Genomic DNA, 111,268 nt, shown 5'->3' on the forward strand with positions numbered 1-111,268 from the left:
GCCCCGCCACGTAAGCGACCTTGTCCTTCAGCGAAAATCCGCGCGCTTCCAGCGCGCGGATCGCCGCCAGCGACACTGCCATCAGCGCCGGCTGGGCGTTGGCGGTCAGCGTCAGCGTCTCTTCCGGCCCTTCCCAGATCAGCTTCGACAGTTTCTCGCCGAGAGCGTCGTCCACTTCCTCGAACACTCTGCGCGCCTCGGGAAAGGCGTCCGCCAGGTCCTTGCCCATGCCGACGGCCTGGCTGCCCTGTCCCGGAAAGGTGAATGCGACGGCCATATCGAGGCTCTCCAATGGCTGATTTTACCTGCCTGTGGCGCAAGGCGGACGGGCAAGTCAAGCCCGCGCCACCCTGTCCGGGCGCGAAATCACCACCCGAGTGCCTGTTCCAAAAGGCTTTTTGGCGATCACTGATGATGAAAACCGCTCACGATTCGTTTGCTGGCTCTTCTTATTTTCGCCACAGGCGCTAGCTTTGCGTGACAGTTCAATGACAATTCAATGACGCCGATCGGATTGGCGCGCAGCGTGGGCCGGGGAATATCGAAGTGGCACGGATCAGGAAAGGCGCCGGCAAGGTGGCGCCGCAGTTCTTGGAAGACGATCCATCCACCGGCTATCTGCCGGGGCGGAGATGGCCGATCGTCCGCTACGGCCTCGTTACCCTGCTCGCCTCCGCCATACTGGTGTTCGCCATCGAATGGATCGTGCGCGGCGATTTTTCCGGCACCGTCGACTTCTTCCTGCAGCCCTTCAAGCCGGGCTGGACCACCATCATCGTCTTCGCGCTGGTGCTGATCGGGCTGGACGCCGTGCTCGGCCGCAGCCACCAGAGCCTGATGATCGTGGCGCCGCTGACCCTTGCGCTGGCCTTTGTCGGCCACCAGAAGTCGCACTATCTCGGCGATCCGCTCTACCCGACCGATTTCCTCTACTCCCGCCAGATCATGGCGCTGATGCCGCTTCTGGTGCGCGAGCGGCCGCTGACCGCCGTCGCCATCGCCATCGCCATCGTGGCCGGCCTGTCGCTGCTCGTCTATGGCTGGCGCCTGTGGCGCCGGAAGGTGCCGATCCTCAGCCGCAAGGGTCGGCTGGCGCGGCTGACGCTGACGGTGCCGCTGCTTGCCTTCTTCGTGTCGATCATGGACTACGCCACCTTCTCGTGGACCCGCGACCGGCTGCAGATCATCCCGATCATGTGGGACCAGAAGGAGAACTACGCCTCCAACGGCTTTGCGCTTGCTTTCGCGCTCAACGTGCCGATGGCCCATGTCTCGGCGCCGGCCGGCTATTCCGACAAGGCGATCGCGGCGATCGCGAGACCTGACGTGACGGCCTCGGTGCCGGACGAGAAGCCCGACATCATCGTCGTCATGAGCGAATCCTTCTGGGATCCGACCAAGCTGCCCGGCGTCACCATCACGCCGGACCCGATCCCCAATGTGCGGGCGCTGCGCTCCGGCTATATGTTCTCGCCGGAATTCGGCGGCATGACCGCCAATATCGAATTCGAGGCGCTGACCGGCTTCTCCAACGCCTTCCTGCCGGCCGGCTCCATCCCCTACCAGCAGTATGTGCGCACGCCGACGCCGTCGCTGGCGACCTTCCTGAAGAGCGAGGGCTACAGGGCGCGCGCCATCCATCCCGGCACCAACTGGTTCTGGAACCGCGGCGCCGTCTATGCCGATTTCGGCTTCAACGACTTCCGCTCGGAGGAGACGCTGCCGCCGATGCAGAAGCGCGGGCCACTGGCCTCCGACGCGGCGATGACCGACGAGATCATCCGCGAGGCGGACGCAAGCGAGGACCCGGTCTTCCTGTTCGCCGTCAGCCTGCAGAACCACGGGCCCTACGAGCCGTACCGCTACTACAATCCGTCCCACAAGGTCGCGGCGCCGATCAGTTCCTGGGCGCGTGAATCGCTGCTGAGCTATGCAGAAGGCTCAGCCGACGCAGACCGCGGCCTGGAACGGCTGGTCGAATGGGCCAAGAAGCGCCAGCGGCCGACGGTGATCGCCTTCTTCGGCGATCATCTGCCGCCGCTCGGGCCGGTCTATGTCGAGACCGGCTTCCTCAAGGACAATGTCGCGCCGCGCAAGGAGCCCTCGCCCGAAGCGGCACTCGAGCACCACCAGACGCCTCTGATCATCTGGTCCAACCGCACCGGCCCGGCCGAGGAGATGGGCGCCGTCAGCCCCGCCTTCCTGCCCTACCATATCCTGACCACGGCCGGGATCACGCACCCCTACTATACCGGCTTCCTCGGCGCCCTGCGCGAGCGCTACCGCGTCGTCGACCGCAACCTTCTGTTGTCGCCGGCCGGCGAGGCGACGCCCGACTGGGCGCGGCAGAAGAAGATCGACCCGGCGATCAACGATTTCCGGCTGATCCAGTACGACATGATGTTCGGCAAGCGAAGCGCCGCACCGGACTTCTTCCCCGAAACGGTCGACAAGGTCGTCGCCCACACAAGCTGAGCCGGCGGGCGAACCCGCCGTTCAGTTCGTCAGCTGCAGCTTCGAGAATTTGCTGGCGATGGTCTGGAAGACGTTCGGCAGCTTGCTTGGATCATTGACGGCGTAATAGTCGCTCGGATCGGAGGCGCAGGCGCTGTAGAGCGCGCGGTTGGCCGCCGTATCGGCCTGCAGCACCATGGTGTAGACCTGCACGCCCTGGCTCTTCAGCTGCGTGCAGACATCCTTGGTCCAGCCATCGACATTGCGCGCAGCCGCCGTCTGGTTGTCGGAGCCGAAACGGCCGCCTCCAAGATAGCCGTAGGAGGTATAGTCCGACTTGGTCGGCTGGCCGCTGGCGCCGTAGACGACGTTCTCGCCGTCGGTCAGCAGCATCACGACCTTGCTGACGCCCGAGGTCTTCCAAGGCGTGGCGTCGGTATAGGGCGGCTGCGGCGACAGCACCCGCATGCCCCAGGCCAGCCCTTCCGAGACATTGGTGCCCGAACCGTTCCATTCGCTCATCTGGGCAGCGGCGGCGCGCAAGCTGTCGAAATCGTTGGTCAGCGGGACGATCGGTGTCGGGCAGGCGCGATTCGGACCGACGGTGATGGTGCTGCCGGTCTCGGTCACGATCTTGTTGGTCGAGGCAACATAACGCGCGACCTTGCTGACATTGGCGTCGAGCACGCCACTAAGGTCGATGCCGAGGACGTTGGCGCCCGGCAGCGCCAGCTTGGTCTTGTCGATTGTGTCGTCAAGATAGGAGTTGTTGTAGCCGGTCGACGAATTGCCGTAGGAAGCGGACGGCTTGCGGGCGACGTCGGGATCGTCCGGCGCGAGGTAGGGGACGAACAGCGTGTCCGGGTTGGACGGATCGGGTGGCGTGTCGGAGATGTTGTAGGCGCCCGGCCGCGCCTCGACGCAGCCTTTCCAGCCGGTCCCCTTCCAGCCGGTGTGCTTCAAGGCCGGAACGTCCTGCTGAAGCTGCTTGAACAGCGACATATGATCTGGACGTTTGCCTTTTACTGCCGGGAAATTGATGCCGTTGGTTGACGACTTGCCGTTCAGGTCGATCCAGGACGGGTCGAAATCGGGGCCATTGACGTTGACGGCGGTGACAAACGGCACCAGCGAGGCCCGCACCTGGCGAGTCGGCGACTTGGCCGCCTCGAGATAGTCGATCAGCGACTTGGTCGCCTGCCTGAGCGCGCTGATGCGCGCGCCGGCCATGGAGCCGGTGTTGTCGAGCACCAGCACGACTTCGAGCTGGTTGTTCGACTCCATCGCCGAGGCATCGACGGTGATGTGCCTGTCGTCGCCGAACAGGAAAGCGAAGTTCAGATTGACGTCGGCCGAAGCGACAGCCTTGGTCTTGATGTAGGTGACGCCCTTGTCGACGCTGAGCGTGGCCTGGGCATTGGACAATTCGCGGTGGGTCGTGACATTGGCCTGGAAATAGCGGTTGAAGGCATCGCTGCGCGAGATGTCGATGTCGCCGAGATGCGAAGAGGCCAGGTTGGCCGCGTCCAGCGCGTTCTGAAGATTGCTCCTGGCCTTCATCAGTGTCGAGACATCGGTGGCGAAGGCCACGGCGGTGAGGATCGCCGGCACGCCGAGCGCCAGCACCAGCGCGAAGTTGCCGCGCTTCGAGCGCCAGAAATTCTTGAGAAGCATCCTACCCCCCGGATCGCCAAGCAGACCGCCCCCGCGCGGTCACCCGATTTCGTGCGCTTCTCGTCGTGAATTTGAGGTTACAACTCAAAACAACCGCTTATGGTGGTTAAAGCCCGATTACCGGAAAATCGATAAAATAGCTTGCTCCCGAATGTTGGCGTTTTTTCCTGACTGCGACGGCAAGGACCGACGTCCTCCCTTGCCTTCCTCGGGAATTGCTGTATAGACGCCCGCAATCTGCCGGTCCTTGCTGGGGGCTGAACGGAGGGCCGCAGGCTTATCGAAAGGCTGCGTGTGAAGCCAGAAGCGCTTCCGCCTCCCGTGTCTCCGCTCTCGACCGTCTCGTCATGCTCCTTTCTTCCCCGCTTCGCGGGTCAGAGAAGTTGCAGAGGCTTTAGCCGCGAGGAACCGGGAGAGAAACGAAGAAAGGCACCGATACACTATGGCTCTATACGAACATGTGTTCCTTGCCCGGCAGGACCTCTCGCAGCAGCAGGTCGATGCGCTTGTCGAACAGTACAAGGGCGTCATCACCGCGAATGGCGGGTCCGTCGGCCGGGTCGAGAACTGGGGATTGAAGTCCCTCACCTACCGGGTCAACAAGAACCGGAAGGCTTACTACACGCTGATGGACCTGACCTGCCCGCCGGCCGCGCTCAACGAGATGGAGCGCCAGATGGGCCTGTCCGAGGACGTGCTGCGCTTCCTGACCATCAAGGTCGAGGCGCATGAGGAAGGTGCGTCGGCGATGATGCAGAAGCGCGAAGAGCGCTCCGAGCGCGGCGGCTTCGGCGACCGCGACCGTGGCGACCGCGGCCCGCGTTCGTTCGGCGACCGCGATCGTGGCGACCGTGGCGATCGTCCGCCGCGCAGCTTCGACGGCGAGCGCGGTCCGCGCCGCCCGCGTGAAGGCGCTGAAGGGGGTGCAGAATAATGGTCGACATCAACCAGATCCCGACCCGGCGCCCGTTCCACCGTCGCCGCAAGACCTGCCCGTTCTCCGGCGCCAACGCGCCAAAGATCGACTACAAGGACGTGCGTCTGCTGCAGCGCTACATTTCCGAGCGCGGCAAGATCGTGCCGTCGCGCATCACCGCCGTCAGCCAGAAGAAGCAGCGCGAGCTCGCCAAGGCGATCAAGCGCGCCCGCTTCCTCGGCCTGCTGCCCTACGTGGTTCGCTAAGACTTCCGAAGCGGGCGGCCAGCCGCCCGCTTCTTTCCCCACGGCGACGGGCGCCGCAGGGTTGGACATCAAATCCCGGGTTGAGGCCGAAAGCCTCTAACTGCCGCGACAGGCAGGACAGCGACACGGCGGCAACGCCCCCTTTGCTTCCTGACCTGTTCCAGATCAATCCTGCGCCGATCCCCGCGATCGACGCCAAGACGAAGGAACAAAACCATGGAAGTCATTCTTCTCGAACGCGTTTCCCGCCTCGGCCAGATGGGCGACACCGTCAAGGTCAAGGATGGGTTCGCCCGCAATTTCCTGCTGCCGCAGGGCAAGGCGCTGCGCGCCAACGAAGCCAACAAGAAGAAGTTCGAAGGCCAGCGGGCCCAGCTCGAAGCGCGTAACCTCGAGCGCAAGTCGGAAGCCTCGCAGGTTGCCGAAAAGCTCGACGGCAAGAGCTTCGTGGCCGTGCGTTCGGCCGGCGAGACCGGCCAGCTCTACGGTTCGGTGTCGACCCGCGACATCGCCGACCTGCTGACGGCGGAAGGCTTCTCGGTCAACCGCAACCAGATTCAGCTCAACCACCCGATCAAGACCATCGGCCTGACCAATGTGGCCATCGCGCTGCATCCGGAAGTCGAAGTCACGATCACGCTCAACATCGCCCGCACCGCCGACGAGGCCGAGCGCCAGGCCAAGGGCGAGACGCTGACGACGGCCGAAGCCATCTACGGCGACGACATCAACGACAATGCGCGGCCGGAAAACTTCTTCGACCCGAACGCCGAGTTCGAAGGCGGCGAAGACAACGCCTGACCAGGCACGATCGAGCGCCACAGCGGCGCTCGAAACGCCTTGACTGCCACCGGTTTCGACTGGACCAACGCCCGGGCCTCGCGCCCGGGCTTTTTTGTGCCAAATGGAACTTTTCGAACCCCTATATCTTGATGCAGACTACAGCGTCGCGCGTCCTTTGGACGCACAAAGGACGTCGTAGTCCTTTGACTTGGCGCATGATCCCGCCGCGAAATCGATAGCGATTTCGGGACCCTGCGTCAGGCCATCCTGTCTGACGTTGGGGACATTTGGTCATGAATATTCTCTTGAAGCGCCTTCTCGACCGCCTGGTGCGCACCGGCAATCTCAAAGTGACCGGGCCGAAGGGCTCGACGGTCACCTTCGGCGACGGCAGCGGCGAGCCGGTGCACATGCACATCAAGACAAAGCACGCCGAACGCGCCATCAGCTTCGATCCGATGCTGGCGGTACCCGAAGCCTATATGGACGGCGAACTCGATATCCTCGAAGGCGGCGTGCTTGGGGTGATGCGCATCGCCTTCCAGAACATGGGCAGCGGCGGCATCGATGCGACCTGGTCGAAGGCGATCGAAGGCCTGCGCCACGCCTTCCGCCGGCTGCAGCAGATCAACACCGCCGCGCGCGCGCGGCGCAACGTGCAGCGCCACTATGATCTCTCAGGCGACCTCTACCGGCTCTTCCTCGACGAGGACATGCAGTATTCCTGCGCCTATTTCGAGCAGCCCGACATGACGCTGGACGAGGCGCAGGCGGCCAAGAAGCGGCACATCGCCGCCAAGCTGCGGCTGAAAGCCGGGCAGACGGTGCTCGATATCGGCTCCGGCTGGGGCGGGCTCGGCCTCTATCTCGCCAAGGCCTTCGACGTCGACGTGCAAGGTGTGACGCTGTCGATCGAGCAGCACGGCGTCGCCACAGACCGGGCCCATGTGCAAGGGCTGCAGGACAGGGTGCATTTCGACCTCAAGGATTATCGCTCGCTCAACGAACGCTTCGATCGCATCGTCTCTGTCGGCATGTTCGAACATGTCGGCGTCAACCACTACCGCACCTTTTTCGAGAAGTCGGCGACATTGCTCAAGCCCGACGGGGTCATGCTGCTGCACACGATCGGCCGCTCCGGCGTGCCGTGGGCGACCAGCGCCTTCGTCCGCAAATATATCTTCCCGGGCGGCTACATCCCGGCGCTTTCCGAGGTGATGCCGGCGATCGAGAAGTCGGGCCTCGTCGTCACCGACATCGAAATGCTCAGGCTGCACTATGCAGACACGCTGAAGCATTGGGGCATGCGCTTCGCCGCCAACCGCGACAAGGCCAAGGCGATCTACGACGAGCGCTTCTGCCGCATGTGGGAATTCTACCTCGCCGCCTCGGAAGCCGCCTTCCGCTGGCAGGACCTGGTGATCTTCCAGATCCAGCTCGCCAAGAGGAACGACACGCTGCCGGTCACCCGCGACTACATGGCCAAATGCGAGAAGGCGTTGGAAATGCGCGACATCGGCCACCGGCCCGAGCCGACCGTCGCCAAGCCCGCCCGCCGCCGGAAGGTGGCGGACGGGGAGTAGGAAGCCGGCGGCATCGCGGCCAATCGGCCCATTATCCTTGCCATAGCCGGCCCAAGCATGAAAAAGGTCTCGTTATCGCGAGACCTTTTTTCATGACCTATCTCATCTACATCGCCGCCGCGCTTGCCGAGATCGCCGGCTGCTTCTCGTTCTGGGCCTGGTGGCGGCTGGAGAAGTCGCCGCTGTGGCTGGCGCCGGGGCTCGTCTCGCTCGCTTTGTTCGGTTTCCTGCTGGCGCTGGTCGACACATCGGCCGCCGGCCGCGCCTACGCCGCCTATGGCGGTATCTACATCGCGGCATCGCTCGGCTGGCTGCGGCTGGTCGAAGGCGTGCGCCCCGACCGCTGGGACCTTGCCGGTGCGGCGATCTGCATCGCCGGCGCTTCGGTCATCCTTCTCGCACCCCGGGGAGCGTGACGCGTGGAACTCCCCGCCCCGCTCCGGCAAGGCGTCGAGCGCCTGCTCGAAAATGTGCCCTTGCCGGCGCTCAAGCAGGCGGCGCGGACGCTGTCCGACCGCTACCGCGCGGAGCTGCGCGACGGCCGCCTGCACATGGCCGAGGACATGGCGGTCAAAGCCTATCTGGCGACGCGGCTGCCGGCGACCTATGCCGCCGTCCGCGCCAGCCTCGACGCGCTGGCCGAGGCAAGGCCCGAGTTCCAGCCGAGGACCTTGCTCGATATCGGCGCCGGGCCTGGCACCATGCTTTGGGCCACGATCGACCTGTGGTCCGACCTCGAGGCGGCGGTGATGCTCGAGGCGAGCGCGGCGGTGCGCAAGATCGGCCAGACGCTGGCCGCCGAGACGGTCGCCGCCAGGACGGAATGGCTCGCCGGCGACGCCACGATCGATCTCACGGATCTTCAACCCGCCGATCTGGTCACCGCCGCCTATGTGCTGGACGAGATCGTGCCGGCCTCGCTGCCCAAACTGGTTGGCCGACTCTGGCAGTTGACCGCCGACACGCTGCTGATCGTCGAGCCGGGAACGCCGGCCGGCTGGCAGCGCATCCTTGCCGTCCGCCGGCAATTGATCGAGGCCGGCGCGCATGTGCTGGCACCCTGCCCGCACGAGGCGCCCTGCCCGCTCGTCCCGCCCGACTGGTGCCATTTCTCGCGCCGCGTCGCGCGCTCGCGCCTGCATCGCCTCGCCAAGGACGCCGACGTCCCCTGGGAGGACGAGAAATTCATCTACATCGCCGCCTCGCGGCAGCCGGCGCCGGCGCGCCCGGCGCGCGTGATCGCGCCGCCGAAAGCCGGCTCCGGCAAGGTGCTGCTCAAGCTTTGCGTGCCCGACGGCAGTGCCGGCGAGACACTGTTCAGCAAGCGCGACGGCGACGCGTTCAGGATCTCGCGACGGCTGGACTGGGGCGACACGCTGGATATTTGAATGACAATTTGTTCTTTATTTGTTCTACAGCTTCGCGTAGAATCGCGGCCTTGCCGAGTCAACCGGAATCGGGGCACGGGAATTCTGTCCTGTGGACGGTTTGCCGTTCCTGTGAACAGCGGGCATCAAGGCTGATTGGCCTTCGGGTGATGCAGAAAGGTCAGCACCGACTCATCTCGTTCTTGCTATCGAGAGGTCGGGATCGAAATCGGGGATATCATGGCTGAGGCAGCGCGCAAATTCGGCGTGGCGGAGCAACCGCTCTATCGCGAGGCACCGAACAATATCGAGGCCGAGCAGGCGCTGCTCGGCGCCATCCTCGTCAACAACGACGCCTTCTACCGGGTCTCCGACTTCCTCAAGCCGGCGCATTTCCACGAGCCGCTGCATCGCCGGATATTCGAGGTGGCGGCCGAGCTCATCCGCATGGGCAAGATCGCGACCCCGATCACGCTGAAGACCTTCCTGCCGGCGGACGAAAAGGTCGGCGACATGACGGTGGCGCAATATGTCGTGCGGCTCGCCGTCGAGGCCGTCACCGTCGTCAACGCCACCGACTATGGCCGCGCCATCTACGACCTCGCCACGCGCCGCGCGCTGATCACCGTCGGCGAGGACATGGTCAACATCGCCTATGACGCCCCGGTCGACATGTCGCCGTCCGACCAGATCGAGGACGCCGAGCGGCGCCTGTTCGAGCTGGCCGAGACCGGCCGCTACGACGGCGGCTTCGAGAGCTTCACCGACGCGGTCAAAACCGCCGTCGACATGGCCAACGCCGCCTATATGCGCGACGGCGGCCTGTCCGGCATCGCCACCGGCCTGCGCGACCTCGACCGCCGCATGGGCGGCCTGCAGCCTTCCGACCTGATCGTGCTTGCCGGCCGCCCAGGCATGGGCAAGACGTCGCTCGCCACCAACATCGCCTTCAACATCGCCGAGGCCTATGTGCCTGCGCAGCAGGCCGACGGCTCGTTCAAGGCCGCCAATGGCGGCGTCGTCGGCTTCTTCTCGCTCGAAATGTCGTCGGAGCAGCTCGCCACCCGCATCATCTCCGAGCAGACCGAGATCTCGTCGTCGAAGATCCGCCGCGGCGAGATCTCGGAGATGGATTTCGAAAAGCTGGTCGCCTGCTCGCAGACCATGCAGAAGATCCCGCTGTTCATCGACCAGACCGGCGGCATCTCGATCGCCCAGCTTTCCGCCCGCGCGCGCCGCCTGAAGCGCCAGCGCGGCCTCGACCTCATCGTCATCGACTATATCCAGCTGATGCAGGGCTCCAGCGCCAAGGCCTCGCAGAACCGTGTGCAGGAAATCACCGAGATCACCACCGGCCTCAAGGCGCTGGCCAAGGAGCTCGGCGTGCCGATCATCGCGCTGTCGCAGCTGTCGCGTCAGGTCGAAAGCCGCGACGACAAGCGTCCGCAGCTCTCGGACCTGCGCGAATCCGGCTCCATCGAGCAGGACGCCGACGTGGTGCTGTTCGTCTATCGCGAGGAGTACTACCTCAAGAACCGCGAGCCGAAGCTCGGCACCGACGAGTACATCAAGTGGGAAGCCGAGATGAACGAGATGCGCGGCAAGGCCGAGGTGATCGTGGCCAAGCAGCGCCACGGCCCGACCGGCTCGGTCAGCCTCGCCTTCCACGGCGAATTCACCCGCTTCTCCGACCTCGCGGAAGAGCATCATTTGCCGGACAGGTTTGAGTAGTTTTTTGACCCGCAGTCGCGCTCCGTCACACCCCCCTCTGGCCTGCCGGCCATCTCCCCCGCAAGGGGGGAGATCGACAGCTTTGGCGGCGGTCCCTGTCCTGCAACGTCGGCGATTGGCGAAAACGGTGGCGACATCCAATCTCCCCCCTTGCGGGGGAGATGTCCGGCAGGACAGAGGGGGGTGGGCGGGAACGCCAGCCTTCCGCCATCTGCGAACGGCGCAACTGCATGGCTAAATCGCGCGTCCAGTTCATCTGCCAGAATTGCGGATCGGTGCACCAGCGCTGGGCAGGCAAGTGCGATGCCTGCGGCGAGTGGAACACGCTGGTCGAGGAAGGCACCTCCGGCGGCATCGGCTCGGGACCGGCCAACACCCGCAACGCCCGCAAGGGGCGCGCCGTGGTGCTGACCAGCCTGTCGGGCGACATCGAGGACGCGCCGCGCATCGTCTCCGGCATCGGCGAGCTCGACCGCGCCACCGGCGGCGGCTTCGTGCGCGGCTCGGCGCTGCTGGTGGGCGGCGATCCCGGCATCGGCAAGTCGACGCTGCTGACGCAAGCCGCCGCCGCGCTTGCCTCGAGGGGACACCGCATCGTCTATGTCTCCGGCGAGGAAGCCGTTGCCCAGATCCGGCTGCGCGCCCAGCGCCTCGGCGTCGCCTCGACGCCGGTCGAGCTCGCCGCCGAGACCAATGTTGAGGACATCCTGGCAACCATCGCCGACGGCAAGCGGCCCGACCTCGTCATCCTCGATTCCATCCAGACGCTGTGGACCGACCTCGCCGATTCGGCGCCCGGCACCGTCACCCAGGTGCGCGCGGCAGCGCAGGCGATGATCCGCTACGCCAAATCCACCGGTGCTGCGATCGTGCTGGTCGGCCATGTCACCAAGGAAGGCCAGATCGCCGGCCCGCGCGTCGTCGAGCACATGGTCGACGGCGTGCTTTATTTCGAGGGCGAAGGCGGCCACCACTACCGCATCCTGCGCACGGTGAAGAACCGCTTCGGCCCGACCGACGAGATCGGCGTGTTCGAGATGTCGGACAAGGGCCTGCGCGAGGTCGCCAACCCGTCAGAACTCTTTCTCGGCGAGCGTCATGCGAAGTCGCCGGGTGCCGCCGTTTTCGCCGGCATGGAGGGCACGCGCCCGGTGCTGGTCGAAATCCAGGCGCTGGTGGCGCCGTCTTCGCTGGGCACGCCGCGCCGCGCCGTGGTCGGCTGGGACGGCGCGCGGCTGTCGATGGTGCTCGCCGTGCTCGAAGCCCATTGCGGCGTGCGCTTCGGCCAGCATGATGTCTATCTCAACGTCGCCGGCGGCTACCGGATCAGCGAGCCGGCTGCCGATCTGGCGGTCGCCGCCGCCCTGGTTTCCTCGCTCACCGGTCTTGCCCTTCCCGCCGATTGCGTCTATTTCGGCGAGATCAGCCTGTCGGGTGCGGTGAGGCCGGTTGCGCATGCGCAGCAGCGCCTCAAAGAGGCCGAAAAGCTGGGTTTCGGTAGTGCGGTCCTGCCCTTGGGCAGCGAGGAACTTGTCGGTGGCAATGGCGCTGGGGGGATCGGGGCCGGCGCTTTCCAGCCCACCGAGCTTGCCGACCTCGTGGCGCGTATAGCCGGCTCACGGCGCAACCGCGCCGAGGAGCAAGAATGACGCGGCTCGTCGAGCGGTAAAGACATCGAGCGCTGAAGACATGGAGTGGGGCGAAGGACATGCCGATTACGCTGCTTGACGGAATTCTCGTCGGCTTCACCCTGGTCTCGGCGATGCTTGCCATGGTGCGCGGCTTCTCGCGCGAGGTGCTGTCCATCGTCTCCTGGGTGGCGGCGGCCGCGGCGGCCTTCTTCTTCTACAAGCCGGTGCTGCCCTACGTTCAGCCCTATGTCGACAATGACAAGATCGCCATGGCGGCGGCCGCCGGCGTCGTCTTCGTCATCGCGCTGATCGTCGTTTCGGTCATCACCATGAAGCTCGCCGACTGGATCATCGATTCCCGTATCGGCGCCCTCGATCGCACACTCGGCTTCCTCTACGGCGCGGCGCGCGGCGTCCTGGTGGTCGCGGTGGCGCTCTTGTTCTTCAACTGGCTGGCCGGCGCCAAGGCGCCCGGCTGGGTCGCCAACGCCAAGTCGCGGCCGCTGCTGGAGACGATCGGCGCCAAGCTCGAAAGCCTGCTTCCCGAGAACACGGAAGACCTCGTCAACAAATACACGCACAAGGGTGCGCCCGCGACCGAGACGCCGGTGGCACCCGGCGCGACGACCGATCAGCCGGCGGCCGAACCGCCGGCAAACGGCGACGATGCCGATGCGCCGGCCGACGACAGCGAAGGCGAAGCGCCGGCCGACAACGCGCCGGCTCCGGCTCCCGCCAGCCCGGCGCCGGCAAACTGATCCCGGTCAAACGGGCGCCCGCGGCAAGGCGGGCGCTTCCCCGGGATTGACGTTGGTGTGAACGCCGCAAGGCATGCGTTGCTTTCGACGAGCGATCGCCTTATATGGCGATTTTAGCGGAGCTTGAGCCCCCATGGCAGTTTCGAAGGCAGACGCAGGCGACGTGCTTTCCGCCGAGGCCGACGACCATTTCCACGACGAGTGCGGCGTGTTCGGCATTTTCGGCCGGCAGGATGCGGCGGCGATCGTCACACTCGGCTTGCACGCGCTGCAGCATCGCGGCCAGGAAGCCGCCGGCATCGTCTCTTATGACGGCAGTCAGTTCCATGTCGAGCGCCATGTCGGCCTGATCGGCGACACCTTCACCAAGCAGCGCGTCATCGACAGCCTGCAGGGCAATCGCGCCATCGGCCACACCCGCTACGCCACCACCGGCGGCGCCGGCCTGCGCAACATCCAGCCCTTCTTCGCCGAGCTCGCCGAGGGCGGCCTCGCCGTCGCCCACAACGGCAACCTCACCAATGCGCTGACCGTGCAGCGCGCGCTGCAGAAGCAGGGCTCGATCTTTTCCTCGACCTCCGACACCGAGACGCTGCTGCACCTGGTCGCCACCAGCAAGGAGCGTGACCTGAATTCGCGCTTCATCGACGCGGTGCGCCAGGTCGAAGGCGCCTTCTCGCTTGTCGCCATGACGGCCAAGAAAATGATCGGCTGCCGCGACCCGCTGGGCATCCGCCCGCTCGTGCTGGGCGACCTCGATGGCGCCTGGATCCTCGCCTCCGAGACCTGCGCGCTCGACATCATCGGCGCCCGCTTCGTGCGCGACCTGAAGCCCGGCGAGATGGTCGTCATCACCTCCAAGGGCATTGAGAGCCTGTTCCCGTTCGAACCGCAGAAGACCCGCTTCTGCATCTTCGAATATGTCTACTTCGCGCGGCCGGATTCCTCGGTCGAAGGCCGCAACGTCTATGAGGTGCGCAAGCGCATCGGCGCCGAACTGGCGCAGGAAAACCCGGTCGAGGCCGACATCGTGGTGCCCGTGCCGGATTCCGGCACGCCGGCCGCGATCGGTTTCTCCCAGGCCGCCGGCATCCCCTTCGAGCTTGGCATCATCCGCAACCACTATGTCGGCCGCACCTTCATCCAGCCCGGCGATTCGATCCGCCATATGGGCGTCAAGCTCAAGCACAACGCCAACCGCCGCATGATCGAGGGCAAGCGCGTGGTTCTGGTCGACGATTCGATAGTGCGCGGCACCACCAGCCAGAAGATCGTGCAGATGGTGCGCGACGCCGGCGCCAAGGAAGTGCATATGCGCATCGCCTCGCCGCCGACCAGCGCGTCGTGCTTCTATGGCGTCGACACGCCGGAGAAGTCGAAGCTGCTCGCCTCGCGCATGTCGGTCGAGGAGATGGCCGAATTCATCCGTGTCGATTCCCTCGGCTTCCTGTCGATCGACGGGCTCTACCGCGCCGTCGGCGAGGCCGGGCGCGACAACGACCAGCCGCAGTTCTGCGACGCCTGCTTCACCGGCCAGTACCCGACGCGCCTGCTCGACTTCGAAGGCCACGACAATGTGCGCACGCTGTCGCTGCTGGCGACAAGCGGAGCGTAGGCCGGACCACCTCACGGAAGCTCTCGCATGACCCTCGACCTCTCCGGCCGCCTGGCGGTCGTCACCGGCGCTTCGCGCGGCATCGGCTATTTCATGGCCAAGGAACTGGCTGCCGCCGGCGCGCATGTGATCGCGGTCGCACGCACAGTCGGCGGGCTCGAGGAGCTCGACGATGCGATCAAGGCCGAGCACGCCAGGACCGGCAAGGGCGAGGCCACGCTGGTGCCGCTCGACCTTGCCGACATGGCCGGCATCGACCGGCTGGGCGGCGCCATCCACGAGCGCTGGGGCAAGCTCGACATCCTCGTGGCGAACGCCGCCGTGCTCGGCGTCATCACGCCGATCGGCCATGTCGAAGCCAAGACCTTCGAGAAGGTGATGACCATCAACGTCACCTCGACCTGGCGGTTGATCCGTTCGGTCGATCCGCTGCTGCGTCTTTCCGACGCCGGCCGCGCCATCATCATGTCCTCCAACGCGGCACACTCGGCGCGCGCCTTCTGGGCGCCTTACGCTGCTTCAAAGGCGGCGGTCGAGACGATGATGCGCTCCTGGGCGCATGAGACGCAGGGCCTGCCGCTCAGGGTCAACGCGGCCGATCCCGGCGCCACCCGCACCGCCATGCGCGCGCAGGTCGCGCCGGGCGAGGATCCGGAGACCTTGCCGCATCCGTCCGAGATCGCCAGGCGCATCGTGCCGCTGGCCAGCCCGGAACTGAAGGAAACCGGCCTGATCTTCCAGGCCAAGCACAACCGCTTCGTCACCTACCGGCAACCGGAATAAACCGAGCTCGAGACGGATTAAATACGCCTGCGGCAACGTTCTTCGAATGTAGAACATTCGAAACCGGAGGACCGCCATGCGTAGACTTATTCTCGTTGCCGCCGCCGCACTTACCGCCGCTACCGCCGGCACGGCGCTGTCGCAAGACGCAAAGATGAGTTTCTTCGTCACCAGTGTCGGCTCCGGCAAGGGCGCCGATCTCGGTGGGCTGAAGGGCGCCGACGCGCACTGCGCGTCGCTGGCGGAGGCAGCCGGCGTCAAGGGCAAGACCTGGCATGCCTACCTGTCGACCGGCGCCGAGGATGCGCGCGACCGCATCGGCAAGGGTCCGTGGGTCAACGCCAAGGGCGTCAAGATCGCCGACGATGTCGCCTCGCTGCATGGCGATGCAAACGCCATCAGCAAGGAGACGGCGCTCAACGAGAAGGGCGAGGTGGTCAACGGCCGCGGCGACAAGCCGAACCGCCATGACGTGCTGACCGGCTCGAAACCCGACGGCACGAAGATCGCCGACCAGACCTGCGGCGACTGGACGATGAGCGGCGCGGAGGGGGTGGCCATGATGGGCCATCACGACCGCACCGGGCTCGACGATTCGGCAGCCGCCAAGTCATGGAATTCCTCGCATGCCTCGCGTGGCGGCTGCAGCCAGGAGGCGCTGAAGGGCACCGGCGGCGACGGCCTGTTCTATTGCTTCGCCGTCGAATGACCGCTGGAGAGCGGGGCTGACATCACGCGGCTGTGATGTCGCGCGCATGCACCGCAGGCCGGGCGAGCTTTCACCGCTCGCCCGGAGTTGCTAGGATCGGCCGACTCTCCCACACCAACATAGTGAGGAATTCCCATGGCTGCTCCCAGCGTAGCATTGGTCTGGTATCTGGTGATCGCCGGCCCACAGGGCGGCATGGTGGTGCTGCCCAGCACCTTCGACACCCGCGAACAGTGCACCAACGCCGTCACCGAATACCAGAAGCAGCCGACCCCTCAGGGATGGGCGGTGCAGTGCGTGCCGAGCGCCTCGCCGTTCACCGACGAAGGGGATGCCGAAGAGCCTTCGGCACAGTAGCTTCAGCGCCGTGCGCTGACCGTCAGTTGCGGCTTGTTGCTGATGGTCTGGAACACCACACAATAGCGTTCGGTGAGTTTGAGCAGCGAATCGATACGCTCCTGCGGCTCGTCGGTGTCGAGATCGAAACTGAGCCGGATTTCGCGGAAGCCGACCGGTGCGTCCCTGGCGACGCCCAGCGTGCCGCGAAAGTCGAGATCCCCCTCCGCCTGCACGGTGGCATTGCCAAGCTTGAACTCCAGCGCCGTCGCCACCGCCTTCAGGGTAACGCCGGCGCAAGCGACCAGCGCCTCCAGCAGCATGTCGCCGGAGCAGAGCTCGAGCCCGGAGCCGCCGGTCGCCGGATGAAGGCCGGCGATGGCCAGCGCCCTGCCCGTCTCGACCTTGCAGGCGATCGACTGGTCGTCGACTGAGCCCCTTGCCCTAAGCGTGATCAGCGCGCGCGAGGCATCCTCTCGATAGGCGTCCTTCAGCGGCGCCTGCATGGCCTTGAGTGCGGTCGCGTCCATTTGCGCTCCTTTCGATATTCTTTGGTGGTTGATAGCACATTATTCCAGCTTGGGTTCCTTTCCCCCGCCCTAGGCGAGGCGAGGAACCCAAGTGTCGAGACGCCCCCTTTGACTTCGACAGGCTCAGCCATACCTATGCGGAAGTCGTTCCCGCGGAGGCGTCATGCGGTTCAAGCTGAAACTCGTTCCCCTCGCCCTGCTGTTGCTTGCCGCGTTCGCGCCGGCTGGTCTCGCCGAAACGCCGGAACGGCCGGCGCCCGCGGGCGGCGTGCTGTCGCTCCTGCCACAGCCGCAGACGACGAACCACTCGATCACCATCGCCGGGCGCAAGCTGGACTATCAGGCTAAGGCCGCCACCCTGTCGCTGCTCTCCGGCAAGGGCGATGTCACAGCCGAGATCTTCTACGTCGCCTACACGCTGCGGCCATCGGAGGGCGAGGCGAAGGCTGCCCCTCGCCCCATCACCTTCGTGTTCAACGGCGGGCCGGGCGCGGCCTCCGCCTATCTGCATCTCGGCGCGCTCGGGCCGCGCGTCGTCATGACCGGTGCAGCTGGAGAATTCCTGCCCTCACCGCAAAAGCTCATCGACAATCCCGACAGCTGGCTCGACATGACCGACCTCGTCTTCGTCGATCCGGTCGGGACCGGCTACAGCCGCGAGGCGCCCGGCCAGGACACGCACGATTTCTGGGGCGTCAGCCAGGACGCCAGCTCGATCGGCGCCTTCATCCGGCTCTATCTCGCCCAGAACGGCCGCACCGGGTCGCCGCTTTTCCTTGCCGGGGAAAGCTATGGCGGGTTCCGTGCGGCGCTGCTTGCCCGCACGCTGCAGGAGGATGTCGGCATCAGCCCGAACGGCATCGTGCTGATCTCTCCGGCGCTGGAGTTCATGCTGGTGCAGCCGGACGAATTCGAGCCGCTGCACTGGGCGCTCGAACTGCCCTCGCTGGCGGCGGTGCGCCTCAGCAGCGAAGGCGTCAGCGGGGATGCGTTGCGGGAAAGGCTCGCCGAGGTCGAGCATTATGCCATGGGCGACTACCTCACCGCTTTGACCAGCGGGCTGGAACAAGGCGGAAAGCTGGCGAGCCAGCGCGTGGCTGATATCACCGGACTGCCGCTCGAGCTCGTCCAGCACAATTTCGCCCGCGTCCCGACCGGCCTGTTCGCGCGAGAATTCGCCCGCGCCAAAGGCAAGGTGCTGAGCCCGTATGACGGCATGATCGGCACGGCCGACATCGCGCCAGAGAGCGGACGCATCGCAGGACCCGATCCCGTGCTCGACCGCAGTGTGCCGGCGCTGACCTCGGCCTTCGTCGGCTATGTCCGCGACGAGCTCAATTTCCACACCGACATCAGCTACCGGCTGCTCAATGGCGAGGTCACCCACAATTGGGACTACGGCACCTCGCGGCAAGGCTATGCCGGCGTGATGGATGATCTGCAGCGGGCGCGTTCACTCAACCCCGCGCTCGGCGTCGTCATCGTCAACGGCTACACCGACCTCGTCACGCCCTATCTCGCCTCGCGTTATCTGGTGAATCAGGTTCCGCCGCTTTCCGACGCAAAGCCTATCCGCCTCGATGTCGTCGAGGGCGGCCACATGATGTATTTCAGGGCGGACGGAAGGCGAGCGCTGAAGGAGGCGGCCGCGGAGCTTTATCAGGCAACGCAGTGAGGCCTGCGGCTCACGAACAGGTTTCGCTGCCGGCCGTTGACGGACGGCGCCCGGAAAGGGCTTCGACCGCGTCTTCGATGCCGACAGGCTGCCTCTCGACGTCCTCCAGATACAGTCGCCCGCTTACGATCCGATCGTCGACGATCTCGAACAGGGTGACCCCGCGCACCTCGAAGGGTTTTCCGTCGCGGCGAGTGCCGGACCAATGCCATTCGGTCCAGGTCGTGTCGCCGTCCCGGACCGAGCGCATGACCGTCGCATGGAAGTCAGGTATCCCTGCGAACATGGCCTCCCAGTTGGCGCGCATCTGGTCGCGGCCAACGAAGGCTCTGCCCGGGTGCGTCGGCTGTTCGCTTCGATAGTTCTCGTGGATGAGAGCGGCGACAGCGTCGAGCTGATGCGCGTTCATCGCCCTCACCAGTCGATCGATCACGTCAGTCATCGAAGCTTCCGGACCTATGCAGCGCACGCATTGGCGCGCCTCTCCATAGTCCACTGCCGGGGTCAGCCGCGCCGATCAATCCGCGAGTTGCAAAATTACCTGAACGGGCGATGACCGTCCAGCATTGCAAGACGTCGAACATCCGTGTGCCGCAAGCGTCAGGTGAATGCAGGCCGCCAGGCCTGTGCCCCAACGCAAGGCCGGAGCTGGCGTAGCGCCGTGCGGGCCATCGCCCGTATAGGCTGATCCTGTTGGGCCAAGGGGTTTGGCTCAATGCAAGCAACGTCCGCAAAGCGGTGCCGCATGGCCGATGTCGCCATTCTCGATAGCCGCGAAAGGGTGCTGGCCGGCATCCTCCTGACCGGCGGCGCCTATTTCCTGTTTTCGGCGCAGGACGCAGCGATCAAGCTGCTGGTCGTCGGCATCAGCGTCTGGCAGATCATGTTCTTCCGCTCGGTCACCATCCTTGCCGCCTGCGCGGCGATCGGCGGGCGGCGCCTGTTCACCGATACTGCGCGCTCGCCCATCGTGCGGCCGATGCTGGTGCGCAGCGCCTTCACGCTGGCGGCCTGGCTTTGCTACTACAATGCCGCCCGCACCCTGCAGCTCGCCGAGCTCACCACCATCTACTATGCCGCTCCGATCATCGTCACCGTGCTGTCGGTGTTCATGCTTGGCGAGAAGGTGCCGCTGCTGCGCTGGCTGGCGGTGCTGATCGGCTTTGCCGGCGTATTCGTCGCCTGCGATCCGACCCATCTCGGCATCTCGCTGCCGATGGTCCTGGTGCTGGCCGCGGCCCTGCTTTGGGGCATCGCCGTCGTGCTTTTGCGCAAGATAGCGATGCAGAGCGCACGACGATCCAGCTCGTGCTCAACAATTTCTACTTCCTGCTCTTCTCCGTGGCGCCGGCGCTGATCTGGTGGCGGACGCCCGACGGCGGCCAGTTGCTGCTTCTGGCCAGCGTCGGTGCGCTCGGCGGCATGGCGCAGTATCTTCTGTTCGAAGGCATGAAAAGGGCGCCGGTGTCGATCGTGGCGCCGTTCGAGTACACGTCGCTGGTCTGGGCCTTCGCGCTCGGCTTCGCCATCTGGGGCGACGTGCCGCGCCGCGAGGTGTTCCTTGGGGCGGCGCTGATCGTCGCCGCCGGCCTGCTCGTCATCGGCAACGAGCATTTCCGCAAACGGCTCTAGCATGACAACTGACGGAACCATGCCGGTAGGGCGACGTAGACTGAGGACATGACCGATTCCCTCGAGATGACTGATACATTGGCCGATGGCGCGACGAGCGCCGCCGAGCGAACCTTGGGCATCGTCCTGGTGTCGGCTTCCGCCGTCGTGTTCGGCCTCACCGGCGTGCTGACAAAATCGATCCACGCCGATCCGCTGACGATCACCTGCTGGCGCGGTTTCGTCGGCTCGATCCTGATCACGCTTTATGTGCTGTGGCGGCGGCGCCGCTCCGGCGGGCGCGAAAGCCTGCGGCTCGGCTGGCGCGGCTGGCTGCTGGCGCTGGAAGGCGCAGCCGCCAGCATCGCCTTCATCGCGGCGTTCAAATTCACCTATGTCGCCAATGTCGCCGTCATCTACGCGACCTCGCCTTTCATCGCCGCATTGCTCGCCTTCCTGCTGGTGCGGGAAAAATTCCGGCTGCAGACGATGCTTGCCGCCGCCGTGTCGCTGTGCGGCGTCGGCATCATGGTGTGGTCGGGCTTCGGCACCGGCCATCTCTTCGGCGATGGGCTGGCGCTGCTGATGACAACCGGCAGCGCGCTCTACATGATCATGGTGCGCGCCTTCCGCGACACGCCTGTTGTGTGGGCTGGCGCGGTGTCGGCCTTCCTTCTGTTCGTCCTCGGCTGGTTCGTCACAGATCCGCTGGCGGTCTCGGCACGGGATGCGCTGCTGCTGGCCACGTTCGGCGGCTCCTTCGCGCTGGCGTCGATCCTGTGGACGGAAGGTTCGCGGCTGATCCCGGCGTCCGAATCAGGCCTGCTCGGCTCGGCCGAAGTGCCGTTCGCGATCGCGTTCGCTTTCCTGTTCCTCGGCGAGATCCCGCCGGCCGCCAGCATAATCGGTGGCGCGATCGTGCTTTGCGCGGTGTTTGCCCATGCCGGGCGCGACTGGCTGGCGGCAGGGCGCGCGGCCAACTGAAAAATATTTTTCGGGTCATGGAACCATCATCGGGCCCGCGCATTGTTGCTGTGGCGGATCACCCCCAAGTCCCCCCAAACCCCTCGATCCGCCCTCCTTAGAAGCCGACCGCAAGGTCGGCTTTTTCTTTGCGCGGCGATCAGGCTGCGGACGATGCCAGACCGGCGCTCAAAAGCGTCGCCAGATCGCGCGCCGGCCGCCCGGCGTTCTGACCCAGCCGGATGGCGAACTCGGCGGTCGGAACCGGCGGCAGCGCAAACTCGCGCGGGGCTTCGACGATGCCGGAATGGGCAAAGCGCGCCGTGCGCAAGGTCAGCGCGATGCCGGCATTGACCGCCGTGCGCACTCCGGCAAGGCTGGCGCTGCCGGCGGCGATGCGGTAGCGGCGGCCCGCCGCGTCGAGGGCGGCGAGCGCCGCTTCGCGAAAGCCGCACTGCGGGTCGAGCAGCGCCAGCGGCAAGACGTCTTCGCGCGCGGCGAGCCCCTTCTGCGAGCAGAGCCAGAGCATCGGCTCGCCGATCACGGCAACCTCGTCGGGGCCCGGTGACTGGCGCATGGTGATCGCCAGATCGAGATCGCCGGCCTGCAGCGCCTGTCCGAGCTCGATGGAGCGGCCGACGCGCAATTCGATCCGGACGCGCGGATGGCTGACGGCGAAGGCGCGCAGCAGTTCCGGCAGGCCGCGATCAGCGAAATCCTGCGTCGTGCCGACGGCGAGGCGGCCGTCGGCACGCGCGCCCTTCAGCGCCAGCAAGGCCTCGGTGTGGACGGCGAGGATGCGCCTGGCATGGCCGACCAGATCCTCGCCGGCCGGCGTCAAGCCGCGCCCCCTGCCCTGGGGAGCAAGCAGCGGTTCGCCGACGATCTCCTCCAACCGCTGCATCTGCGCCGTCACCGCCGAAGGCGAGCGGCCGACGGTGGAAGCCGCCTTCGCCAGCGAACCGCCATCGACGAAAGCAAGGAAGGTTTTGAGAAGGTCTGGGTCGAGCGTCTGCATAGTTCGATGATATCGAATCTTTTCTTCAAAACAATTCGATTTTTTTGATTCGAGGCTCGTGACATGGTTTCTTCCAAGGGCGAGGAAGCGCCGCTCACAACGAGGAGAAAGAAAATGCCGATCATCAATGTCAGCGTCACCGGCAAGCCCGACGCCGCACTCTCTGCCGCCATCGCCAGGGAGGTGACCGAGCTCACCGCGACGCATCTGCGCAAGGATCCGACCATCACCGCGGTCGCGATCAGCTATTTCGATCCCCAGCACTGGTTCGCCGGCGGCAAGTCGCTCGCAGAGCACGGCACCAACACCTTCTGGCTCGACATCAAAGTGGTGGACGGCACCAACACCAAGCTGGAGCTCGAGGCCTATCTCAAGGCGATCTTCGCCGCCTTCGGCCGCCTGCTGGGTGGCGTCCACGAAGAAAGCTATGCCTTCGTGCATGAAGTGCCGGCAGCCGCCTATGGCTATGGCGGCAAGACGCAGGAGTTCCGCTTCATCAGCGGGAGGTTGAACGCGGCGTAAAGTGCGCTCCCCCTTCTCCCCCTTGTGGGGAGCAGGTGGACCGGCGCGTAGCGCCGAGACGGATGTGGGTGTTGGAAGAAACTCGACCTCGAAAACTCCAATGCTTTTAGGCACCTACATCTTCAAAACAGTGATCCGTCCAACACCCCTCATCCGACCGAGCTTCGCTCGGCCACCTTCTCCCACAAGGAGAGAAGGCTAGAGGGCACTCAGTCCACATTGACGTCGCCCCCACTTCCGCTACCCTCTGGCGCCGAAGCGGCCACTCAAGAGCCGCGACGTGGAGGACGTTGGGAGAGCGCGGCAATGATCCTGACCCTGGCGCTGCTTGCAGGCCTCGTCGCGGCCTGGCTTTTGATCGGCGTGCTGGAATCGGTGCGCCTCGGCCTGCGTTTCACGCAGGCGTTGCTCTATGTGCCGTTCAAGCTCGCCTACCGCATCGCCGACGAGCGCATCCGCATCGCCCGCAATGCCAAGGCACCGGTCATCTACGTGATTTCGCACCAGTCGCGCATCGAGCCGGCGCTGATGCTGTCGCTGCTGCCGGACGACACGCTGCACATCCTCGACGACGCCTCGGCGCGCTCGCCCTGGCTGGAGCCATGGCGCGAGCTTGGCCGCACCATCGCCTTCAACGCCGAGCATGTCTTCGTCAGCCGGCGGCTGGTACGGGTCTTGAAAGGCAAGGGCAAGCTTGCCGTCTACCTGCCCGATGCGGTCGAGCCTGATATCAAATCGTTCCGCCTGTTCCGCGCCATTACCCGCATCGCCATGCAGGCCGACGCCAGCATCGTGCCGATCTTCGTCGCCCGCGCCCGCGACCTGCCGGCATCGCTGACCCCGGCCGACAGGGCGCCGCGCCACTGGTTTCCGCGCCTTTCGGTGAGCGTGCTGGAGCCGATGACGATTGCCGAGCTGGCGGCGCGCAATCCCGACCAGGCCTCCAACACCAACGCGCTGTTCGACCGCTTCGCGGAAGCCAGGCTGTTCGGCACCAATCTCGACCGCGGCCTGTTCCTCGCCATTCGCGACGCGGCAACCAGGGTCGGCGCCTCGCATCCGATCATCGAGGACGTCATCTCGGGCGCGCTGAGCTACCGCAAGATGTTCATCGGCGCGCGCGTCCTGGGGCGCCGCTTCGAAGCGGTGACGGCGCCGGGCGAGGCGGTCGGCCTGCTGCTGCCCAACGCCAATGGCGTGGTGCTGTCCTTCGTCGGCCTGATCTCGGCCGGCCGGGTTGCGGCGATGATCAACTACACGGCGGGACCGGCGAGCGTCACCGCCGCCGTGCGTACCGCCGTCATCAGAACGGTCGTGTCGTCCCGCGCCTTCATCGAGAAGGCTGGGCTCGCCGACATCGTCGAGGCGGTCGAGGCAGGTGGCGCCAGGCTGCTGTGGCTGGAGGATGTGCGCCAGAGCGTGACGATGCTGGACAAGCTCGCCGCCGCCCTCTTGTGGCGCTTTCCGCTGCGGCCACAGGATGCGGCGAAGCCGGCGGTGATCCTGTTCACCTCAGGCTCGGAGGGCACGCCCAAGGCCGTCGTGCTGTCGCACAAGAGCCTCTACGCCAACGCCATGCAGGCCGAGGCCCGCATCACCATCTCGCCCGCCGACATCCTGCTCAACGTGCTGCCGGTGTTCCACTCGTTCGGACTGACCGGCGGCACCATCCTGCCGCTGGTCACCGGCGTGAAGCTGTTCCTCTACCCGTCCCCTCTCCACTACAAGATCATCCCCGAGATCGCGCGCAAGGTCAGGCCGACCATCATGTTCGGCACCGACACCTTCCTCGCCAACTATGCGCGCACCGCCAAGGATGGCGATTTCTCCAGCCTGCGCTTCGTCGTCGCCGGCGCCGAGGCGGTGAAGCCGGAGACGCGCCGTGTCTACCGCGAGCGCTTCGACGCATCGATCATCGAGGGCTTCGGCCTCACCGAGGCCGCTCCGGTCGTCGCCGTGAACACCGCCATCCATGGCCGCGACGGCACGGTCGGGCGGGCTCTGCCGGCCATCCGCATGAAGCTCGAGCCGGTCGAAGGCATCGACGACGCCGGCCGGCTTTGGCTCGACGGGCCGAACATGATGATGGGCTACATGACCGCCGACCGGCCGGGCGAGTTGCAGCCGCTCGATGGCTGGCACGATACCGGCGACATCGTCTCGATCGACCGCGACGGCTTCATCACCATTCGCGGGCGCGCCAAGCGCTTCGCCAAGATCGCCGGCGAAATGGTGTCGCTGGGCGCCGTCGAGATGCTGGTGCAGTCGCTGTGGCCGGAGGAACGGCATGCCGCCGTGGCGGTGCCGGACAAGAGGCGCGGCGAGCGTATCGTGCTGGTGACCACGGCCGATGACGCCAGCGCGGAGGAACTGCGTGCCTTCGGCAAGAAGGCGGGCGCGGCCGAGCTGATGGTGCCAAACGACATCGTCAAGGTGGAGGAGATCCCGGTGCTGGGCTCGGGCAAGACAGACTATGTCTCGACCCGCAGGCTGGCGATCGACCGGCTGGGGCTGAGCGCGGCGGCGTAGCGTGCTAGAGCGGTTCAGCGTTTCATGGAACCGCCGACCCGCTCTAACTATTTGTTTCTACGCGATTCCGGACGGAAAACCGTTACACACTTTTCCTGGAATTGCTCTAGCCGATATCCGACGGCGGCACCTTCTCGCCTTCGCGCATGGCGCGCTTGGAATAGGCGCGCACGGAAAACGGCAGGAAGACGAGATAGCCGGCGACCGAGGCGGTCAGCGTGTACCAGGGATAGGTCATCAAAAGCAGGACGTAGAGCACGACGGCAAGGATCACCGGAAGCACCTTGTCGCCCGGCACCTTGATGCTCTTGCCAGAATGGACCGGCAGCCGGCTGACCAGCAGGAAGGCGACGAGTACGGTGAAGCCGGTGGCGACAAAGGCGGCGAGACGGGTCGGCTCGAGTCCCAGCCGCAGGAAATAGAGGTAGAGCGGCAGCATCACCAGCACCGCGCCCGCCGGCGCCGGCACGCCGACGAAATATTCGCTCTGCCACAGCGGCCGGTCGGCCTTCTCATCATCCAGCACATTGAAGCGGGCGAGCCGCAGGCCGCAGGCGATGGTGAACAGAAGTGCCGCGATCCAGCCGAACGAGCCGGCCTGGTCGAGCAGGAAGGCATAGAGCACCAGCGCCGGCGCCACGCCGAAATTGACGATGTCGGCCAGCGAATCCATCTGCGCGCCGAATTTCGAGGTCGCCTTCAGCATTCGCGCCAGGCGGCCGTCGATGCCGTCGAGGAAGGCGGCGAGCAGCACCATCACCACCGCCGGCTCGAAGCGGTCCTGGAAGCCGAAGCGAATGCCGGAGAGGCCGGCGCAGATGGCAAGCACGGTGACCAGGTTGGGCAGCACCATGCGCATCGGGATTTCACGGATGCGCGGACCGCCGCTGGCATGCGCCTCGAATTTCTTGAAGGGCGCGCCCACGGCTCAGGAAATCCTGACCAGCGGCGTCACCGCCGCGCCGCCGAATTCGGCCAGCACCGTCTCGCCGCCGACGGCCGTCTGGCCGACGGCGACGCGCGGCACGGCGTTCAGCGGCAGGAAGACGTCGACGCGCGAGCCGAAGCGGATCAGACCGAAGCGCTCGCCGATGGCGATCGATCCGCCGGCCTCGGCCCAGCAGACGATGCGCCGCGCCACCAGGCCGGCGATCTGCACGGCGGCGACGGTGCCGTTGGGGCTATCGATGACCAGCCCGTTGCGCTCGTTCTCCGAGCTTGCCTTGTCGAGCTCGGCGTTGAGGAATTTTCCGGGCCGGTGCTCGATCCTGGCGATCCGGCCACGCACCGGGGCGCGGTTCACATGGCAGGAAAAGACGTTCATGAACACCGAGATGCGGGTCATCTCGCCGGAGCCGAGACCAAGCTCGCGCGGCGGCACGGCGGGGCCGACCGCCGAGATGACGCCGTCGGCCGGACTCACCACCAGCCGGTCGTCGACCGGGGTGACGCGCTCGGGATCGCGGTAGAAATAGATGCACCAGGCGGTGAGGATCAGCCCGATCCAGAACAGGATCGAGGAGAAGTAACCCAGAAAAAGCGTGCCCGCGGCAAAAGCGGCAATGAAGGGATAGCCCTCGCGATGGATCGGAACGAGCGTATTCTTGATCGTATCGACGATGCTCATGGGATGGGGGCAGTCCCTGTTTCAGGTCCGGCCTCAATAGCCGAAAGCCCCCCTGCCCGCAACGCAACAATGGGCGAGGCTGGGCTGGTCACCGGAGACATGCATTTTTTTGTCTATGCTGTCGGAACTCGACCATGCCACTCGTCCTTGGCTAGACAACTCGCCCAGGGAGCCCGCCAAATGCCATCGCCGAAATCGTCTGCAATTGATGCCAATCTCATCATCGAGGGTCTCGCCTTTGGCGAGTCGCCGCGCTGGCATGACGGACGGCTGTGGGTCTGCAACTGGGGCACGGGCGAGATCGTCGCGGTGGATGCGGACGGCAACAGCGAAATCATGCTCACAATACCGGCCACCCTGCCCTATTCGATCGACTGGCTGGCGGATGGGCGATTGCTCGTCGTTTCCGGCCGGGTAGGGCTTCTGCTGCGGCAGGAGGCTGATGGAACGCTCGCCACCCATGCCGATCTCAGGCCGCTGTCGAAAAGCCCGTGGAACGAGATCGTCGTCGACGGGCGCGGCAACATCTACGTCAATGGCGGCGGGCCGGCACCGGCGCCGGGCGAACATTTCGGACCGGGCACGATCGTGCTGATCCGGCCGGACGGCACGATCCGCCAGGTGGCCGAAAACATCGCCTTCGCCAACGGCATGGCGGTGACGCCGGACAACAGGACGCTGATCGTTGCGGAGTCGCACGCCAACCGGCTGACCGCCTTCGACATCGCCGAAGACGGCAGCCTTGCCCGCCGCCGCGTCTGGGCGGACCTCGGCGGCGACTATCCCGACGGCATATGCATCGATGCCGAGGGCTGCGTCTGGTACGCCGACGTGCCCAACCAACACTGCGTCAGGGTGCGCGAAGGCGGCATGAAGCTCGACAGGGTCGAGGCCGATCGCGGCTGCTTTGCCTGCATGCTGGGCGGGCCTGACGGCAGGACGCTCTATATCGCCGCCGCCGAATGGCGCGGCTTCGAGCACATGATCAGCGATGCCCGTACCGGCCAGGTGCTGAGCGTCGAAGCGCCGGCACCTGGCGCGGGTTGGCCTGCCTACAGTTCCGGCAAACGCTGATAGTTGGCGATATCGGCCCTGACGCCGAGCCGGGCGATCGTCTCCTGCGGGCTGAAGGCGATGCGCTCGTGCGCGGCCTTGACGATCGGCACCACCTTGTCGACCGCTGCCTGGCTTTCCCATTCGACGATGGTGACGAGGTTGAACTCGCCCGGCCCGGAGAACTGCTCGAGCAGGAAGTCCTGCACGAAGCCGCTCTGCTGGCGCAGCAGTTCGTGGGTCATCCGGACCTTGCCGATGATCTCCTCGCGAGCCGCCGCCGGAACGACAAACTTGTCGACCCGGAACACGCTGCCATTGCCTTGATTTGTCTTGCTCATTTCGATCTGTCTCCGTTCTGGAAAGGCTCGTTTCGCAGGGGCTCGGAGACGGTTTGCAAGGTAAGTTGAGGTCAAGGGGATTTTTTGCGCCGACATCCCCTTCTCCCCCCTGTGGGAGAAGGGGATGGGCGCGCAGCGCCGAAACGGATGAGGGGTGCTGGAAGAAACGCGGCTGCAGCGATTTCAACATATCGCCAAGCTGGAACACTCCTCATCCGTCGCCTTCGGCGACACCTTCTCCCGCAAGGGGAGAAGGAAGAGGCGCTAACTAACCTCCGACGTCCTTCTCCGCACGATGACGCCCAGCTCGTCGCTCTCGCGGGCAACGCGCAGCCTCTCCTCGGCCTCGGTCGCCTCGCGCTGGCGGTCCCACATCGAGGCGTAGAGGCCATCCTTGCGCAGCAGCGCGGCATGGGTGCCGCGTTCGGCGATCTGGCCGTCCTTGAGCACGATGATCTCGTCGGCCGAGATCACCGTCGACAGGCGGTGGGCAATGACGATGGTGGTGCGGCCCTTGCTGACGAGGTCGAGGGCTGCCTGGATCTCCTGCTCGGTCTGGGTGTCCAGCGCCGAGGTCGCCTCGTCGAGCATCAGGATCGGCGGGGCCTTCAAAATCGTGCGGGCGATCGCCACGCGCTGCTTCTCGCCGCCGGAGAGCTTCAGTCCGCGCTCGCCGACCATCGAGCGGTAGCCCTCGGGCAGTTTCTGGATGAAGGGGCCGATCTGGGCGAGCTCGGCCGCCTTGCGCACTTCCTCCTCGCTGGCGCCGACGCGGCCATAGCGGATGTTGTAGGCGATGGTGTCGTTGAAGAGCACGGTATCCTGCGGCACCATGCCGAGCACCGCGCGCAGGCTCTCCTGGGTGACGTCCCTGATGTCCTGGCCGTCGATCAGCACCTGCCCGCCCTGCACGTCGTAGAAGCGGAACAGCAGCCTGGAGATGGTCGACTTGCCGGCGCCGGATGGGCCGACGATGGCGACCGTCTTGCCCGCCGGCACCTCGAAGGAGACGCCCTTCAGGATCTTGCGGTTCGGATCGTAGGAGAAATGCACGTCGCGGAACTCGACCTTGCCCGCGCCGACCAGCAAAGGCCTGGCGTCCGGCTTGTCGACGATTTCCTGCGGCACGTCGAGCAGGTCGAACATGTGCTCGATGTCGGTCAGCCCCTGGCGGATCTCGCGATAGATGAAGCCGATGAAGTTGAGCGGGACGGAAAGCTGCATCAGCATGGCGTTGATGAACACGAAGTCGCCGACACTCTGCGTGCCGGCCTGCACTTCCCGCGCCGACATGCACATGACGATGACGGTGCCGAGGCCGAAGATGACGCCCTGGCCGAAATTCAGCCAGCCGAGCGAGGTCCAGGTGCGGGTGGCGGCGATCTCGTAGCGCGCCATCGAGCGGTCGAAACGCTCGGCTTCCATGGCCTCATTGGTGAAATACTTGACCGTCTCGAAATTGAGCAGCGAGTCGATCGCCTTGGTGTTGGCGTCGGTGTCGCTGTCGTTCATATCGCGGCGGATCGAGATGCGCCAGTCACTGGCCTTGACCGTGAACCAGACATAGACCCAGACGGTGACAGCGACCACGGCCACATATTTCCAGCCATAGGTGAAGGCGAAGATGCCGGCGGTCAGCGCGAATTCGAGGATGGTCGGCGCCGTATTCAGCATGATGAAGCGCACAATCGTCTCGATGCCCTTGGTGCCGCGCTCGATGATGCGCGACAGGCCGCCGGTGCGGCGCTCGAGATGGAAGCGCAGCGACAGCTGGTGCATGTGGACGAAGGTACGGAAGGCGAGCTGGCGCACCGCATACTGGCCGACACGGGCAAACAGCGCGTCGCGCAGCTGGTTGAAGCCGAGCTGCACCAGCCTCAGCACATTGTAGGCGACGACGAGCATGACCGGCGCAAGCAGGAAGGACGGCAGCGGCGGCGGCGTCTTCGCGGCGCCGGCCAGCGCGTCGGTCGCCCATTTGAAAAAATACGGGCCGGCGACCAGTGTCACCTTGGCGACGACCAGCAGCAGCGTTGCCCAGGTGACGCGCGCCCTCAGGTCGGCGCGGTCCGCCGGCCACATATAGGGCCACAGATTGCGTAACGTCGCGAGGGTCAAGGAATCGGAGACGGTTTTTCCGGCCATTCTTTTTGCCTTCTTGTTCTAGCCGACGGTGCAGCAGGATTTGACCAGCGCCGAGAGCGATGCCGAGACATCGGCGAGCGCCGCGTGGTCGACTTCGTAGCGCGAGCGCTGGCGGTCGGGCTCGAAACGGACCAGTCCGGCCTCGACCAGGATCTTCAGATGTTGCGAGACGGTGGACTGGGCGAGGTCGAGATGGTCGACCACCTCGCGACAGCAGCAGGAACGGCTGGCGGCGAGGTGCCTGAGGATCTCGATGCGCGCCGGATGCGAAAGCGCCGCGAACCGCGCTGCGACGGCGCGGCTGTCGGGGGCGCAGGCGGGATGAGCGCTGTTCGCAGGAGCGGATTCAACCAGGGATTCTGTCATCGTTCATCGGCGATAGACGATGAACGATGACAGGGCAAGCCAGGCTGGTGGGTAGTAGGGTCATCGCCCCAGCAAGGGGGAGATTGGCCAATCGCCGAACTCCTACTCCGTCTTCGTCGGCGCCGTCGTCATCTGGTCGCCCATCGCCTTCATGTCGGCGGCCTCGCCTTCCTTCGACTTGCCGGGAACCTTGAACACCTGGCCGGGCCAGATGCGGTCGGGATCCCTGATCTGGTCCTGGTTGGCGAGATAGATGGTGGAGTAGCGCACGCCGTGGCCATAGACGCGCCGCGAAATGCGCCACAGCGTGTCTTTGCGGCGGATGATGACGGCGCCGTCGGCGTGTTCGAGCTTGGGTGCCACCGTCTCCGGCACGTCCGGAGTCGCCGCCGCGACCTTGGCCGGCGCCTCGGCCGCAGGAGCATCGGGCGCCTCGGCGGTCGTTGCGGGCGCGGCGGGTTCGGCCGCCGGGGCAGCAGGCGCCTCGGCCGCTGTCGCCGGCGCGGCGGGCTTCGTCTCGGCGGGCTTTGCCTCAGCAGGCTTGGTTGCGGCGGGCGCCACGGCGGCGACCGACTCGCCAGGCTCGCGCTCGAACGGCACGGCGGCGCGGGCCACCACCTTCACGCCGTCGTCGCCCAGGCCATCGACATGGATGGTGTAGCTGCCGACCGGAATGTCGCGGGTGGCCTCGATCAGGAAATGACCGTCGGGCGAGGTCTGGGCGTCGCCGAGCAGGATATCGTTGGCATAGGCGCGCACCTTGAGGCCGGGATCGGCCGTGCCGGCGACGAAGATTTTGTTGCCGTCGATCTCGACCGCTTCGACGACGATCTTGGGTTCGGCCGCCGGCGCTGCGGGCGCCGTTGCCGGAGCAGCGGGTGCAGGTGCCGCTTCCACGGCCGCCGGCGCGGCCGGAGCCGGTGTTGCCGGCGCTGGCGTGGTGGCTGCGGGCGCTTCCGCCGCAGGGGCGGCCGCCTGGTCGCCGGTGGCGGGCGCCGCGGGCTTGGTCTCCGGCGCCGGGACGGTGAGCAGTTCGGACGGCTTGCCCGGCTCCTCGACCATCGCCAGCACCTGGCCGGCCGGATTCTGCGGGATCGAAACGACAGCGGTCTGCACCGAAGCGGTGACGACGTCGCCGGTCGTCGAGCGCAGCGTGATGGTGTAATCGCCGGGCTTCAGCGGATCGTCGAGAACGATGGCGAAGGCGCCGTCGGGACCGGCGACGGTCGAGCCAATCACGGTCGCGCCGTTTAGGATTTCGACCTTGGAATTGGGCGCCGCATTGCCGGCGACGACGATCGAACCATTGCTTTCGACGCGCACGACATCGAAGGTCGGCGCGACCGAACCGGCCGTGGCGGGCGGCGTGGCAGGCGCCGCGGGAGCCTCAGCCGCAGGCGCAGCAGGAGCGGATGGCGCGGCCGGAGCCATAGCGACGGTGGCCGGTGCCGGCGCGGCCGGAAGGCGGCCCTCGGTGCCCGGATCTGACGGCTTGGTTTCTGCCGGCTTGGTCTCGCCCGGCGCCAGCGCCGCGATCTCAGCCGGCGGCGTGCGATTGAGATACGGATCGAGCGCGCCCGACACATAGGCGGTTCCCGCCGCGGCGACGGCGCCGCCCGCAGTAAACAACAACGCCTTCAATGGATTAATTGCCATTTTTGACTGCCCCTTAGCCACCTAACGCCGGTCTAGCGTGTTTTAGCGAGTCCCACAAGAAAAACGGCCGGCCAAGAAAAAGCCTGTCCCGGGCTTGACCATGCCTGCCGTCCCTATCACCAATCATCGGCATGAACACGATTCGATCCGTCTGCGTCTATTGCGGTTCGTCTCCGGGCCGCGATGCAACCTACGTCAAGGCCGGCCACCTGCTCGGCCGCTCGCTCGCCAAATCCGGCCTCAGGCTGGTCTATGGTGGCGGCACCAAGGGCATCATGGGCGCCGTCGCCGAGGGCGCGCTCAAGGCCGGCGGCAAGGTGACGGGCATCATTCCCCGCTTCCTCATCAACAGGGAAGCAACGGAGACCGCGCTTGACCGGCTCGACGAGCTCGTGATCACCGACAACATGCACGAGCGCAAGCACAGGATGTTCGAAAAATCCGACGCCTTTGTGGCGCTGCCGGGCGGCATCGGCACGGTCGAGGAGATCGTCGAGATCATGACCTGGGGCCAGCTCGGCCATCATCGCAAGCCGATCGTCTTTGCCAACATCAAGGGGTTCTGGGACCCGATGCTGGCGCTGCTCGACCATATGAGCAGCGAAGGCTTCATCCACACCGCGCACCGGGTGAAGCCGCTGGTGGTCGAGGATCCCGAAGCGATCGTCGCCGCCATCATGGTGGCAGGCTCGTCCGTCGACGCGCCGACGGAGGGCGTGCAGTCGGTGATAGACAAGATGTAAGGCAGTAGGGGAAAACAGTGCCTACTGCCTAGTTCCTACTATCCATTGCCTACTGCCTTCCTCAAATCCCCGATCACCGCCCGCCGATCCTGCCGACGCCAGACGAGGTAGATCGACACGCTGCGCTCGAACCAGGGCAGATCGCGGAAGACGATCCCCGCGGCGCCGCGCTGCGCAGGCTCTCCTGCACCGTCGCCAGGCCGAGGCCGGCGCCGACGAGGCCGAGCGAGGTCAGCGGATCGGCCGTTTCATAGGCGATGTCGGGCACGAAGCCGGGCCTCGATGCAGGCGGCGAGGAACTGGCCGCGGTTGGTGTCGGCCGGCTGGCGTACCACGGTGATCCAGGTGCGGCCGTCGAGATGATGCGGGCGAATGTCGAGAACGGCGGTGAGCGCGTCGCCCTCGGGAATCGCCAGCACCAGCGGCTCGCGCCGGACGAGCGTCGAGGCGATTTCGGGATAGTCGGCCGGCGGCGGCGAATAGACCAGGCCGAGATCGAGCGTGCGCTGGCGCAGCCCCTCCAGTTGCGCGGCCGAGCGCAGGCTCATCAGGCTGAGGTTCAGTTGCGGCCGGTCGCGGCGGAACTGTCTCAGCATGCCGGCGACGATCCCCGCATGCACCGCGCCCTCGACATAGCCGATGGCAAGGCGGCCGGCAGTTCCCGCCGCAAGATCCCGGCCGAACGTCTCCAGCCGCTTTGCACCCGCCAGCAGCGCCCTCGCCTCGACAAGGAAAGCCTGGCCCTCGGCATTGAGATGCACCCGCTGCTTTGCACGCTCGAACAGGGCGACGCCGAGCTGCTCCTCGAGCTGGATGATCTGCCGACTGAGCGGCGATTGCGAGATGTGCAGCAATTCGGCGGCGCGGCCGACATTGCCCGTCTCGGCAACCGTCACGAAATAACGGAGCTGGCGCAGATCGAACATTTTCGCTCCTTGCGGCTAGTCCCTCAGGGTCTCAACTTTAGCCTAATCAGTCTTGGACTGTCTGACCAGCGGAGGCGACAATCCCGCCATCCCAACCAGGACCTTTAGGAGACAGCCATGCAGTTCTTTGCCCTTCTCACCCGCAACACCCAGAAGTTCAGCGACGCCGATTTCGCGCCGCTGCTGCCCGGTGAGGCCGAGCAGCGGCGAACGCTCTATGCAGATGGCGCGGTGCGCCAGGTGTGGAACCGCGGCGACATTCCCGGCAGCGGCATTATGTTCGAGGCGGCCGACGACGCCGAGGTGCGCGGCCATCTCGCCACGCTACCGCTGGTCAAGGCCGGCATGATGGATATCGCCGCGATCGTACCGCTCAACCCTTATCCGGGCTTCGGCCCGAAGCGCTGAGGCGGCCGAGAGCTGGAGATGAGTGCCGCCGTGAAATCGGCGGCGCTCATGAACCTCCACGACCAAACATGCGACGGAAAATGCTTGCTCGAGGTGCGGTGTAGCGCTCGGGCAAGGGGTTGGTGAGCAGAAACTGCTCGTGCCCCTCGACCGTCTCGGTGCCGCGATAGCTGCATTGCAGCGACCGGGCCAGGGGAACAATCTCCTTCAGCACCGACCCGAATCCCTCACCATCGATCGGCACATCCTTGACCATGTGCAATTCGCGCGCGAAGGCCTCGACACCAAGGAAGCGATAGCCGCGCTTTTCGAGTTCGGCGCGGAGCTTTGCCGGGGAAGTCTCCGCCCCCCAGAACTCGAAGCGCGTCGGCCGGATGCGGGCGCTCGCGGCGATTTCCAGATTGAGGTCGCCAATCGCCTCGGCAGGAAGAATAAGCGCCGCCACCGCGCCAAGCGAATGCCGTTCGACGGCGAGTGGAAAGGCCGACGCCTCGACGGTGGCGCGGGCGATCCGCTGGAAGCCGACGACATCCTCGGTCGCAAAGTAGAAGTCCCGGCGCCCATCGCCATGCTGCTCCGCGATGTAGCATGCGGGGCAGCTCGCGGTGACCAGGTCCTCACACAGTCTTTCGAAAAACGCGTAGTTCCGGCTCGACCCCTTGGGTGTCAGCAGGGCGTCACGCGGCGTCAATTCGTTTGCCCGCGGGGTGAGCTTCAGGAGCAGGATAGGCAGCGAAGCGGCAACCCGCAGAAGCGCCATGTTCACCCTCACTCGGACGAACAACGCACTGCCGCCGGGGCGGTAGCGTATCAGGTCGCGATGCGGCTCCGCCTTGCGGATGACCTCTTCCGTTTCATCGTCCGAGACTTGTTCGCCGGTGACATCGAACTGAAGCAAAGTCATCGCCTGGCCCTCGCCTCCCGGATCGCGTCCGGTAGGAATGGTCGATCTTGCCAGTTCACATCACCCCAGCCCAGACCTCACGGCCAGGCATTCTTCATTGCGTTTACGGAAAGCCAGGCAATCGAAGGCAGCGCGATGAGCAGCGCCAGCCGCAGCCCGGCCGATCGCGCCGCGTCCGGGTTCTGCTGCTGCAGCAGTCGCCATATCTGGAAGGCCGCGGCAAGGACGAGCAGCCCGTAGAGACCGCCCAGCGCCCACAGAACCGCCGTGCCGCTCACCGGCATGCCGGCCTTTTCCAGTGCCTGGCCGATCAGCATCGTCGGCCCGGCAATGAAGAAGGCAACCGCGACCCCGAAGAAAAAGCCGATCATCGCGCCCGGAAACGGCGTTGCCGAGAGCGCCACAAACAGCGCCAGCAGGATGAGCAAAGTGATGAATGCGCGCTGGCCCATGGCTGCCCCCATTTGTCATGGCCGGTCGGACACAGCCTGGAGTAGCAGGCTGGAATTAATGGCCCGTAACGAGAGAGAGACTGGTCCGCGGCGTTGTGATCGCCCCAACGCGCCCTTGCCGCGACCGGCGACAGGGACAAGGCAGGCTCTGTCATCAGCCCGCCCGCAGCGACAGCACGAACCCCACGATCAGACCAAGGACGAAGCCGAGCGGGCCGGTGACGAAGATGCCGAGCAACGGACCTTGATTGGCTTCGGGCGTGAAGATGACCGGGCCAACGAAGCCGCCAAGAAAGCCGATCACGCCCAGGATTGCGCCCCATTTGAGCATCGGTTCCCCCCGCCTGCCGAGCCACTGCACCAGATTTACGTCTCGGAACCAAGCCGCAGCGTTAGCGTTGGCTCAGACAACAGCAATTCAGGAGATCGTCATGCTGCGAGGCGCATTGCTCTGGCTCATCGGAATACCATTGCCCATCATCCTCATTCTGTGGCTGCTTGGCTATCTGCACTGACTACCGCAGGCGGCATATGCAACGCATGCCAGGCGGGGATGGCTGGCCAACCATCACAGGGATCGCGGTTCCGTGCACAGCTTCCAGCGTCACGGAACCGTCACACGCAACGGCGGCGGCCATGCTAGAAACCTGGCTTGGCCGCCCCAGCGACCTGGACCGTTACAAGATCCGGCAAAGCCGCCATGAACATCGCCCTCGCCTCGGAAGACAAGAGCCTGTCGCCCTATCTGCCCGACGAGCACGGGCTGTTCTTCCTCTATCATTTCACCGCCGAGGGCATGCGCACCAAGGATGCCGCCGACGCGCACTGGACCTGGCGCAGCTATCAGATCTCCGACATACGCGCGCGCCAGGAGATCGCCGGCGAGCAGGCGCTGCCGCCTCCCGTGCGCGAAGCCTTCCTTAGCGCCAGCCACGGCTGCCACATCGACCTCGAGGACGATTGGCTCTATGGCGATCTGCCGGACCTGCGCCACGACTATTCGGCCGAGGCGCGCGGGCTTGGCCATTTCCGCTTCGCGCTCAACGACAGGATGCTGATCGGCGCCCGCAAGCAGCCGCTGCAGTCGGTCGACACCATCCGCAAGGCGGTGGAGAACGGCACGCGAAAATTCCGCTCGCCGGCCGAGCTGATCGAGGCGGTGATGGGCCAGTCTCTGGACGGCATGGCGGCCGAACTCGGCGGCCTTTCCGAGACGCTCGACGGCATCGAGGACCGCATCGTTTGCGACGCATGGCACAGCGAGCGGCAGGCGCTGGTCGACGCGCGCCGGCAGCTCGTGGTGATCCACCGGCAGATGGCGACGCTGACCAGCCTGTTTCGGCATCTCGACCATTCGCACCGCAACGATCTGCCCGATGCGGTCAACGACATGGCCGCAAGACTCTCGCACCGGGCGCACACGCTCTATCACGACGGCGAGCAGCTGCAGGCACGTACAAGGCTGCTGCAGGACGAGCTTATGGCCAAGCTGACGATGCAGTCCAACCAGTTGCTCTACATCTTGTCGGTGATGACGGCGGTGCTTTTGCCGATGACCATTATTTCAGGTCTGTTCGGCATGAATGTCGGCGGCCTGCCGCTGCTGGATTCGCCGATGGGCTTTTGGGTGGTGACGGCGCTGTCGCTGCTGGTCGCCGGCGCCGTCTATCTGTTCGTCAGGCGGCTCGGGCGGGTATAGGCGCGACCTACGCCGTCGCCCGCAGATCCTCGACGATGGCGCCGGCGGCGCGGACTTCCGCTTCGTGCTCGGGCTCGCGCCATGTCTCGGCAAGGCCCGCCGCGTACCATTCGCGCATCGCAGGCAGGTCGAGCAGCCGCTTCGGATAGGCGGCCGCAGCGCCCTCGAATTCGAGCCCATAGGACTGCGCCCGGAACGCCACCGGCGCAAAGAAGGCATCGGCGGCGGTGAAGCGGTCGCCGGCCAGGAACGGGCCGCCGAAGCGGGCGAGGCCGTCATTCCAAAGATCGCTCAGACGGAAGAGATCCTGCTTCAGCGCATCGGACATCGGGAACGGCTCGACGCGCACGCCGCAGCTCATCGGGCAGAGGTTGCGGAGCGCGGTGAAGCTCGAATGCATTTCGGCTGCGGCCGAGCGCGCCCAGGCACGCGCCCTGGCGTCCGCCGGCCACACGTCCTGATGGCGCTCGGCCAGATATTCGACGATGCTGAGCGAATCCCAGACCGCCCAGCCATCATCGACCAGGCACGGCACTCGGCCATTGGGCGAGAACGACCGAAAAAGGCTGAAACTGGATCCGGTCGGAAACGGCGTCAGTCGCTCCTCGAAGGGAATGTCGAGGGTGCGCATCAGCACCCATGGCCGCAGCGACCAGGAGGAATAGTTCTTGTTGCCAATGTGCAGAACGTACATCGGGCGCGCCCCTCCTCGTTTCATGCAGTTCCGGACGGAAAACCGCTTCTATCTTGCCGCCGGCGCCGGTTGGCGAACCTCGCGGCCCCTGAACATCGACCAGCTGTACATCGCCAGCGCCGTCCAGATCAGCGCGAAGGCGATGGCCTGCGTTGTGCCGAACGGCTCGTTGAAGGCCAGCACGGCGATCAGGAAGACCATGGTCGGCGCGATGTACTGCATGATGCCGATGGTCGAGAGCCGCAACAGCCTGGCGCCGAAGGCGAAGAGCAGAAGCGGCACGGCGGTGACCGGGCCGCAGCCGATCAGCAGCGCGGTATCGGTGCCGTTGCCCGAGACAAAATGGTCCTGCCCGGTGGCGATCAGGTAGGCGATATAGCAAAGCGCCGGCACCGACAGCAAAAGCACTTCGAGCAAAAAGCCCTGGCTCGGGCCGATCGGCAGCGTCTTGCGGAAAAAGCCGTAGGCGGCGAACGAGAAGGCGAGCGCCAGCGACACCCAGGGCAGCTTGCCGGCCTCGATGGTGAGCACGGTCACCGCGATGGCGGCCAGCGCCACCGCCGCGATCTGCAGCCGGTCGAGCCGCTCACCGAGCAGGAGCGCGCCGACCACGACCACCACCAGCGGATTGATGTAATAGCCAAGCGCGGTCTCGACGGTGCGGTCGACGGATATCGCCCAGACATAGATGCCCCAGTTGACCGAGATCAGCGTCGCTGTCAGCGCAGCCATGGCGATGCTTTTCGGCGAACGGATCGCCGCCTTGAAATCGGCTGTGCGGCCGGCCCAGACCAGCACGCATGCCGCGATCGGCACCGACCAGACGATGCGGTGGGAGATGACCTCGATCAGCGGCAGATGCGCGACAGCCTTCATGTAGAAGGGCAGCAGCCCCCACAGCAGATAGGCGCCCAGCGCCAGGAGGAAGCCGCGGCGGGCCTTGGCGTCTGCATCGAGCTGATCGGGTTCGGTAGCCATGGCCCAACGCTATGCGCCAGACGCTTGCCCAAAACCATCGCAAATTGCTGATGGATCAATGGACTTCCGCTGATGGGTCAACCTACTCCGCCGCCACCAGCCCGGCCATGTCGCGGTTCTTCATCAGCTTGTAGATGATCGAATCCATCAGCGCCTGGAAGGAGGCATCGATGATGTTTTCCGACACGCCGACCGTCCACCAGCGGGCGCCGCTGGAATCGTGCGATTCGATCAGCACGCGCGTGATCGCTTCGGTGCCGCCATTTAGGATACGCACCTTGAAGTCGGCAAGCTCGAGGTCGCCGATCTCGTTCTGGTATTTGCCGAGATCCTTGCGGAGCGCGATGTCAAGCGCGTTGACCGGGCCGTGGCCTTCGGCCACCGACATCTTCTCCTCGCCATCGACCATCACCTTGACGATGGCCTCCGACACCGTCTTCAGCTGGCCGTTGGCGTCGAAGCGGCGCTCGACCATGCAGCGGAACGAGGTGACGTTGAAGAACTCCGGCAGGCCGTGCAGCATCTTGCGGGCGAGCAGCTCGAAGGAGGCGTCGGCACCCTCATAGGCATAGCCCGAGGCCTCTCGTTCCTTGACCACCGCGATCAGCGCATCGAGCCGATGATCGTCCTTCGGGACGTCGATGCCGCGCCGCTTCAGCTCGGCCAGGAAATTGGCCTTTCCGCCCTGGTCGGAGACCATGACGCGGCGGCGGTTGCCGACGGCTTCCGGCGGCACATGCTCATAGGTCGCCGGCTCCTTGGCCAGCGCCGAGGCATGGATGCCGGCCTTGGTGGCGAAAGCGGAAGCGCCGACATAGGGCGCCTGGGCTTCCGGCGCGCGGTTCAGCAATTCGTCGAAGGCGCGCGACAGGCGCGATATGCCGGTCAGCGCCTCGGCCGAAATGCTGGTTTCGAAGCGGTCGGCGAAGGCCGGTTTCAGCGAAAGCGTCGGCACGATCGAGATCAAATTGGCGTTGCCGCAGCGCTCGCCGATGCCGTTCAGCGTGCCCTGGATCTGGCGCACGCCGGCCTCGACGGCGGCCAGCGAATTGGCTACCGCCTGGCCGGTGTCGTCATGGGCATGGATGCCGAGATGCTCGCCCGGAATGCCGGCGGCGATCACCGTCTCGACGATGGCGCGCACTTCCGAAGGTTGCGTGCCGCCATTGGTGTCGCACAGCACCACCCAGCGCGCGCCGGTATCGTAGGCGGTCCTGGCGCAGGCGAGCGCGTAGGCGGGATTGGCCTTGAAGCCGTCGAAGAAATGCTCGCAGTCGACCATCGCTTCCTTGCCGGCGGCGACCGCCGTCTCGACCGACACCTTAATCGAGTCGAGGTTTTCCTCGTTGGTGCAGCCGAGCGCCACGCGCACATGATAGTCCCAGCTCTTGGCGACGAAGCAGATGGCGTCCGATGTCGACTGCACGAGCGCCGCCAGCCCCGGATCGTTGGAGGCCGAGACGCCTGCCCGCTTGGTCATGCCGAAAGCGACGAACTTTGCCCGCGCCGTTCGCTTCTGCTGGAAGAAGGCGGTGTCGGTCGGGTTGGCGCCGGGATAGCCGCCCTCGACATAGTCGATGCCGAACTCGTCCAGCAACTTGGCGATGGCGATCTTGTCCTCGACGGAAAAGTCGATGCCCGGCGTCTGCTGGCCGTCGCGAAGGGTGGTGTCAAAGAGGAACAGTCTTTCTTTTTTCATGATGACAAGGCGCTTGAGCACCCCCCTCTGGCCTGCCGGCCATCTCCCCCGCAAGGGGGGAGATCGGCAGCCTTGCCAACGGCGCTCGTCCTGCAGCGTCGGCGATTGGCGAAAGCGAAGGCGATATCCAATCTCCCCCCTTGCAGGGGAGATGTCCGGAAGGACAGAGGGGGGTGGGACGGAAAGCCGTACATCGACTAGTTCTTCCCCGCAAACCCATCCGTCGCCCGGATCAGGCGATCCAAGATCCCGGGCTCCGAATAAGCATGGCCGGCGCCTTCAATAAGATGGAAATCCGCCTTCGGCCAGGCCTTGTGCAGCGCCCAGGCGTAGCGCGCCGGGCACGGCATGTCGTAGCGGCCGTGGACGATGGTGCCGGGGATGTCCTTCAGCTTCCAGGCGTCGCGCAGCAACTGCCCCTCCTCGAGCCAGCCGGCATGGACGAAGTAATGGTTCTCGATGCGGGCGAAGGCGACGGCGTAGTCGTCCTCGCCGAACTTGCCGCTGGTTTCCGGCTCCGGCAAGAGCGTGATCGTCTCGCCTTCCCACAGGCTCCAGGCAAGCGCGGCCTCGACCTGTGCCTTGCGGTCGGAGCCGACCAGCCGCTTGCGATAGGCGGCCATCATGTCGCCGCGCTCGGCTTCCGGGATCGGCGCCAGGAAACGCTCCCATTTGTCGGGGAACATCTCGGACACGCCGAACTGATAGTACCATTCGAGCTCGGCGCGCGTCAGCGTGTAGATGCCGCGCACGACGAGTTCGCTCACCCGCTCAGGATGCGTCTCGGCATAGGCGAGCGCCAGCGTCGAACCCCACGAGCCGCCGAACACCAGCCATTTGTCGAAGCCCGCCATTTCGCGCAGGCGCTCGATATCGGCGACGAGATGCCAGGTGGTGTTGGCCTCCAGCGAGGCGTTTGGCGTCGATTTCCCGCAGCCGCGCTGGTCGAACAGGATGACGTCGTAAAGCTTGGGATCGAACAGCCGCCGATGCTTCGGCGATATGGTGCCGCCCGGTCCGCCGTGCAGGAAGACAGCGGGCTTGGCGCCCTTGGTGCCGGAGCGCTCCCAGTAGACGGTGTGGCCATTGCCGACATCGAGCATGCCCGACTCGAACGGTTCGATCTCCGGATAGAGGGTACGCATGGAGCCGCCGGCGATCGTCATAGTTTCAAGCCCTGCTGCGGCCAGTTGGCCGTCTCGTGATCGGGATGCTGGAAGGAGATGATCTGCTCCTGCCGTCGATAGAAGTCGAAGTCCTCATGGATCGGCGCTTCGAAGATCTTTTCCACCCAGGGCAGCCGCACCGCGTAGTTGACCTGGATCTGCGGCGCGAGGTCGGAGCGGTCGTCAAAGGCGCCGATGGCGATCTCCAATTGGCCCTGCTGGCGGTAGGTCATGGGCGTGCCGCAACGGGCGCAGAAGCCGCGATCGATGTTGACGGAGGACTGGAAGTAGCTCGGCTCCTCATGGGTCCATTCGACGCCGTCCTTCGGCACCGTCACCAGCGCCCCGAAGAAGGAGCCGAACTGCTTCTGACACATGCGGCAATGGCAGATGGACGGGCGCCCGAGCGCCCCCTTGATGCGAAAGCGCACGGCGCCGCACTGGCAGCCGCCGGTTCGAACGGTGTCGGTCATGATCTTTCCTCCGGCGGCCATTGGTCGGTGTCGTGGTCGGGGTGCTGATAGGAGACGAGCTCGGCCAGATAAGGCGCCGAGCCGATGTCGGCCATCGTGTCCTCGCCCGGCAATTTCGGGATCGCATCGACGTAAGGCAACTTCGCCTCGGTGCCCCACTGGATGGTGGGCACGATGCCGGCCGGATCGTCGAAGGCGGCGATCGCCAGCGCCATGCCGTCGGGCGCCTCGAAGGTCAGCGGCGTGCCGCACTCGGCGCAGAAGCCGCGCCATGCTGCGCTGGAAGAACGAAAGCGCTTGGGCTCGCCGCGCGTCCATTCGACCCTGGCGCCGCGCACCGAGACCAGCGGCAGATAGAAATTGCCGCTCGCCTTCTGGCACATGCGGCAATGGCAGATCGAGGCATCGCCCAGCGCGCCCTCGACGCGGAAGCGCACCGCGCCGCACTGGCAGCCGCCTGTGTAGACCGGCCGGTTGTCGAGGCTCATGACTCACTCCACTTCATGGCCGATCACTCCGGATCATGACAGACGGCCTCGACGTTGTTGCCGTCGGGATCGAAAACGAAGGCGCCATAGTAGTTCGGGTGATAGTGCGGGCGGAGCCCCGGTCCGCCATTGTCCCTGCCGCCGGCGGCAAGGGCCGCGGCATGGAAGGCATCGACCTCGGCGCGGCTGCGCGCGGTGAAGGCCACATGCTGGTGGTCCCTCGGCTTGTCCTTGCCCGAGCTCAGCCAGAACACCGGCCGGTCGCGGCCATAACCGCCGACCTTGGCGCCGCCGGTGTATTCGGTGGGCACCATGTAAAGCAGCGAAGCGCCGAGCGGCGCCATCGCCTTGTCGTAGAAAGCCTTCGAGGCGTCGAAATCGGAAACGGTGATGCCGAGATGGTCGATCATGGAACTGCCTCCCTTGTCGGTTCGCGCGCCGGCCTATCGGCACCGGCGAGGCCAGCCTCGATCACGATGTGCTGGCAGACATTGTCGATATCGCGGATGACGTCGTCGTTCCAGAAGCGCAGGATGGTCCAGCCGAGCGCTTCAAGCTTCGCGGTTCGCGCAGCATCGGATGCGGAGACGTCAGGCGACGCATGCTGAGAGCCGTCCAGTTCAACGATCAGCTTCTTGCTGGGGCAGGCAAAATCCACGATGTAGCCAGCTATCGGCATCTGACGTCGGAACGCCATTCCCATCAGCCTATCAGCACGCACCTCATTCCAAAGCTTCAGCTCGGCATCGGTCATCGCCTTGCGCATCTTGCGCGCATTGCCGCGTTTGGCGGGAGATACCCGATGATGGGTCATCGCGAGGCCCCCCTCTCTGCCCTGCCGGGCATCTCCCCCTCAAGGGGGGAGATCGGCAGCTTCGCCGACGGCGCTCCACTTTCCACCTCGGTGATTGGCGAAAGCCAAGCCAACGTCCAATCTCCCCCCTTGAGGGGGAGATGTCCGGCAGGACAGAGAGGGGGGCCTCGCTCCAACCTCTCCAATCCTGCTATCCGAGCGCCCAACCTCACCTTTTGATCTCCCACGTAGTCACACGCTCGCCGGTGACAGGATCCTTGCCGTCCTTCAGCTGCACGCCTTGCGCCAGAAGCTCGTCGCGGATGCGGTCGGCCTCGGGCCAGTTCTTCCCGGCGATCAGCGCCAGGCGTTTGGCGATGGCCTTGGCGATGGCCGCCTCGTCCACCTCGGCCGTGCCGACATCGAAGCCGAGGAAGGCGAGCGCCGCCTTCAGCGACGCGGCGGCATCGTTGCCTTCCGCCGCCTCGCCGGCAAGCTGCGTCAACTGCTGGAAGGCGGCATAGGTGGCGAGATCATCGGACAGTGCCGCCACGACCGCCGCCGGCAATTGCCCGGCCGCCGGAGCCAAATCCGACGCGCGCTTCCACTTGCGCAGCGTGTTCTCCGCTTCCTCCAGCTTGCGCACCGAGAAGTCGATCGGCTCTCGGTAATGCGTCATCAGCATCGCCAGCCGCAGCACTTCGCCCGGCCATTTGCGGCCGCCGAAGGTCTCGGTCTCCAGCAGCTCATGGATCGAGTAGAAATTGCCGAGGCTCTTCGACATCTTCTGGCCCTCGACCTGAAGGAAGCCGTTGTGCATCCACACGTTGGCCATCACCTTTGTGCCGTGGGCGCAGCGCGACTGGGCGATCTCGTTTTCATGGTGCGGGAAGATCAGGTCGAGGCCGCCGCCATGGATGTCGAAGACCTCACCGAGGTAGGCGGCTGACATGGCCGAGCATTCGATGTGCCAGCCCGGCCGGCCCCTGCCCCACGGGCTTTCCCAGCCCGGCTCTTCGGGCGAGGACAGTTTCCACAGGACGAAATCGCCAGGGTTCTTCTTGTGCGCGTCGACGGCGATGCGGGCGCCGGCCTGCTGTTCGTCGAGATTGCGCTTCGACAGATCGCCGTAGTCGGGCATCGAGGCGGTGTCGAACAGCACCTCACCCTGCGCCTGATAGGCGTGGCCGCGGCCGATCAGGCGCTCGATCAGCGTGATCATGTCGGCCTTGCCGTCCGGCCTCGGCAGGACGAATTCGGTGGCTCGCGGCTCGAAGGTCGGCGGGAGGCAGCCGAGCGTCGCGACATCCTTGTGGTACTGGTCGGCGGTCTTCTCCGTCACACGACGGATCGCCTCGTTGAGCGACAGCTTGCCCGACGCGATCTCGGCGCCGAAATCGCGCAGCGCGCGGGCGTTGATCTTGTCGTCGACATCCGTGATGTTGCGCACATACGTGACGTGGCTCTCGCCATAGAGTTGGCGCAACAGACGGAACAGCACGTCGAAGACGATTACAGGCCGCGCATTGCCGATGTGGGCAAAGTCGTAGACCGTCGGGCCGCACACATACATGCGCACATTCTGCGGATCGATGGGGACGAAATCGTCCTGCGTCCGCGTCAGCGTGTTGTAGAGGCTGAGCCCCTTCGATGCGTCAGACATGCGTGCCCTTCCGATCCCTTGGATTTGGACGGAGCCTTCCTTGCGCCAAGGCGCAAACCGGGCTCCAGCCTGCTGGCCGGGGCGTTTGTCCAATCTGGGGAAAGATGAGGCGAAAACGTCCGGACCAGCGCGAGGCTAGTCAATAATGCAAATGCCACAAATGGCGAAAAACGTTTTCATGCGCGGCTTTATCGCCTTGCCGGGTGTTGCCGTCAAGTCGCAACTTTGAGCAAACGAGTCGCCGGGTCACGGCTTATGAGGCACTGAAACATTTTATTAAACATGTCGGCACAGTGATGAAACATTCGCCGGCTAGATCGCCAGGCGTCACGATTTGGTCGGAATCGGCCATCAAACGCGGACACGCAAATGTTACCAGGGAAGAGACCAATGCCACGAAGCAAGCAGGAACCGAGCCGCGCCAAGCAACCGGCGCTCGCCAACCAATATCGGGCGATCGGACCGGCCGCGATCGTCGCCGCCCTTCTGCACACCGCCAAGAAGAAGAAGCCGGCACAGAAGATCATCTCGCCGCGCGCCGCCTGAAACGGCACGACCGGCGCAGCCTCCGATGATGGGGGCGCCGGCGATGAGGGCTCGACCAAGCGCCCTGGAAATGAAGGCCTCGACGGGCTTCGCTAGAATAGCGTCATCTGACTGTCGTCCGCGCCGGACTTCTGGCGCCTGACCTTCTCGGCTTGCGGCCCGACAATGCCCCGCTCCTGAATCTCCGGCCCGGTGTTGGCGACCTTGTTGACAAGGTCGGAAACCGGGACAGCTTCGAAGAAATCGGGTTCGGCCGGCCGCAACAGGTCGGCGACGTCGCGCGGCTCCTGCACGCGGCAATCCAGCCAGCGGGCAAAGTCGCGCTCCTCGATCACCACCGGCATGCGGTCGTGGATATGGGCGATGCCCGAACTGGCACGGGCGGTGAGGATGGCGCCGGTGTCCATCTCGGAGCCGCCCGGCTCGGCATAGGTCTCGATCAGTCCGGCGAAAGCGACGAGGCCGCCATGCCTGGGACGGATCCAGTAGGGCTGGCCCTTCGAACCACCTTCCCCCTTGTCCCCGGCTTGCCGCCATTCATAGAAGCCGGAGGCAGGCACCAAGGCGCGGCGATGCCGCATGGCGGTCTTGAACGACGCCTTTTGCGCCGCTCCCTCGGATCGGGCGTTGAACAGCAGCGGAAACTCCCTGGTGTCCTTGACCCAGGTCGGAATCAGCCCCCAGCGTACCAGCATCGGCTGCCGGTCCGGCAAATTCGAGCCCGGCGCCCTTGGCGGACCGGCAAGCACCATCAGCACCGGTTGCGTCGGCGCGATGTTGTAGCGGGCCGGAAACGTCTCCAATTCCGCCAGGCCGAGAAAGGCTGCGGTCTGCTCCGGCGTGGCGGTCAGGGCAAAGCGTCCGCACATGGATTTCGGCTCTTCGATTGGGGATCGTCATGAAAGTGGCGATGGAACCACGGCACTGCAACGGCTAAAGCTGTCCGGTCCACAACCAAGCTGACAGACGAAGCGGCCCCAAGCGCATGAAAGAAGCTCGCAAGATCATCCCGGCCGTTTCCGTCGCGATCGTGCGCGGCGACAAGGTCCTTCTGGTCAAGCGGGCACGGCCGCCGTCGCAAGGGCTCTATGCCTATCCGGGCGGCAAGGTCGAGCCCGGCGAGACGCTGTCGCAAGCGGCGGCGCGCGAGCTCGAGGAGGAAACCGGACTGCTGGCCCATGGCTACCGCCCGCTGCGCGACATCCACATCGATGGCAGCGGTGAGAATCACGCGGTCGACTATCTGCTGACCGTGTTCGGCGCGGCTTACGCCGGCGGCGAGCCGGTGGCCAGCGACGATGCCGAGACGGCGGCCTTCTATACGCTGGCCGAGATGGCCACCATGCCGCTGGCGGGAGACGTTTTCGAGGTGGCGGAGGAATTGCTGGGGGCTCGGGGAAATACAGGACCGTAGGGTCGCGAAAATCGCCTTGCAGGCGACAAGATGTTTCGCCACAAAGCCTTATCCTCGTCACGACAAGGACCTGATGACCCGCGCCTCACCCTTCCTTGCCGCATGGCTTGCCGCCTGCATGACGCTGACGGCTTGGCCGGCGCTCGCCGCCGAGGCGCCGTTCGAGCCTGGGCTGATGCGGCTGGCGGAAGTGCTGGGATCGCTTCATTTCCTGCGCAATCTCTGCGGCGAGAAGGGCGACCAGTGGCGGGTCGAAATGGAAAAGCTGCTGGCATCGGAAAACCCCGACCCTGAGCGGCGCGCCCGCTTCATCGCTTCGTTCAACCGCGGCTACCGTTCCTTCGGCGGCACCTACACGCAATGCACGGCCTCGGCGACGGAAGCCATCAGCCGCTACATGAAGGAAGGCGAGACGCTGTCGCGCGACATCGCCTCGCGCTACGGCAACTGACGGCGTCCGGCCTCCCGCCCCCTCGCCACCCACAGGTTTTCAGAACCAGCGCTTGTCTATGCCGCCATCTTGGTGCAATCCTTATGTTGCACTTCTGCAACAGCGTTAACGAAACGTTACGGCGCGGATGTGAAATTAACTCAAACTGAAGGTTTTGGTGCCGCTCGCCGGCCTAATCGGCTAAGTTTGGAAACTATCGAACGCAGGCTTTTGCAACGCGACGAATTTTGGCGGGTACGACCCCAAAAATGTCGTATTTACAAACGGTTACTCAAGCCTGCGTGTGAAAGGGACAGCCCAGGCCCGATCCGCACAACGGATCGCCGCTTGAACAGGGTGGACATCGCAATGGAACATGCCGTCAACGACATCGACGCGTTGGTCAGGGAGGAGAAGCGCCTGACGGCCGTGGAGAGCCACAGCGAGGCGTGGGCGGAAGGGTTGTCGGCCGGCATCGAGCCGGAAATCATCGCCGAGGCAGCGCTTGAAACCGCGTTTGGCGAGATGCTGCGCGCCAATGGCGAGACCTCGGCTCTTGCCCTGCTCGACCGCATGCGTGAAAAGGTGATCGCCGGCGCCTTCGAACCGGAGCGGCTGAAGCACTGAGCCCGGTTCTTTGACGGCGGCGCGCCGTTTGGGCATCATTGCATCAAAGGCACCCAACCGGCCCGAGCAGCCCGACGGGCTTGGGCACATGGAGAGGCAGGCGGTGAATTTTTCGACCTCAGGCCAGCCGCGCGGCCTGGTTTTCAGCATCTGGCTTGCCGCCTTCTGCGCCGCGATTCCGCTGGCGCTCAGCCTCACGATCAGCCCTGCCCATGCCCTAAGCGAGATCAAGCGCGAGGACCTGCCCTCGCCGGCGACACCGTCGGCCGATGACGACATGGCGCCGCCCGGCAGCGCCGTGCCGATGCCCGATCCGCTCGGCACGACTCCGCCCACCACCAGCCAGCCGGGCAACGAGCCCGAGGAGAGCCAGCCGGAAGGGCCAGCAAACGACGGCGGCACCGCCAGCCCGAACTCCGACCCGGAGGCGCCGCCGCCGGAAGTCGTCTACGACCTCGCCAAGCTGCCGGAACCGGTCAGGCGCATGCATGATCTGATCGTCGAGGCCTGCCGGAGCGGCGACATCGAGAAGCTCAGGCCGCTGATCGGCAAGGGCGATTCGATGACGCAGCTGTCACTGGGCGACATCGAGGGCGATCCGATCACCTTCCTCAAGGGGCTTGCCGGCGACTCGGAGGGTCAGGAAATCCTCGCCATCATGGAAGAGGTGCTGAGCGCCGGCTATGTCCATGTCGATGCCGGCACGCCGCAGGAACTCTATGTCTGGCCGTATTTCTTCGCGCTGCCGCTCGACAAGCTCGACGCCAAGCAGCGGGTCGAGCTGTTCAAGATCGTCACCGCTGGCGACTATAACGACATGAAGCAGTTCGGCGCCTACATCTTCTACCGCGTCGGCATTACGCCGGCGGGCCAGTGGATGTTCTTCGTCGCCGGCGATTGAGCGGCTTACGGGATGCGGGCGCCTATCCCGGCAGCGCCTCGGAGAACTCCACCGCCCTGCCCTGTCCAGGCGTAACGATCTCGCCTTCCCACATAACGCGTCTACCGCGCACGATGGTGCCGACCGGCCAGCCGGTGACCTGTTTGCCGTCATAGGGCGTCCAGCCGGCCTTCGAGCCGGCCTGCGCGTTGGTGATGGTCTGGCGGCGCTTGAGGTCCACGACGGTGAAGTCGGCGTCGTAGCCGGCGGCGATGCGGCCCTTGCGCGCCATCCCGAAAATGCGTTGCGGACCGTGGCTCGCGAGGTCGACGAAGCGCCGCAGCGTCAGCCTTCCGGCATTGACGTGGTCGAGCATGATCGGCACCAGCGTCTGCACGCCGGTCATGCCGGATGGCGAGGCCGGATAGGGCTTTGCCTTCTCGGCCAGCGTGTGTGGCGCGTGGTCCGAGCCCAGCACGTCGACGATGCCTTGCGAGATGCCGTGCCAGACGCCGTCGCGGTGGCGCGCGGCGCGCACCGGCGGGTTCATCTGGATCAGCGTGCCCAGCCGCGCGTAATCATCGGCGGCGAGCGTCAGATGGTGCGGCGTCGCCTCGCAGGTCGCGACATCCTTGTGCTGTTCGAGGAAGAGTATCTCTTCCGCGGTCGAGATATGCAGGACGTGGATGCGCGCGCGGGTCTGCCTGGCAATGCGCACCAGCCGCTCGGTGCAGCGCAATGCGGCGATCTCGTCGCGCCAGACGGGATGCGAGGACGGATCGTTTTCGATCCTCTCGCCCAACCGCTCGCGCAGACGGAATTCGTCCTCCGAATGGAAAGCGGAACGGCGGCGTGTGTTGCGCAGGATCGAGGCGACGCCTTCGTCGTCCTCGACCAGCAGGTCGCCGGTAGACGAACCCATGAACACCTTGATGCCGGCCGCGCCCGGAAGCCGTTCCAACTCGCCGACATCGCCGGCATTGTCGCGGGTGCCGCCGACCCAGAAGGCGAAATCGCAATGCATGCGGCCCGTGGCACGCCGCACCTTGTCGGCAAGGGCGGCCTCGCTGGTGGTCAGCGGGTTGGTGTTGGGCATCTCGAAGACGGCGGTGACGCCGCCCAGCACGGCGGCGCGCGAACCGGTCTCCAGATCCTCCTTGTGCTCCAGCCCCGGCTCGCGGAAATGCACCTGGCTGTCGACGACGCCGGGCAGGATATGCAGGCCCTTGCAGTCGATCGTCTCACCGGCTGAGGCCTGGCCAAGATCGCCTATCGCGGCGATGCGCCCGGCTTTCACGCCGACGTCGCGAAAACCCTCGCCGTCATGGTTGACCACCGTGCCGCCTGTCAGGATGAGGTCGTAGGTGGTGGCCATGGGCGTTTCGGTCTCTTGCGGGGGGAGTGTCAGGGGCTTACGTAAAGGCTGACCGTTTTGCAAGATCAGGTTCTTTTTCAATCCATGCCCTTTGCCCTGCTGAAAGACCACGCCCTCATTTCCGTGTCAGGCCCGGAAGCCGAGCATTTCCTGCAGAACATCCTCACCACCGACCTCGACGCGCTCGGCCCAGGCGAAGCAAAGCCCGGCGCGCTGTTGACCCCGCAAGGCAAGATCCTGTTCGACTTCCTGATCTCGCGCGCCGGCGAGAATGGCTTCCGACTCGAATGCCGAGCAGATATCTCTGACGATTTCGTGCGCCGGCTGATGCTCTACAAGCTGCGCGCCAAGGCCGAGATCACCAAGCAGGATCAAGCCCTTGTCAGGGTTGCGTGGGGACATGAATCAACCGCTTCAGGTTCTGATTCAACGGCACTTACCGACACCCGCTTCAGCGACGTCGCGGTCAAGCGCAGCTATGGCGCCGCGACCCATGGTGGCGACGTCGGCGCGTGGCAGGCGCTGCGCGTCGCCCATGGCATTGCCGAGAGCGGGACCGACTACCCGCTCGGCGATGCCTTCCCGCATGACGTGCTGCTCGACGAGACCGGCGGCGTCGGCTTCAGGAAAGGCTGCTATGTCGGCCAGGAAGTGGTCTCGCGCATGCAGCATCGCGGCACCGCCAGGCGCCGCGTGCTGATCGTTGGCGCCGAGAGCGCCCTGCCCGGCCCGGGCACCGAACTGATGGTCGCCGGAAGACCGGTCGGCATGCTCGGCTCCACCGCCGGCGCGGCAGGCCTTGCCATTTCCCGCATCGACCGTGTCAAGGCTGCGCTCGACGCCGGCCAGCCGATCATGGCCGGCGATGTTTCCGTCGCGCTCACCATCCCGACCTGGGCGAAATTCGGCTTTCCACAGGAAGCCGCCGGCGCGGAGGAGGCCTGATGGCGGCCGACCGCGCCGGCGCGCCGCCGCGCGCCTGGCAGCGCATGCTGTCAGGCCGGCGGCTCGACCTGCTCGACCCCTCGCCCCTCGACATCGAGATCGCCGACATCGCGCATGGCCTTGCGCGTGTCGCCCGCTGGAACGGCCAGACCAGCGGCGAGCACGCCTTTTCGGTCGCGCAGCATTCGCTGCTGGTGGAGGCGCTGTTTTGCGAACTGGCGCCGACGGCCTCGGCCGACGCGCGGCTGGCGGCGCTGCTGCACGACGCGCCGGAATATGTCATCGGCGACATGATCTCGCCGTTCAAGTCGGTGATGGGCGGCTCTTACAAGGATTGCGAATTTCGCCTGCAGCGCGCCATCCACCAGCGCTTCTCGCTGCCGGCGGACCTCGGTGCCGCCTTGCGCAAGGAGATCAAGCGCGCCGACCAGATCGCCGCCTACTACGAGGCGACGCTGCTTGCAGGCTTCTCCGCAGCCGAAGCGACCGAATATTTCGGCCGTCCGCGCGGTTTTTCCGCCGAGCGCTTCGACTTCACCCCGCGCTCGGTGACCTGGGCGCAGGCAGCCTTCCTGAAGCGCTTCGCGGCGCTCGAAGCGAAGCGTCTGTCTTTCGTCGCTGCGAATTCCACGACGTGAAAGAATGCTGCCGCGCGAGAGGCGCGGCAAGTTTGGCGTAATCTGCTACTGTGATGGCGCGCTCTGTCAGTGAATGGCAGCTCTGCTCGACCCTAGATTGGGCTCAAGCAAGATGAGAGGCAATCATGTTTGACAGACAGAAAAGGACAGCGCTCGTGACCGGCGCATCCTCCGGCATGGGCAAGGAAATCGCCAAGCGCCTGATTCAGGACGGCTTTCAGGTCTATGTGGCCGCGCGCCAGATCGACAGGATGGAGGACCTCGCGGCGCTCGGGGCACGCCCGTTGCGCATGGACATTTCGAAAGGCGCGGAGATCGACGCGGCTGTCGCCAGCATCCTCGCCGAGGTCGACGGTGTCGACGTGCTCGTGAACAATGCGGGGTTCGGTCTCTACGGGCCGGTCGAGGATATCGGCATCGACGAAGCGCGCTATCAGTTCGAGGTCAACGTGTTTGGCCCGGCCCGCCTGACGCAACTCCTGCTGCCGGCCATGCGCAGGAAGAAGGCCGGCACGATCGTCAACATCACTTCGATGGGCGGCAAGATCTATACCCTGCTCGGCGCCTGGTATCATGCGACCAAGCATGCGCTGGAGGGCTGGTCGGATAGCCTTCGGCTCGAACTCGCACCCTTCGGCATCAAGGTTGTGGTTGTCGAGCCCGGCCTGATCGAAACCGGTTTTGGCGATGTCGTCGCGGACGGACTTCTGAAGCGATCCGGTACCAGCGCCTATGCGGAGGTGGCCCAAATGGTGGCGAAGACGACGAAAGCGAGCTACGGCCATGGCCGCGGCAGCGACCCAACCGTCATCGCCGATGTGGTCTCGACGGCCGTCAGGTCGACCAGACCGCGGACCCGATACGCCGCCGGCAAGTATGCGAGAATGATGATCGGTGTCAGGAAGTGGTTGGGCGATCGCATGTTCGACCGCCTCATCCTAAGCCAGATGCGGTGAAGGAAATAGCATGAGCGGAACACCGTCCGACAAATGCAAGGTTCCACGCGCATTCTGGCACGCCGTGGAACGTCTCGGCCTGCCAGCTTCCGCATTGTCGCGGCAGGCCCGGCTTCCCGCCACCCTTCACCTCAACGAACACGCCTTTGTCACGACCGCTCAATACTTCGAACTGTGGAGGGCTCTCGAAGACCTCTATCCCGAACCCGCCCTCGGCATCAGGCTGGTCGAAGCCGCCGATACGGCGATCCATCCGCCATCCACGCTTGCCGCCTTCCACGCGCGCAACTACCGCGACGGAATCGCCCGGATCGCGCGCTTCAAGCGCCTCTGTTCGCCCGAGCAGTTGCATGTTGCCGACGAGAAAGGCGAATGCACGATAAGCTCCGAATGGCTCTACGCCAAGGAGCCGACACCTGCCGTTGCCACGGATGTCGCCTTTGCCTTTGTCGTCGAACTCGGCCGGCGGGGAACGGGACAGCATCTTACCCCCAGCCGTGTCGAATTCAGGCGTCCCGATCCGAAAAGCGATGCGCACCGGACCTATTTCGGGTGTCCGGTGCGTTACGGCGCCCCGCGTGACCTGCTGGTTTTGCGGTCCACCGACCTCGATCGCCCTTTTCCAGGCCACAACCCCGAGCTTCTAGAGATCCTCACGCCCGCGCTTTCTGCCGCGCTCGGCGAACTCAGCGCGCAAAGCTCGATCTGTGAGCAGGTGAAGAGCGTTCTCAAGAGAAGCCTGGCGAGCGGAAGGCCGGAGCTTTCCGACATTGCGCGCGAGCTTGGCATGAGCGAACGCACGCTGCAGCGGCGTATCACCGAGCAGGGAACGAGCTTCCGCGAGCTTCTGGTCGACGCGCGACAGGAACTCGGCAGGCAATTGCTATCGGATCCAACGGCCGACATTGACGAGGTCGCCTGCCTGCTCGGCTACCAGGATGCGAGTTCGTTCTATCGCGCTTTCCGGGAATGGGAGGGCACGACCCCCAACCGCTGGCGGGACTCAACTTTGACGGCCTGAAACGGGCGGCTTCCGACAGCCTCATGCACTGACTGGAGTTTTCCAGCCGCAACCGGTCGAGAAGACCGAAGGTGTCGCCCCCGTCAGCACCCCGCCACGTTGGGTGCGCTCTTGCCGTTGGCGTTCCCCGCAAGTGCATCGGCGCCTTCCGTCACTGTGCCGTGCACAAGCAGCCGCTATCCAGATCCTCTCGAATTCTCACTGGCTTTCTTCCGAGGACGTGGATGCAGAACGATTTCTGGATGTTTTTTCGGTCCTGGCTTGCCGCGCCGCTCCGGGTTGCGGCAGTCGCGCCGTCCGGCAGCGCGCTGGCCAGGATCATGACGCAGGACATCACATCCAGCACCGGACCTGTCATCGAGCTTGGGCCTGGCACCGGCGTCTTCACGGCAAAACTGCTTGAGCGAGGCGTGCGGCCGGAAGACCTAACCCTGGTCGAATACGGCGCGAACTTCGCGCGGCATTTGGAAACCCGTTTTCCGCGGGCGCGCGTGCTTCGTATGGACGCCGCCCGCCTGGGGGATATCGAATTCCGCAATGACGCATCCGTCGGGGCGGTCATCAGTGGCTTGCCGCTGCTGAGCATGCCCGACCACAAGGTGATAGCAATCCTCGACGGGGCGTTTGCTCACCTGAAACCCGGCGGGGCGTTCTACCAGTTCACCTATGGTCCGCGATGCCCGGTCGCGCAGCCGATCCTTGAGGGACTGGGCCTCAGCGCAACGCACATTGGACGCACGATGCTGAACGTTCCGCCAGCGGCGGTGTACCGGATTGCGCGCCACCCGGCGAGGGCGCCAAGGGACAGGACCGTTGCAACGATCAGCCCACAATCGGGCTGAAACAGCTTCCCTGGACAAGCGCTTCGCGGCGATCGAAGCAAAGCGTCAGGCAACGGTTACGCCGCATTCGGCTAGCTGAACAAACGCTAAATTAACCGGAGACTACCACAGTACTCGCTCAGTTCACGGTCCGCAGGCGCGAGTATGCCCGTCGCTCAGGTCAAGGCTGGTTCGCCCGCTCGCAGGCGCAGAGCGGCAAACATCGGCCCGACAAAGCGCATCGAAGACGAATTGCGCGAGCAGAACGAACGCTTCTCGGCCGCCGTCGAGAACATGTCGCATGGGCTGTGCATGTTCGACGCCGACGAGCGCATGATCATCTGCAACCGCCACTACCTCGACATCTTCTGCCTGGATCCCGCAATCGTGCGGCCCGGCATCCGCTTCTTCGACATCCTCCAGCACAGCGTCGACATCGGCGTAGCCTCGCACAGCGCGGCGGATCTCTACGCCATCCGCAAGCCCTATATCGACGGGGCGAAGCCCTCGACCTATGAGGAAACGCTGGCGGATGGCCGCATCATCGACATCTCGCACCGGCCGCTGGCTTTGGGCGGCTGGGTGTCGATCTACGAAGACATCACCGTGCAACGGCGCGCCGAGATGGAGCTGAAGGAGCAGCATCGCCGCTTCGACGCCGCGCTGGCCAACATGTCGCAAGGCCTGTTGATGTATGACGCCGACGGCAAGATGATCGTCCGCAACGAGCGTTTCCTGGAACTCTACAATGTCACCGCGGCCGACTTCCCGCTGGGAACGACGCATCGCGACGCGCTCGAACGGCTGGTGGAACTCGGCATCTACACGAAGATCGACGTCGACAGCGAAGTCGCCAAGACCGAAGCCTGCCGCAAGGCGGCGAAGATTCACTCGACATACCGCCACCTTGCCGATGGCAGGACGCTTCTGGTGACAAGACGGCCGATGAGCGGCGGCTGGGTGGCGACCTTCGACGACGTCACCGAGCGCCAGCTCGTCGAAGAGCGCATGACCCATCTGGCGCATCACGACACGCTGACCAGCCTGCCCAACCGCTCGATGTTTCGCGAGCGGCTCGACCAGGCCCTGGGCGAAGCGTCAGTCGCGCCGCTGGCGATCTTCTCGCTCGACCTCGACCGCTTCAAGGCCGTCAACGACACGTTCGGGCACCCGGCCGGCGACTGGCTGCTGAAATGCGTGGCAGAGCGGCTGCAGCGCTGCCTGCGCAACGAGACGGATGTCGTCGCCCGCTTCGGCGGCGACGAATTCGCCATCATCCAGTTCGGCGTCAACGGCGTGGCCGATGCCGAAAAGCTGGCGCGGCGCATCGTCGAGGTGATCGGCAAGCCCTATCGCGACAAGAGCCGCGAGATGCATGTCGGCATCAGCTGCGGCATCGCGCTCTATCCCGATGACGGCATGGATGCCGACACGCTGCTGAAGAACGCCGATATGGCGCTTTACCGGGGCAAGAGCGAGGGCCGCAACGTCTATCGTTTCTTCGAGCCCGGCATGGACGCCATGGTGCGGGCGCGCCAGGCGCTCGAAACCGACCTCGAAGCCGCGCTGCCGCGAAACGAATTCGAGCTGGAATTCCAGCCGATCATGAACATCGCGGCCGGCGACATCGTCGGTGCGGAAGCCTTGATGCGCTGGCATTCGCCCACGCGCGGCCTCGTGTCGCCCGACAATTTCATTCCGGCCGCCGAGGAAACCGGGCTGATCGTGCAATTGGGCGACTGGGCGCTCAGGAAGGCCTGCACGGCGGCGGCGGGCTGGCCGCATGCGATGCGCATCGCGGTCAATGTCTCGGCCGTGCAGATCAAGAGCGGCAGCTTCGCCCGCAGCGTGATCTCGGCACTGGCCTTTTCCGGCGTTCCCGCCCACCGGCTGGAACTCGAAATCACCGAAACGGTGCTGATGGACGAGAGCGACACGGTGTTGAAGACGCTCAGCCAGTTACGCGATCTCGGCATCCGCATCGCACTCGACGATTTCGGCACCGGCTATTCCTCGCTCGGCTATCTCCGGCGCTTCCCCGTGGACAAGATCAAGATCGACCGCTCCTTCATCCGCGACATCGATAACCGCGACTCGGCGGCGATCGTGCGCACCGTGATCGGGCTCGGCGCCCAGCTCGGCATCACCGTCACCGCCGAGGGCGTGGAGACCGAAGCGCAGCTCGACATGCTGCGCAAGGCCGGCTGCATCGAGGCGCAGGGCTATCTGATCGGCGTGCCGGCGAAGGCGGCGCAGATCAACCGGCTGCTGCGATCAGGCATGGCGTTGCGCCAGTCCGGATAAGCGAAAATACTCAGCGCAACGCCTCGATGTATTTCTCGTGGAAGCTGACATAGCCGGGCTCAACCACCTTGAGATGGCGCTCGACCAGCCGGTGGAACTCCGGCAATTGATGGAACGGCACGCCGGGATAGGCGTGGTGCTCGGCGTGAAAGGGCATATTCCAGGCAAGCTTGCGGACGAACCAGTTGGTGAGCGTCGTCCTGGTGTTCTCGAGCATGTTGGCAACGAGGGGGCAGCGGCCGTGCTCGGCAAGCAGATAGAGCCGCAGGAACGGCTGGCCGAGCAGCGCCGGCACGATCCAGACATAGAGCAGCGCCGTTGCCCCGAACCAGAGCGCGAGCATCAGCACGACGACATAGAAGGCGACCATCGCCCGCGCCTCGGCGCGCACCTTCGGCAGCCCCTTCGGCGGCACATAGCTGCCCCGGCAGCCGCCGATCGCATTGGTGTAGAGCGTCTTGAAATGCCCCCACCATACCGGCAGCCCCGAGACATGGACGATATACTGCCGCAGGGTTTCAGGCTTCGGAAAGGCGAGTTCGGGATCGTTCTCGGGATCCTGGGTGAAGCGGTGATGGGCGAAGTGGAAATAGCGGAACCAGTCCGCGGGCAGCGCGATCACCAGGCTGCACAGCCGCGCGACGGCATCGTTGAGCCACTGCGTCTCGAAGGCTGTGCGATGCACCGTCTCATGCAGCAGCGTGAACAGGAAGACGATCAATATGCCTTGCGGCAGCATCAGCGGCGGCCAGAACGGTACCCTGGCGGCGATCAGGCCTCCGAGCAGCAGGATGGCGCCGAAATGGAAAGCCAACTGGATGAGGCCCGGCCCATCAGACTTGCCGGTCAGGCGACCGCGCTCCTCATTCGTAAGCGAGGCGATGACGTCGCGATGGTCCATGGTTCGTTCCGGCTGCTTGAGTTTGTCCACGCACATTAGCCACAAAGAAACCTTTCTAAAAATGAGGATTTCTGCAATCTAGATAAGTTCAACTTATCTTTGGATTGCCCGTGGCCACGCTACCCTCACTGAAAGGACTGCAAGCCTTCGAGGCGGCGGCGCGCGCCGGGAGCTTTGTCGCGGCTGCGGAAGAACTGTCGATCTCGGCAGCCGCGGTCAGCCAGCTCATCCGCACCGTCGAGGAGCAGATGGGCCGCAAGCTGTTCCATCGCGTCAACCGGCGCGTCGTGTTGACCGAGGCCGGCGTGGAGATGCTGCCGAGGCTGACCATGGCCTTCCAGGAGATCGGCAGCGTCTCGCGCGAGGTCAGCGGCGGGGCCTTCCGCCCCCGGCTCGTCGTGTCAGTGCCGCCGTCCATGGCGATGGGCTGGCTTTCCGAGCGTCTCTACGGCTTTGTCGCCAGCCACGGCGCCGTCGACATCTCGCTCAGGGGCGACGACGACCCGGTGCCGTTCGACCGCGAGCTGATCGACATCAGGCTTTCCTACGGCCCGCACTACCGCGAGCACCCGACCGAGGACATCGTCAGGGACGCCGTCTATCCCGTCTGCGCGCCGGCGCTGAGCGGCGCGATGAAGCGTGACGACCTCGCCGGCCTGCCGCTGATCCATACGGACTGGGGACCGACCGGCGCGTCGTTCCCGTCCTGGCGCAACTGGTTCGAGGCAGCGGGGATCGATCCGGGCCGGACAATCCAACGCGGCCTGTCGGCGAATTCGTCGCGGGCGGCGCTCGACCTTGCCATTTCCGGGCTTGGAGTTGCCCTGGCGCAAGGCGTCTTCTGCGCCGAGGTGGTCGAGGACGGTCGGCTGGCGCGGCCCGTTGCCGGCGCGCTCCAGCTGCGCCAGCCCTATTGCCTGACGATCCCGGAACGCAGCGCCAGGCGAGACGTGGTAGCGGCATTCCGCAAATGGCTGATCGAGGAGTGCCTGCGCTCGGTCGAATCGCCGGCGCTGCGTTCACGCGACAGCTCGTGACCGGAAGGCGCCGGTCAGAGATGGCTGGCCAACGCCGCCGTCATGTCCTTGCTGGTCGCCACGGGAATGATCTCGAACTCCACCAGATCATTCCATTCGATCGCCCAGCGCTGCAGGATGGTGACGTCGTGGGCCTCGACCAGCAGGAAGCAGCGGCTCATATCCGCCGCGATCCAGCTGTGGTGGACGACAAGCTCGTCCGGCTTCAGCCGGCCCCGGTCGCGGAAGCGGCGGTAGATCTCCTTGCGGTCGCAGCCGTGAAAGTCCTCGATGACGAAAAACAGCATGCTTTTCCCCCAGTTTGAACGGCTTGGAATTGGGGAACTGGAGAACTGAAGAACTGAAGAACTGGAGAACTGGAGAACTGGAGAATTGAGTGGCTGGCGCAGCCATCAGTCCTGACTTCCTCGGTTCCTCACTTCCTCACTTTCTCAGTTCTTCAATTCCCCAGTTCTCGGTTCCTCACTTCCTCACTTCCCCAGTTCTCCAGTTCTTCAATCCCCCAGTTCCTCAATTCCCCAGTTCCTCAATTCCCTCCCCGGCCGCTACCGCCCCGGCCGCTCCAGCCGGTCCAGGAACCATTGCGTCAGCCGCACCCAGACCTCGTCCTTCTCGCCCGAATCTTCCCAGCCGTGGTCGAGATTGGGATTGTCGTTGACCTCGATGACGAAGACGCCGTCCTTGGTCTCCTTGAGGTCGACACCATAGAGGCCGTCGCCGATGCAGCGCGCCGCCTTGACCGCCGTCTCGACGACATGATGCGGCGTCTCCTTCAGCGTGAAGGTCTTGATGCCGCCCTGGTCGGGCTTGCCATTGGCCTTGTGGTTGACGATCTGCCAGTGCTTCTTGGCCATCAGGTAGTGCACGGCAAACAGCGGCTGACCGCCGAGCACGCCGACGCGCCAGTCATATTCGGTCGGGATGAATTTCTGCGCGATCAGAAGGTCGGAATCCTCCAGCCACTCGGTCGCGAGCCGGGTTAGTTCCTCCAGGTTCCCGCATTTCTTGACGCCGCGCGAGAACGAGGAATCCGGGATCTTCAGCACCAGCGGGAAGCCCAGCGTCTGCGCCGCCACCTCGAGATCGGACGTGCCGGCGATCATCACCGTCGGCGGCACCGGCACCTTGTTGTAGGTCATCAGCTCGTTGAGATAGACCTTGTTGGTGCAGCGGATCATCGACAGCGGGTCGTCGATGACGGGCATGCCTTCCTGCTGGGCGCGGCGGGCGAAGCGGTAGGTGTGGTTGGAGATCGAGGTGGTCTCGCGGATGAACAGCGCGTCGTAGTTGGCGAGCTTGGCTAGGTCCTTCCTGGTGATCGGCTCGATTTCGACGCCCATCTTCTCGGCGATCCTCGCCCAGTAGCGCAGCGAGGAAATCTCCGACGGCGGCAATTCCTCATGCGGATCGACCAGGGTCGCGAAAGTGTAGCGCGCCGGCGTGCGGCCCTTGGTGTCGCGCCATTCGCGGTTGGTGTAGGTCTCCAGGCACTGCAGGAAGATCCTCTCCTCCTCCTCGGTCATGCGGGCGAGCGGCAGGAAGCCGATCTTGCGGATCGAGGCCCATTCGGCGCTGTCCTTGATGTGGACCTCCAGCGCCGGCGCGCGGAACCAGTCGAACAGGAGCTTGGCGAAACGGTCCCATACCTTCGACGGACCGATGCCGAAGAAGATGGCGACCTTGGCCGGGAAGGTGCCGCCGAGATCCTTGCGGCATTTGTTGAGCGCGAGCTCCAGTTCGGGCAGCGCGTGCTCGTAGAGCTTGCGCTCCGACAGGTCGATCATCGTCTCGACGGTCGGGATCACCTTGTGGCCGCGCGAGCCGGCAAGCAGCGAGGCGTAATAGCCGCGGCTCTGATAGCCGTAATTGTTCGACAGGTTGATGACCTTCGGCCGCTGGCCGCGAAACAGCGCCGGATGGGCGAGATAATCGCGGTTGGTGATGACCTTGTGCGGCGTCGCCACCTGGTCGAGATCGTTCTGCCTGCCTGTAAGGATGACCCAGGTCATTGTTGTCAGCGCTTCCCCAGAATGATGGCTGCACGCAGCCCGTCGCGACCGAACTGCGCCATGTTCATGAAGATGCCGTAAGGCACGGGAATGTTGGCCGCATCAAGGATCGTCTCCTGCCGCTCGTCCTCGACCCATGGATCGTGGATCAGGATATGGTCGCCGTCGTCGCCAATGGCCAGCACCCAATGCGGAACCTTCTTGCCGAACATCAGGAAGCCGCTGATCAGCACCAGCACCAGCTTGCCCCCGGCGATGGCGTTGCGAACATCATCGAGGGCGAATGGACGGTAATTCACCGGAATGCCGTAAAGTTCCGCGCGGCGGCGGAAGTCGACCTGGGCAAGCTCCATCACCCGGCGCTTGTCCTCGCTGCGCACCGACTGCAGGAACAGCGCGCCATGGAAGGAGACGAAGATCTCCGCCGCGAGCCCGCTTTCATAGCCGGCGACCGCCAGGCCGAACGGCTCGCAGCCGCCCGGCCCCGACATCATGAAGACGGTGGTGGCCTCGCGCCAGAGGCGGATTTCCATCACCGGGTCGGGCACGAAGCCGTGGTCGAAATTGGCCATCGCCATCATCAGGCAGCACGGGCCGCAGGTGAACTCGCAGGTCTGCGGGTAGAAGGGAACGGTGGTGGCGATCGGCACGTCGCCGCGCAAGGTCTTCTCGTAGCGCAGCGCGGTGGCGCCGTCCTCGTAGTAGTCCGGCTCGCGACCGATCTTGCGATAGCCGGCCTGCTCATAGACGCGGATGGCGCGCTGATTGTCCTCGCGCACTTCGAGGCGCAGCATCATCCGGTCGTGCTCGAAGGCCGCCTCCTCCGCCGCCGACAGCAGCTGGCGGCCTATGCCGAGCTGGCCGAAGAAAGGACCGACGGCGATGGAATAGAGCCGGGCGACGCCGCTGCCCTTGCGAAACAGCACCACGGCATAGCCGGCAACGCGGCCATCGCTTTCTGCAACCAGCATCTCGGCGGTCTCGCGCTCGATCAGCTGGCGAAAGGAGCGGCGCGACATGCGATCGCTCGAAAAAACAGCCTTCTCGATGGCGGCCAGGTCATCGACGTCGGACGCGCGGGCCTTGCGGATCTCGGCAGGCATGCGGGCTTCAGAAACCTCGATTGGGTTGTGGAATGACCCTTGTCTAAAGCATGGATGATACCGGCCCCCAGCACCAGTATTCATCAAGCGCTATCGCTCCTCGATTAGGGCCGAATTGTGACAGGTTGAATAGTGGTCCAATGCTGAAGGAGCTCTGCACTGACTCGCTGTTTTCAGTGCAGCATCAATGTCGAAAAATCCGCTGTTTTCAACTGGCGAGGCCGGCCAGAAGCTGACCGTAGGCGCTCTTGGCGACGGCCGCCAGACGCTCGCGCGGCAGCGAGCCGACGACGGCGCAGCCATAGCCCTTGTCCAGCCAGTAGACAGCCTCGGGGCCGTCGGCCTCCGCTGCATAGGTGCCCTTGGACTTGCCGGCCGATTCGGCGGTCACGAACAGCGAGATGCGCTCGCCATTGGCGTCCTCATAGAGCAGCATCGCCGCCTTGCCCTGGCCGGCGGGCAACAACCGGCCACCGACCAGCTGGAAGCCTTCGGCCACCAGATCGGGCGCGACCAGCTTCAGGCCGATGCGGTTGGACAACCAGGTCTGCAAATGATCCTTGTCGCTCGCCGGGACCTCGACCGCATGGCGCTTCTCGGCGGCATAGATGACATGGGCCGCGATCGCCTGCTCGGCGAGCAGATCCTCGCTTTCGCCTCCCCTGCCGATGCCATCGATGCCGGCGACATAACCGGCAAGCCCGCCGATCACCAGCACGGCGGCGGCCGCGGCCGAAAGCCACCAGCGCGAGCGCCAGGCTGTCGTCCTTCCTGGAGCCTCGCCGAACACGGCCTGCTTCAGCCGTGCCGGCACCGGTTCTTCGAGCACGCCGGCAAAGGCGGCGCGAAGGGCAGCCCGATCGGCGACGAAGCGGGCGCTCCTTGCCTTCATTTCGGGATTGGCCTCTAGCCAGGCCTCATAGGCCATGCGCTCCTCGCCGGGCAGCTCGCCGTCGAGGGCCATGTGGATGTCGCGTTCGGAGAAATCGCGCCGGGTCATTTCTCGACGATCCTTATCGACCGGCGGCGCGCCGTATCATCCAGCAGGCCGCGCAGTTCCTCGCGCCCGCGCGCGATGCGCGACATCAGCGTGCCGGCCGGCACGCCAAGGATGTTGGCCGCCTCGGCATAGGAAAAGCCTTCGATCGCCACCATGACCAGCGCCGCGCGGCGATCGGGGCTGATCGCCTGCAAGGCATCGATGATCTCGCGCGAGGCGATGCTCTCGACCTGATCGGCCGGAGCTGCCTGCGCCTCGCCGGACTCGAGCGGCAGCATCGCCGCCTCGCCGCGCCGGTTCACCTTGCGCATCTGGTCGATGAACAGATGATGCATGATCGTAAACAGCCACCTCCTTGGGCTTTCTCCCGTCTGCCAGTTATCGAGCCTGACCAGGGCCCGTTCGAGGCAGTCCTGGACGAGGTCGTCGGCCGAATCGCGGTCGCGCAGCAGCGAGCGCGCGTAGCGGCGCAAACGCGGTATTTCGCCAAGGATCGCTGCCTTCTTTTCGTCCATGACCGCTGGTTTTCGAGGTCGTTTTCCATCCAGATTGAACGCGCCTTTGGGGCGCGGCGCAAGCAGCCAGCGCGAAGCGGCCCACCGCTCCGGTTACCCAAGCAATGGATGAACGCTGGCGGATGCCGGTTTATTCCCGGCTAGCCGATTGTTTCTGCTTGTTCCGCCTTCTCCTTCGCTGCTCTTGTCAGCAGCCGCTGGTAGAACAGGCCGATGCCGATCAGCACGGCGCCGAGGCCGATAAAGGACAGCGCCCTGAGCACGCCTTCCAGCTCCGACATGTCGAACAGGAAGACCTTCAGCACGGCGATCGCGATCAGCGCTGCCGAGGCGACGCGCAGCACCTGCGATTTCAGCCACACTCCGGCGGTCAGCAGCGCGACGCCGATGGCCAGCCACAGCGCCGAATAGGTGTAGGTCTCCACTTGGCCGAGCCCGCTCCACAGTCCGATGAACTCGCCCTTGAACAGCCGCCTGACCGACAGCGTCGCATAGGCGAAGGCGAGCAGCGAAGCGACCAGCGCCAGCATCGCCGCGTACCAGCGGGGGCGCTTGTCGCGGACGTAGAGCGCCAGCGCGCCGGCAGCGACGGCCGGCAGGAGATAGGCGAGGAAGAGGAGGTTGAACACCGGAATCGTCCCGGTCGATTCGTCAGTGAACAGCGGGTTCAGCACCACGAAATGCCGGACGGCGACGAAGGCGACGGAGAGCACGCCGACGGCCATCGAGCCGTAGCGCATCACCGAACTCGGCGAGCGCCTGTCGATGGCGACAAGGATGGCGCCGGCGCCAAGCGCGATCAGCGTGTAGATCGCCTGTTCGGCGAGCGTAACCGTGCCGGTGTCCAGCACACCGCCATGCATGGCGTGGCGCACCAATATGGCGAGCGTGAGCAGCGCGAAGAGCGCCGCCCCCGCTTCCATCGCCAGGCGCGGCCGGCCGTTTGTCGTGCGGGCGAGCTGCCAGGCGGCGAAGCCGAAGGCTAGCGCCGGCACGCCGTAGCCCGGCAGCAGCCAGTTGAAGACAGGCGTCGTCGACAGCGATGCGGCGCCGACGATGGTCGGGTCGTAGGCGACGCGGGCAAGCGTGGCGACGACGGCGCCAACCGAAATCCAGCCGAGCACCGGATAGGACCGCCAGCGGGTCGCCAGCGCGGGTACGACGGCCGCCGCGCCGACAAGCACGGTGGTCCAGCCGGAGCCGAAGGCCATATGCAGCATCAACAGGGCGGCGATCGCCGCGCCGCCGAGCGCGAAGGAGACGGCGCCATCTCCCTTCAGCGGCGGCTCCTCGGCGCGCGCGATCCATTCACCGCCGGCGGCGAAAGTCACGACCAGAAGAGCCGCGACCGCAGCGTAGAGGAAGTCGCGGTCGAGATTGCCGAAGGTGAACCACAGAGCCGTGAGCACGACCAACGGCGCGATCACGGCCCAGGCAACCCAGGAAGCCGACCGGATGCGGGCGGTTGCCACCCATTGGCGCGCGGCCCAGAAGCCGGCGGCGATGAACAGCAGGCCGAGCCCGACGCCGATGTTGCGCGTCAACTGATCCGACACCACCACCGGCTGGCCATCGACGCCGAGGCTGCCGCCGACGATATCGGAACCGATCGAGGTCGGCGGGATGATGCCGAGATAGATCATCGCCGTCACCAGGCCGGCGGCATGGAGAAGCGGCAGCGCGCGCGGCCGATAGAGGGCCACGGCCAGCATTGCGGCAAGCAGCGCGGCGCCCGCCAGGGCATCACCGGCGACGGTGAAGGCCGGGTCGACCGAAAGCCCCAGCGCAGAAAGCCCGACGAAGATGGCGGGCGCGATCGACGGCCAGTCGAAACCGCCGGCGGATTCAGCTTCGGCGCCACGGGCACCCAGCCAGACGAAGGCAAGCACAGCCAACGTCGCGGCATCGATGAACAGGATGGCCGACAGGTTCGCGGCGGGCGTGTTGGCCATGTAGAGGATGGTCCAGAGGCCGGTGCCGACGAAGGCCGCCGCCACCAGCGCCTTCCAGTCGCGCAGGCGGGCAATCGCCGCGGTGGCGGCAAGCACGATCGCCAGATAGACGAACAGTGCCCAGGGATTGGGCGCCTGCGAGGAGACGAGCGCCGGCGTCGCCATGGCGCCGATCAGGCCGATGCCGGCCAGCGCCAGGCCATGAACCAGGCTCGCCGCGATCGTCGCCACGCCGATGACGCCGAGCAGCGCGAAGGCGAGCGCCGGACCAATGAAGCCGTAAATGCCATAAGCGGCATAGACGGTGCCGAACAGGATGAAGGCGCCGGCCGCCGTCAGGATCGCCGGGATATAGGCGCCGGCGGCGCCCTGCACCGGCACCTTGAAGCCGGTGCGGCGGATGAATTCGCCGCCGCCGACCAGCACCAGGCCAAGGATGCCGGCCATGGTGAGGCGCACGCCGGGGCCGAAAATGCCGGCTTCGATGGTGTAGCGGATCAGGAACAGGCCGCCCAGCGCCAGCGCGATGCCGCCGACCCAGACCGCCCAGCGAGTGCCGAGCGCGGTCTCGACGTCGGTCTGCCGCGCGGCCTTCGCCGGTTGCGCGGCCTCGGCGGGGCCGGCCGCAGGCTCCGCCGCTGGCGGCGGCGCTTCGTCCTTGGCCCACGGTCCGGACACGACCTCGCCCGCAGCAGCGGCGGCCTGCGCCGCCGGCGCTTCGGCGCCCGCATCATCGGCTACAGGAGGAGACGCTACTTCGGCCGTGATCGCCTCGGCCGGCTTGGCGTCGGCTTGCGGCTGTTCGGCCGGCCTGGCGGCCGGTAGCACGGCGCCCGAAAGCACGAGGCTGCGCAGCGCGCCAAGTTCGCGCTCGATCAGGCCGATGCGGCTCTGCTGGCGCGAGATGATGACGAAGAGGGCGATGATGGCGGCAAGGCCGATCAGGCTTTCAAACATGGCGGTTCCCCCAAACCAGGCCGGTTGTCATTGACAATTGCGGCGGCCAGACGGCCGGTTCCTCCAGGCAAACGCGCCGCCGGATCGGCGACAGCAAAGATCGAGCATGTTTCGCAGCCGAACGCCAGCAGCTTGCAGCCTTTATCCAATGCCGAGGTGTCAAGCCGGCCAGGAATAGTCCTGCTGAGGGAGGTTGCGTGGCACGTGCTGCAAGTAGTCATGCTAGTGTCGGCCGGATTTGATGAGGATGACCAATGCCGCAACGCAGCGCGGGCCTGCTGATCTACAGGCGCACCGGCGGGGTTTTCGAATTTCTGCTTGTCCATCCCGGCGGACCATTCTGGGCAAGAAAGGATGAAGGGGCGTGGTCGATCCCGAAGGGACTTGTCGACGAGAGCGAGGATGAACTCGCAGCCGCACGACGTGAGGCCGAGGAGGAACTGGGCGTCGCGATCGACGGAGACTTCGAGCCGGTCGGCAGTTATCGGCAGCCGGGAGGCAAGATCGTGACGGCATGGAGTGTCGAATCGGACGTCGATGCGGACGCCGTCAGAAGCAACACGTTCACCATGGAGTGGCCACCGAGGTCGGGTTCAGTGAAAGAATTCCCCGAAGTGGACAAAGCCGGCTGGTTTTCCTTGCCGGAGGCCGGGCTCAAAATCCTGAAAGGCCAGCGCCCCATCCTCGGCGATTTCCTGGAGCGGCAAAACGCCGGCTAGGCGCTAGCGCTACTCTCCGGCGATCGCCTTGCCGGCTGCGTGATGCCTGCGCAGCGCGGCGAGGAAACCGGCGCGGGCGTCGGGTGGTTCGAGGCCGCGCGGCTCGTAGACATGGCGGGTGAAGAAGAAGCCGGTCAGCCGGAACGCGTCCTCGAGCGCCGCCTGATCGGCACTAGGGCCCGAGCGCTGCAGGAAGGCCGGCAGCGCCAGCATCTTGTCGTGCCAGGGGGTGCCGGCGGCGCGGGAGACGGCGCGGCCGGATTTCGGCGAGACATAGGCGAGGTCCTGCCTGGAGCCGGTCGCAGCGCACTGGCTAAGGTCGAGGCCGAAGCCGAGCTCGTCGAGGATCAGCAATTCGAAGCGCGCCACCAGCTCGCCCGCCGCGTCGGCGTCGTCGAGATGGGCGATCATGACGGCAAGCGTCTCGTAAAGCGCGCCATGGGCGTCGCGCTCGGGCAGCAGGCGCAGATGCGCGGCCATGGTCTGCAGGCCGTAGACGGCGATGGCGCTGTCCATCAGGCGAGCGGCGTTCATCTCGATCGCCTCGGCCTGGAAGGTGCCGAGATGCTCGTCGAGGCGGGCCCGCCACAGGAGATCGACGCGATTGCCCGGCTGCAGCACCGGCTGCTGCTTGCGCGAGCGGCCGCCGCGCACGAGGCCGAGATGGCGGCCATGGGCGCGCGTCATCACCTCGAGGATGGCGCTGGTTTCGCCATGCTTGCGGGTGCCGAGAATGATTCCCTCGTCGCGCCATTCCATGCGAGGGAGCATTTCACCGATCGGGCGGCGAAATCAAGGTTGGAACGGGCCGGGTGCCGGGACAGCCGCCAATCGCAAATATCGGAAATCTCTCAGAAACCGATCAGGATTTTTGGCCCGCGCTGGCGCCATATGCGGGCATGTCGACCGGCGCGGCCGGTCCCTTTGCTGTGGTCGACCCATCGGGCAAGCCGACCTCTCATTTGCCAATCCGCCCGATGAGAGGACCAGACAAATGCCTTCCTTCCTGAGCCTGGTGCGGGGGCACCAGCTGACCGCCTTCTTTTCGCTGGCGCTCGGCCTGACCTGGCTGGCGTTCATCCCCTTCTGGCTCTCCGGCGGCGAGAGCATTCCCTGGTTCACCTTCGGGCCGATGATCGCCGGTTTCATCGTCGCCGCACTTACCGGCGGCTGGGCTTCGGTCAAGCCCATCCTCGCCTCGATGGTGAAGTGGCGGGTTCGCCCGTTCTGGTATCTGGTGGCGTTCGGCCTGCCGTTCGGCGCGCAGCTCGCTTCGATCCTGATCAATCCGCTGTTCGGCGCCGCGGCCCCTGCCTGGGGCAACATCCCGGCCTTTTCCGAGATGCTGCCGATCATCGGCCTCTATGCGATCTTCAGCGGCCCGCTCGGCGAGGAGCCCGGCTGGCGCGGCTTCGCCACGCCACGTCTGCTCACTAGTCATTCCGCGCTTGCCGGCAGCCTGATCCTCGGCGTGATCTGGGCCATCTGGCACTTCCCGCTCGGCCTGGTCGGCGACCTCAGCCTCTACGGCACGATCAATGTCGTTCTGGCCGGCATCGTCTTCACCTGGCTTTACCAGAACACCGGCAGCGTGCTTCTCGCCTTCCTGATGCATGTCACGCACCAGAACAGCGTGCGCTTCCTCGGCAAGGTGTTCGTCGACGGCGACTATGTGCAGCAGCAGTGGATCGGCGTGGCGATCTGGGCGGTCATCGCGGTCGCGATCGTCGCCTACTACGGCACGGAGACCTTTGCGCGCCGGCCCAAGGCAAAACTGGCCATCGCGTGAACCAAATCCGCCAAAAAGCGCGGCGCTCCTATCCCGGGCGCCGCGCTAGTGCGGAAACTCGAGCCCCATCTCGCGGTAGCGCTCGGGGTCGTCGCCCCAGTTCTCGCGCACCTTGACGAACAGAAAGAGGTGCACCTTCTGCTCCAGTATGCCCGCGATCTCCATGCGCGCCGCCTGGCCGATGGCGCGGATGGTCTCGCCCTTGTGGCCGAGCACGATCTTTTTCTGGCTGTCGCGCTCGACATAGATGACCTGCTCGATACGCACCGAGCCGTCCTTCTTCTCCTCCCATTTCTCGGTCTCGATATGGGAGGAATAGGGCAGTTCCTGATGCAGGCGCAGGTAGAGCTTTTCGCGGGTGATCTCGGCCGCGAGCTGGCGCATCGGCAGGTCGGAGATCTGGTCGTCCGGATAGTACCAGGGGCCGGCCGGCAAGGTCTCGGCGAGATAGTCGAGCAGGTCCTTGCAGCCGGAGCCGGTCAGTGCCGAGACCATGAAGGTGCGCTTGAACGGCACGCGCTCGTTCGCCGTCGCCGCTAGCGCCAGGAGCACCTCGGGCTTGACCCGGTCGACCTTGTTGAGGACCAGAAGCATCGGCTGCCGGACATCCTTCAACCGGTCGAGAATGGCATCGGCGTCGCCTCGAATGCCGCGCTCGGCGTCGATCAAAAGCACCACGATATCAGCATCCTTGGCGCCGCCCCAGGCGGTGGTCACCATCGCCGTGTCCAGCCGCCGCTTCGGCTTGAAGATGCCGGGCGTGTCGACGAAGACGATCTGGGCATTCTCATGCGTGGCGATGCCGCGCACGATGGCGCGGGTGGTCTGCACCTTGTGGGTGACGATCGACACCTTGGCGCCGACCAGTTGGTTGACCAAGGTCGACTTGCCGGCATTGGGCGCGCCGATCAGCGCGACGAAGCCGGAGTGCGTCGCGGGGGCCTCGCCCGCCTGTGCCGCTTCTTCGCTCATGCCGCGCTTCCTTCATTCATCCAGACACCCTCGCGCAGCAGCAGCGCCGCTGCCGCCGCCTGCTCGGCCTCGCGCTTGGAGCGACCGCTGCCGATGGCCGGCGCGAACTGGCCGACCTTGACGCTGACGGTGAACAGCGGATCGTGGTCCGGCCCCTCCCTGCCGTCGATGCGGTAGGCGGGCGTCGCACCCGCCGCCTGATGCGCCCATTCCTGCAATTCGGTCTTGGCGTCGCGACGGGCAGCGCCGATGGCCTGCGAGCGCGGCTGCCAATAGCGGTGGATGAACGCGCGGGCCGCATCCAGGCCGCCGTCGAGATAGAGCACGGCGATCAGCGATTCCAGCGCATCGGCGCGCAGGTTGACGCGCTTGCGTCCGTCGAGGCCGCGCACGTCCGAGCCGGCGCGGATCAGTTCCGGCAGGCCGATCTCCTCGGCGATTTCGGACAGCGCCTCGGCATTGACCAGGGCGTTCAGCCGCAGCGACAGCTCGCCCTCGGCCGCGTTCGGGAATGCCGCGAGCAGCATGTCGGCCACGACAAGGCCAAGCACACGGTCGCCGAGGAATTCGAAGCGCTCATAGTCGACGCCGGCATGGCTCGACCGGGCGCTGGCATGGGTCAGCGCCCGCTGCAGCCGCTGGCGGTCGCCAAAGGCATGGCCGGTGCGCTCAATGAGCGCTTCGGCGAGCGCATCGGCGGTGAGCCGCTTCGTTGACGCCATCAGCTAGCTGACGAAATGGAACAGGCGCGCGGCGCGCATCAGCGACGGCCACTTCCAGACTTCGAGCGGGCTCGCGCCATCGGCGATCGAGAAGAAGATGATGTTGGCGCGGCCGACCAGGTTCTCTTCCGGCACGAAGCCGACGGTGAAGCGGCTGTCGGAAGAGTTGTCGCGATTGTCGCCCATCATGAAGTAGTGGCCGGGCGGCACGTCGAACTCGCGCGTGTTGTCGCCGATCGAGTTCGGCGTCAGGTCGAGCGTGTCATAGGTGATGCCGTTGGGCAGCGTCTCGCGATAGACATCGACCGGACGATCGACCTCGGTGATATCAGGGTTGTCGATCTGGCCGACCTTCTCGCGCGGCACGCCGGCGCCGTTGATGAAGAGCTGGCCGTCCTTGACCTGGATCTTGTCGCCGGGCAGGCCGATGACGCGCTTGATGTAGTCGATGGACGGGTCCGGCGGGAACTTGAACACCACCACGTCGCCGCGCTTCGGCTCGGAGCCCCAGATGCGGCCGGAGAAGATATCGGGACCGAACGGCAGCGAATAGCGCGAATACCCGTAGGACCATTTGGTGACGAAGAGATAGTCGCCTTCGAGCAAGGTCGGGCGCATCGATCCGGACGGGATCGAGAATGGCTGGAACAGGAAGGTGCGGATGACCAGCGCGAGCAGCAGCGCCTGAATGATGACGCTGACGGTTTCGCCAAGCCCGCCGGATTTCTTCTCGGATTTTTCAGCCACGCTCATGTCGTCCTCGATTGTGCGTTGGTTGGTATAGAGTCTCGGCGCGCGCTGGGCAACGTCAGCCGGAGGTCAGAAGCAATCAATGTGGCGCTTCTTCGGCGGGCAACGCCTCGATGATCACAAAGGCTTGAGCAAGCGGGAAATCGTCGGTGATGGTGAGGTGGATTGCCGCCCTATGCCCCCGCGGCAGGATCTTGCCGAGCTGTCCCGCCGCGCCGCCGGTCAGCGCCATGGTCGGCTTGCCGCCGGGCAGGTTGACCACGCCCATATCGCGCCAGAAGACGCCATGTGCCATGCCCGTGCCCAGCGCCTTGGCGCAGGCCTCCTTGGCGGCGAAGCGCTTGGCGTAGGACGCGACGCGCGCCGCGCGGCCTTCCGAGCGGGCCTGTTCGACCTCGGTGTAGATGCGCTGGATGAAGCGCTGGCCGTGCCGTTCCAGCGACTTCTCGATGCGTCTGATATCGATCAGGTCGCTGCCGATGCCGATGATCATTCCGCGGGAACTTCCCGCCCGCCGTGTCCACCGAGCCTGGCTTTGTGCGCCCTCTCGGCCATGCGCTTCCTGCGCCGCTCGCGAAAGGCGGTCATGCCCCATCGGGTGATGCCGTAGAAGAACAGGCCGAAGACGAGGCCGAGCGGCACCGCGCCGATCAGCATCGGCTCCAGCACCGGGTGCCACAGTTTCGCGAACGAAAGCGTGTGCATCATTTCCCCGAGGTGCTCGGGCGGTCCGTGCTTGGGCAGGCGTTCGTGCAGGATGAGCTTGCCGGTTTCCCAGGATGCGCCCCACAGCAGCGGAAAGGTCAGCGGATTGCCGAAGAACACGGCGCCGAGCGCGGCCGCCACCAGATTGCCGGCGATCACCCAGCACAGCACGGCGGCGATCACGAAGTGGAAGCCGAGCGGGAAGAACGAGGCAAACACGCCGGCCGCGACGCCGGCGGCGACAGCATGCGGGGTGGCCTTCAGCCTCAGGATGCGCTTCGAGAAATACTGCACCGAGCGCGAGAACGAGCGGCGCGGCCAAAGATAGGTACGCACCCGCTCAAAAATGCCATCAGGCTCGCGGCGTCGAAAAAGCACTCTGTTCCGGTTCCTAGTACTCAACACAAGCTGTTCCGGCGATCCCGAGCCGGCAGGCGACTGCCATATCTTGCGCTTCGAGGCCGCCCGAAGGCAACAGCGACTTTGATATAGCGACGCGCCGACCGAAGGACAACGTCCGGCCAGCGTCTCGCCGCTCGAGCATATTAGAAACACGGCGGATTTGTGGAGACGGGAGTCAAGTCGCTGACGTGCGGCAGTTCGCCCCGCCAGCTAATGCAGCGCTGCGACGTCGGCCGCAACCTGGCGCTCGGCCGGCGTTGCCGCCCTCGCAAAGCAGCCGTCGCCGGAGTGAAGCAACGGTCCTGCCGATCTCACCGGGGATGATTGCGAGGTTGGCAGTCCGGGGTCCGATGAATCCGCTGAGGGTGCCGGATGTGGTCTTCCAATCTCTGACCAACTGCACCGCACAGTCCAAACGTGCAGGACCCGCTAGAGGTGCACCGCGGCCCCTTCAAGGAGCCTGCCGGGATTAGTCGGACTGAACTGCATGGCATCATGTCCTGGTTCGTCCGTCCTGCGCCAAATGGCGAGTAGGGTCATATTCTCACCCTTTGTTTCGCCGTTCATCGCCGTGTGCGATTTCCCGGTCGTGGCTCGACGCAAGTCGTTGCAGGCTGCCACCCAGTATGACCAGGCTCACGCCCAGCAATGCGACATCCTTGATTAGGAAGGCACCCAGCCCATTGAGAAAGGGAAACCCTTCCGAACCCGCCTCCCAGATTGGCAGAGCGAGCATTGTCGAGGCCGTCAGCGCAAAGGTGATTGAACCGATCGCGCCTCCGACGAGGCCAGCCCAGACACTGCGGAAAGACGCAGCCAGCAGAAGCGCAGCGATCAGTTCGATCACGCCCAGGAAGTAGGAAGCCCCGGCAAATCCGAATGCGGGATAAAGCCATGCCAGCCACGGCGTATTCTCAACAAATGGCTTAAGCGCCTCGATCTCGATCGAGGTGAATTTCAAAATGCCGATCAACAGCAGCGGAAGCACCACCCCCGATAGGGCTACCGCACGGCCAACAGCAGCAAGGCGGTCGCCAGTTCGATTGATGCGCGCCACGAAGAGCGCGGGTGCCGTTGCCGGAGTGAACATAGCCTGCCTCCTTCTATTTATATGCTCCAAGCATACAATAACGCGATCTTGATGTATATGCTCCAAGCATATATTTTTCGCTGATGGCTGATTCCAGGATCGAGAATGTGATTGGTGCTCTGGCGCTGGCCTTTGCGGACACGCTGCAGCGGGACGCTCAGGCACGAGCGCCGGAGCCCGGCCCCGCGGCTGCGGCCATCACCCTCGTTGGCCACGTTCCTGGTCTCTCGATCGAGAGGCTGCGACGCGCTCTTTCATTGTCGCATTCAGGCGCCGTTCGACTGGTCGATCGACTGGTCGCGGACGGATTGGCGGCTCGATCCTCGGCGCCTGACGATCATCGCGCGGTAGCGCTAAGACTCACGCCTCTGGGCGAGACGACCTGTGGTGCAATTCTTTCCGCTCGTCAGGCGGGGCTCGCATCAGCGCTCACAGTTCTAAGTTCGGAGGAGCTGCAGGAGTTCGGCAGACTTGCCGCCAAGCTGCTGCGCGGGCTCGTCAGCAGCGAGGACCATGCATACCGAATTTGCCGGCTATGCAACTATACCGCTTGCCTCGAGTGCCCTGTCGAAGCGGAATTGTCCTCAGCCTTGGCAAGATAGAGCTTGGCCACATCACTATCCGCCAGACAATCTGGCCGTTCTGGCTTAGGTGAGGTACTCGCTGACCTCGACCAGGTTGCCGTCCGGATCGCGGAAATAGAGCGACATCATCGGCCCGCGCGCGCCGGCTCGCTCGACCGGCCCGACCTCGATGGCGACATTGCTGGCCGCCAGGCTGGCGCAGATCTCGGCAAGCGGCCTTGCCGCGACGAGGCAGAAATCGCCGGCGCCGGGCGTCGGCGCCTTGGCCTTCGGCTCGAAGGTGCGGCCGACCTCGTGCAGGTTGATCTTCTGCGATCCGAACAACAGCGCGGTCGGCCGGTTCGGTTCGTCCAGGCGCTGGAGACCGAGCACGCGCTGGTAGAAGGCGCAGCTCGCTTCCACCGAGCGCACCGTGAGCACGAAATGGTCAATGCCGGCGATCATCGCTGCGCCGCGGCCGACGGACGCTGCCGAAGAGATTCAAGCAACGCGCTCAAGCGCTTGTTTTCACGCATGGCCGCATCAGATGTTGCGGCTGCCGGGCTTGACGGCCGGGATGGCGGCCAGTTCCGGCGGCAAGCGGTCGGCCGGATAGGCCGGAACCTCGTATTCGGCGAGCGCGACCAGCGGCACGCCGACATCGGTCTTGCCGGCCGAACGGTCGATGATGCAGGCGGCCGCCGCCACCTCGGCGCCAAGCTCGCGCAGGCAGTCGATGGTCTCGCGGATCGACAGGCCGGTGGTGACGATGTCCTCGACGATGACGACGCGCGCGCCCCTGGCGATCTCGAAGCGGCGCAGCCTGAACTCGCCCCCTTCCCGCTCGACCCAGATCGCCGGGACGGCGAGATGGCGCGAGGTCTCATAGGCCGGAATCAGGCCGCCGATCGCCGGGCCGACGACATAGTCGATGCGGCCGGGAACGGCCTTGCGGATCTTCTCGGCCAGCGCCTTGCACAGGCGCTCGGTCTTGTCGGCATGCATGAAGACCCTCGCCTTCTGCAGGAACACCGGGCTGCGCAGGCCCGACGTCAGGATGAAATGTCCCTCCAGGACGGCGCCGGCCTCGCGGAAAATGCCCAGCACTTCGTCGGTGTTCATTTCATTCCCCCATTATTCTTCTGACCATGATGTCAGCCGTTGACGCGCCTTGCATCGCTGACGCTCGAATTGTCCTTGAGCTGCGAGAGCAGCCGGTTCAGGTGCTTGAGATCCCAAACCTCGAGATCGATCAGCATTTCGGTGAAGTCGGGCGCGGTGCGCACCATCGACAGCGTGTGGATGTTGGCGTCGTTGGCGGCAACGACCTGGGCGATGTCGGCCAGCGACCCCGGCGCGTTGATGGCGGTGACCGAGACGCGTGCCGGGAAGCGCTCCTTTGTTCGCTCGTCGATGTCCCAGCGCACGTCGATCCAGCGCTCGGGCTGATCGTCGAAGGCCTGCAGCGCCGGCGACTGGATCGGATAGATGGTGATGCCGGTGCCCGGCTGGATGATGCCGACGATGCGGTCTCCGGGCACCGCTCCTTCCGGCGCGAAGCGCACCGGCAGGTCGCCGCGCACGCCGCGGATCGGAACCGCCCCGTCGCGCGGCTGGTCCTTGTCCTTGCGCGCGGCGCGGCCCGGCATCTGGAACAGCATGCCGGCGGCGTTGCGGATCTTCGACCAGCCCTCCTCGCGCTGCTTGGGGGCGGCGACGGTGACGCGCTCGTCCTTATAGTCGGGGAACACCGCCTTCATGACGTCCGTCGAGGCCAGTTCGCCGCGGCCGACCGAGGCCAGCACGTCGTCAATGTCCTTGCGCGCCAGCCGGTGCAGCACCGGCTTCAGGCTCTCCTTGGTGAAGGTCCTGCCGGCACGCTCGAAAGCGCGCTCGAGGATGCGGGCGCCGAGGCCGGAATATTGCTTACGGATGGCGTTCTTGGTGGCGCGGCGGATGGCGGCGCGCGCCTTGCCGGTGACGACGACCGATTCCCAGGCGGCGGGCGGCACCTGCGCCTTGGAGCGGATGATCTCGACCTCGTCGCCGTTCTTCAATTCCGTCATCAGCGGCATGATGCGGCCGTTGACCTTGGCGCCGACGCAGGTATCGCCGACATCGGTGTGAACGGCATAGGCGAAATCGATGGGGGTGGCGCCGCGCGGCAGCGCGATCAGCATGCCCTTCGGCGTGAAGCAGAACACCTGGTCCTGGAACAGTTCCAGCTTCGTGTTCTCGAGGAAATCTTCCGGATTGTCGCCCTCGGCCAGTTGCTCGATGGTGCGCCGCAGCCAGGCATAGGCGTTGGTCTCCTTCGAGATGGCGTGGCCGGCGCCGTTCGTCTTGCCGCCTGTATCCTTGTAGATCGAATGCGCGGCGACGCCATATTCGGCGATCTTGTTCATCTCGCGGGTGCGGATCTGCAACTCGACGCGCTGGCGCGACGGGCCGACGATGGTGGTGTGGATCGAGCGGTAGTCGTTCTGCTTCGGCGTCGAGATGTAGTCCTTGAAGCGGCCGGGCACCATCGACCATGTCGTGTGGATGGCGCCGAGCGCCCGGTAGCAATCCTCGAGCGTATCGACGACGACACGGAAGCCGAAGATGTCGGAGAGCTGCTCGAAGGACAGCGCCTTGGCTTCCATCTTGCGGAACACCGACCACGGCTTCTTCTGTCGGCTCTTCACGCTGGCCTTGATGGCATGTTTCTCGAACAAGGCCGACAGCGCCTTCTCGATCTCGGTCAGCACGTCCTTGTTGCGCTCGAATATCTCGGCAAGCCTCGCCGTGACGGCGCGGTAGGCTTCCGGATTGATGTAGCGGAAGGCGATCTCCTCCAGTTCCTCGCGCATGCCCTGCATGCCCATGCGGCCGGCGAGCGGCGCATAGATATCCATCGTCTCCTCGGCGATGCGCAGGCGCTTGGCTTCCGGAACATGGTCGAGGGTGCGCATGTTGTGCAAGCGGTCGGCGAGCTTGACCAGCAGCACGCGCACGTCCTCGGAGATCGCCAGCAAGAGCTTGCGCAGGTTCTCCGCCTGCTCGGCCTTCTTGGAGACGAGATCGAGCTTCTTGAGCTTGGTCAGGCCCTCGACCAGCTTGCCCATTTCGGGGCCGAACAACTCGTCGATCTCGGCCCTGGTGGCGGTGGTGTCCTCGATCGTGTCATGCAACAGGGCGACCGCGATCGTCGCCTCGTCCATATGCATTTCGGTGAGGATGGCGGCGACTTCGAGCGGATGCGAGAAATAGGGATCGCCGGAAGCGCGCTTCTGGTGGCCATGCTTCTGCATGGCGTAGACATAGGCCTTGTTGAGCAGCGCCTCGTTGACGTCAGGCTTGTAGCGCTGGACGCGCTCGACAAGCTCATACTGACGCATCATGGGCAAGATCTCGCGGTGCTGAAATGAATCATGCGCCGCATCGGGATGCGGCGCATGTCATAGATAGCCACGAAACTGCCTGGACGGAAGTGCCGGAAAAATGTTCCGGGCAGGTCCAGGAAACTCTCCTAGTAGTCGTCGCTCTTCTCAGGCGGCACAAGGCCTTCGATGCCGGCCAGCAGGTCTTCCTCGGTCATGCGGTCGAAGGCGATGTTGTCCTCGGCGTCGTCGGTATCGGTCGCCGCGACGGCAGCGCCCGTCTGGTCGGCGATCGCCTCGCCATCGGCCTCCGGCTCGTCGACTTCGACATGCTTCTGCAGCGAGTGGATCAGGTCTTCCTTGAGGTCGTCGGGCGACAGCGTCTCGTCGGCGATCTCGCGTAGCGCGATCACCGGGTTCTTGTCGTTGTCGCGCGGCACGGTGATCTGCGCGCCCTGGCTGATCTGACGGGCGCGGTGGCCGGCCAGGAGCACCAGCTCGAAGCGGTTGTCGACCTTGTCGATGCAATCTTCAACGGTTACGCGGGCCATGAATTGCCCCTTTCATGCGATGGATTTGACGGAAAACAGGCGCGGTCCATAACCTGAACGCCGCCAAAATACAAGCTTCTTGGCAATGCCGATCCGCCTGCCGCGGGATTATCCGGCTCGGCATGGGCAAGGCCCGCAGCGATCCGGCGCCGATCACAATTGCTTGCGAGGGGCCGACACAGCTTGGATTGCCGTAAAACTGGCGCTATCTCGGATAAGAAAGGCCATGTGGTCCGTTGACGGGCCGCGGGCATAGTCGCCGACGCTTTTAGACGACCGCCTATTTTGAAAAAGGACATTTTCCATGTTCGACCCTCGGGAAAAAATCGCGCTTTTCATCGACGGTGCCAATCTCTATGCCACCTCGCGGGCGCTCGGCTTCGACATCGACTACCGCAAGCTTCTGTCTAGCTTCCAGAAACGCGGCTATCTGCTGCGCGCCTACTACTACACCGCGCTGGTCGAGGATCAGGAATATTCCTCGATCCGGCCGCTGATCGACTGGCTCGACTATAACGGCTTCAAGGTGGTGACCAAGCCGGCCAAGGAATTCACCGACTCGACCGGCCGCCGCAAGATCAAGGGCAATATGGACATCGAGCTCACCGTCGACGCGCTCGAGCTCGCCGACGTCGTCGACCACTATGTCATCTTCTCCGGCGACGGCGATTTCCGCACATTGGTCGAGGCGCTGCAGCGCCGCGGCCGCAAGGTTTCGATCGTCTCGACCATGGCCTCGCAGCCGCCGATGATCTCGGACGACCTGCGCCGCCAGGCCGACCATTTCATGGACCTGATGAGCCTGAAGAACGAAGTCGGCCGCGATCCCTCCGAACGGCCGGTGCGCCGGCCCGAACCGGCCGAAGTCGACGAGGACGACTATTGACGGCGGCGGCCTTGGTCGCCGCGCCCTCCCCCGAACCCGGCCGCGACTGCCCGCTCTGCCCGCGGCTGCATGATTTCATCGCCGACTGGCGGCAGCGCGAGCCGTCCTGGTTCAACGCGCCGGTGCCGACCTTCCTGCCGCCGGAGGGTGAGGGCGCCGTGCGGCTGCTGATCGTCGGGCTGGCGCCCGGCCTGCGCGGCGCCAACCGCACCGGGCGGCCCTTCACCGGCGACTATGCCGGCGACCTGCTCTACGGCACGCTGATCGCGCATGGCCTGGCGCGCGGCGAGTTCAAGGCAAAGCCCGACGACGGGCTGGAACTGGTGCAGACGGCGATCACCAATGCCGTGCGCTGCGTGCCGCCGGAGAACAAGCCGGTCGGCGGCGAGATCGCCACCTGCCGAAATTTTCTGGTGCCGACGATCGGACGCTTTCCCAATCTGCGCGCTGTGCTGGCGCTCGGCTCGATCGCGCATCAGTCGACGGTGCGGGCGCTGGGCGAGCGCGTCGCCGCCTATCCGTTCCGCCACGGTGGGCGTCAGCAGGCCGGCGGCATCACGCTGTTCTCCAGCTACCATTGCTCGCGCTACAACACCAATACGGGCGTGCTGACGGAATCAATGTTCGTCAATGTGTTCAAGGAGATCGCGGCGTTTCTGGAGGAGTAGATTCGGAAACCCGCGTGGCGAATAGCTCAGCCAGTTTGTCCGCCCCGCCCTGCAGCACGTTCAGGTCGACATCGCCTTCGATGCCGTCGACGCGACCCCGGTTATGATACTGCCAGTAGATCCAGTCGTCCTTGCTGGGGCGTAGCGCCAGCGAGCGCAGCCAGCGCTCGCGAACGGCGATATGCGCGGAATAGGCCTGCGCCGCCTCATCGGTGAGATAGACGATCGCCGGCTTGTCGAAGGCCGCCTCGACCGGGCCGAGGAACGCCTGGAGCTCGGCGCTCAACTGCTCGGGCGACGGCCGCTGCGGGCAATTGCCGCCGAATTCGATGTCGACCACCGGCGGCAGCAGCGGCTCGCCGCGCGGCACCACCGAGAGGAAATTCTTCGCCTGGTCGGCGCCCGGCCGGCAGAAGGTGAAGAAGTGGTAGGCGCCGACCGCCAGCCCGGCGGCGCGCGCCTCGCGCAGGTTGGCGGCGAAGGCATCGTCGACATGATCGCCGCCTTCGGTCGCCTTGATGACGGCGAAGGCGACATCGTCGGCGGCGACACGCCGCCAGTCGATCCGGCCTTGGTGATGGGAGACGTCGATGCCCCTGACGGGGAACCGGTCGCGATCGGGAGAGAAGGTGTGGAAATAGATGAGCCCGCCCGCTGCAACGACGCACGCCAGGACAAGGCTGGCCAGGACCCAGAGGACGATCCGCTTCTTCAAGACTATCCCCCGATGTCGGCTCTTCATGTCCGGAAGCTGAAGGCCGACTGTTGGCTTTTTTCAGGCCAGCGCCTGAGATTCTTCAGCCGCGTTGCTTGAGCAGGCGGCCCTTCTCGCGCGACCAGTCGCGCTGCTTTTCCGTCTCGCGCTTGTCGTGCAGCTTCTTGCCGCGGGCAATCGCAAGCAGCAGCTTGGCGCGGCCGCGATCGTTGAAATAGATCTTGAGCGGCACCAGCGTCATGCCTTCGCGATCGACGCTCTGCGACAGCTTCGCCATCTCGCGCTTGGAGAGCAGAAGCTTGCGGCGCCGGCGCGGCTCGTGGTTGAAGCGATTGGCCTGCAGATATTCCGGCAGATAGGAATTGATCAGCCAGATCTCGCCGCCCTCGGCAGAGGCATAGGATTCCTGGATGTTGGCCTGGCCCTGGCGCAGCGATTTGACCTCGGTGCCGGTCAGCACGAGGCCGGCCTCGAGGGTGTCGAGCACCTCGTAGGAGAACCGTGCCTTGCGGTTCTCCGCAACGGTCCTGTTGTTGGGATCGGCTTTTTTGACTTGATTCATGACGTCCAGGTCCGTTTCGAAACCCGCTCCTGCGAGTCAGATGACGGTGTCACCGAGAACCGGAGCGGAGCGTACATATAGTACGTGAGCACCGGAAGCGCAGGTGGCGCCTTCAGATGGCCGCAGGAGTGGAGTTTCCAAACGGGCTCGTTAGTTTATCAAGCCGGCATGCTTCATCGCCTGGTCGATCTTCTCGGCCGTCGAGGCCTCGATCGTGACCAGCGGCGAGCGCACGACGTTCTCGACCTTGCCCAGCTTCGACAGCGCGTATTTGGCGCCGCACAGGCCGGGCTCGATGAAGATCGCCTTGTGCAGCGGCAGGAGCCGATCCTGCAGGTCGAGGGCCTTGGCGCTGTCGCCGGAAAGCGTCGCTTCCTGGAATTCGGCGCAGAGCCGCGGCGCGACGTTCGACGTCACCGAGATGCAGCCGACGCCGCCATGGGCGTTGAAGCCCAGCGCCGAGGCGTCCTCGCCGGAAAGCTGGACGAAATCCTTGCCGCAGGTGGCGCGCTGCTCGGAGACGCGCTCGACCTTGCCGGTCGCATCCTTGACGCCGACGATGTTCTTGAAGTCGTGCGCCAGCCGCCCCATCGTCTCCGGCGTCATGTCGATCACCGAGCGCGGCGGGATGTTGTAGATGATGATCGGCAGCTTGGTCGCGCGGGCGACAGCGGCGAAGTGCTCATAGAGGCCGCGCTGCGTCGGCTTGTTGTAATAGGGCGTGACGACCAGCGCGGCATCGGCGCCGGCCTGCTCGGCAAATTGCACCAGGCCTACGGCTTCCTCGGTGTTGTTGGAGCCGGCGCCGGCGACGACCGGAGCGCGGCCCTTGGCGACCTCGATGCAGACCTTGACCACCTGGCGGTGCTCGTCATGCGACAGCGTCGGCGACTCGCCGGTGGTGCCGACCGGGACGAGGCCCGTGGTGCCTTCGGCGAGCTGCCATTCGATGAAGGCGCGAAAGGCTTTCTCGTCGAAACGCCCGCTCTTTTCGAACGGTGTAACGAGCGCGGTAAGCGAGCCTCTCAGCATGTCGTCCAACTCCTTGGGACTTCGTTGGTTATGCATGTCGTTGCCCCAAAACCGGTATCCACTTTTGGGCGACATGCATTGTTGGGTTATGCATGTCATTGCCCCAAAACCGGTATCCACTTTGGGGCGGCATGCATTGGTGTTTTGTCGGTCGGTCTATCGTGCGCGCCTTCTAGCCGAAAGCGAAGCCGCGCACCATAGTCTCGACATGGTTCACCGGCAAGCATTGCCATGGTGCCAGCAAGCGCAAATCGAACGACCTCGATAACCTTATGTTTACGGGCTCTTCACGACCTATGTTTAGGCTTCGATGCGTCTTGGCCTGCTGGTAATGTGCTCGAACAGGAAATGACGAACCCCATGTCAGGCCGGCGGCCCCGTCTTTTCGCGTTTCTTGGCGCGACGCTTGCGCTGATGCCGGCCGCGGCGATCGGCGGCGGCGTCGACGTTGAGGTGACGTCGGCCCTCCCGGTAGCGCCCCTGGCCTATCAGGGCCGCCCGGACGCGCCGACATCGCCTTTCGCCGACGTCGCTGTTCTGAAGAGCGGTCTCGACAGTCTGGCGGCCAACGACGTTGCCGGCGCGCGCCAGGTGCGCGAGGCCTTGCCGGCCAATTCGCTCGACCGCCACATCCTGGCCTGGGCGATCGCGCTCTATGGCGGCGACCGGGTGCCGAGCGGCGATATCGCCGACGCCGCGCAGATGCTGCCGAACTGGCCGGGCACGATCGCGCTGCGCAAGAACAGCGAACGCGCGCTCTATCGCGAGAACCCCTCCCCGCAAGTCGTGGTGAAGGCGTTCAAGGGCAGCCAGCCGTTGACCCCCGAAGGCGTGATCATCCTTGCCCGATCCTATGTCGCGCTGGGCAACCTCAATGCAGCGCGCTCGGTGCTGTCGCCGTTCTGGCGCACGGAAAGGCTGGAAGCCAGGGACGAGGCGACCATCATCAAGGAGTTCGGCGCGCTTATCCCCGCCGCCGATCATCGCTTCCGCATGGAGCGCATGTTCTATGCCGACCGGGTGAGTTCGGCGCTGCGCGTCGCCGCGCTTGCCGGCGCCGAGCCGCTCGCCGAGGCCTGGGCGGCCGCCGGCCGCGGCGACAAGAACACGGCCAAACTGCTCAGGGCCGTGCCCGCCGCGCAGCGCTCGGCGGGCTATTTCTTTGCCGAGGCCGAATATCTGCGCAAGCAGCAGAAGTTCGCCGACGCGGCCGCGATCGTGATGAAGGCGCCGACCGACCGCGAGTCGCTGGTCGATCCCGACGCCTGGTGGGTGGAGCGCCGGGTGCTGTCGCGCGAGCTGGTCGACCAGGGCGACATGAAGACCGCCTACAAGATCGTCTCCATGCACGCTGCCGAAAGCCCGGCCAGCGCCGCCGAGGCCGAGTTCCATGCCGGCTGGTACGCGTTGCGCGGCCTCAACGATCCGGCCACCGCCGCCGCCCATTTCACTCGCATCGCCGACCTCGCGCAGGGACCGATGTCGCTGTCGCGCGCGTATTATTGGCTTGGCCGCACGGCCGAAGTGGGCGGGCCCGGCGACGCGAAGGCGTATTTCACCCGCGCGGCTGCCTATGGCACCACATTCTACGGCCAGCTCGCCGGCGAGCGCGTGGGCTTGAGGACCCTCGACATCGCCTATCCGCAGCCAAGTGCCGCCGACCGGCAGAATTTTGCCGGCCGCGAGGCCGTCAGCGCCATCAAGCGTCTGCAGGAGGCCGGCTATGACCGCTATGCCGAGACGCTTTACCGCGATCTCGCCGGGCAGTTGACCAGCCCCGGCGAGCTCGCGCTGCTCGCAGTGCTCGCCGAAAAGCAGGGCAACCATTTCATGGCACTGAAGGTCGGCAAGATCGCCGCCCAGCGCGGCATCAACGTCGGCGCGCTGTCGCACCCGCTGGGCGTCATCCCCGACACCGCCGATATTTCCGGCTCCGGCAAGGCGCTGGCCTATGCGATTGCCCGCCAGGAGAGCGAATTCAATATCGGCGCGGTCTCCAGCGCCGGTGCGCGCGGACTGCTGCAACTGATGCCGGGCACCGCCAGGCAATTGGCGAAGAAGGCCGGACTGACGTTCTCGCAGACGCGCCTGACCAGCGATGCCGGCTACAATGCGACGCTTGGCGCCGCCTTCCTCGGCCAGCAGCTCGACCGTTTCAGCGGATCCTATGTGCTGACCTTCGCCGGCTACAATGCCGGCCCCAACCGCGCTGCCCAGTGGGTGGCCAAATACGGCGACCCGCGCGGCAAGGACGTGGACGCCGTCGTCGACTGGATCGAGCGTATTCCTTACACGGAAACAAGAAGCTACGTGCAGCGCGTGATGGAGAATTACGAGGTCTACAAGATGCGTATTTCCGGCAAATACGACATCGTCGGGGACCTGGTGAATGGGCGCAGTTGAGCCCTTCCTTCCCTCAGCCATTTGACCGCCCCTGCCCTCGCCTGTAGCACTCGCGCACGAATCGGGAATGGCGAGGGACGTGTCCGCATGCCAGGCGAAGCTTTCTCCGACTTTTTCTATGACGCGCTGGATGGGCTCCGGCTTCACGCCCGCATCTATGGCGAAGTCAATTCGGGTCGTTGGCCTGTCGTCTGCCTGCCCGGCCTCACCCGCAACGCGCGCGACTTCCACGAATTGGCGCTCCACCTGTCGAGACGGGCCGGGCGCAAGGTCGTGGCCTTCGACTATCGCGGGCGCGGGCAATCGGCCTATGACCCCGACATCGGCCACTACAATGTGGGCATCGAAGCCGGCGATATCCTGGCCGGGCTGGCCGCGCTCGGCATCGAGGAAGCGGGCTTCATCGGCACGTCGCGCGGCGGGCTGATCATCCATGTGCTCGGTGCGATCGCGCCGGCCGTGCTGAAGGCCGTGGTGCTCAACGACATCGGCCCGGTGATCGAGACGCAAGGCCTCGCCCATATCCGTTCCTATCTCGATGGCGCGCCGAAGCCGAAGACATTCGCCGAGGCGCTCAACGCGCAGCGCGAGGTGCACGGCGGTGACTTTCCGGCGCTTGCCGAAGCGGACTGGGAACGGATGGTGTCGGCGCTCTTTCGCGAGACCGACGCGGGGCTGATGCCGGATTTCGACCCGAGGCTTGTCGACACGCTGGCCGGTCTCGACTTCAGCAAGCCGCTGCCCGATCTGTGGCCGCAGTTCGAGGCGCTGGCCGCCGTGCCGCTGCTTGCCATACGCGGCGCAAACTCCAAGCTGCTGTCATCAGCAACGCTTGAGGAGATGCGAGAACGACATCCCGGCATGGAAGCAATCACGGTCGAGGGCCAGGGTCATGCGCCGTTCCTCGAAACGGGCACCTTGCCTATCGCCATCGCCGCGTTCCTGGATCGGGCGGAAATTCAAAAGAAGTAATCCCAAGCTCAAAATCGGCTACCGAGCTATTTTTGCAGTATAGAAACGCTTAAAAAGACAATCGCTTCCGGAAAATGGCGGCGACCGATTCTGACCATCGGCGCCGCCCTCATCCGCCTTCGGCACCTTCTCCCCGTGAACGGGGAGAAGGACTCAAGCTAGTTGGCCCTGAAGCTTTTCCTGGAGACCTTCACGGCGGCCGCTTCGCTCTTCGGCTTGCGCGCCGGCTTTGAGGATGTGGGCGTGGTCACGGGCGAGGAAAACATGGAGTTTTCCGCGCCCTTCGTCGCCCCGTCGCAGCGCGGCGTTTCCAGCACGAAGACGCAGCCGTCGAGGTCGTTGGTGGCTAGATGCGCGTAGCGCATGGTCATCGACAGCGTCTGGTGGCCGAGCCACATCTGCACGCGCCTGATGTCGATGCCGCCCTGGACGAGTCGAGAGGCGCAGGTGTGGCGCAAAATATGCGGCACCACTTGCTCGTCGGCGGCAAGGCCGACCTCGGCCTTCGCCTCGTTCCAGATGGCGCGGAATTGCGCCTGGCTGAATCTGGTGAAGGGGCCCTTGGGACGGCGTCCCTCGGTGACCGGCAGCTTGATCACTTCCTTGACGCGGGCGGTCATCGGAATGGTACGGCTGCGGCCGGACTTGGTGATCCAGAAGGAGACGCGGTGCTCCTGGATGTCGTTCCAGATCAGGCCGAGCGCCTCGCCCAAGCGGCAGCCGGTATCGACAAGGAAGACGGAGAGCCGGTAAGCGTCCTCGCTGCGGCTCCTGATTGCGGCGAACAGCCTCGCCTCTTCGTCCTTTTCGAGGAAACGAATCCGTCCCGCCCGCTCCTTCTGGCGGCGGAACTCGGGCAGGCTGTGAATATCCCCCATCTTGTGAGCCTTGCGCAGCAGTTTGCTGAGAGCAGCCATCTTGCGATTGATGGTTGCGTTGCTGTTGCCGCGCTGGCGCAGGGTTCCGATAAGGTTGTCCAGGGTGCTTTGGTCAAAAGCGCTGAAACGCTCCCCGAGGAGAATCTCATCGATTTCGCCGATGAAAGAGCTGACATTGTATTTATGTCGCCCATCATCCCAGAGTATATCCCGATATGCTGAAAACAGCTCTCCGACCCGGTACGACTTTACTTCTCTTATCTTGTTATAGCTGTATTTTATTTTTGCAGTCTGAGAAGAAAAGATCGCGAAATGGTCAGAGGGCACCCCCTCTTGAATCGCTTCGTTCGTCATTTTTTTGACCACACCCCCGAGTGGAAAGGCGACACCTATCCGCTTGGAAGCGTCCTTTCAAGAGTTAAGTCTGACAAATCCGATTTCACCCGCCAGAGGGCAGGTCCCACGAAACCGTTCCGCAGACTTCTGTTCAGCTATCGAACCCCCTTTTCCTTCCGTTTGCCCAAGCCCAATCACGAAAACAAAACAGCCCGGGCGTTGAAGCGCCCGGGCTGGATTTCACCTGTGGACAACCAGCCCTTAGAACGAGCGCTGGAAGCGGAGGATACCGCCGACGCCGTCGTCGCTGCCGTGCCAGTCGCTGTCGGCCTTGTTGAAGTAGTCAACTTCAGCCGTGACCGTGAAGCCGGGAACCACATCGTAAGCGACGTTGGCGGCGAGACCGAAGGTCTTGCCATCGTCATACGACGCCTGGACGTTGAACGAGGCCTTCTCGTTGAACTTGTAGCTGGCGCCGCCCCAGACCGCCCAGCTGCCGTCCCAAAGCTTGAAGAAGCTGTGGCCGGTGTTCGGATCGGTAAAGTCGGAGTCGCTTCCGTAGCCGGCCATCACGAACGCCGAGATCGCGTCGTTGACGGTGACGTCCAAGCGAGCCTTACCAGCCCAGGATTCGTAGTTGCTGTCGTAACCAACGACGCCGCTGATGGCGCCCCAGCCCTGCGTGTACTTCACGCCGCCGACGATATGCGGAACATAGCTATCGATCGTATTGGCGCCAGCGCCGTCTTCGAGCGAGACCACGGCCGAGAAGCCATTGCCGGCGTCGAAGTAGTACTGGATGACGTTGGTGTCGAATTCGCCGTAGGGGACGATGGTATCGTCGATGACGTTGCCGGCATAGCCGTTGAACGTGTTGAAGGCCGATTCGTCCTTACCGACACGGAAGCCACCGAGCTGGATCCAGGCGAAGTTCAGCGACGTCGAGCTGCCCGCGTCGTCATGATAACCGTCCTTGAAGTTGAAACGGGTCTCGGTGAAGGTCTTCAAGGTGCCGAGCTCGGTTTCCTGGCCGGTCCAGGTCTTCAGCGTGAAGCGGGCCTGCTTGTGGTAGGTATCGTTGGTGCCGTCACCCAAACGGTCGGCCACATCCTGGTGGCCTTCGCGATCGCCAATGCCGATGTCGTAGCGGACAAAGCCGCCGATGCGCAGGCAGGTTTCGGTGCCGGGGATGTAGAAGTAGCCCGAGCCGTACACGTCGCAGATCTTGACGTATTCAGCCGGTTCCGGCTCGGCGACGACAACGGCGTCGGCGGCGCGCGCACCGGAAACTGCGATCAGGGCCGCAGCTGAGCCGAGAAGAAGGCTCTTGATGTTCATTTTCTGACCTCCAGTCAGAATCGAACGAACTGGCGGACCGGGCGCAAGAATTGCGAAGTTAACGCATTGATATTGCTATGCTTTCAAAGGACTTTACGAGATTCTGTATCAGCCGCAGAAGGTCGACTCCGCTGTCGTCGTAGTCATGACAGGCGAAGGTGAATCGCAACGGGCGTCGTCGATTCTGCTCTTATGAGGGATTCGCGGAGCTCGTCCTGCGCAGCCGCATGGCGCGAAGCAGGGTGGCGGAGAGGATGGGATTCGAACCCACGAGAAGCTTTTGACCTCTACTCCCTTAGCAGGGGAGCGCCTTCGACCACTCGGCCACCTCTCCGTTGCGCCGCTGGATAAAGAAAAGCTTCGGCACAATCAACAAGCCGGCGTCATTATCGCGGAAAAATCGGTTCCTGGCAGTGATGCCGCCTCGCCATGCGGCGATTCTGCGGCAATTCCCTGGCTGGCGACTCGGGCAAGCGCGCCGCAATTCGGTCCGCCCAGCGCCGGATTCGGGCCGTTTGCAAGGGGTGCAAAGGCCTTGAAAGTTAACGAGAGCTTTCTGAGTGAGGCCAAATCGTGTCATTTGTGCAACAACGCTCGGGGATAGCGTCCGGACAGCCCGTCCGCCGGTACGATCATGGTTGAACGACGCCGTCTCATGGGTAATGTCGAATTTGAAGGAGCGGCGCGGTGCGCATCTTTTTCGGTTAGTGGGGATGGGGCAGGGAACGCTGTCCTTCAGCAAAGAATACCCAGACCCGTTTTTTAACTTTTGACTGGAGGTCAGAAAATGAACATCAAGAGCCTTCTTCTCGGCTCAGCTGCGGCCCTGATCGCAGTTTCCGGTGCGCGCGCCGCCGACGCCGTTGTCGTCGCCGAGCCGGAACCGGCTGAATACGTCAAGATCTGCGACGTGTACGGCTCGGGCTACTTCTACATCCCCGGCACCGAAACCTGCCTGCGCATCGGCGGCTATGTCCGCTACGACATCGGCATGGGCGACGTCGGCGCGTTCACCGGCGCGGAGTCGGTCGACCACGAAGATGGTGACGTGCAGGATACCTGGTACAAGAATGCCCGCTTCACGCTGAAGACCTGGACCGGCCAGGAAACCGAGCTCGGCACCTTGAAGACCTACACCGAGACCCGCTTCAACTTCGGCAACAACAATCGGCACGCCACCCTTGATGATCCGGCCACCACGACAATCGATGAAACCGATAGCAATCCCGCCGGCGGCAAGGGCGTTTCGCTCAACTTCGCCTGGATCCAGCTCGGTGGTCTGCGCGTCGGTAAGGACGAATCGGCCTTCAATACGTTCATCGGCTACGCCGGCAACGTCATCAACGATACGCTGGTTCCGTACGGCAATTTCGACACCAACGTCATCCAGTACTACTTCGACGCTGGCAACGGCTTCTCCGCCGTCCTCTCGCTCGAAGAAGGCTCGGGCGTCGTCGGCACGATCGACAGCTACGTTCCGCATGTCGTCGGCGGTCTGAAGTACACGCAGGGCTGGGGCGCCATCGCCGGCGTCGTCGCCTATGACAGCAACTACGAGGAAGTGGCCGGCAAGGTCCGCTTGGACGTCAACGCCACCGACGCGATCTCGCTGTGGGTCATGGGCGGCTACGGCACCGACGACAATCTCTCGGATCCGACCTGGGCAATCCCGGCCGGCGGCCGCGGCTTCTTCAAGCAGTGGAGCGGCAACTGGGCAGTCTGGGGCGGCGGTACCTACAAGTTCAACGAGAAGACCTCGTTCAACGCCCAGCTCTCCTATGACGAAGGCAAGAACTTCGGCGTTGCGGCGAATATCGCCTACGACGTCGTTCCCGGCTTCACCGTCACGGCCGAGGTCGACTACATCAACGTTGGCGAGGATACCGTCTCCGATTGGACCGATGCCCGGCAAGAAGACGCCATCGGCGGTATGCTCCGCTTCCAGCGCTCGTTCTAATCAGCAGCGTCTGACTGAAATCGAACCCGGCGGGCAACCGCCGGGTTTTTTCGTCTTCGGGCAACAGCGCGCCAGACTCTTTCTGGAACCGCGCCCCGTCCCGTCGCGCAGCTTGCACCGGCCAATCCGGCACGCTGGCAAGAAGGCCCTTTTTCTTAACGAGCCTCTGCCATGCGCCTGCGCCCTCCCCTTACGTTGGCGGTCTCCTCCGCTTCCAGCGCTCGTTCTAACAGGCACTGCCTGACTGAAATTAGAACCCGGCGGGCAACCGCCGGGTTTTTTGAATTAGGAGATCCGACTATCAAGGTCGCGCTATCCGCGAGGAGCGAAGCGCGCGCGGAATCCGAGGGTGGCCTCTAAGTGCCACCGCGAAACTGGGTTCGCGGCGCCAGAGGACAGCGCCCGCGCCTCTTGCCGGCCATGTTCCCCGCAAGGCAGGGCAATCGCGTATGGCGATATTCTTTGTTTTCCATACACTTGGCCAAGTGCTGCGGAAATCGCCAAAGCGAGCGGCTCGCCGTTTTATCTGTCCTTGATCCGATTCGGCTCAGAACCTCGACCGAACATCCCAACAGTCTTCGGCTCGACTACCCCGTCGAACAGACTCGGCAATTCAAATGCGATTGGCCTGCCCCGCAAGGTCAGATTGGATGTCGCGAAGTGCCTTTGCCGGTCTTCGGCTTCGAAGAAGGCGTGCCGAGGCAGACGGCTACCGATCTCGCCCTTGCGGGGTGAGGTGGTTGGCAGGCCAGAGGGGGTGAAACTCGACGGCGGGGCACCAGGTTTCTGGACCGCGGCGCCCGCTTCGCATTCGCTCGGCTCCAGGAGGTCATGGTGGCTGCGCGTTGACCGCGAATGTTTCTTAAAGTTCAGCCAGATCTCCCAAGGCTTCAATCAATGGCTGGATTCTGCCTTCATAGTTCTTCCAGTGCTTGACTGACGACTTGTAGATCGGCTGGCGAACTTGCCAGCGACTGATTGTCCTGACCGAGCCCGCCTTGTCGAAAAAGCGAAGGCAGGCATCATTCCAAGGCAGGCCAAGATGGTCTATAAGACGGCGCGATTGCCTCTCCTGATCCGAAATGAGATCTTCATAGCCGTTCTCAAAAATTCGCCCGGGCAGAACCGTGTTCCAATGGCGCATAAGGCGATCATACTCGCGGTAGTACAGACCCAGGGTTTCGAGATCGCAACTGAAATTATGGCCTTCCTGAAGGTTTGAAAAGAAGCAAGAAAGACAATTGTCGATTGCGTCACGCCTGCAGTGAATAATCCGAGCATTTGGAAACAGAATCGCAATCAGCCCGACCAGCTCGAAATTGTGGGGCAGCTTGTCGACAATGTACGGAGCGTTTGCCGAATAATGACGCAGGTAGGACAGATATTCTTCTGCCAGCGCTTGAGATTGCGGGATCGTCATCGACCTTACCCACTCGCCGAAAGACTCCCCCGCCCTGAGACTTAAGCCGATAGAGGCCGCCATTCGCCCCAGTTTCGTGAGCTCTCCGGCCCCGTGAACTTCCGGGTGGCTCGAGCAGATTTGCTCAGTCAGAGTTGTACCCGAGCGCGGCATACCCAAGATGAAGACGGGCACCTCGGACGGATTTCCATAAGCTGCTTTGTCTGCCAACAGCTGCGCATCGAACACGCCGATGAGCGAATCAACCCGCTTGCGATAGAAATCAATGTCGAACTCACGGGCCTTGAGCGCCTTGCCCTTCAAGAAATGATCCATCGCCTGGTCATAACGCCCCAGGTCGTTCAGGATCTTCCCCGCCGCCAGGTGAAGCAGACTCGACTCACCCGAGGAAATCGCGCTGTCGCCGAGCTCGTTCAGGATTTGGCCGAGTTCGGGAGTCTCGGCAGAAAATTTTCGAGTGTTTGCAAAGGCAATGTAGCCTGCAGACACATTCACGCGCCCGGCAATGGCTTCGTTCAAATAGGTTGTTGCCTCGTCCATCCGTCCGAGGCCTATGAGTGCACTCGCAAGGCCCAAACCGGCGAGCGGATGATTGCGATCGATCTTCAGCGCTTTTTCATAGAGAGGCAAAGCCATTTCAGCCTTGTCAAACCTGCCGTATGCCTCGCCCAGCCGGCAAAGCGCCTCAACCAGATCCGGTTTCAGTTCACAGGCGCGCTGCAAGTGCTGAATCGCCAACGGGTGATCATTAACTTTCAGATAGGCTTCTCCAAGACTAAGCCGATAATAAGGGTTCCTCGGTTCCCGTGCCGCTGCACGCGCCAAAAACTTGATGGCCAACTCATCATCGACGCCAAGCCCCAAAGTGCCAAGAATGTACAAGGCAAGCGGATGTTCGGGCGTTCTTGCCAGAACACGGTGACACAGCTCCTCGGCCTCCGGCAGCCGCTCAGCCTTTTGCAGTTCGAGCGCCTGCCGCAGCAGCAGGTCGTCGGCCTGCGCGCGCGACGGCGTTGACTGCAGCGGCCTTGCCTGCAGCGGCTTTGGCTGGGGCTGTTTGGCCGGTGGCGTGGACAGGCCCTTGAGATGCTTGGACCAGGCGGGAGGCAGCCGATTGTTCATCTTGCCTCGCTAGCAAAATCGACCCGCGAAATCCAGCATTAGAGAAGGAACGCGCGAGTCCCCACATCCACAAGCTAGCGCCCCTCCATTTCCCCTGGCGGCAACTTGCGCAGCCTACCTGTCCACGCTAGCAAGGAGGCCCTTTTTCTCGACGAGCCTCTTGCCATGCGCCTGCGCCCTCCCCTCACGCCGCTTATCGCCGCGCTTCCCTCGACGGTGCCGTTTGTCGGCCCGGAAGCGCAGGAGCGTGACCGCGGCCGTCCGTTCCGCGCCCGTATCGGCGCCAATGAGAGCAGCTTCGGGCCCTCGCCCCGCGTCATTGCCCGCATGGAAAGCGTCGCGCGCGACCAGTGGATGTATTGCGACCCCGACAATTTCGACCTCAAGCAGGCGGCCGCCGCCCATCTCGGCGTCGGCGCCGAGAATGTGGTTATCGGCGAAGGCATAGATGGGCTGCTCAGCCTGGTGGCGCGCATGTATGTGGCGCCTGGCGACGCGGTGGTGACCTCGCTCGGCGCCTATCCGACCTTCAACTTCCACGTCGCCGGCGTCGGCGGAAGGCTGGTCGCGGTGCCCTACGAGAACGACCGGGAAAGCCTGGACGGCCTGCTCGCGGCGGCGGTCCGCGAAAAGGCGCCGTTGGTCTACCTCTCCAATCCGGACAATCCGATGGGCAGCTGGTGGGAGGCCGGCGAAATCATCCGCTTCATCGAGGCGTTGCCCGAGACCACCATGCTGGTGCTCGACGAGGCCTATGGCGAGCTCGGGCCGGCCTCGGCGCTGCCGCCGATCGACGTGTCCCGGCCCAACGTCGTCCGCATGCGCACCTTCTCCAAGGCCTATGGGCTGGCCGGCATACGCTGCGGCTACGCGGTCGCCGAGCCCGAGGTGATCCGCGATTTCGAGAAGATCCGTAACCATTACGGCGTCAGCCGCATGGCGCAGATCGCCGGCCTCGAGGCGCTGGCCGACCAGGATTATCTGGAAAGCGTGGTGACGCGCGTCGCCGCCGGGCGCCGGCGCATCGCCGCAATCGCCGAGGCGAACGGGCTGAAGCCGCTGCCTTCAGCGACCAACTTCGTCACCATCGACTGCGGCAGCGACGGCGGCTTCGCGCTGAAGGTGCTGCAGGGCCTCCTGTCGCGCGACGTGTTCATCCGCAAGCCGATGGCGCCCGGGCTAGACCGCTGCATAAGGGTCAGCGTTGGCCTCGACCACGAGCTCGACATCTTCGCCGAAGAATTGCCGGGCGCGCTCGCGGCCGCCCGGGGTAACTAGCAGCAGCCGCTCGGCGGCTCGACCGCGTCGATACCGGGTTGCCTTTGGCCGGCCACATGCCCAGATTCTGCAAGGCGAAGGCGGAAGGTTGATAGGATGCAGGGCAGGCAGCGCGCCGTGCGGGCACGCATTTCCGGCAAGGTGCAGGGCGTCAGCTATCGTGTCTGGACGCGCGGCGAGGCGATGCGTCTCGGCCTGACGGGCTGGGTGCGCAACGAACGCGACGGCTCGGTGACGGCGCTGATCGCCGGCGCCGATGGCGCGGTCACGGCCATGATCGAGCGGCTTTGGCAAGGGCCGCGCGGGGCCTCGGTCGCGAAGGTCGAGATCGCGGAAAGCGCCGGCGACGACGCGCCAGGCGACTTCCGAATCGTCACCTGACCGAATGTCGCAGCAAGCTCGGCAGCGGCCTCGAACCCAGGCACGACATCCTCACGAGAACTGCCCGGCAATGAAGCGCACGACATATGTGTGTATGTTCTGATTTGTTTCCTTTAGCGCTGAAGCAGATCGACATCCGCGCGCCGCAGTCGGGGCGCGTGCACCAATTGGCGGTACACACGATCGGCGGGGTCATCGCGCCCGGCGAGGCGATCATGCAGATCGTGCCGACCGCCGACGCCCTAGTGGTCGAGGCGCGCGTCGCTCCGCAGGACATCGACCAGGTCCGCGTCGGGCAGCCGGCCGCGCTTCGCCTGTCGGCGTTCAGCCAGCAGACCACGCCGGAGGTCGAGGGCCAGGTGGACCGGATTTCGCCCGACCTCATCGAAGACCAGAAGGCTGGCGTTGCCTATTACGCCGTGCGTATCGCGCTGACACAGAGCAGTCTGAAACAAACCGGACAGCTCGAGCTGAAACCCGGCATGCCGGCCGAGGTTTTTCTGAGGACAGGCGAGCGCACGGTTCTCTCCTACCTGCTGAAGCCTTTGACCGACCAGGCGAGCCGCGCCTTCAGCGGCGACTGAGGCTCCGGTCCGATCGACGTCGCCACTGTTGCGGTCGATCCTGCCTTTTACCGCACTGTTCGAGGCGCCCATTCCTCCCTTGAATTAATTGAACGTTCGTTTTATTATCCGAACGAAAGAGGAAGCGGGAATGGCGCGCACGACGGGTTCCGATGGCGAAAAGACCGAGGCTGCCGTTCGCGAAGCGGCGGTCGGCCTGATCGCGCGCCTCGGCTACGAGGCGATGTCGATGCGACTGCTGGCGGCGGAAGTCGGCGTGCAGGCCGCCGCGCTCTACCGCTACTTCCCGACCAAGGAAGACCTGCTGTTCACGCTGATGCGCGAGCACATGGAAGGACTGCTCAAGGCATGGGATGCGGCGCGCCCGGCTGGCGCCGATCCGGTCGCGCGGCTCGCCGCCTATGTCGAAAACCACATCGCCTTCCATATCGCGCGCCGCTCCGCCACGCATGTCTCGAACATGGAGCTGCGCAGCCTTTCGCATGACAGGCTGACGCTGATTCTGAAGCAGCGCACCGCCTACGAGAAGGAACTGCGTGCCATCCTGCGCGACGGCGCGGAGAATGGCGTCTTTGCGATCGACGACATCGGGCTCACCGCCATGGCGCTGATCCAGATGATGACCGGCGTCATTGTCTGGTTCCGGCCGGGCGAGCGGCTGTCGATCGGCGAAGTCACCACGTCATATCTTTCGATGACAATGCGCCTGGTCGGCGCGACAATCAGCCAAGGCACCGCGCGTCCCTCCGGGCGCGCCAGGGACGTCGTGGCGCTCTGAGTTTCACGCATGATCCCCCGCGAGGATCGGGGCATGCGCAGGGAGGAACGGCATGTACACGAACACGCTGAGCTTCGGGCTCGATCCGGACATCGAGGCGCTGCGCGACCTTGTGCGGCGCTTCGCGCAGGACAAGATTGCGCCGATCGCGGCCGAGATCGACCGTGCCAACGAATTTCCAGCGCATCTGTGGGTGGAGCTCGGTGCGCTCGGCCTGCTCGGCATCACCGCCGATCCGGATTTCGGCGGCACTGGCATGGGCTATCTCGCCCATGTCGTGGCGGTGGAGGAGATTTCGCGCGCCTCGGCCTCGGTCGGCTTGTCCTATGGGGCGCATTCCAATCTCTGCGTCAACCAGATCAACCGCTGGGCAACGCCTGATCAGAAGGAGAAATACCTCCCTGCCCTCTGCTCGGGCGAGAAGGTCGGCGCGCTGGCGATGTCGGAATCGGGTGCCGGATCGGACGTGGTGTCGCTCCGGCTGCGCGCCGAAAAGCGCAACGATCGCTATGTGCTCAACGGCTCCAAGATGTGGATCACCAACGGGCCCGACGCAGAGACGCTGGTGGTATATGCCAAGACCGATCCGGATCGCCATTCGCGCGGCATCACCGCCTTCATCATCGAAAAGGATTTCGCCGGTTTCTCGGTGGCGCAGAAGCTCGACAAGCTCGGCATGCGCGGCTCCAACACCGGCGAGTTGGTGTTCGAGAATGTCGAGGTGCCGTTCGAGAACGTGCTGCATGAGGAAGGACGCGGCGTCGAGGTTCTGATGTCGGGCCTCGACTACGAGCGCGCGGTGCTGGCCGGCGGGCCGATCGGGCTGATGGCGGCCTGCCTCGACGTGGCGGTGCCTTATGTGCACGAACGCAAGCAGTTCGGTCAGCCGATCGGCACCTTCCAGCTGGTGCAGGGCAAGCTCGCCGACATGTACGCGACGATGAACGCCGCGCGCGCCTATGTCTATGCGGTGGCCGCGGCCTGCGACCGCGGCGAGACCACGCGCAAGGACGCCGCCGGCTGCGTTTTGTTCGCCGCCGAGAAGGCAACGCAGATGGCCCTCGATGCGATCCAGCTGCTCGGCGGCAATGGCTACATCAACGACTATCCGACCGGCAGGCTCCTGCGCGACGCCAAGCTCTACGAGATCGGCGCCGGCACCAGCGAAATCCGCCGCTGGCTGATCGGGCGCGAGATCATGGCGGAGGGGGTGTGATGGTCCCCTCCGCCATCTCAGCCGAAGGCCTTGGGCAGGTCGTCGGTCGGCTTGGCGACGATCTGATGCGCATCGCACCACAGAATCTCGCGCTGGCGCGCCGACGTTATCGACCGCACCGGCAAGCCGCCCTCCTCGATCAGCCAGGCGCAATAACGCGCGCGGCTGATCGCCTCCCTGGCGTCCGGATGAAACCAGCAGACGCCCCAGATCGAATTCCGGCGTTTGAAATGCCGGCCAACCCTGCCAGGAATGGGCAAATGCCGATTGAACCAGCCGAACTGATCCTTCAGTTCGTCATGGATCCAGTCCGGGCAGCCGTTCCGGTACAGATACCAGGACGCATGGAAAAAGCCGGTCTCCACCCGGCTCTTCGGATGGATCAGCGGCGTTACAAACCGCAAATACATTGTGACACCCACAGCGCTTGCGGGCGCCGTGTTCCTCTTGCTCAAATTCGGGACGTGGAAAGCCGCCCTTCGGCGGCGTCAGGCCATGGCCGAAGGGAGACATCTGGTGAAACGCATATCCATGCCTTTCATCGTCGCCTCCTGAGGGTGTCACTACTAAGAAGGATGCCATGCTTGGCGCGCGGCATCCGGGCGCGGGCTGTTACACTGGTTCCGTCGCGGCATCAAGAGGTGTGAGGAACAACGTGGCCACATTGCAATCCCAGATCTCCCCCGTCTCCGACACCTTCCGCGCCAATGCCGAGCGCATGCGGGCGCTGGTCGCCGACATTTCCGAGAAGGCTGCAAGCATCGAGCGCGGCGGCTCGGACGAGGCGCGCGAGCGCCATCTCGGGCGCGGCAAGCTGTTGCCGCGCCAGCGCCTGGCGCAGTTGCTCGACATCGGCTCGCCCTTCCTCGAGATCGGCCAGTTCGCGGCATGGTCGATGTATGGCGAGGACATTCCGGCCGCCGGTCTCATCGCCGGCATCGGCCGCGTCGAGGGCACGGAGGTGATGGTCGTCGTCAACGACGCCACGGTGAAGGGTGGCACCTACTATCCGCTGACGGTGAAGAAGCACCTGCGCGCGCAGGAGATCGCGCTGCAGAACAACCTGCCTTGCGTTTATCTGGTCGATAGCGGCGGCGCCAATCTGCCCAACCAGGACGAGGTGTTTCCCGACCGCGAGCATTTCGGCCGCATCTTCTACAACCAGGCCAACATGTCGGCGGCAGGCATCCCGCAGATCGCCTGCGTCATGGGCTCCTGCACTGCGGGCGGCGCCTATGTGCCGGCAATGTCGGACGAGACGATCATGGTGCGCAACCAGGCGACCATCTTCCTCGGCGGCCCGCCGCTGGTGAAGGCGGCGACAGGCGAGGATGTCAGCGCCGAGGAGCTCGGCGGCGCCGATGTCCACACAAGGCTTTCCGGCGTCGCCGACCACTACGCAATGGACGACGAACACGCGCTGGCCATTTGCCGGCGCATTGTGAAGAACCTCAATCGGAACAAGGCGGTAAGCCTGAACTTACAGAAACCGATTCCGCCGCTTCACGATCCGCATGAGCTCTACGGCATCGTGCCGACGGACCTGCGCCAGCCCTATGACGTGCGCGAGGTGATCGCGCGCACCGTCGACGGCTCGGAGTTCGACGAGTTCAAGCAGAATTATGGCACCACCTTGGTTACCGGCTTTGCCCATCTGCACGGCATGCCGGTCGGTATCATCGCCAACAATGGCGTGTTGTTTTCGGAGAGCGCGCTGAAGGGCGCGCATTTCATCGAGCTCTGCTGCCAGCGCGGCATTCCGCTGGTCTTCCTGCAGAACATCACCGGCTTCATGGTCGGCAGGAAATACGAGGCCGGCGGCATCGCCAAGGACGGCGCCAAGCTGGTGATGGCGGTCGCCACCGCCAGGGTGCCGAAGGTGACGATGATCATCGGAGGTTCGTTCGGCGCCGGCAATTACGGCATGTGCGGGCGGGCCTACTCACCTCGTTTCCTGTGGATGTGGCCGAATGCGCGCATTTCGGTGATGGGCGGCGAGCAGGCGGCGACGGTGCTTGCCATGGTCAAGCGCGAGGGCATCGAGCGCAAGGGCGGCGAGTGGAGCGCCGAAGAGGAAGCGAAATTCAGGAAGCCCATCCTGATGAAATACGAGCATGAGGGTCATCCGCTCTATTCCTCGGCGAGGCTGTGGGACGACGGCATCATCGACCCGGCGAGGACGCGCGAGGTCCTGGCGCTCAGCCTGTCGGTCGCGCTCAATGCCGACATCGAGGAGACGCGCTTCGGCGTGTTCAGGATGTGAGATGAGCGCTCCTGGCGACAGGCTCCGCATCAATACCGGTGACATCACCAGGCTCGCGGTCGATGCCATCGTCAACGCAGCCAATTCGTCGCTGCTCGGCGGTGGCGGGGTCGACGGCGCCATCCATCGCGCGGCGGGGCCTGAACTCCTGGCGGAGTGCCGCACGCTCAACGGCTGCGAGACCGGCGATGCAAAGCTGACCAAGGGCTACCGGCTGCCGGCGCGCTACGTCATTCACACCGTCGGGCCGGTCTGGCAGGGCGGCGGCAAGGGCGAGGCCGAGCTGCTCGCCTCCTGCTACCGGCGCTCGCTCGAGATCGCCAGCGCCCATGATTGCCGCACGATTGGCTTTCCGGCGATCTCAACCGGCATCTACGGCTACCCGAAGGACAAGGCGACGGGGGTTGCTGTCGGCAGCGTGAGCGATTTCCTCAGCCAGAACGCGATACCGGAAACCGTCATCTTCTGTTGCTTCGACGAGCAAACGGCGGAACTATACCGAGAGGCCGTTGCTGCGGTCGGTGGAGTCTGAACTTCATGGACCAATCAAATAATTTGCGAACTCAAATAGGATTTTTCGATACCGGGCTGGTCGCCTCGGAGAATACACGCTACTGCTCACCCCGCAATTTGCGGTGGGCATGGGGTGAAAATGAAACTGAACTATTTTCGGCGTATAGCTGCTTCGATACTTGCGGGATTGCTTATATTCGCCTTGCCCGGCGCGGGCGCGGCGGAGTCGCTTGCCGGCAAGGTGGGCGACAAGCGGTTCTCTCCGTATTTACCTGGGAATCCGAAGGACGAGTGCATCAAAACCTACCACGACTATGTGGCGGCCGGCGGCCATTCGGCCTATGCAACGACCTTCTATTCGCGCGTCGTCGACCTCTACATCATCTGCGGCTCGGGGCTGAACGCGCCGTCGCAAACGGCCGCGGAAGAGCGGGCGCTACGATCCTGCCAGGCGGGCCTGAAGAAGTGGAAAGTCAGGACCGCGAGCGGCGGCTGCGAAATCGCGGCGTCGAAATAGGCCGACGCTCGCCCGACTGGCGCCGACCGAGGCAAAACCGGGAGGCTCCATGTTCGGCAAGATCCTGATCGCCAATCGCGGCGAGATCGCCTGCCGCGTGATTCGCACGGCACGAAGGTTGGGCGTGCGCACCGTCGCCGTCTATTCCGATGCGGATGCGAGGGCCTGGCATGTCGAGATGGCCGACGAGGCAGTCCACATCGGCCCCTCGCCTGTCGGAGAAAGCTATTTGCGCGGCGATAGAATAGTCGCGGCGGCGCTTGCCACAGGCGCGGAGGCGATCCATCCGGGCTACGGCTTCCTGTCGGAGAACCCGGATTTCGTCGACCAGGTGACGGCGGCAGGGCTGGTCTTCATCGGCCCGTCGGCGGCCTCGATCCGCGCCATGGGATTGAAGGACGCGGCCAAGCGCCTGATGGAGACGGCGGGCGTTCCTGTGGTGCCCGGCTATCACGGCGAGGCGCAGGAGATCGTGCTCCTCGCCTCCAAGGCGCGCGAGATCGGCTATCCGGTGCTGATCAAGGCGCGCGCCGGCGGCGGCGGCAAGGGCATGCGGCGCGTCGACCACCCGGACGATTTCTCAGAGGCGCTGTCCGGCGCCCGGCGCGAGGCCAAAGCGGCCTTCGGCGACGATCGCGTGCTGGTGGAAAAATATGTCGACAAGCCGCGCCATATCGAAGTGCAGGTGTTCGGCGACAATTTCGGCAATGCCGTGCATCTTTTCGAGCGCGATTGCTCGGCGCAGCGCCGCCACCAGAAGGTGATCGAGGAAGCGCCCGCTCCCGGCATGACGCCGGCGCTGCGCAAGGCGATGACCGAGGCCGCGGTGAAGGCTGCCAAGGCCATCAGCTATTCAGGCGCCGGCACGATCGAGTTCATCGTCGACGCCTCGCAGGGGCTGAAGGCCGACCGCTTCTGGTTCATGGAGATGAACACCCGCCTGCAGGTCGAGCACCCCGTCACCGAAATGGTCACCGGCATCGATCTGGTCGAATGGCAGCTACGGGTCGCGTCCGGCGAGAAGCTGCCGAGCGCGCAAGCCGAGATCCAGCTTGCCGGCCACGCCTTCGAGGCGCGTATCTATGCCGAGGACGCCACCAGGGGATTCCTGCCGGCGACGGGCACGCTGCATCATCTGAAATTCCCGGATGCGGCGCCGGCGCATGCAGCCATGCGCATCGAGACGGGCGTGCGCGCCGGCGATGCGATCTCGCCCTTCTACGATCCGATGATCGCCAAGCTGGTGGTGCACGGCAAGGACCGGGCCGCCGCGCTTGCGGCGCTGCGCAAGGCGCTGGCTGAGACCGAAGTGGCCGGCTCGACGGTCAACACCGCCTTTCTCGCCGCGCTCGCCGCCGATGCCGATTTCGCGGCCGGCGACGTCGACACCGGGCTGATCGGCCGGCATCAGGACGAACTGGTGGCGATCGCCCCGCCGAATGGCGAGATCATTGCCGCCGCGGCGCTCGCGGCATCGGGCGCCGGCGCGCAAGAGCCGACCAGCGACCCCTGGTCGGCGCTTGCCGGCTATGCGCATTTCCACACGGTGGAGCGACGCACCCGGCTGCGCTACGGCGAAGAAGCCATACTGGCGCGCATCTCGATGCGGCCGGACGGCCGCTTCCAGGTGGCGCTGGAGGCGCCGTACGAAGAGGTCAATTCCCACGACCTGAGGACCACGCCTCGCCTCGCCCGCTGGCCAGGCCACGTCACCGTGTTCGAAGGCGCGGCCGGCTACAATTTCGCGGTTCCCGACCCGCTGGCGAAGGCCGACGAAGCCGCCGCCGCATCCGGGAGCCTGCGCGCGCCGATGCCCGGCCTGGTCAAGCTGGTGCGCGCGGGGCCGGGCGATGCTGTCGTCAAGGGCCAGCCGCTGCTGATCCTCGAGGCGATGAAGATGGAACATACGATCGCCGCCCCGCATGACGGGGTGATCGCCGAGATCGTGGCAGAAGGCGCGCAGGTCAGCGACGGCACCGTGCTGGTGCGCTTCGAGGAACCGCAGACCTGACTGTCCAAAATGAAAATGGCCGGAGCAGATCCGGCCATTTCCGACTGTCAGGCAGCGACGATCAAGGCTGGATCGGCGCGTATTTGCCGTCGTGCCACTGGTTGATGTCGTAGCTGGCGTTCTTCAGGTCGCCCTTCTCGTCGAAGACGACGTCGCCGACCACGGTGCTGATCGGCTGGCCGTTCTTCAGCGCTTCGGCGACCTTGGCCGGATCGTCGCTGCCGGCGCGCTTGATGCCCTCGGCGAAGGCCTGGACCACGGCGTAGGAGAACAGCGTGAAGCCTTCCGGCACGAAGCCGCCCGCCTTGATCTTGGCGATGGCGTCCTTGGCTTCGGGCTTGGCCTGCGGATCCGAGGGGAAGACGAACATCGTGCCTTCGCCGGCCGGCCCTGCGACCTGCCAGAATTCCGGAGTGGCGATCGAGTCCGGCATGATCAGCTGGAACTTGACGTTCTGCTCGGCCGCCTGGCGCAGGATGAGGCCGCCCTCGGGGTGGTAGCCGCCGAAATAGACGACGTCGGCCTTGAGCTCCTTCAACTTGGTGACGAGGGCCGAATAGTCCTTCTCGCCGGCATTGATGCCTTCGTAATCCACTTCCTTGAGGCCGCCGGCATTCATCGTCGCCTTGACGGCATCGGCCACGCCCTGGCCGTAGGCGCTCTTGTCATGCAGGATGACGACATTCTTGCCGGCATATTTCTTGGCGATCCACGGACCGATGAAGGCGCCCTGCGCATCGTCGCGCGTATAGAGGCGCATGATCGTCGGCCAGCCGGCCTTGGCCGCGGCATCGGTCAGCTCCGGATTGGAGGAGGCCGGGCTCATCATCAGCGTGCCGGCCTCGGCATAGACGGCGGATGCCGGAATGCTGGAGCCCGAGCAGGCATGGCCATCGACGAATTTGGTGCCGTCGGCGACGATGCGGTTGGCGACGGAAACCGCCTGCTTCGGATCGCACTGGTCGTCCTGGACGTCGAGCTTGATCTGGTTGCCGTTGACACCGCCAGCGGCGTTGATGGCGTCGGCGGCGGCCTGCGCGCCCTGCTTGAACTGGTCGCCGATGGTGGCGAGCTGTCCGGTCATCGGACCGACCACCGAAATGGTGATGTCATCGGCAAATGCCAGCGGCGCGCTCATCATCAGGCCCAATGCGGCTGCGCTCAAAATACCTAATTTTTTCATGGTGATATAACACTCCACTCGCGCGCGGCCGCTCCGGCCGCGCTTCTTTTAGAGAGGCCGGACCATTTCATCCTTCGCCTGGCATGTCTTGGCGCATCGCCGGCACTCGATTGGGCCTGTATTGTATCGCGGACCGCTTGAAAGCCAAAAGCCGCGCCGGCCTTGTTCCGGCCGGTCGCGGCTTTTTGCCAAACGAGCTTTCCCGAACGCCCCCGCGCCCGAAACCCCACTCGCTTCCCTGTCTTTCTTTTCGTCCGGCCGTATTGTGCGGCCTTGTCCCTGTGCCGGCCGTCTTGCGCGGCCTTGGCCCGAAGCGTTTCCGCCCTTGTTGTCTGTCAGTGCATCGTCATCCATTCGCGCGCTTCGCGCAGCGCCCTGGCGATCTCGGCCTTGGACATCGCCGCCGACAGTTCCGAGCGCAATTCGGCGGCGCGCACCGAACCCTTGATGGCGGCGATGTTGAACCATTTGTGGGCGGCGACGACGTCGGTCTCGCAATCGCGGCCGGTCGCATACATCATGCCCAGTTCGAAAAGAATGTCGGCCTGGGCAGTTGCCCCTATGGCGCCGAAGCCGGCTTCAAGCATTTCAAAACGTGCCATTTCAATCCCCTGTCTGGCTCCCGAGAGCTGCCTCCTTCTGTCCCTTGGTATCCCTCGGGGGGCTGCTCTTTCGATGCTTTCGAGGATGAAGCCGAGCCTTGAATCCGTCGTTAAATGGCGTGCTTAATTTGAAGAAAACAAAGCTAAAACAAGAGGTAAACACTGAAATTCGTTAAGCATACAAAGCCCGCAGTTCAGCCTGTTTGCGGCAAATTTGACGAAAACTTCGAACGGTCCGGTCAACACTCCGCTAACCACGGGAACCAATGGCAATGAAGCTGTCCGTTCATTTCGCGTTGAAAGGTGGCGGCAAAATCCTGCAACCTTCCCCGGCGGCACCGCTTTTGTTTTGCCGGAAGCTGAACTAGCTTACGTTTGCGTAAGGGTTAGGAAGGCGGGACGGCGCCCCACCGGAACCTATAGGGAGGACAGACATGTTTCGAAAAGTGAGCCTGGCCGTGGCGGCCACCTTGATCATGGCCGGCGCGGCCTTTGCCGATCCGATCGAGGGCAACTGGAAAACGCAGTCCGGCGAGACGGCGGCGATCGGCGGCGGCGGCGCGTTTGCCATCACGCTGAAGACCGGCAAGTTCGCCGGCAAGACGATCGGCTCGCTCAAGGCGGCCGGCGACAACAAATATGCCGGCAGCATAACCGATCCGGAAACAGACAAGACCTATGCCGGCAAGGCGACGCTTTCGGGCACGTCGCTCAAGATGAGCGGCTGCGTGTTCGGCGGCCTGATCTGCAAGAGCCAGACCTGGCACAAGCTCTGATCTGCGCCTCGCCGCAATCACCTGACGACGGGGCCCTCGTGGCCCCGTTTTCATTTTCTACCCGGCCGATGCGCCGCCTCAAAACCCGTCAACGAACTTGAACCGCAGATGAATGCCGGCATCAGAGCCGGTTCAGCGGCGCTCGGGCATTCTCCTTGGCATTGAAGGAGAGGACCAACGCAATGCTCGCCCGCCGCTTCACCATCGTCTGCCTGCTGATGAGCCTGTTTGGCATGCTTTTCGCCGTCCTGGTGGCCGAGACAGGCCGCCCGGCCCGGGCCTGGGACGCTGCCAATTCCTGCCGGCCGAACTGCATGAACCATTTCAACCGCTGAACCGACAAACCCTCAAAAGAGAAGCTACGATCATGGACCGCATCATCACCACCAGCGCCCTGAAGGCCCTTCGGCTCCTGCCGCGGGCGGCGCTCATCCTGGTGCTGCTCGCCGCCCCGGTGCTGGCGGTGCCGATGATGCGCGCCGATACAAGCGCGACGATCGAAGCGCCGTCGCCGAAGAAGTCCGGTGTCGGCTTTGTCCTGCTGGTCGCCCTGCAGCGCGGGTGAGGTGCGTCGATATTCAGGGGATGCCGGCCTGCAACTCGGCGCGGCCTGACCTGAATCTCAACACACCTTGAACCTTGGACGAACAAAATCGGCGCTCACGCTGTGTTCCGGCTTGGCTCCCCCTCCCAACCGCTCTTCCAAGTCTCTATATTGAGCCATGGAAAAGCGAATCTACCCCCAAGCCATCGAATCTGTCGTCATGCCTGAGCCTTTCGGCAGGCAGAGTTTCAACGACGCCAGAAAAGCGGTCGCCGCGCTTCAGGTGCTCTACGACCGCAACACCAAGTTCCTGCGCGATTCCTTCGCGGCACTGGCCGCCGGCGGCGACAACAACAAGCGCTACCGGGCCTTCTATCCCGAGATCGGCGTCACCACGACGTCGTTCAGCCAGGTCGACTCGCGCCAGGCCTACGGCCACATGCCGACGCCCGGCCATTTCTCGACCACGGTCACCCAGCCGATGCTGTTCGAAAACTATCTCGTCGAGCAGCTTCGGCTGATCATGCGCAATCACGGCGTCCAGGTGACGGTGTCGGAATCGACCACGCCCATCCCGCTGCATTTCGCCTTCCTGGAGGGCACCTATGTCGACGGCACAGCCGCCGAGCGCATCAAGCGGCCGATCCGCGACCTGTTCGACGTGCCCGATCTCGACGGCACCGATGACCAGATCGCCAACGGCACGTTCGAAGTTGCCTTCGGCGAGCCGCGGCCGCTGGCGCCGTTCACGGCGCAGCGCATCGACTATTCGCTGCACCGCATGACGCACTACACGGCGACCAGCCCGCAGCATTTCCAGAATTTCGTGCTGTTCACCAACTACCAGTTCTACATCGACGAATTCGTCGCCCGCGCCCGCGAGCTGATGGAGAGCGGCGGCGGCGGATACGCCGAATTCATCGAGCCTGGCAATGTCATCACCCATGCCGGATCGAGCGTGCCCTCCGAAGGCGCGCCGCCGCAGCGCCTGCCGCAAATGCCGGCCTATCATTTGAAGAAGCCGAACCATGGCGGTATCACCATGGTCAATATCGGCGTCGGCCCGTCCAACGCCAAGACGATCACCGACCATATCGCGGTGCTGCGACCGCATGCCTGGGTGATGCTCGGCCATTGCGCGGGCCTGCGCAACACGCAGGCGCTGGGCGACTATGTGCTGGCGCATGCCTATGTGCGCGAGGACCATGTGCTGGACGACGATCTGCCAGTCTGGGTGCCGATCCCGCCGCTGGCCGAGATACAGGTGGCGCTGCAGGAAGCGGTCGCCGAGGTCACCGGGCTTTCGGGCTACGACCTCAAGCGCATCATGCGCACCGGCACCGTCGCCACCATCGACAACCGCAACTGGGAGCTGCGCGACCAGCGCGGGCCGGTGCAGCGGCTGTCGCAGTCGCGCGCGATCGCGCTCGACATGGAATCGGCGACCATTGCCGCCAACGGCTTCCGCTTCCGCGTGCCCTACGGGACGCTGCTTTGCGTTTCCGACAAGCCGCTGCATGGCGAATTGAAGCTGCCGGGCATGGCGACCGAGTTCTACAAGCGGCAAGTGGCGCAGCACCTGACCATCGGCATCAAGGCGATGGAGAAGCTGGCCGGGATGCCGATGGAGCGGCTGCATTCGCGCAAGCTCAGGAGCTTTTCGGAGACGGCCTTCCAATAGCCGGCCAGCCCTGAAACCCTCGGCGAGGCAATGCGTCGTCTTGATCGCGCCGCAATTTCGCGGATAAGCAGGCCGGACGGATCGCCGGCGGTATTCAGCAGACCACGACTTCGATGAGAACAAGCGGCGCGCGCCCGAACATGGTGGCTGGGGTGACATTCCTGGCAATGATGGCGTTCTCGGCCGCTCTGGTGGCCGGGTTTTTCGGCACGCTGCATCCGGCCTTCGATTCCTTCTCGCATTTCCGCGTCCATCTCGCCGTGCTGGTCGCGCTCCTGGCATTGCCGCTGCTTGCCTCGTCGTTTCGCCTGCAGGCGGCCGCGGCGTTATTGTTTGCCGTCGCCAGCTTCGCCACCACGCTCAGCACGCTGCCCAGGCTGTGGCCAGTGCAGGCGGTCGCCAAGCCCGCCGACCAGATCGTCTACAGCCTGCTGCAGATGAATCTGCGCTACGACAATCCGACGCCGAAGAAGGTGCTGTCGCTGATCGGCCGGACCAATCCCGACGTGATCACCCTCGACGAGGTGTCGGAGATGTGGACGACCGAGCTCGGCTACATCACCAGCGCCTATCCCTACCGGATCCTTTGTCCCTATCCCAACGGCGTGTTCGGCGTGGCGCTGCTCTCCAGGCGTCCATTCGCCGCCGGGACCGAGCCGCATTGCGAGCGGCGCGGGGCGATGGCGATCGCGAGCGTCGACTTCGGCGGTGTCAGCGCCGATGTCGCCGCGATCCATCTCAGCTGGCCATGGCCGCGCGAGCAGTCCTGGCAGATCGGTGAACTCTCGGAGCAGCTCGCCTCGCTTGGCGAGACGGCCATCATGGCCGGCGACTGCAACGCCGTGCCGTGGAGCGCGGCGGTGCGGCGTGTCGCGGCGCTCGGCAAGCTCACCGTCATGCCGTCGGCCGGACCGACCTGGATGTACATCAAGCTGCCCGATGTCCTGCGGCGCTTCGCCGGCCTGCCGATCGACCAGGTGTTCAGCAAGGGCGGGGTGACGATCCACTCGGCGACGCGGCTCGAGGAAACTGGCTCCGATCACCTTCCGGTGCTGGTGGAGTTTTCGCTGCGGGCGGAAGAGAAGAAGCCCGACGACGAGCATGAGACCGCACTTGCAGCCATGGCTCGGTTCGGCAAGACGCGTGGTTAGCGCGACGTTCCCATCCGCTCAGGGCTTGGTCAAACCATCCACCAGATGCTCGACATGGCCGCCGTCGCGATGCTCGCGGGCGTCGAAAGCGTTCTGCTTGGCCTCGTATTCGGCATAGATGGCGTTGATGCGGCGCCTTGCCTCCTGGCGGGTGCCGGTGCAGAACCAGTTGTCGGCACGCTTGAGCCCACGGACCGACTTCGCGGTGGCCTGCATCATGCGCCTGGCGATGCGGCCATGCGTCTCCTCATGCGCACGGACGCCGGCGAAGAACCGCTTCCAGCGGCGTTCGAGCGCGGCACTGGCCGGCTGCGCCAGACGCGGATAGGTGTAGGTGAGGTCGAGCACGCCGTCGGCCTGCCGCAGGTGGCAGACCCCGTCGGTGCGGCTCATGGCGAGATCCCAATTCACCGTGTAAGCAGTGTCCGCGATGGCGCGAGTCATGAAGCCGTGCTTGGGGCCCTTGCGGTCCATTGCCTCGACCAGGGCGGCACCCGTCGTGCCCGCGATGTCGTATGTCCGCGTCTTGACCAGCAGCTTGGTGCCGGCCGATGCCGCCGGGGTTAAGCCGCACAGGCTGCCGACCGCTGCAAGGCATGCCAGGACCGCGAGGCGCATGGCCGTCCCTCCACTTTCAGGAAAGGGAACCACAAGCCCGCCGCGGTTTCAACAGGCCCGTTACATACCCTGACAAACCGGCCCCTCGCCGGCTCTTCGTTTGGGCGGCGGGCGAGACGGCCCGGTCGGGCCGCCGCTCTCACATGCCCTGATAGACCGGGCCTTCGCCGGCTCTTCGTTTGGGCGACGGTCGAGACGGCCCGGTCGGGCCGCCGCTCTCACATGCCCTGATAGACCGGGCCTTCGCCGCCTTGTGGCGGCACCCAGTTGATGTTCTGGTTGGGGTCCTTGATGTCGCAAGTCTTGCAGTGGACGCAGTTCTGCGCGTTGATGACGAAGCGCACGTCCTTGGCGGAAGGATCGGCAGCCGCATTGCCATCCTTGTCGACCCACTCATAGACGCCGGCCGGACAGTAGCGCGTCGAGGGTCCGGCAAAGACATCGTGCTCGGAGCGCTGCTGCAGTGCCGCGTCGCCGACGATGAGGTGGACCGGCTCGTTCTCCTCGTGATTGGTGTTGGACAGGAACACCGAGGAGAGCCGATCGAAGGTCAGCACGCCATCGGGCTTCGGATAGGCGATCTTCTGATGCTTGGTGGCCGGCTCCAGCGTCGCGTAGTCGGCCTTGCCGTGCTTCAGCGTGCCGAAGGGCGAGAAGCCGAACAGCGTGTTCAGCCACATGTCGAGGCCGCCGAGGCCGACGCCGATGATGGTGCCGAAGCGCGACCACAGCGGCTTGACGTTGCGCACCTTCTTCAAATCCTTGCCGATGTCGGTCGCGCGCCACGCGGCCTCGTAAGACGCAAGCTCGTCATTGGCGCGGCCGTCGGCGATCGCTTGCGCGACATGTTCGGCCGCCAGCATTCCCGACAGCACCGCATTGTGCGAGCCCTTGATGCGCGGCACGTTGACGAAGCCGGCCGCGCAGCCCATCAGCACGCCGCCCGGGAAGGACAACTTCGGCACCGACTGCCAGCCGCCTTCGGTGATGGCGCGCGCGCCATAGCCGATCCGCTTGGCGCCCTCGAAAGTGCCCTTGATCGCCGGATGCGTCTTGAAGCGCTGGAACTCCTCGAAGGGCGAGAGCCAGGGGTTCTTGTAGTTGAGATGGACGACGAAGCCGACGGCCACCTGGTTGTCTTCCAGATGATAGAGGAAGGAGCCGCCGCCGGTCTTCATGTCGAGCGGCCAGCCGAAGGAATGCTGGACGAGGCCAGGCTTGTGGTGCTCCGGCTTGACCTGCCAGAGTTCCTTCAGGCCGATGCCGAACTTGGCCGGCTCGCGGCCATCGGAAAGCTTGTATTTGGCGATCAACTGCTTGGCGAGCGAGCCGCGCGCGCCCTCGCCGATCAGCACATATTTGCCCATCAGCGCCATGCCGGGCGCGTAACCAGGACCCTGCGTACCATCCTTCTCGACGCCCATGTCGCCGGTGATGACGCCGGTGACGGCGCCGGCATCGTTGTAGACGAGGCTTGCGGCGGCAAAGCCCGGATAGATCTCGACGCCCAGCGCCTCTGCCTTGGTCGCCAGCCACCGGCAGACATTGCCGAGCGAGACGATGTAGTTGCCGTGATTGTTCATCAGCGGCGGCATCAGGATGTTGGGCAGGCGGAAGGAGCCGGCGGGGCCAAGGACCAGGAAATGATCATCGGTCACCGGCGTCTTGAACGGGTGCCCTTCCTCCTCGCGCCAGCCCGGCAGAAGGCGGTCGACGCCGATCGGATCGACGACGGCGCCCGACAGGATGTGGGCGCCGACCTCGCCGCCCTTTTCCAGCACGACGACGGAAAGCTCGGGATTGACCTGCTTCAGGCGGATCGCCGCGGCGAGGCCGGCCGGACCCGCGCCGACGATCACCACGTCGAATTCCATGCTCTCGCGTTCGATATCGCTCATCGACCCCTCACTGGCTTGCCGCGCTTTCCCGCATTGTGCTGGCTCATGCGCTGCATAGCGCATCAATTCGCGACGGGAAACCGGCGCTTAACGGACAAAGCCGATTTCGACAAAAAGTCGCGCCCGGCAGGCAAGAACCATTTCCCTCAACGTTTTTCAATTGTTCCATGGCTTGCTTATCGGCAATACTTCGCGCCATGC

At 64.7% G+C, this 111,268-nt stretch carries 111 protein-coding genes, 1 tRNA gene and 2 pseudogenes (2 of these 114 cut by a window edge); 57 read left to right on the plus strand and 57 right to left on the minus strand.

The window, feature by feature from the left end; all coding sequences use genetic code 11:
- Positions 1-277: the start of an ACP S-malonyltransferase gene (gene fabD, locus EN786_RS05835; RefSeq protein WP_135858055.1), read on the minus strand. Its footprint begins 665 nt before the window's first position; 277 of the gene's 942 nt are visible here — the first part of the coding sequence; its start codon is at positions 275-277; its stop codon lies beyond the left edge, outside the window.
- A gap of 269 nt (positions 278-546) precedes the next feature.
- Between fabD and EN786_RS05840 the strand changes: the two genes are divergently transcribed.
- The gene (locus EN786_RS05840) at positions 547-2,475 is read left to right on the plus strand and encodes an LTA synthase family protein (protein ID WP_135908061.1); all 1,929 of its coding nucleotides are present in this window, start codon (positions 547-549) and stop codon (positions 2,473-2,475) included.
- 21 nt (positions 2,476-2,496) lie between these two features.
- Here the strand turns inward: EN786_RS05840 and EN786_RS05845 are convergent, their stop codons facing one another.
- Positions 2,497-4,128 carry a pilus assembly protein gene (locus EN786_RS05845; protein WP_127285611.1) on the minus strand — a complete coding sequence of 544 codons (1,632 nt, stop codon included), beginning with the start codon at positions 4,126-4,128 and terminating at the stop codon, positions 2,497-2,499.
- A 442-nt stretch (positions 4,129-4,570) separates the two neighbouring features.
- Here EN786_RS05845 and rpsF point away from each other — a divergent pair, with 442 nt between their 5' ends.
- The 13 genes from rpsF to EN786_RS05915 all read left to right on the plus strand — a co-directional run bounded on the left by rpsF (position 4,571) and on the right by EN786_RS05915 (position 16,627).
- Complete coding sequence (gene rpsF, locus EN786_RS05850; RefSeq protein ID WP_127311714.1) at positions 4,571-5,062, plus strand: 30S ribosomal protein S6; 492 nt, start codon at positions 4,571-4,573, stop codon at positions 5,060-5,062.
- Complete coding sequence (rpsR, locus tag EN786_RS05855; protein ID WP_006203718.1) at positions 5,062-5,310, plus strand: 30S ribosomal protein S18; 249 nt, start codon at positions 5,062-5,064, stop codon at positions 5,308-5,310. The genes rpsF and rpsR overlap by 1 nt, the downstream gene beginning before the upstream one ends.
- Positions 5,311-5,526: 216 nt before the next feature.
- Positions 5,527-6,111: a 50S ribosomal protein L9 gene (rplI, locus tag EN786_RS05860; protein ID WP_127285613.1), complete on the plus strand. Its 585-nt coding sequence runs from the start codon at positions 5,527-5,529 to the stop codon at positions 6,109-6,111.
- A gap of 275 nt (positions 6,112-6,386) precedes the next feature.
- A complete protein-coding gene (locus tag EN786_RS05865) occupies positions 6,387-7,676 on the plus strand; it encodes a cyclopropane-fatty-acyl-phospholipid synthase family protein (RefSeq protein ID WP_135908063.1) in 1,290 nt (429 codons plus the stop codon).
- Between the two features lie 92 nt (positions 7,677-7,768).
- Positions 7,769-8,092, plus strand: coding sequence for a YnfA family protein (locus EN786_RS05870; protein WP_127310952.1), 324 nt, complete (start codon positions 7,769-7,771; stop codon positions 8,090-8,092).
- Positions 8,093-8,095: 3 nt separating this feature from the next.
- Positions 8,096-9,064: a small ribosomal subunit Rsm22 family protein gene (locus tag EN786_RS05875; RefSeq protein WP_127310953.1), complete on the plus strand. Its 969-nt coding sequence runs from the start codon at positions 8,096-8,098 to the stop codon at positions 9,062-9,064.
- A gap of 219 nt (positions 9,065-9,283) precedes the next feature.
- Positions 9,284-10,774, plus strand: a complete 1,491-nt coding sequence (locus tag EN786_RS05880; RefSeq protein ID WP_127285617.1) for a replicative DNA helicase — start codon at positions 9,284-9,286, stop codon at positions 10,772-10,774.
- Positions 10,775-11,004: 230 nt separating this feature from the next.
- Positions 11,005-12,423 carry a DNA repair protein RadA gene (gene radA / locus EN786_RS05890; protein ID WP_127285618.1) on the plus strand — a complete coding sequence of 473 codons (1,419 nt, stop codon included), beginning with the start codon at positions 11,005-11,007 and terminating at the stop codon, positions 12,421-12,423.
- Between the two features lie 59 nt (positions 12,424-12,482).
- Positions 12,483-13,163 carry a CvpA family protein gene (locus tag EN786_RS05895; protein WP_127285619.1) on the plus strand — a complete coding sequence of 227 codons (681 nt, stop codon included), beginning with the start codon at positions 12,483-12,485 and terminating at the stop codon, positions 13,161-13,163.
- A 133-nt stretch (positions 13,164-13,296) separates the two neighbouring features.
- The gene (gene purF / locus EN786_RS05900) at positions 13,297-14,778 is read left to right on the plus strand and encodes an amidophosphoribosyltransferase (RefSeq protein ID WP_127287302.1); all 1,482 of its coding nucleotides are present in this window, start codon (positions 13,297-13,299) and stop codon (positions 14,776-14,778) included.
- Between the two features lie 27 nt (positions 14,779-14,805).
- Positions 14,806-15,561: an SDR family NAD(P)-dependent oxidoreductase gene (locus tag EN786_RS05905; RefSeq protein WP_127310954.1), complete on the plus strand. Its 756-nt coding sequence runs from the start codon at positions 14,806-14,808 to the stop codon at positions 15,559-15,561.
- A gap of 76 nt (positions 15,562-15,637) precedes the next feature.
- The gene (locus EN786_RS05910) at positions 15,638-16,270 is read left to right on the plus strand and encodes a hypothetical protein (RefSeq protein ID WP_127392711.1); all 633 of its coding nucleotides are present in this window, start codon (positions 15,638-15,640) and stop codon (positions 16,268-16,270) included.
- Between the two features lie 135 nt (positions 16,271-16,405).
- Positions 16,406-16,627 (plus strand): hypothetical protein, encoded by a 222-nt coding sequence (locus tag EN786_RS05915; RefSeq protein WP_127286733.1) that lies wholly within the window; start codon positions 16,406-16,408, stop codon positions 16,625-16,627.
- A 2-nt stretch (positions 16,628-16,629) separates the two neighbouring features.
- On the opposite strand, the gene EN786_RS05920 is transcribed toward EN786_RS05915, so the two are convergent.
- Complete coding sequence (locus EN786_RS05920; RefSeq protein ID WP_127286734.1) at positions 16,630-17,136, minus strand: OsmC family protein; 507 nt, start codon at positions 17,134-17,136, stop codon at positions 16,630-16,632.
- Positions 17,137-17,299: 163 nt separating this feature from the next.
- Between EN786_RS05920 and EN786_RS05925 the strand changes: the two genes are divergently transcribed.
- Positions 17,300-18,811, plus strand: coding sequence for a peptidase S10 (locus EN786_RS05925; protein ID WP_127311709.1), 1,512 nt, complete (start codon positions 17,300-17,302; stop codon positions 18,809-18,811).
- Positions 18,812-18,821: 10 nt separating this feature from the next.
- On the opposite strand, the gene EN786_RS05930 is transcribed toward EN786_RS05925, so the two are convergent.
- Positions 18,822-19,253: a nuclear transport factor 2 family protein gene (locus tag EN786_RS05930; RefSeq protein WP_127286736.1), complete on the minus strand. Its 432-nt coding sequence runs from the start codon at positions 19,251-19,253 to the stop codon at positions 18,822-18,824.
- A 303-nt stretch (positions 19,254-19,556) separates the two neighbouring features.
- Between EN786_RS05930 and EN786_RS05935 the strand changes: the two are divergent.
- A pseudogene (locus EN786_RS05935) lies at positions 19,557-20,443 on the plus strand (DMT family transporter).
- A 48-nt stretch (positions 20,444-20,491) separates the two neighbouring features.
- On the plus strand, positions 20,492-21,406 hold the full coding sequence (locus EN786_RS05940) for a DMT family transporter (protein WP_245509040.1): 915 nt from the start codon (positions 20,492-20,494) through the stop codon (positions 21,404-21,406).
- A gap of 139 nt (positions 21,407-21,545) precedes the next feature.
- Here EN786_RS05940 and EN786_RS05945 read toward each other — a convergent pair whose 3' ends face one another.
- Entirely contained in the window at positions 21,546-22,403 is an 858-nt protein-coding gene (locus EN786_RS05945; RefSeq protein WP_135908065.1) for a LysR substrate-binding domain-containing protein, read from the minus strand.
- 114 nt (positions 22,404-22,517) lie between these two features.
- Here EN786_RS05945 and EN786_RS05950 point away from each other — a divergent pair, with 114 nt between their 5' ends.
- The gene (locus tag EN786_RS05950; RefSeq protein WP_127310845.1) at positions 22,518-22,925 is read left to right on the plus strand and encodes a 4-oxalocrotonate tautomerase family protein; all 408 of its coding nucleotides are present in this window, start codon (positions 22,518-22,520) and stop codon (positions 22,923-22,925) included.
- A gap of 306 nt (positions 22,926-23,231) precedes the next feature.
- Positions 23,232-25,454, plus strand: a complete 2,223-nt coding sequence (locus EN786_RS05955; protein WP_127310846.1) for an AMP-binding protein — start codon at positions 23,232-23,234, stop codon at positions 25,452-25,454.
- A gap of 106 nt (positions 25,455-25,560) precedes the next feature.
- Here EN786_RS05955 and EN786_RS05960 read toward each other — a convergent pair whose 3' ends face one another.
- Together EN786_RS05960 and EN786_RS05965 are read right to left on the minus strand one after the other, a co-directional pair.
- The gene (locus EN786_RS05960) at positions 25,561-26,307 is read right to left on the minus strand and encodes a phosphatidylcholine/phosphatidylserine synthase (RefSeq protein WP_245478351.1); all 747 of its coding nucleotides are present in this window, start codon (positions 26,305-26,307) and stop codon (positions 25,561-25,563) included.
- A gap of 75 nt (positions 26,308-26,382) precedes the next feature.
- The gene (locus tag EN786_RS05965) at positions 26,383-27,081 is read right to left on the minus strand and encodes a phosphatidylserine decarboxylase (protein WP_127284289.1); all 699 of its coding nucleotides are present in this window, start codon (positions 27,079-27,081) and stop codon (positions 26,383-26,385) included.
- A 180-nt stretch (positions 27,082-27,261) separates the two neighbouring features.
- Between EN786_RS05965 and EN786_RS05970 the strand changes: the two genes are divergently transcribed.
- Positions 27,262-28,155: an SMP-30/gluconolactonase/LRE family protein gene (locus EN786_RS05970; protein ID WP_127310847.1), complete on the plus strand. Its 894-nt coding sequence runs from the start codon at positions 27,262-27,264 to the stop codon at positions 28,153-28,155.
- On the opposite strand, the gene EN786_RS05975 is transcribed toward EN786_RS05970, so the two are convergent.
- The 4 genes from EN786_RS05975 to EN786_RS05990 all read right to left on the minus strand — a co-directional run bounded on the left by EN786_RS05975 (position 28,134) and on the right by EN786_RS05990 (position 32,642).
- Positions 28,134-28,475: an antibiotic biosynthesis monooxygenase gene (locus EN786_RS05975; RefSeq protein ID WP_127284291.1), complete on the minus strand. Its 342-nt coding sequence runs from the start codon at positions 28,473-28,475 to the stop codon at positions 28,134-28,136. The two genes, EN786_RS05970 and EN786_RS05975, sit on opposite strands and share 22 nt — an antisense overlap.
- Before the next feature lie 264 nt (positions 28,476-28,739).
- Positions 28,740-30,620: an ABC transporter ATP-binding protein/permease gene (locus tag EN786_RS05980; RefSeq protein ID WP_127284292.1), complete on the minus strand. Its 1,881-nt coding sequence runs from the start codon at positions 30,618-30,620 to the stop codon at positions 28,740-28,742.
- Between the two features lie 18 nt (positions 30,621-30,638).
- Complete coding sequence (locus EN786_RS05985) at positions 30,639-30,986, minus strand: metalloregulator ArsR/SmtB family transcription factor (protein WP_127284293.1); 348 nt, start codon at positions 30,984-30,986, stop codon at positions 30,639-30,641.
- Positions 30,987-31,088: 102 nt separating this feature from the next.
- On the minus strand, positions 31,089-32,642 hold the full coding sequence (locus EN786_RS05990) for a LysM peptidoglycan-binding domain-containing protein (RefSeq protein ID WP_127284294.1): 1,554 nt from the start codon (positions 32,640-32,642) through the stop codon (positions 31,089-31,091).
- Positions 32,643-32,773: 131 nt separating this feature from the next.
- Here EN786_RS05990 and EN786_RS05995 point away from each other — a divergent pair, with 131 nt between their 5' ends.
- On the plus strand, positions 32,774-33,385 hold the full coding sequence (locus EN786_RS05995) for a TIGR00730 family Rossman fold protein (protein ID WP_127284295.1): 612 nt from the start codon (positions 32,774-32,776) through the stop codon (positions 33,383-33,385).
- A 73-nt stretch (positions 33,386-33,458) separates the two neighbouring features.
- Here the strand turns inward: EN786_RS05995 and EN786_RS38510 are convergent, their stop codons facing one another.
- The gene (locus tag EN786_RS38510; RefSeq protein WP_245478304.1) at positions 33,459-33,653 is read right to left on the minus strand and encodes a hypothetical protein; all 195 of its coding nucleotides are present in this window, start codon (positions 33,651-33,653) and stop codon (positions 33,459-33,461) included.
- Positions 33,634-34,311 (minus strand): LysR family transcriptional regulator, encoded by a 678-nt coding sequence (locus EN786_RS06000; protein WP_245478303.1) that lies wholly within the window; start codon positions 34,309-34,311, stop codon positions 33,634-33,636. The genes EN786_RS38510 and EN786_RS06000 overlap by 20 nt, the downstream gene beginning before the upstream one ends.
- A 117-nt stretch (positions 34,312-34,428) precedes the next feature.
- Between EN786_RS06000 and EN786_RS06005 the strand changes: the two genes are divergently transcribed.
- Positions 34,429-34,719, plus strand: a complete 291-nt coding sequence (locus EN786_RS06005; RefSeq protein WP_127284297.1) for a muconolactone Delta-isomerase family protein — start codon at positions 34,429-34,431, stop codon at positions 34,717-34,719.
- Between the two features lie 46 nt (positions 34,720-34,765).
- On the opposite strand, the gene EN786_RS06010 is transcribed toward EN786_RS06005, so the two are convergent.
- The 3 genes from EN786_RS06010 to EN786_RS37560 form a co-directional block, all read right to left on the minus strand.
- A complete protein-coding gene (locus tag EN786_RS06010) occupies positions 34,766-35,623 on the minus strand; it encodes a hypothetical protein (RefSeq protein WP_127310475.1) in 858 nt (285 codons plus the stop codon).
- A gap of 77 nt (positions 35,624-35,700) precedes the next feature.
- Positions 35,701-36,075, minus strand: a complete 375-nt coding sequence (locus EN786_RS06015; protein WP_127284299.1) for a hypothetical protein — start codon at positions 36,073-36,075, stop codon at positions 35,701-35,703.
- Positions 36,076-36,229: 154 nt separating this feature from the next.
- On the minus strand, positions 36,230-36,436 hold the full coding sequence (locus EN786_RS37560) for a hypothetical protein (protein WP_127310474.1): 207 nt from the start codon (positions 36,434-36,436) through the stop codon (positions 36,230-36,232).
- 339 nt (positions 36,437-36,775) lie between these two features.
- On the opposite strand from EN786_RS37560, the gene EN786_RS06020 reads away from it, so the two are divergent.
- Entirely contained in the window at positions 36,776-37,774 is a 999-nt protein-coding gene (locus EN786_RS06020) for a transporter (RefSeq protein ID WP_127284300.1), read from the plus strand.
- A 7-nt stretch (positions 37,775-37,781) separates the two neighbouring features.
- On the opposite strand, the gene EN786_RS06025 is transcribed toward EN786_RS06020, so the two are convergent.
- The 9 genes from EN786_RS06025 to cysS all read right to left on the minus strand — a co-directional run bounded on the left by EN786_RS06025 (position 37,782) and on the right by cysS (position 45,728).
- Positions 37,782-38,468, minus strand: a complete 687-nt coding sequence (locus EN786_RS06025; protein WP_127284301.1) for a glutathione S-transferase family protein — start codon at positions 38,466-38,468, stop codon at positions 37,782-37,784.
- A gap of 48 nt (positions 38,469-38,516) precedes the next feature.
- Positions 38,517-39,446 (minus strand): EamA family transporter RarD, encoded by a 930-nt coding sequence (rarD, locus tag EN786_RS06030; protein WP_127284302.1) that lies wholly within the window; start codon positions 39,444-39,446, stop codon positions 38,517-38,519.
- A gap of 82 nt (positions 39,447-39,528) precedes the next feature.
- The gene (gene cimA, locus EN786_RS06035) at positions 39,529-41,145 is read right to left on the minus strand and encodes a citramalate synthase (RefSeq protein WP_127310473.1); all 1,617 of its coding nucleotides are present in this window, start codon (positions 41,143-41,145) and stop codon (positions 39,529-39,531) included.
- A gap of 197 nt (positions 41,146-41,342) precedes the next feature.
- Positions 41,343-42,290 (minus strand): prolyl aminopeptidase, encoded by a 948-nt coding sequence (gene pip, locus EN786_RS06045; protein ID WP_245478302.1) that lies wholly within the window; start codon positions 42,288-42,290, stop codon positions 41,343-41,345.
- A gap of 17 nt (positions 42,291-42,307) precedes the next feature.
- On the minus strand, positions 42,308-42,784 hold the full coding sequence (locus EN786_RS06050) for a GFA family protein (RefSeq protein ID WP_127286324.1): 477 nt from the start codon (positions 42,782-42,784) through the stop codon (positions 42,308-42,310).
- Positions 42,781-43,272, minus strand: coding sequence for a GFA family protein (locus EN786_RS06055; RefSeq protein ID WP_127286323.1), 492 nt, complete (start codon positions 43,270-43,272; stop codon positions 42,781-42,783). The genes EN786_RS06050 and EN786_RS06055 overlap by 4 nt, the downstream gene beginning before the upstream one ends.
- 23 nt (positions 43,273-43,295) lie before the next feature.
- The gene (locus EN786_RS06060; RefSeq protein ID WP_127286322.1) at positions 43,296-43,682 is read right to left on the minus strand and encodes a VOC family protein; all 387 of its coding nucleotides are present in this window, start codon (positions 43,680-43,682) and stop codon (positions 43,296-43,298) included.
- On the minus strand, positions 43,679-44,038 hold the full coding sequence (locus tag EN786_RS06065; RefSeq protein WP_245478299.1) for an endonuclease domain-containing protein: 360 nt from the start codon (positions 44,036-44,038) through the stop codon (positions 43,679-43,681). The genes EN786_RS06060 and EN786_RS06065 overlap by 4 nt, the downstream gene beginning before the upstream one ends.
- Before the next feature lie 256 nt (positions 44,039-44,294).
- Complete coding sequence (gene cysS / locus EN786_RS06075) at positions 44,295-45,728, minus strand: cysteine--tRNA ligase (protein ID WP_135908067.1); 1,434 nt, start codon at positions 45,726-45,728, stop codon at positions 44,295-44,297.
- Positions 45,729-46,118: 390 nt separating this feature from the next.
- Here cysS and EN786_RS06080 point away from each other — a divergent pair, with 390 nt between their 5' ends.
- Positions 46,119-46,274, plus strand: coding sequence for a hypothetical protein (locus tag EN786_RS06080; RefSeq protein WP_127286319.1), 156 nt, complete (start codon positions 46,119-46,121; stop codon positions 46,272-46,274).
- Positions 46,275-46,366: 92 nt separating this feature from the next.
- On the opposite strand, the gene EN786_RS06085 is transcribed toward EN786_RS06080, so the two are convergent.
- Positions 46,367-47,143 (minus strand): SOS response-associated peptidase, encoded by a 777-nt coding sequence (locus tag EN786_RS06085; protein ID WP_127286318.1) that lies wholly within the window; start codon positions 47,141-47,143, stop codon positions 46,367-46,369.
- 116 nt (positions 47,144-47,259) lie between these two features.
- On the opposite strand from EN786_RS06085, the gene EN786_RS06090 reads away from it, so the two are divergent.
- The 4 genes from EN786_RS06090 to EN786_RS06105 all read left to right on the plus strand — a co-directional run bounded on the left by EN786_RS06090 (position 47,260) and on the right by EN786_RS06105 (position 49,646).
- Positions 47,260-47,688, plus strand: a complete 429-nt coding sequence (locus EN786_RS06090; RefSeq protein WP_127311623.1) for an NUDIX hydrolase — start codon at positions 47,260-47,262, stop codon at positions 47,686-47,688.
- A gap of 73 nt (positions 47,689-47,761) precedes the next feature.
- Positions 47,762-48,139, plus strand: coding sequence for a TIGR02301 family protein (locus EN786_RS06095; protein ID WP_127284267.1), 378 nt, complete (start codon positions 47,762-47,764; stop codon positions 48,137-48,139).
- Between the two features lie 348 nt (positions 48,140-48,487).
- Positions 48,488-48,745, plus strand: coding sequence for a hypothetical protein (locus tag EN786_RS06100; RefSeq protein ID WP_126059159.1), 258 nt, complete (start codon positions 48,488-48,490; stop codon positions 48,743-48,745).
- Positions 48,746-48,848: 103 nt separating this feature from the next.
- Complete coding sequence (locus EN786_RS06105) at positions 48,849-49,646, plus strand: hypothetical protein (protein ID WP_189340659.1); 798 nt, start codon at positions 48,849-48,851, stop codon at positions 49,644-49,646.
- A gap of 22 nt (positions 49,647-49,668) precedes the next feature.
- Here EN786_RS06105 and EN786_RS06110 read toward each other — a convergent pair whose 3' ends face one another.
- The gene (locus tag EN786_RS06110; RefSeq protein ID WP_135908069.1) at positions 49,669-51,000 is read right to left on the minus strand and encodes a dihydroorotase; all 1,332 of its coding nucleotides are present in this window, start codon (positions 50,998-51,000) and stop codon (positions 49,669-49,671) included.
- Between the two features lie 84 nt (positions 51,001-51,084).
- Here EN786_RS06110 and EN786_RS06115 point away from each other — a divergent pair, with 84 nt between their 5' ends.
- The 6 genes from EN786_RS06115 (at position 51,085) to EN786_RS06140 (ending at position 57,685) form a co-directional block, all read left to right on the plus strand.
- Positions 51,085-51,945 (plus strand): folate-binding protein YgfZ, encoded by an 861-nt coding sequence (locus EN786_RS06115; RefSeq protein WP_127310349.1) that lies wholly within the window; start codon positions 51,085-51,087, stop codon positions 51,943-51,945.
- Complete coding sequence (locus EN786_RS06120; RefSeq protein WP_127310348.1) at positions 51,945-52,583, plus strand: HD family hydrolase; 639 nt, start codon at positions 51,945-51,947, stop codon at positions 52,581-52,583. Before EN786_RS06115 ends, EN786_RS06120 begins: the two co-directional genes overlap by 1 nt.
- A 125-nt stretch (positions 52,584-52,708) precedes the next feature.
- Positions 52,709-53,539: an oxidoreductase gene (locus tag EN786_RS06125; protein ID WP_127310347.1), complete on the plus strand. Its 831-nt coding sequence runs from the start codon at positions 52,709-52,711 to the stop codon at positions 53,537-53,539.
- Between the two features lie 10 nt (positions 53,540-53,549).
- Positions 53,550-54,560 (plus strand): AraC family transcriptional regulator, encoded by a 1,011-nt coding sequence (locus EN786_RS06130; protein ID WP_127310346.1) that lies wholly within the window; start codon positions 53,550-53,552, stop codon positions 54,558-54,560.
- Between the two features lie 224 nt (positions 54,561-54,784).
- Positions 54,785-55,402: a methyltransferase domain-containing protein gene (locus EN786_RS06135; RefSeq protein WP_127310345.1), complete on the plus strand. Its 618-nt coding sequence runs from the start codon at positions 54,785-54,787 to the stop codon at positions 55,400-55,402.
- Positions 55,403-55,546: 144 nt separating this feature from the next.
- Positions 55,547-57,685: an EAL domain-containing protein gene (locus EN786_RS06140; RefSeq protein ID WP_127310344.1), complete on the plus strand. Its 2,139-nt coding sequence runs from the start codon at positions 55,547-55,549 to the stop codon at positions 57,683-57,685.
- A gap of 10 nt (positions 57,686-57,695) precedes the next feature.
- Here the strand turns inward: EN786_RS06140 and EN786_RS06145 are convergent, their stop codons facing one another.
- Positions 57,696-58,586, minus strand: a complete 891-nt coding sequence (locus tag EN786_RS06145; protein ID WP_127310350.1) for a fatty acid desaturase family protein — start codon at positions 58,584-58,586, stop codon at positions 57,696-57,698.
- A gap of 110 nt (positions 58,587-58,696) precedes the next feature.
- Between EN786_RS06145 and EN786_RS06150 the strand changes: the two genes are divergently transcribed.
- Positions 58,697-59,623 (plus strand): LysR substrate-binding domain-containing protein, encoded by a 927-nt coding sequence (locus EN786_RS06150; RefSeq protein ID WP_127310343.1) that lies wholly within the window; start codon positions 58,697-58,699, stop codon positions 59,621-59,623.
- Between the two features lie 14 nt (positions 59,624-59,637).
- Here the strand turns inward: EN786_RS06150 and EN786_RS06155 are convergent, their stop codons facing one another.
- The 6 genes from EN786_RS06155 to EN786_RS06180 form a co-directional block, all read right to left on the minus strand.
- Positions 59,638-59,910: a DUF3303 family protein gene (locus EN786_RS06155; RefSeq protein ID WP_127310342.1), complete on the minus strand. Its 273-nt coding sequence runs from the start codon at positions 59,908-59,910 to the stop codon at positions 59,638-59,640.
- Positions 59,911-60,168: 258 nt separating this feature from the next.
- The gene (locus EN786_RS06160) at positions 60,169-61,632 is read right to left on the minus strand and encodes a RimK family protein (protein ID WP_127284257.1); all 1,464 of its coding nucleotides are present in this window, start codon (positions 61,630-61,632) and stop codon (positions 60,169-60,171) included.
- A gap of 5 nt (positions 61,633-61,637) precedes the next feature.
- Positions 61,638-62,735 carry a peptidase C39 family protein gene (locus EN786_RS06165; protein ID WP_127284256.1) on the minus strand — a complete coding sequence of 366 codons (1,098 nt, stop codon included), beginning with the start codon at positions 62,733-62,735 and terminating at the stop codon, positions 61,638-61,640.
- A 208-nt stretch (positions 62,736-62,943) separates the two neighbouring features.
- The gene (locus EN786_RS06170; RefSeq protein ID WP_127310340.1) at positions 62,944-63,735 is read right to left on the minus strand and encodes an anti-sigma factor; all 792 of its coding nucleotides are present in this window, start codon (positions 63,733-63,735) and stop codon (positions 62,944-62,946) included.
- On the minus strand, positions 63,732-64,250 hold the full coding sequence (locus EN786_RS06175; RefSeq protein ID WP_127393954.1) for an RNA polymerase sigma factor: 519 nt from the start codon (positions 64,248-64,250) through the stop codon (positions 63,732-63,734). Before EN786_RS06175 ends, EN786_RS06170 begins: the two co-directional genes overlap by 4 nt.
- 140 nt (positions 64,251-64,390) lie before the next feature.
- Positions 64,391-67,159, minus strand: coding sequence for a DUF2339 domain-containing protein (locus EN786_RS06180; RefSeq protein ID WP_135908071.1), 2,769 nt, complete (start codon positions 67,157-67,159; stop codon positions 64,391-64,393).
- 254 nt (positions 67,160-67,413) lie between these two features.
- Here EN786_RS06180 and EN786_RS06185 point away from each other — a divergent pair, with 254 nt between their 5' ends.
- Positions 67,414-67,878 (plus strand): NUDIX domain-containing protein, encoded by a 465-nt coding sequence (locus EN786_RS06185; RefSeq protein ID WP_127287299.1) that lies wholly within the window; start codon positions 67,414-67,416, stop codon positions 67,876-67,878.
- Positions 67,879-67,887: 9 nt separating this feature from the next.
- Here EN786_RS06185 and recO read toward each other — a convergent pair whose 3' ends face one another.
- Complete coding sequence (gene recO / locus EN786_RS06190; RefSeq protein ID WP_127311722.1) at positions 67,888-68,637, minus strand: DNA repair protein RecO; 750 nt, start codon at positions 68,635-68,637, stop codon at positions 67,888-67,890.
- A 235-nt stretch (positions 68,638-68,872) separates the two neighbouring features.
- Between recO and EN786_RS06195 the strand changes: the two genes are divergently transcribed.
- Positions 68,873-69,667, plus strand: a complete 795-nt coding sequence (locus EN786_RS06195) for a type II CAAX endopeptidase family protein (protein WP_127311720.1) — start codon at positions 68,873-68,875, stop codon at positions 69,665-69,667.
- 45 nt (positions 69,668-69,712) lie between these two features.
- Here EN786_RS06195 and era read toward each other — a convergent pair whose 3' ends face one another.
- The 10 genes from era to rpoZ all read right to left on the minus strand — a co-directional run bounded on the left by era (position 69,713) and on the right by rpoZ (position 78,784).
- Positions 69,713-70,639, minus strand: coding sequence for a GTPase Era (gene era, locus EN786_RS06200; RefSeq protein ID WP_135908073.1), 927 nt, complete (start codon positions 70,637-70,639; stop codon positions 69,713-69,715).
- Positions 70,636-71,361: a ribonuclease III gene (gene rnc / locus EN786_RS06205; protein WP_127392459.1), complete on the minus strand. Its 726-nt coding sequence runs from the start codon at positions 71,359-71,361 to the stop codon at positions 70,636-70,638. The genes era and rnc overlap by 4 nt, the downstream gene beginning before the upstream one ends.
- A gap of 3 nt (positions 71,362-71,364) precedes the next feature.
- Complete coding sequence (lepB, locus tag EN786_RS06210; RefSeq protein WP_127286192.1) at positions 71,365-72,114, minus strand: signal peptidase I; 750 nt, start codon at positions 72,112-72,114, stop codon at positions 71,365-71,367.
- A 76-nt stretch (positions 72,115-72,190) separates the two neighbouring features.
- Positions 72,191-72,604: a holo-ACP synthase gene (gene acpS / locus EN786_RS06215; protein ID WP_127310305.1), complete on the minus strand. Its 414-nt coding sequence runs from the start codon at positions 72,602-72,604 to the stop codon at positions 72,191-72,193.
- Entirely contained in the window at positions 72,601-73,194 is a 594-nt protein-coding gene (locus tag EN786_RS06220) for a DUF2062 domain-containing protein (RefSeq protein WP_127286190.1), read from the minus strand. Before EN786_RS06220 ends, acpS begins: the two co-directional genes overlap by 4 nt.
- Positions 73,195-73,762: 568 nt before the next feature.
- Positions 73,763-74,308, minus strand: a complete 546-nt coding sequence (locus EN786_RS06225; RefSeq protein WP_135908075.1) for a DUF417 family protein — start codon at positions 74,306-74,308, stop codon at positions 73,763-73,765.
- A gap of 647 nt (positions 74,309-74,955) precedes the next feature.
- Positions 74,956-75,336, minus strand: a complete 381-nt coding sequence (locus EN786_RS06235; RefSeq protein ID WP_127310307.1) for a VOC family protein — start codon at positions 75,334-75,336, stop codon at positions 74,956-74,958.
- 78 nt (positions 75,337-75,414) lie between these two features.
- Positions 75,415-75,993, minus strand: a complete 579-nt coding sequence (gene pyrE, locus EN786_RS06240; protein WP_127286186.1) for an orotate phosphoribosyltransferase — start codon at positions 75,991-75,993, stop codon at positions 75,415-75,417.
- Positions 75,994-76,025: 32 nt separating this feature from the next.
- A complete protein-coding gene (locus tag EN786_RS06245) occupies positions 76,026-78,254 on the minus strand; it encodes a bifunctional (p)ppGpp synthetase/guanosine-3',5'-bis(diphosphate) 3'-pyrophosphohydrolase (RefSeq protein WP_127286185.1) in 2,229 nt (742 codons plus the stop codon).
- A gap of 128 nt (positions 78,255-78,382) precedes the next feature.
- Complete coding sequence (rpoZ, locus tag EN786_RS06250; protein WP_127286184.1) at positions 78,383-78,784, minus strand: DNA-directed RNA polymerase subunit omega; 402 nt, start codon at positions 78,782-78,784, stop codon at positions 78,383-78,385.
- Positions 78,785-79,088: 304 nt separating this feature from the next.
- Here rpoZ and EN786_RS06255 point away from each other — a divergent pair, with 304 nt between their 5' ends.
- Positions 79,089-79,670, plus strand: a complete 582-nt coding sequence (locus tag EN786_RS06255; RefSeq protein ID WP_127286183.1) for an NYN domain-containing protein — start codon at positions 79,089-79,091, stop codon at positions 79,668-79,670.
- Entirely contained in the window at positions 79,667-80,338 is a 672-nt protein-coding gene (locus tag EN786_RS06260) for a uracil-DNA glycosylase (RefSeq protein ID WP_189340499.1), read from the plus strand. Before EN786_RS06255 ends, EN786_RS06260 begins: the two co-directional genes overlap by 4 nt.
- Here EN786_RS06260 and EN786_RS06265 read toward each other — a convergent pair.
- From EN786_RS06265 to dapA, 3 genes are all read right to left on the minus strand, one after another.
- Positions 80,307-81,053: a GH25 family lysozyme gene (locus EN786_RS06265; protein WP_127283035.1), complete on the minus strand. Its 747-nt coding sequence runs from the start codon at positions 81,051-81,053 to the stop codon at positions 80,307-80,309. The two genes, EN786_RS06260 and EN786_RS06265, sit on opposite strands and share 32 nt — an antisense overlap.
- A gap of 82 nt (positions 81,054-81,135) precedes the next feature.
- Entirely contained in the window at positions 81,136-81,615 is a 480-nt protein-coding gene (gene smpB, locus EN786_RS06270) for an SsrA-binding protein SmpB (protein WP_127283034.1), read from the minus strand.
- A 150-nt stretch (positions 81,616-81,765) separates the two neighbouring features.
- Positions 81,766-82,647, minus strand: a complete 882-nt coding sequence (gene dapA, locus EN786_RS06275; RefSeq protein ID WP_127283033.1) for a 4-hydroxy-tetrahydrodipicolinate synthase — start codon at positions 82,645-82,647, stop codon at positions 81,766-81,768.
- A gap of 360 nt (positions 82,648-83,007) precedes the next feature.
- Here dapA and EN786_RS06280 point away from each other — a divergent pair, with 360 nt between their 5' ends.
- Together EN786_RS06280 and EN786_RS06285 are read left to right on the plus strand one after the other, a co-directional pair.
- Complete coding sequence (locus EN786_RS06280) at positions 83,008-85,050, plus strand: lytic transglycosylase domain-containing protein (RefSeq protein WP_135908077.1); 2,043 nt, start codon at positions 83,008-83,010, stop codon at positions 85,048-85,050.
- 87 nt (positions 85,051-85,137) lie between these two features.
- Positions 85,138-86,022, plus strand: coding sequence for an alpha/beta hydrolase (locus EN786_RS06285; protein WP_127311903.1), 885 nt, complete (start codon positions 85,138-85,140; stop codon positions 86,020-86,022).
- A gap of 158 nt (positions 86,023-86,180) precedes the next feature.
- Here the strand turns inward: EN786_RS06285 and EN786_RS06290 are convergent, their stop codons facing one another.
- The 3 genes from EN786_RS06290 to EN786_RS06300 all read right to left on the minus strand — a co-directional run bounded on the left by EN786_RS06290 (position 86,181) and on the right by EN786_RS06300 (position 88,908).
- Positions 86,181-87,254: a site-specific integrase gene (locus EN786_RS06290; RefSeq protein ID WP_127283030.1), complete on the minus strand. Its 1,074-nt coding sequence runs from the start codon at positions 87,252-87,254 to the stop codon at positions 86,181-86,183.
- Between the two features lie 243 nt (positions 87,255-87,497).
- Positions 87,498-88,574 carry a porin gene (locus EN786_RS06295; protein WP_127311904.1) on the minus strand — a complete coding sequence of 359 codons (1,077 nt, stop codon included), beginning with the start codon at positions 88,572-88,574 and terminating at the stop codon, positions 87,498-87,500.
- 243 nt (positions 88,575-88,817) lie between these two features.
- Positions 88,818-88,908 (minus strand) — tRNA-Ser (locus EN786_RS06300).
- Positions 88,909-89,361: 453 nt separating this feature from the next.
- On the opposite strand from EN786_RS06300, the gene EN786_RS06305 reads away from it, so the two are divergent.
- Complete coding sequence (locus EN786_RS06305) at positions 89,362-90,531, plus strand: porin (protein WP_127309867.1); 1,170 nt, start codon at positions 89,362-89,364, stop codon at positions 90,529-90,531.
- An 862-nt stretch (positions 90,532-91,393) separates the two neighbouring features.
- On the opposite strand, the gene EN786_RS06310 is transcribed toward EN786_RS06305, so the two are convergent.
- On the minus strand, positions 91,394-93,073 hold the full coding sequence (locus EN786_RS06310; RefSeq protein WP_127309866.1) for a sulfotransferase: 1,680 nt from the start codon (positions 93,071-93,073) through the stop codon (positions 91,394-91,396).
- A gap of 165 nt (positions 93,074-93,238) precedes the next feature.
- On the opposite strand from EN786_RS06310, the gene EN786_RS06315 reads away from it, so the two are divergent.
- The 5 genes and pseudogenes from EN786_RS06315 to EN786_RS06335 all read left to right on the plus strand — a co-directional run bounded on the left by EN786_RS06315 (position 93,239) and on the right by EN786_RS06335 (position 97,310).
- Positions 93,239-94,351 (plus strand): pyridoxal phosphate-dependent aminotransferase, encoded by a 1,113-nt coding sequence (locus tag EN786_RS06315; RefSeq protein ID WP_127309865.1) that lies wholly within the window; start codon positions 93,239-93,241, stop codon positions 94,349-94,351.
- Positions 94,352-94,447: 96 nt separating this feature from the next.
- Entirely contained in the window at positions 94,448-94,732 is a 285-nt protein-coding gene (locus tag EN786_RS06320; protein ID WP_127283025.1) for an acylphosphatase, read from the plus strand.
- 119 nt (positions 94,733-94,851) lie between these two features.
- A pseudogene (locus tag EN786_RS06325) lies at positions 94,852-95,316 on the plus strand (HlyD family efflux transporter periplasmic adaptor subunit); the annotation flags it as partial.
- Positions 95,317-95,446: 130 nt separating this feature from the next.
- Positions 95,447-96,094, plus strand: coding sequence for a TetR/AcrR family transcriptional regulator (locus EN786_RS06330; RefSeq protein WP_127283024.1), 648 nt, complete (start codon positions 95,447-95,449; stop codon positions 96,092-96,094).
- A gap of 52 nt (positions 96,095-96,146) precedes the next feature.
- Complete coding sequence (locus EN786_RS06335) at positions 96,147-97,310, plus strand: isovaleryl-CoA dehydrogenase (protein ID WP_127283023.1); 1,164 nt, start codon at positions 96,147-96,149, stop codon at positions 97,308-97,310.
- Between the two features lie 17 nt (positions 97,311-97,327).
- Here EN786_RS06335 and EN786_RS06340 read toward each other — a convergent pair whose 3' ends face one another.
- On the minus strand, positions 97,328-97,720 hold the full coding sequence (locus tag EN786_RS06340) for a hypothetical protein (RefSeq protein ID WP_127283022.1): 393 nt from the start codon (positions 97,718-97,720) through the stop codon (positions 97,328-97,330).
- Between the two features lie 245 nt (positions 97,721-97,965).
- Here EN786_RS06340 and EN786_RS06345 point away from each other — a divergent pair, with 245 nt between their 5' ends.
- The 4 genes from EN786_RS06345 (at position 97,966) to EN786_RS06360 (ending at position 102,614) form a co-directional block, all read left to right on the plus strand.
- Complete coding sequence (locus tag EN786_RS06345; protein ID WP_127309864.1) at positions 97,966-99,573, plus strand: carboxyl transferase domain-containing protein; 1,608 nt, start codon at positions 97,966-97,968, stop codon at positions 99,571-99,573.
- Position 99,574: 1 nt separating this feature from the next.
- Positions 99,575-100,105, plus strand: a complete 531-nt coding sequence (locus EN786_RS06350) for an O-acetyl-ADP-ribose deacetylase (RefSeq protein ID WP_127283020.1) — start codon at positions 99,575-99,577, stop codon at positions 100,103-100,105.
- A 120-nt stretch (positions 100,106-100,225) separates the two neighbouring features.
- Positions 100,226-100,603, plus strand: coding sequence for a hypothetical protein (locus tag EN786_RS06355; RefSeq protein ID WP_127283019.1), 378 nt, complete (start codon positions 100,226-100,228; stop codon positions 100,601-100,603).
- A 49-nt stretch (positions 100,604-100,652) separates the two neighbouring features.
- On the plus strand, positions 100,653-102,614 hold the full coding sequence (locus EN786_RS06360; protein WP_127283018.1) for an acetyl/propionyl/methylcrotonyl-CoA carboxylase subunit alpha: 1,962 nt from the start codon (positions 100,653-100,655) through the stop codon (positions 102,612-102,614).
- Positions 102,615-102,675: 61 nt separating this feature from the next.
- Here EN786_RS06360 and EN786_RS06365 read toward each other — a convergent pair whose 3' ends face one another.
- Positions 102,676-103,797, minus strand: a complete 1,122-nt coding sequence (locus EN786_RS06365; RefSeq protein ID WP_127309863.1) for an ABC transporter substrate-binding protein — start codon at positions 103,795-103,797, stop codon at positions 102,676-102,678.
- Positions 103,798-104,132: 335 nt separating this feature from the next.
- Positions 104,133-104,399, minus strand: coding sequence for a sel1 repeat family protein (locus EN786_RS06370; protein ID WP_127283016.1), 267 nt, complete (start codon positions 104,397-104,399; stop codon positions 104,133-104,135).
- A 434-nt stretch (positions 104,400-104,833) separates the two neighbouring features.
- Between EN786_RS06370 and EN786_RS06375 the strand changes: the two genes are divergently transcribed.
- The 5 genes from EN786_RS06375 (at position 104,834) to EN786_RS06390 (ending at position 108,551) form a co-directional block, all read left to right on the plus strand.
- Positions 104,834-105,175, plus strand: coding sequence for a DUF2147 domain-containing protein (locus tag EN786_RS06375; protein ID WP_127283015.1), 342 nt, complete (start codon positions 104,834-104,836; stop codon positions 105,173-105,175).
- 182 nt (positions 105,176-105,357) lie between these two features.
- The gene (locus EN786_RS37635; protein ID WP_187331195.1) at positions 105,358-105,510 is read left to right on the plus strand and encodes a hypothetical protein; all 153 of its coding nucleotides are present in this window, start codon (positions 105,358-105,360) and stop codon (positions 105,508-105,510) included.
- Positions 105,511-105,542: 32 nt separating this feature from the next.
- Entirely contained in the window at positions 105,543-105,740 is a 198-nt protein-coding gene (locus EN786_RS06380) for a hypothetical protein (protein WP_127283014.1), read from the plus strand.
- A 199-nt stretch (positions 105,741-105,939) separates the two neighbouring features.
- Positions 105,940-107,400, plus strand: a complete 1,461-nt coding sequence (locus EN786_RS06385) for an AMP nucleosidase (protein WP_245493415.1) — start codon at positions 105,940-105,942, stop codon at positions 107,398-107,400.
- A 113-nt stretch (positions 107,401-107,513) separates the two neighbouring features.
- Positions 107,514-108,551 (plus strand): endonuclease/exonuclease/phosphatase family protein, encoded by a 1,038-nt coding sequence (locus EN786_RS06390; RefSeq protein ID WP_245478441.1) that lies wholly within the window; start codon positions 107,514-107,516, stop codon positions 108,549-108,551.
- 18 nt (positions 108,552-108,569) lie between these two features.
- Here the strand turns inward: EN786_RS06390 and EN786_RS06395 are convergent, their stop codons facing one another.
- Both EN786_RS06395 and EN786_RS06400 read right to left on the minus strand, forming a co-directional pair.
- Entirely contained in the window at positions 108,570-109,169 is a 600-nt protein-coding gene (locus EN786_RS06395; protein ID WP_127283012.1) for a DUF922 domain-containing protein, read from the minus strand.
- A gap of 218 nt (positions 109,170-109,387) precedes the next feature.
- Positions 109,388-111,067 (minus strand): electron transfer flavoprotein-ubiquinone oxidoreductase, encoded by a 1,680-nt coding sequence (locus EN786_RS06400; RefSeq protein WP_127283011.1) that lies wholly within the window; start codon positions 111,065-111,067, stop codon positions 109,388-109,390.
- 197 nt (positions 111,068-111,264) lie between these two features.
- On the opposite strand from EN786_RS06400, the gene EN786_RS06405 reads away from it, so the two are divergent.
- A protein-coding gene (locus tag EN786_RS06405; protein WP_128274051.1) for a hypothetical protein crosses the window boundary here: on the plus strand, positions 111,265-111,268 show its beginning. It continues 641 nt past the right edge of the window; the window shows 4 of its 645 coding nt (coding positions 1-4); the start codon lies at positions 111,265-111,267; its stop codon lies beyond the right edge, outside the window.

The sequence above is a fragment of the Mesorhizobium sp. M4B.F.Ca.ET.143.01.1.1 genome (genome assembly GCF_004792275.1).
Lineage (GTDB): Bacteria > Pseudomonadota > Alphaproteobacteria > Rhizobiales > Rhizobiaceae > Mesorhizobium > Mesorhizobium abyssinicae.

Bases quoted from the DNA above. Each gene is read 5' to 3' on its own strand.
- EN786_RS06195 (WP_127311720.1), top strand. From the start codon at position 68,873: ATGCCTTCCTTCCTGAGCCTGGTGCGGGGGCACCAGCTGACCGCCTTC.
- EN786_RS05870 (WP_127310952.1), top strand. From the start codon at position 7,769: ATGACCTATCTCATCTACATCGCCGCCGCGCTTGCCGAGATCGCCGGC.
- EN786_RS06365 (WP_127309863.1), bottom strand. From the start codon at position 103,797: ATGAAAAAATTAGGTATTTTGAGCGCAGCCGCATTGGGCCTGATGATG.
- EN786_RS05990 (WP_127284294.1), bottom strand. From the start codon at position 32,642: ATGGCAATTAATCCATTGAAGGCGTTGTTGTTTACTGCGGGCGGCGCC.
- pip (WP_245478302.1), bottom strand. From the start codon at position 42,290: ATGCGTACCCTCTATCCGGAGATCGAACCGTTCGAGTCGGGCATGCTC.
- EN786_RS06290 (WP_127283030.1), bottom strand. From the start codon at position 87,254: ATGACGAACGAAGCGATTCAAGAGGGGGTGCCCTCTGACCATTTCGCG.
- EN786_RS06320 (WP_127283025.1), top strand. From the start codon at position 94,448: ATGCAGGGCAGGCAGCGCGCCGTGCGGGCACGCATTTCCGGCAAGGTG.
- lepB (WP_127286192.1), bottom strand. From the start codon at position 72,114: ATGAGCGTGGCTGAAAAATCCGAGAAGAAATCCGGCGGGCTTGGCGAA.
- smpB (WP_127283034.1), bottom strand. From the start codon at position 81,615: ATGAATCAAGTCAAAAAAGCCGATCCCAACAACAGGACCGTTGCGGAG.
- pyrE (WP_127286186.1), bottom strand. From the start codon at position 75,993: ATGAACACCGACGAAGTGCTGGGCATTTTCCGCGAGGCCGGCGCCGTC.
- EN786_RS06100 (WP_126059159.1), top strand. From the start codon at position 48,488: ATGGAACATGCCGTCAACGACATCGACGCGTTGGTCAGGGAGGAGAAG.
- EN786_RS06305 (WP_127309867.1), top strand. From the start codon at position 89,362: ATGAACATCAAGAGCCTTCTTCTCGGCTCAGCTGCGGCCCTGATCGCA.
- EN786_RS05915 (WP_127286733.1), top strand. From the start codon at position 16,406: ATGGCTGCTCCCAGCGTAGCATTGGTCTGGTATCTGGTGATCGCCGGC.
- EN786_RS05930 (WP_127286736.1), bottom strand. From the start codon at position 19,253: ATGACTGACGTGATCGATCGACTGGTGAGGGCGATGAACGCGCATCAG.
- EN786_RS06295 (WP_127311904.1), bottom strand. From the start codon at position 88,574: ATGAACATCAAGAGCCTTCTTCTCGGCTCAGCTGCGGCCCTGATCGCA.
- rpsF (WP_127311714.1), top strand. From the start codon at position 4,571: ATGGCTCTATACGAACATGTGTTCCTTGCCCGGCAGGACCTCTCGCAG.
- radA (WP_127285618.1), top strand. From the start codon at position 11,005: ATGGCTAAATCGCGCGTCCAGTTCATCTGCCAGAATTGCGGATCGGTG.
- EN786_RS05865 (WP_135908063.1), top strand. From the start codon at position 6,387: ATGAATATTCTCTTGAAGCGCCTTCTCGACCGCCTGGTGCGCACCGGC.
- EN786_RS06115 (WP_127310349.1), top strand. From the start codon at position 51,085: ATGCCCTTTGCCCTGCTGAAAGACCACGCCCTCATTTCCGTGTCAGGC.
- EN786_RS06065 (WP_245478299.1), bottom strand. From the start codon at position 44,038: ATGCGCAAGGCGATGACCGATGCCGAGCTGAAGCTTTGGAATGAGGTG.
- EN786_RS05975 (WP_127284291.1), bottom strand. From the start codon at position 28,475: ATGAGCAAGACAAATCAAGGCAATGGCAGCGTGTTCCGGGTCGACAAG.
- EN786_RS06395 (WP_127283012.1), bottom strand. From the start codon at position 109,169: ATGCGCCTCGCGGTCCTGGCATGCCTTGCAGCGGTCGGCAGCCTGTGC.
- purF (WP_127287302.1), top strand. From the start codon at position 13,297: ATGGCAGTTTCGAAGGCAGACGCAGGCGACGTGCTTTCCGCCGAGGCC.
- EN786_RS05940 (WP_245509040.1), top strand. From the start codon at position 20,492: ATGACCGATTCCCTCGAGATGACTGATACATTGGCCGATGGCGCGACG.
- EN786_RS06050 (WP_127286324.1), bottom strand. From the start codon at position 42,784: ATGACCGACACCGTTCGAACCGGCGGCTGCCAGTGCGGCGCCGTGCGC.
- EN786_RS05925 (WP_127311709.1), top strand. From the start codon at position 17,300: ATGCGGTTCAAGCTGAAACTCGTTCCCCTCGCCCTGCTGTTGCTTGCC.
- EN786_RS06285 (WP_127311903.1), top strand. From the start codon at position 85,138: ATGCCAGGCGAAGCTTTCTCCGACTTTTTCTATGACGCGCTGGATGGG.
- EN786_RS06175 (WP_127393954.1), bottom strand. From the start codon at position 64,250: ATGGACGAAAAGAAGGCAGCGATCCTTGGCGAAATACCGCGTTTGCGC.
- EN786_RS06155 (WP_127310342.1), bottom strand. From the start codon at position 59,910: ATGCTGTTTTTCGTCATCGAGGACTTTCACGGCTGCGACCGCAAGGAG.
- EN786_RS06080 (WP_127286319.1), top strand. From the start codon at position 46,119: ATGCCACGAAGCAAGCAGGAACCGAGCCGCGCCAAGCAACCGGCGCTC.
- EN786_RS06010 (WP_127310475.1), bottom strand. From the start codon at position 35,623: ATGACTTTGCTTCAGTTCGATGTCACCGGCGAACAAGTCTCGGACGAT.
- EN786_RS06385 (WP_245493415.1), top strand. From the start codon at position 105,940: ATGCCTGAGCCTTTCGGCAGGCAGAGTTTCAACGACGCCAGAAAAGCG.
- EN786_RS06120 (WP_127310348.1), top strand. From the start codon at position 51,945: ATGGCGGCCGACCGCGCCGGCGCGCCGCCGCGCGCCTGGCAGCGCATG.
- rpsR (WP_006203718.1), top strand. From the start codon at position 5,062: ATGGTCGACATCAACCAGATCCCGACCCGGCGCCCGTTCCACCGTCGC.
- EN786_RS06085 (WP_127286318.1), bottom strand. From the start codon at position 47,143: ATGTGCGGACGCTTTGCCCTGACCGCCACGCCGGAGCAGACCGCAGCC.
- EN786_RS05980 (WP_127284292.1), bottom strand. From the start codon at position 30,620: ATGGCCGGAAAAACCGTCTCCGATTCCTTGACCCTCGCGACGTTACGC.
- EN786_RS05995 (WP_127284295.1), top strand. From the start codon at position 32,774: ATGAACACGATTCGATCCGTCTGCGTCTATTGCGGTTCGTCTCCGGGC.
- EN786_RS05895 (WP_127285619.1), top strand. From the start codon at position 12,483: ATGCCGATTACGCTGCTTGACGGAATTCTCGTCGGCTTCACCCTGGTC.
- EN786_RS06360 (WP_127283018.1), top strand. From the start codon at position 100,653: ATGTTCGGCAAGATCCTGATCGCCAATCGCGGCGAGATCGCCTGCCGC.
- dapA (WP_127283033.1), bottom strand. From the start codon at position 82,647: ATGCTGAGAGGCTCGCTTACCGCGCTCGTTACACCGTTCGAAAAGAGC.
- EN786_RS06315 (WP_127309865.1), top strand. From the start codon at position 93,239: ATGCGCCTGCGCCCTCCCCTCACGCCGCTTATCGCCGCGCTTCCCTCG.
- EN786_RS05845 (WP_127285611.1), bottom strand. From the start codon at position 4,128: ATGCTTCTCAAGAATTTCTGGCGCTCGAAGCGCGGCAACTTCGCGCTG.
- EN786_RS06185 (WP_127287299.1), top strand. From the start codon at position 67,414: ATGCCGCAACGCAGCGCGGGCCTGCTGATCTACAGGCGCACCGGCGGG.
- EN786_RS05945 (WP_135908065.1), bottom strand. From the start codon at position 22,403: ATGCAGACGCTCGACCCAGACCTTCTCAAAACCTTCCTTGCTTTCGTC.
- EN786_RS06370 (WP_127283016.1), bottom strand. From the start codon at position 104,399: ATGGCACGTTTTGAAATGCTTGAAGCCGGCTTCGGCGCCATAGGGGCA.
- EN786_RS06055 (WP_127286323.1), bottom strand. From the start codon at position 43,272: ATGAGCCTCGACAACCGGCCGGTCTACACAGGCGGCTGCCAGTGCGGC.
- EN786_RS06140 (WP_127310344.1), top strand. From the start codon at position 55,547: ATGCCCGTCGCTCAGGTCAAGGCTGGTTCGCCCGCTCGCAGGCGCAGA.
- EN786_RS05950 (WP_127310845.1), top strand. From the start codon at position 22,518: ATGCCGATCATCAATGTCAGCGTCACCGGCAAGCCCGACGCCGCACTC.
- EN786_RS37635 (WP_187331195.1), top strand. From the start codon at position 105,358: ATGCTCGCCCGCCGCTTCACCATCGTCTGCCTGCTGATGAGCCTGTTT.
- EN786_RS06015 (WP_127284299.1), bottom strand. From the start codon at position 36,075: ATGGGCCAGCGCGCATTCATCACTTTGCTCATCCTGCTGGCGCTGTTT.
- EN786_RS06020 (WP_127284300.1), top strand. From the start codon at position 36,776: ATGAACATCGCCCTCGCCTCGGAAGACAAGAGCCTGTCGCCCTATCTG.
- EN786_RS06025 (WP_127284301.1), bottom strand. From the start codon at position 38,468: ATGTACGTTCTGCACATTGGCAACAAGAACTATTCCTCCTGGTCGCTG.
- EN786_RS06180 (WP_135908071.1), bottom strand. From the start codon at position 67,159: ATGTTTGAAAGCCTGATCGGCCTTGCCGCCATCATCGCCCTCTTCGTC.
- EN786_RS06135 (WP_127310345.1), top strand. From the start codon at position 54,785: ATGCAGAACGATTTCTGGATGTTTTTTCGGTCCTGGCTTGCCGCGCCG.
- recO (WP_127311722.1), bottom strand. From the start codon at position 68,637: ATGGAATGGCGCGACGAGGGAATCATTCTCGGCACCCGCAAGCATGGC.
- rarD (WP_127284302.1), bottom strand. From the start codon at position 39,446: ATGGCTACCGAACCCGATCAGCTCGATGCAGACGCCAAGGCCCGCCGC.
- EN786_RS06095 (WP_127284267.1), top strand. From the start codon at position 47,762: ATGACCCGCGCCTCACCCTTCCTTGCCGCATGGCTTGCCGCCTGCATG.
- EN786_RS06235 (WP_127310307.1), bottom strand. From the start codon at position 75,336: ATGATCGCCGGCATTGACCATTTCGTGCTCACGGTGCGCTCGGTGGAA.
- EN786_RS06225 (WP_135908075.1), bottom strand. From the start codon at position 74,308: ATGTTCACTCCGGCAACGGCACCCGCGCTCTTCGTGGCGCGCATCAAT.
- EN786_RS05985 (WP_127284293.1), bottom strand. From the start codon at position 30,986: ATGACAGAATCCCTGGTTGAATCCGCTCCTGCGAACAGCGCTCATCCC.
- EN786_RS05955 (WP_127310846.1), top strand. From the start codon at position 23,232: ATGATCCTGACCCTGGCGCTGCTTGCAGGCCTCGTCGCGGCCTGGCTT.
- EN786_RS05970 (WP_127310847.1), top strand. From the start codon at position 27,262: ATGCCATCGCCGAAATCGTCTGCAATTGATGCCAATCTCATCATCGAG.
- rnc (WP_127392459.1), bottom strand. From the start codon at position 71,361: ATGGCGTCAACGAAGCGGCTCACCGCCGATGCGCTCGCCGAAGCGCTC.
- EN786_RS05960 (WP_245478351.1), bottom strand. From the start codon at position 26,307: ATGGTGCTGCCCAACCTGGTCACCGTGCTTGCCATCTGCGCCGGCCTC.
- EN786_RS06170 (WP_127310340.1), bottom strand. From the start codon at position 63,735: ATGACCCGGCGCGATTTCTCCGAACGCGACATCCACATGGCCCTCGAC.
- EN786_RS06245 (WP_127286185.1), bottom strand. From the start codon at position 78,254: ATGATGCGTCAGTATGAGCTTGTCGAGCGCGTCCAGCGCTACAAGCCT.
- cysS (WP_135908067.1), bottom strand. From the start codon at position 45,728: ATGTCTGACGCATCGAAGGGGCTCAGCCTCTACAACACGCTGACGCGG.
- acpS (WP_127310305.1), bottom strand. From the start codon at position 72,604: ATGATCATCGGCATCGGCAGCGACCTGATCGATATCAGACGCATCGAG.
- EN786_RS06255 (WP_127286183.1), top strand. From the start codon at position 79,089: ATGTTCGACCCTCGGGAAAAAATCGCGCTTTTCATCGACGGTGCCAAT.
- EN786_RS06280 (WP_135908077.1), top strand. From the start codon at position 83,008: ATGTCAGGCCGGCGGCCCCGTCTTTTCGCGTTTCTTGGCGCGACGCTT.
- era (WP_135908073.1), bottom strand. From the start codon at position 70,639: ATGAGCGAAGAAGCGGCACAGGCGGGCGAGGCCCCCGCGACGCACTCC.
- EN786_RS05905 (WP_127310954.1), top strand. From the start codon at position 14,806: ATGACCCTCGACCTCTCCGGCCGCCTGGCGGTCGTCACCGGCGCTTCG.
- EN786_RS06000 (WP_245478303.1), bottom strand. From the start codon at position 34,311: ATGTTCGATCTGCGCCAGCTCCGTTATTTCGTGACGGTTGCCGAGACG.
- rpoZ (WP_127286184.1), bottom strand. From the start codon at position 78,784: ATGGCCCGCGTAACCGTTGAAGATTGCATCGACAAGGTCGACAACCGC.
- EN786_RS06145 (WP_127310350.1), bottom strand. From the start codon at position 58,586: ATGGACCATCGCGACGTCATCGCCTCGCTTACGAATGAGGAGCGCGGT.
- EN786_RS06380 (WP_127283014.1), top strand. From the start codon at position 105,543: ATGGACCGCATCATCACCACCAGCGCCCTGAAGGCCCTTCGGCTCCTG.
- cimA (WP_127310473.1), bottom strand. From the start codon at position 41,145: ATGAAAAAAGAAAGACTGTTCCTCTTTGACACCACCCTTCGCGACGGC.
- EN786_RS06350 (WP_127283020.1), top strand. From the start codon at position 99,575: ATGAGCGCTCCTGGCGACAGGCTCCGCATCAATACCGGTGACATCACC.
- EN786_RS05965 (WP_127284289.1), bottom strand. From the start codon at position 27,081: ATGAGCATCGTCGATACGATCAAGAATACGCTCGTTCCGATCCATCGC.
- EN786_RS06160 (WP_127284257.1), bottom strand. From the start codon at position 61,632: ATGACCTGGGTCATCCTTACAGGCAGGCAGAACGATCTCGACCAGGTG.
- EN786_RS06125 (WP_127310347.1), top strand. From the start codon at position 52,709: ATGTTTGACAGACAGAAAAGGACAGCGCTCGTGACCGGCGCATCCTCC.
- EN786_RS05910 (WP_127392711.1), top strand. From the start codon at position 15,638: ATGCGTAGACTTATTCTCGTTGCCGCCGCCGCACTTACCGCCGCTACC.
- EN786_RS06165 (WP_127284256.1), bottom strand. From the start codon at position 62,735: ATGCCTGCCGAGATCCGCAAGGCCCGCGCGTCCGACGTCGATGACCTG.
- EN786_RS05880 (WP_127285617.1), top strand. From the start codon at position 9,284: ATGGCTGAGGCAGCGCGCAAATTCGGCGTGGCGGAGCAACCGCTCTAT.
- EN786_RS06310 (WP_127309866.1), bottom strand. From the start codon at position 93,073: ATGAACAATCGGCTGCCTCCCGCCTGGTCCAAGCATCTCAAGGGCCTG.
- EN786_RS06090 (WP_127311623.1), top strand. From the start codon at position 47,260: ATGAAAGAAGCTCGCAAGATCATCCCGGCCGTTTCCGTCGCGATCGTG.
- EN786_RS06330 (WP_127283024.1), top strand. From the start codon at position 95,447: ATGGCGCGCACGACGGGTTCCGATGGCGAAAAGACCGAGGCTGCCGTT.
- EN786_RS06060 (WP_127286322.1), bottom strand. From the start codon at position 43,682: ATGATCGACCATCTCGGCATCACCGTTTCCGATTTCGACGCCTCGAAG.
- EN786_RS06400 (WP_127283011.1), bottom strand. From the start codon at position 111,067: ATGAGCGATATCGAACGCGAGAGCATGGAATTCGACGTGGTGATCGTC.
- EN786_RS06340 (WP_127283022.1), bottom strand. From the start codon at position 97,720: ATGTATTTGCGGTTTGTAACGCCGCTGATCCATCCGAAGAGCCGGGTG.
- EN786_RS06390 (WP_245478441.1), top strand. From the start codon at position 107,514: ATGAGAACAAGCGGCGCGCGCCCGAACATGGTGGCTGGGGTGACATTC.
- EN786_RS06375 (WP_127283015.1), top strand. From the start codon at position 104,834: ATGTTTCGAAAAGTGAGCCTGGCCGTGGCGGCCACCTTGATCATGGCC.
- EN786_RS06130 (WP_127310346.1), top strand. From the start codon at position 53,550: ATGAGCGGAACACCGTCCGACAAATGCAAGGTTCCACGCGCATTCTGG.
- EN786_RS06110 (WP_135908069.1), bottom strand. From the start codon at position 51,000: ATGGCCACCACCTACGACCTCATCCTGACAGGCGGCACGGTGGTCAAC.
- EN786_RS06335 (WP_127283023.1), top strand. From the start codon at position 96,147: ATGTACACGAACACGCTGAGCTTCGGGCTCGATCCGGACATCGAGGCG.
- EN786_RS05920 (WP_127286734.1), bottom strand. From the start codon at position 17,136: ATGGACGCGACCGCACTCAAGGCCATGCAGGCGCCGCTGAAGGACGCC.
- EN786_RS06355 (WP_127283019.1), top strand. From the start codon at position 100,226: ATGAAACTGAACTATTTTCGGCGTATAGCTGCTTCGATACTTGCGGGA.
- EN786_RS06005 (WP_127284297.1), top strand. From the start codon at position 34,429: ATGCAGTTCTTTGCCCTTCTCACCCGCAACACCCAGAAGTTCAGCGAC.
- rplI (WP_127285613.1), top strand. From the start codon at position 5,527: ATGGAAGTCATTCTTCTCGAACGCGTTTCCCGCCTCGGCCAGATGGGC.